Origin of the sequence: Mannheimia haemolytica (assembly GCF_004342115.1) — a bacterium.
Taxonomy (GTDB): Bacteria; Pseudomonadota; Gammaproteobacteria; order Enterobacterales; family Pasteurellaceae; genus Mannheimia; species Mannheimia haemolytica.
Genome location: NZ_SMAC01000001.1, coordinates 1 through 114,521 on the forward strand (window position 1 = coordinate 1; position 114,521 = coordinate 114,521).

Here is a 114,521-nt window from a genome sequence, read left to right on the forward strand (position 1 = left end):
AAATCATCAAATAATTAAGATTGTTTGATAAAGCGAAAAGCTAAATAAAAACTAGAAAGAGGCATATCGAAAGGTATGCCTCTTTTACTTTTATGCCGATTAAGCCAGCCATATCATTGCATTTGCAAAAAATCGGCAAGAAAAGACCGCTTGTCATCAAGAGATTTTGCATGCGGCCTATTTTTCTCAAAATTGCTAAATAGTTATAACTACCTTCCTCTTAATTTAGTATAAATTCGTTATAGCTCTTTCTTTAAAAGAAAAACCCCTTGTTCGATAAAATGTACATAAGCCTGTTTGATATGAGGGTAAAAATTTTCAGGTTTAGTGTTGACTAATAAATCTTTCCCTTCCCATTCAGCTATAATTTCCCAATGATTTCCCATATAAACTGCATTTTTAATTTTACAGAGTTGACTTATATTTCCTTGTTCAGCTAAATGAATAGCTTCTGGACGAATGCCAACTAAGCATTCCCCATCGGGTAACTCAAATTGTTCAGCATTTGATAACGTAAATTGATATCCATTTATATTAATTTGGTTGCCAGCTATCGTGCCTTCAAAAATGCTGCTTTCACCCATAAAATTTGCTAAGAATAAAGAATTAGGGCGAAGGTATAACTCTTTGGCTGGAGCTTTTTGCATAATTTTTCCCTTGTTCATCACAATTACTTCATCTGAAACCGCAAAGGCTTCGGACTGATCGTGAGTCACATAAAGGGAAGTAATGTTTAAACGTTGCTGTAATTCACGGATTTTCTCCCGCATTGAACGGCGTAAGTTAGCGTCAAGGTTACTCAGCGGTTCATCGAACAGTAGCACTTTCGGTTTCAGAATTAAGGCACGGGCGAGGGCGACACGTTGTTGCTGTCCGCCGGAGATTTGATCGACAAAGCGATCTTCAAAACCGCCTAAATCCACCAATTCCAACGCCTCTTTCACTCGTTGCAGCCGTTTTTCTTTCGGTACGCCCTGCATTTTCAAGCCGTAGCCGACATTATCGCCAATCGACATATGCGGAAACAGAGCGTAAGACTGGAACACAATGCAAATATCACGGTGCTGGATCGAACTTTGGGTCACATCTTTGCCATCAATAAAAATCTGCCCCGAAGTTGGGTTTTCCAGCCCAGCCACCAAACGTAGCACCGTGGTTTTTCCGCAACCAGACGGCCCAAGTAAGGTCACCATTTTGCCTTGCGGAATGCTGAGGTTGAGGTTGTCAATGACCGTTACCTTGCCAAAAGATTTGGTGACGTTTTTTAAAACTAAGAAATCGTTGTTCATATATTGTCCTTTTAATTATATCCCTCTCTCTGAAAAATACTTCTGAACGAAGTATTTTGCTGTCTCTCTCCCATAAAGGGAGAGAGTAGATGTCTTTTTACATTTTTTTCGCCTTAGAACGGGCGATACGGGTGTCGCCGACAATCCAGTCAAAAATCAGGATAATCGCCATCATCACCACAATTAAAATAGAGCCGTAGGCAATCGCAATGCCATATTCGCCGTCTTCCACACGGTTAAGAATGTAGGAGGTTGCCACACGGGTGTCGGCAGTGACTAAGAACACAATCGCACTCACGGTGGTCATTGCTCGCACAAAGCTGGTGACGAGGGCGGAGAGCAGAGCCGGTTTGAGCAGCGGTAACACCACAAACAGCATTGTTTTGAACGAACCGGCTTTCAGCGAGAGCGAGGCTTCGTCCAGTGATTTATCTAACTGCCTCAAGCCGGCAATCGCCGCCCGCATACCCACCGGCATATTCCGCATTACCATTGAGAGAATAATGATCATACCGGTGCCGGTTAAGTAAATCGGGGCATCGTTAAAGGCAAGAATGTAAGAGACGCCTGCCACCGTTCCCGGCACGGCAAAGCAGAGCAGGGTTAAAAACTCTAGGGTTTTCTTGCCTTTGAAATCACGCCGAACCGTCACATAGGCGATCAGCAAGCCAAATAGGGCGGTAATTGGAGCGGCGGCAGCAGCGAAAATCACGGTTTGAATTAACGAAGGGAAACCACCATCGCTAAACCCTTGCCCGAACAGCTTGATATAGTTATCAAGGGTTAAGGTATAATCCACGCCCCAGTTCACGGTGAAACTACCGTAGAAAATACTGCCATATAGCACTAAATTGAACGTTCCCCAGAACAATAAAGTGCAAATAATCAGCCATTTCATACCGCTTGGTAAGTCTTGCACATCGCCCCGATAGGATTTGCCCGACACCGTCACATAAGAGCGGTTGCCGATCCAGAGGTATTGGATCACGAAAATGGCTAGGGAGAATACCAGCAAAATTGCCCCGAGTGTGCTGGCGGAGGCGTAATCCAGTTGGGAGCCGGCGATGTAGAAGTAGATTTGGGTTGCAATCACATCAAAACTGCCGCCCAACACCAACGGCGTACTGAAATCGGCAAGGGATTGGATCGCCACCACCAAAAAGGAGTTTGCCAACGCCGGTTTTAACAATGGGAAAATGATGTTAAAAAAGGCTTGATAGCGATTGGAGCGCAGGGTGTAAGCCGCCTCTTCCACCGATGGGTGAATGGATTTCAATGCCCCTTCCAAAATCATAAACGACATTGGCGTGAGAGCGAGGGTATGGGCGATCACAATACCGGTGAAACCGTACAGCCAGTTGTTGGCAAAGCCGAAATAGTCCACTAGAAATTCAGTCACATAACCGGAACGCCCAAGCATTAGGGTTACGCCTAAACCGACTACAAACGGTGGTGTGACGATGGGCAAAATCGAGAAAATCCGCCCGATAAACGCTGAGCGTTTGGCAATTCGGGTGGTGTAGAGGGCAAACGCCAAGCCGAATAGGGTGGAGAGAACGCCGACTGTGCCGGCAACCGAGAGCGAGTTGCCAATGACCCGAACGACATAAGGTTGTTGCAAAATCGTTAGCACTTGGCTTGGCACAAATTCCGAGCCGTTGTAGAACATCGACACAAAAATGGCGATGGTCGGATATACAATAAAAAAGAAAATCAGCAGAATAATGCTCAGTAACGAGCCGATAATAAAACGGTCACCCTGCATTACTTTAAGCGTGGCTAAATTCTGGGTTGCAAGCCCCATAATGGCAATAATCAACGGCAACACCGCATAACCAAGACTGATTTTCAGCACAATCGCCGACAGGAAAATAAAGGCGAATAGTACGCCCAACCCGACTAATTCCAGCTTGGCTCTGGTTTTGCAAGCGGTCGAATTTGGCAATAAAAATACCAAAAGCGGTAAAAACCACGCCCAAGTAATGTTGATACTCGACCAACCCATTGCGGCGAGCAGTTCGTCAGAGGTTGAGTCAAACAGCCCGTAATCTAAGGCTTTGGACGGTAATAAGAGAAAGCCGAGTAACCCGATAAACACCCAAACAAGCGGTCGGGAAAAGGAAAAATTCTGCATAACACCTCACAGATTTTTATAATGAGAGAGGGGATAATCACTTATCCCCTCAGTGGAAAGATCAACCCTATTTCGCTAATTTTACTTCATTTACCCATTTATCGATCAAGCGTTTACGCTCTTCGCTTGAGCCATATTTCTCAAAATCATAATTGATTAAGTTTAAGTTTTTCGGATCGAGGGCGTAAGGCGAGGCTTCGGCGGTGGTGTTGGTTAATACTTGGAACGCATTGCCTTTTTGCCAAGAGAGTTCTTGAGCCTCTTTAGAAAGCGACCAATCCACGAACAGTTTGGCATTATCAAGGTTTCTTGCTCCTTTGAGGATACTCACGCCACCTAATTCGTAGCCTGTACCGTCTGTTGGGGCGGTCATTTCAATATTAGCACCGTTTTTCTTCTCGATAGCATAGTCGTGTAAGAAACCGATACCGATGGTGGTTTCACCACGGGCAGTGTTGCGAGCCGGTGTGATGCCGGATTTGGTATATTGCGAAATGTTTTTATGCAATTTGCGGAAATAGTCGAAGGCTTTCTCTTCGCCCCAAAGTTGCACGAAAGTCGCAATTGCTGTATAAGCTGTGCCGGAGCTTTGCGGATCGGCAATTTGGATTTCACCGGCTAGGCGAGGGTCTAACAATTCTTCCCAAGTGCTAGGTACTTTTTCAATGCCGAGTTTTTTCAAACGGTCTAAATTCACGCCGTAACCTAAAATCCCCATATACACAGCGGAGGAGTAGTTGCCTTTTAGTTTTGCCGGATCACGGAATTTTTCGATAATTTGTTCGAGGTTTGGCGATTTATACGGCTCTAACAAGCCCATTTCTGCCGCTTGTGAATGTGGGTCTAGCGTGCCACCATACCATACATCGGCTTGGGGATTGTTTTTCTCAGCCTCAATTTTCGCCAGTGTGCTGCCTGAACCGTTACGCACAAAAGCCACTTTAACATCGTATTTCTTGCCGAATGCTTGCACTTCTTGCTCACAAAGTTCGTTGGCCGCACTACAATAAACGGTTAAGCGACCTTCTGCTAATACAGAGTTGGAAAAGGCTGAGCCGAGTAATAAAGTCGAGAGTGCTAAAGATAATTTTTTCAGTTTCATTTTTATTTCCTTGATGAGTTATCGCATAGATTGCTACACAATATAGCAAGAAATGTCATGAAATTCTGTGAGCGAGCTCACAGTTCAATCAACAAGCGGCCTAAATTGTGAAAAAATTTGCAATTCATAGGTGGTAGTAGTTGAACCTTTCTAAATAAATTAAATCTTATAGCATAGCCAAGAATATTGGCTTATTTGAAATTGATTAATTATGAGGGATTATTATGAAATCTATTTTGAAAGTTGTTGGTGCAATGGTATTAATGGTTGCTGTGTCTGGCTGTAACAATATGACAAAAACGCAACGTAATACTGCAATCGGTGCAGCAATTGGCGGTGTGGCTGGTCACGCGATTGGTGAATCTACCGGTGCAACTTTAGGTGGTGCCGCACTTGGTGGCGTGATTGGTAGCCAAATCAAATAATTGCAAAAAATTTCAAGAAATCAACCGCTTGTAAATCAATATTACAAGCGGTTTTATTTTGTATAGATTTTGTAAATTTTGCATTTTCTGCTTTTCTTTTCGCGAGCTTTCTTTATAATGCAAAAGTTTTGAAACGAAATTTAAGTGAAGATTACAATGTCAAAACGTAACACGCAACAACGCCGCCATTTAATTGTTCAAATGGTACAAGAGAAAAATGAAGTGAGTGTAGATGAACTCGCTCATTTCTTTGAGACGTCTGAAGTTACGATTAGAAAAGATTTAACCGCTTTGGAAGAAAGTGGTTTTTTATTGCGTAAGTATGGTGGGGCGGTAAAAATTCCATCGGAAATGATGGAAGAAGCGTTTATTGAGCAACTTTCGATTCAAAAGAAAATGATTGCTCAAGCCGCACGTGATTGTATTCGTGATCATAATCGCATCATTATTGACAGCGGCAGCACGACCGGAGCTTTGGTAAAAGCATTGAACCAAACCGGCTTGGTGGTGATGACAAATTCGCTGAATTTAGCGGCGGAATTGACTTCCCTTGAATGCGAACCAACAGTGTTGATGACCGGTGGTACGTGGGATAGCCGTTCTGAGTCCTTTCAAGGCAAAGTAGCAGAACAGGTATTGCGTTCATATGATTTCGATCAGCTTTTTATTGGTGCGGACGGTTTAGATTTGGCTCGAGGCACGACTACCTTTAATGAATTAGTTGGCTTAAGTCAGGTGATGGCAGAAGTGAGCCGTGAAGTGATTGTGTTAATTGAATCGCAAAAAATCGGTCGGAAAATGCCGAATATTGAATTGGAATGGCAAAATATTACCAAAATTATTACCGACAGTCAATTAAGTTTTGAAACGAAAGAACAAATCGAAAAAATGGGTGTCGAAGTGGTTATTGCAAAATAGCAGTAGCTCAAATGAATCTTTAAACTTAAACATAGGAAAGCAAATTTATGTGTGGAATTGTAGGTGCAGTAGCACAACGTGATATCGCAGAAATCTTGGTTGATGGTTTACATCGCTTAGAATACCGTGGATATGACTCTGCTGGTGTAGCAGTATTAAATGCAGATGATAAAACAATGCAAATTGTACGCCGTGTCGGTAAAGTCCAAGCCTTAGATGAGGCGTTAGACACTAAGCCACTATTAGGCGGCACTGGGATCGCACACACTCGCTGGGCAACGCACGGCGAGCCGTCAGAAACTAATGCTCACCCACACCGCAGCGGCAAAATTGCAGTAGTTCATAACGGGATTATCGAAAACTACGAAGAGTTAAAAATAGTGTTACAAGAGCGTGGTTATGTGTTCCAATCTCAAACCGATACCGAAGTCATTGCTCATTTAGTTGAATGGGAATTGCGTTCTGCTTCTTCATTATTAGAAGCGGTACAAAAAACCGTGGTGCAACTGCGTGGTGCTTACGGCACAGTGGTATTAAATGAAGAAGAGCCGGAGCATTTAATTGTGGCTCGCTCAGGCAGCCCGTTAGTGATTGGTTACGGTGTAGGCGAGAACTTCCTTGCTTCAGACCCACTTGCATTATTAAGCGTAACTCGCCGTTTTGCTTATCTAGAAGAAGGTGATGTAGCCGAAATTACCCGTCGCACAGTGGATATTTACGACCGTGAAGGCAACAAGGTAGAGCGTGAAATTCACGAAGGCAATTTTGAGGCAGACGCGGCAGATAAAGGACAATATCGTCACTATATGCAAAAAGAGATTTTTGAGCAGCCGGTTGCGATTATGAATACCTTAGATGGTCGTATCAAAGACGGTAAAGTAGATATTTCAGCCATTGCACCGAATGCGGCAGAGATTTTATCGAAAGTAGAACACGTGCAAATTGTGGCTTGTGGAACCTCTTACAATGCTGGTATGGTTTCACGTTATTGGTTTGAATCCATTGCAGGCGTGAGCTGTGATGTGGAAATTGCCTCCGAATTCCGTTACCGTAAATTCGTTACTCGCCCGAACAGCTTATTAATCACGCTTTCACAATCAGGTGAAACCGCAGATACGTTAGCTGCACTGCGTTTAGCGAAAGAATCTGGCTATATGGCGGCAATGACGGTGTGTAATGTGGCAAGTTCTTCATTAGTGCGTGAATCCGATTTTGCATTCTTAACCAAAGCTGGTGTTGAAATTGGTGTAGCATCAACCAAAGCATTCACTACTCAATTAACTTGCTTATTGTTATTAAATGTGGCGATTGGACGCTTACAAGGCAGAATGAGTGAAGAGCAAGAACACCATATCGTGCAATCTTTACAACGCTTACCAGCACAAATTGAAAGTGCGTTAGTGTTCGATAAACAAATCGAAAAATTATCGGAAGATTTTGCGGATAAACACCACACATTGTTCTTAGGTCGTGGAGAATATTACCCGATTGCGATGGAATCTGCATTGAAATTAAAAGAGATTTCATATATTCACGCAGAAGCTTATGCCGCAGGCGAGTTAAAACACGGCCCGTTAGCATTAATTGATAGCGATATGCCGGTAGTGGTGGTAGCACCGGAAAATGACTTGCTTGAGAAAGTGAAATCCAATATTGAAGAAGTGCGTGCAAGAGGCGGTCAGTTATATGTGTTTGCCGATCACGATGCAGGTTTTGAAGAAGCAGAAGGCTTCAAAACGATTGTAATGCCGAAAGTTGATGAAGTAACCGCACCGATTTTCTACACCGTGCCGTTACAACTACTTTCATATCACATTGCCTTAATCAAAGGAACGGACGTTGACCAACCTCGTAACCTTGCAAAAGCGGTGACTGTAGAGTAATGTTAGTTAAACCCCAAGATATCTTGGGGTTTTTATATGAGTTATAGGACAGTTTATTGATAGTTGAAACAATTTATAAATAAGCTTACTTAAACTATTAAATTAGCTTAAAAATTCACTTGATTAACTAGTGGTTTTTGTAGTATATTTTGCACCCTATTTATATTTGTATAAATAGGTTCGTCCCGAAAGGGTGTTTTTTTATTTTAACGGAGCACTAATATGATCCAAGAACAGACTATGCTGGATGTTGCTGATAACTCAGGGGCTCGTAGCGTAATGTGTATCAAGGTTCTAGGTGGATCGCACCGTCGTTACGCTGCTATTGGCGATATCATTAAAGTTACTGTAAAAGAAGCAATTCCACGCGGTAAAGTGAAAAAAGGTGATGTGTTAAAAGCAGTTGTTGTGCGCACCAAGAAGGGTGTTCGTCGCCCAGATGGCGCAGTTATTCGTTTCGATGGCAATGCTTGTGTAATTTTAAACAATAACACTGAGCAACCAATCGGTACTCGTATTTTTGGACCGGTGACTCGTGAACTTCGTTCTGAGAAGTTTATGAAAATCATCTCTTTAGCTCCAGAAGTACTATAAGGAGAATGTAATGGCTGCAAAAATCCGTCAAAACGATGAAGTAATTGTTCTTACCGGTAAAGATAAGGGCAAACGTGGTAAGGTAACTAAAGTGTTACCAAATGGTAAAGTTTTTGTTGAGGGTATCAACATCATCACTAAACACGAAAAACCAGTTCCTGCATTAGGCAAAGCTGGTGGTTTAGTGAAGAAAGAAGCTGCAATCGATGTTTCAAACGTTGCGATCTTCAACCTTGAAACCAACAAAGCTGACCGTGTAGGATTTAGATTCGAAGATGGCAAAAAAGTGCGTTTCTTCAAATCTAGCGAGAAAACAATTTAATTAACTGGAGTAATGTGATGGCGAAACTGCATGATTACTACAGAGATACAGTAGTTAATGAATTAAAAGCAAAATTCAACTACTCATCTGTCATGCAAGTCCCACGAATCGAAAAGATTACCCTTAACATGGGTGTGGGTGAAGCATTGACCGACAAAAAACTGTTAGATAACGCAGTAGCGGATTTAGCAGCAATCAGCGGTCAAAAACCTTTAGTAACTAAAGCTCGCAAATCTGTTGCAGGCTTTAAAATCCGTCAAGGGTATCCAATCGGCTGCAAAGTAACCCTACGTGGTGAACGTATGTGGGAATTCTTTGAAAGATTGATTACTATCGCTGTTCCACGTATTCGTGACTTCCGCGGTTTAAACGCTAAGTCATTCGATGGTCGTGGTAATTACAGTATGGGTGTTCGTGAACAAATCATTTTCCCTGAAATCGACTACGATAAAGTAGATCGTGTTCGTGGTTTAGATATTACTATCACCACCTCAGCGAAAACTGATGAAGAAGGTCAAGCTTTATTAGCTGCTTTCAATTTCCCATTCCGTAAATAAGGTAGGTTATCGTGGCAAAACAATCAATGATCGCACGCGATGTAAAACGTGCTAAATTAGCTGATAAATTCTACGCAAAACGTGAAGAATTAAAGAAAATCATCTCTGATGTGAATGCATCTGATGAAGACCGTTGGGCAGCAGTGTTAAAATTACAAACACTTCCTCGTGATTCTAGCCCAGTCCGTCAGCGTAATCGTTGCCGCCAAACTGGTCGTCCACATGGCGTACTTCGTAAGTTTGGTTTAAGCCGTATTAAGGTTCGTGAAGCTGCTATGCGCGGTGAAATTCCGGGTCTTAAGAAGGCAAGCTGGTAATAACCTCTTTTAATTTGGAATCATGGGAGTAAATACATGAGCATGCAAGATCCAATCGCAGATATGCTGACCCGTATTCGTAACGGTCAAGCTGCGAACAAAGTTGCAATCAGTATGCCTTCATCTAAGTTAAAAGTTGCTATTGCAAATGTTTTAGCTGAAGAAGGTTATATCGAAAGCGTTAAAGTTGTTGAAGGTGTTAAACCTGAACTGGAAATTACTTTAAAATATTTCCAAAACAAACCGGTTGTAGAAAGTATCCAACGTGTGAGCCGTCCGGGTCTGCGTATTTATAAACGTAAAGACGAATTACCAAAAGTAATGGGTGGTTTAGGTATCGCAGTTGTTTCTACATCTAAAGGTGTAATGACCGACCGTGCTGCGCGTCAAGCGGGCCTCGGCGGTGAAATTATCTGTTACGTAGCATAATAGAGAGGTAGGAAAAATGTCTCGTGTTGCAAAAGCACCTGTTAATATTCCTGCCGGTGTTGAGGTAAAACTTAACGGTCAGCTATTAACAGTTAAAGGTAAAAACGGCGAGTTATCTCGTGAAATTCACAATGCAGTTGAAGTAAAACAAGAAGCAGATGCATTAACTTTCGCTCCACGTGAAGGTATCGCTAATGCAGATGCTCAAGCAGGTACTGCTCGTGCACTAGTAAATAATATGGTAATCGGGGTTACTGAAGGCTTTACTAAGAAATTGCAATTAGTGGGTGTTGGTTATAGAGCACAAATGAAAGGCAATGCTGTTGCTTTAAGTTTAGGTTTCTCTCACCCAGTAGAACACACGTTGCCAGCAGGCGTAACTGGTGAATGTCCATCACAAACAGAAATTATTCTGAAAAGTGCTGACAAACAGTTAATTGGTCAAGTGGCAGCAGATATTCGTGCATATCGCAAACCTGAACCTTATAAAGGTAAAGGTGTACGTTACTCTGATGAAGTAGTGCGTACAAAAGAAGCGAAGAAAAAGTAAAGTAAGGTAACACTATGGATAAGAAAGTAGCTCGTATCCGTCGTGCAAGCCGTGCACGTCATTTAATGAGAGAGCAAGGTGCAACACGTTTAGTTGTGCATCGCACACCTCGCCATATCTATGCGCAGGTGATTGCACCTAATGGCTCAGAAGTACTAGCAGCAGCTTCAACTGTTGAAAAAGTAATTAAAGAGCAAGTTAAATATACCGGCAATAAAGAAGCCGCAGCAGTAGTGGGTAAAATCGTTGCTGAGCGTGCAATTGCCAAAGGTATTAAAGCGGTTGCTTTTGACCGTTCTGGTTTTAAATACCACGGTCGTGTGCAATCATTAGCAGATGCTGCTCGTGAAGCTGGTCTACAGTTCTAATAGAGGAATTTGAGATGTCAAACATCGAAAAACAAGCTGGTGAACTGCAGGAAAAGCTAATCGCGGTTAACCGTGTTTCAAAAACCGTAAAAGGTGGTCGTATTATGAGTTTCACTGCTTTAACAGTAGTGGGCGATGGTAACGGTCGTGTAGGTTTTGGTTACGGTAAAGCACGTGAAGTTCCAGCAGCAATCCAAAAAGCGATGGAAAAAGCTCGTCGCAATATGATTAATGTAGCTTTAAATGAAGGTACATTACAACATCCAGTTAAAGGTTCACATACAGGTTCACGCGTATTTATGCAACCAGCAAGTGAAGGTACAGGTATCATCGCTGGTGGTGCAATGCGTGCAGTATTAGAAGTTGCGGGTGTTCGTAACGTTCTTTCTAAAGCGTATGGTTCAACTAACCCAATTAACGTTGTTCGTGCAACAATCGATGCACTTGAGAACATGAAATCACCTGAAATGGTTGCTGCAAAACGTGGCAAAACAGTTGAAGAAATTTTGGGGTAATTGGATATGGCAAAAATTAAAGTAACTCAAACTCGTAGCTCTATCGCTCGTTTACCGAAACATAAAGCAACGTTAAAAGGCTTAGGTCTTCGTCATATTCGTCATACTGTAGAACTTGAAGATACACCAGCAGTGCGTGGTATGATCAATCAAGTGTCTTATATGGTTAAAGTAGAGGAGTAATAGAATGCGTTTAAATTCTCTTTCTCCAGCTGAAGGTGCTAAGCACAGTGCAAAACGTCTAGGTCGTGGTATTGGTTCTGGTTTAGGTAAAACTGGTGGGCGCGGTCATAAAGGTCAAAAATCTCGTACAGGCGGCGGTGTTCGTCGTGGTTTCGAGGGTGGTCAAATGCCTTTATATCGTCGTTTGCCAAAATTTGGTTTTACTTCATTAAAATCATTCCATGTGGCTGAAATTCGTTTAAACGACTTAGCTAAAGTAGATGGCAACGAAGTAACTTTAGAGACATTAAAAGCAGCAAACATCATTACTAAAGATATTTTATCTGCTAAAGTAATTTTAGCAGGCAAAATTGAAAGAGCAGTAGTTGTTAAAGGCTTACGTGTAACTAAAGGCGCTAAAGCTGCTATTGAAGCTGCTGGCGGTTCTATCGAGGAATAAAGATGGCAAAGCAACCAGGGTACCAAGGTAGTACACAAAAAGGGACTGGCGAGCTTAAATCAAGACTATTGTTTGTTTTAGGTGCGTTAATCGTTTTCCGTATCGGTTCTTTTATACCTGTTCCTGGCATTGATGCTTCTGTATTATCCGAATTAATTCGACAACAGCAAGGCACCATCATTGATATGTTTAATATGTTCTCTGGTGGTGCTTTAAGCCGTGCATCTATATTTGCACTAGGTATTATGCCTTATATTTCAGCGTCAATTATTATCCAATTATTGACAGCGATTCACCCACCTCTAGCTGAATTAAAGAAAGAAGGTGAAGCAGGTCGTCGGAAAATCAGTAAATATACACGCTATGGCACACTGTTATTAGCATTTATTCAATCTATTGGTATTTCACTAGCCCTACCGAATATGGTACATGGATTAGTTCCTAATCCAAGTATATTATTCTATGTAACTTCTGTAGTAAGCTTAGTGACGGGAACAATGTTCCTAATGTGGCTAGGCGAACAAATCACTGAGCGTGGTATCGGAAACGGTATCTCATTGATTATTTTTGCAGGTATTGTTGCAGATCTTCCAGCAACGATAGGGCAGACAATTGAACAAGCCCGTCAAGGTGAGTTATCATTTATCGTCTTACTACTAGTTGCAATAATTGCATTTGCAGTAACTTATTTTGTTGTTTTTGTTGAACGTGGACAAAGAAGAATAGTTGTAAACTATGCAAGTCGCCAACAAGGTCGAATGATGGCGCCTGCAAGAACTTCTCACTTACCATTAAAAGTGAATATGGCAGGGGTAATACCGGCAATTTTTGCTTCAAGTATTATTTTATTCCCGGCAAGTATTACTCAATGGTTTGGTCAAAGCGAAGGATTTGAGTGGTTATTTAACCTTTCACAACTATTACAGCCAGGTCAACCACTGTATGTTGTATTATTCACAATGGCAGTGATTTTCTTTGCTTTCTTTTATACAGGAATGCAGTATAATCCTCGTGATACAGCGGATAATCTTAAGAAATCAGGTGCGTTTGTACCAGGTTACCGACCAGGCGAACAAACATCTCGTTATATCGATAAAGTAATGACACGTTTAACCTTAATTGGTGCGTTATATATTGCTTTTGTTTGTTTGGTTCCTTACATCATTACGTCGTTATGGAAGGTGCCATTCCAATTAGGTGGTACATCATTATTGATTGTAGTGGTTGTTATTATGGATTTCATCGCACAGGTTCAGAGTCATTTAATGTCTCAACAATATGATTCTGTGTTGAAGAAAGCTAACTTAAAAGGTCTAAATTAATAGGCCGTTAATAAAGGATAAGCAATGAAAGTTCGTGCTTCAGTAAAAAGAATGTGCCGTAATTGTAAAGTAATCAAACGTGAAGGTGTGGTTCGTGTAATTTGTAGCGATCCTAAACACAAACAACGTCAAGGTTAATTTACGCATATTTCTTGCAAAGAACCCGCTGAGCAGTTATACTGCTCAGCTCATTCGTCCTGATATACTGTTTGAGTATCCTGAAACGGGCTTTTCAAGATCAGTATATCAATAAACTTAAATAATAGGAGTGCATAGTGGCCCGTATTGCAGGCATTAACATTCCTGATCAAAAACACACTGTAATCGCATTAACTGCAATTTACGGTATCGGTAAAACTCGTGCAAAAGCCATCTGTGCTGCAACGGGTATTGCCGAAGATGTAAAGATCAGAGAATTGTCTGAAGAGCAGATTGAAAAACTGCGTGAAGAAGTTGGTAAATTTACTGTCGAAGGGGATTTACGTCGTGAAGTAACTTTAAGCATCAAACGTCTTTTAGACTTAGGTTGCTACCGTGGTTTACGTCATCGTCGTAGTTTACCGGTACGTGGTCAACGTACTAAGACTAATGCGCGTACCCGTAAAGGTCCACGCAAACCGATCAAAAAATAGTCGGAGTAGATAAATAATGGCTAAAACACCAGTTCGCGCACGTAAGCGCGTAAAAAAACAGATTGCAGATGGCGTAGCTCATATCCACGCATCTTTCAATAACACAATCGTTACTATTACTGACCGCCAAGGTAATGCTCTAGCTTGGGCAACTGCAGGTGGTTCAGGTTTCCGTGGTTCTCGTAAATCGACTCCATTCGCTGCTCAAGTTGCTGCAGAGCGTTGTGCAGAAATGGTTAAAGAGTTTGGTTTAAAGAATTTGGAAGTTATGGTTAAAGGACCGGGTCCAGGTCGTGAGTCAACAATCCGTGCATTAAATGCAGCAGGTTTCCGTATCACGAATATTACTGATGTGACTCCGATTCCACATAACGGTTGTCGTCCACCGAAAAAACGTCGTGTTTAATTGACGTTAAAAGAATTGGAGAAAGAAAATGGCAAGATATTTGGGTCCTAAGCTCAAGCTAAGCCGTCGTGAAGGTACTGATTTATTCTTAAAATCAGGCGTTCGTGCGATTGAATCAAAATGTAGAAATAGACTTGATGTAGCGCCTGGTCAACATGGTGCTCGCAAGCCACGTTTATCTGACTATGGTAGTCAGTTACGTGAAAAACAAAAAGTTCGCCGTATTTATGGTATCTTAGAGCGTCAATTCCGTAATTATTATACAGAAGCGAACCGCTTAAAAGGTAATACCGGTGAAAACTTACTAGTATTATTGGAAGGTCGTTTAGATAACGTAGTTTATCGTATGGGTTTTGCAGCAACACGTGCAGAAGCACGTCAGCTTGTTAGCCATAAATCAATCGTAGTAAACGGTCGTGTAGTAAACATTCCTTCATTCCAAGTTTCTGTTGATGATGTTGTTGCTGTTCGTGAAAAATCGAAAAAACAAGCACGTATTAAAGCATCATTAGAATTAGCAACTCAACGTGAAAAACCAACTTGGTTAGAAGTTGATGCAACTAAAATGGAAGGCGTATTTAAACGTCGTCCAGAGCGTTCTGATCTATCAGCAGATATTAATGAACATCTGATCGTTGAGCTTTACTCTAAATAATAGTTAGCTTAACCGCAAAGAGAGGAAAAAATGCAGGGTTCTGTGACAGAATTTTTAAAGCCGCACTTAGTAAATATTGAACAAGTTAGTTCAACTCATGCTAAAGTGACATTAGAGCCGTTAGAACGTGGTTTTGGCCATACATTAGGTAACGCACTTCGCCGCATTTTACTTTCATCTATGCCGGGTTGTGCAGTTACTGAAGTTGAAATTGATGGTGTACTACATGAGTACAGCAGCAAAGAAGGCGTTCAGGAAGATATTCTTGAGGTATTATTAAACCTTAAAGGTCTAGCGGTAAAAGTGCAAAATAAAGATGATATTATTTTGACACTAAATAAATCTGGAATTGGCCCTGTAACTGCAGCCGACATCACACACGATGGCGATGTAGAAATTGTGAATCCTGATCACGTAATCTGTCATTTAACAGATAAGAATGCGTCAATTAATATGCGCATTCGTGTTCAACGTGGTCGAGGTTATGTTCCTGCATCAGCACGTCTTCATACTCAAAACGATGACCGTCCTATCGGTCGTTTATTAGTAGATGCACGTTTTTCACCTGTAGATCGCATTGCTTACAATGTCGAAGCTGCTCGTGTTGAACAACGTACAGACTTAGATAAACTCGTTATTGAGATGGAAACTAACGGAACGTTAGATCCTGAAGAAGCTATCCGTCGTGCTGCAACGATTTTAGCAGAACAACTTGCTGCATTCGTTGATTTGCGTGATGTTCGTCAACCTGAAGTGAAAGAAGAAAAACCGGAATTTGATCCTATTCTTCTTCGTCCAGTAGATGACCTAGAGCTGACAGTTCGTTCTGCTAACTGTTTGAAAGCAGAGACAATTCACTATATCGGTGATTTAGTACAACGTACAGAAGTTGAACTTCTTAAAACCCCGAACTTGGGTAAAAAATCTCTTACAGAGATTAAGGATGTTCTTGCTTCTCGTGGTTTATCACTCGGTATGCGCCTTGAAAACTGGCCACCTGCAAGTATTGCAGAAGACTAGTTTTTCGGTATAGATTTTCTAAGAAGGAATAGGTTATGCGCCATCGTAAGAGTGGACGTCAATTAAACCGTAACAGCAGCCATCGCCAAGCGATGTTCCGTAATATGGCAAGTGCGCTTGTTGAACACGAAATCATCAAGACAACTTTACCAAAAGCGAAAGAGTTACGCCGTGTAGTTGAGCCGTTAATTACTTTAGCTAAAGCAGACAGCGTTGCAAATCGCCGTTTAGCTTTTGCCCGTACACGCAACGTTGATACAGTTGCTAAATTATTCAATGAATTAGGTCCACGTTTTGCACAACGTGCGGGTGGTTACACTCGCATCTTAAAATGTGGTTTCCGTGCAGGTGATAATGCTCCAATGGCTTACATTGAGTTAGTGGATCGCCCAGATGTTGCAACTGAAGCAGCTGCGGAATAATCTTAATCAAAATTGAGCTTAAAACCCCAGTAGAAGTACTGGGGTTTTATTCTTTTATTCGCTTTGATCAAAAAATAATTTTATTTTATAGTTACTTTTGAAAGTGGGTACTGGAGGAAGTAATGATAGAACAATCTTATAAAATTGCCTTACTTTTTAATGCTAACAAAATTTATGACAGGGGAGTAATGCAAGGCATCGGGCAGTTTATTCAAGCCTCACAATGTACTTGGGATATTTTTGTGGAAGACGATTTTGTCTATCATAAAAACAGTATCGAAAGCCTGTTGATTGACGGTATTATTGCCGATTTTGACGATTTAGAAACGGTCGAGTTGCTTAAAGATATTGATGTCCCGATTGTGGCGGTAGGTGGTTCTTACCAAAACTCCGACTATTACCCTAATCTTCCTTATGTTGCCACCGATAATTACGCCTTAATTGAGGCTGCATTTTTGCATCTAAAACAGAAAGGTATAGATCAATTTGCATTTTACGGCTATCCGGCAGAAACGGAAAAACACTGGGCGATAGAACGCCAAAATGCCTTTATTCAGTTGATGGAAAAATACGAACATCAGCCGAATTGCTATATTGGCGATCAATTCCATTCAGACAACTGGGTGGAATTACAAGCTAAATTAGGCGAGTGGTTGCAAACTTTACCACCTCATACTGGTATTATTGCGGTAACTGATGCAAGGGCAAGACATCTACTTCAAACCTGCGAGCATTTAAAAATTGCTGTACCTGAACAACTTTGCGTGATCGGCATTGATAATGAAGAGCTGATTCAATACCTCTCTCGGGTTTCGCTTTCTTCAGTTACACAGGGAACATCGCAAATTGGTTATCACGCCGCGAAATTACTGTATCGTAAATTAAATAATTTACCCGTTTCTCTTAAGCCGATTTTAATTCCACCGGTAAAAGTTGAGGAGCGCCGTTCTACCGATTACCGATCTTTACAAGACCCAATGGTAATTCAAGCTATGCACTTTATTCGTCATCGAGCATGTCAAGGTATTAAAGTAGAGCAAGTGCTGGATCATCTCAAAGTTTCCCGCTCTAATCTCGAACAACGTTTTAAAGAGGAAATGAATAAGACGATTCACCAAGTGATTCACGAAGAAAAATTAGCAAGAGCAAAATATATGCTCAAATTTACCGAGATTTCGACCCAAGAAATTGCCAATGTGTGTGGTTATCCCTCTTTACAATATTTCTATGCCGTGTTTAAAAAAGAATTTGGCAAAACGCCGAAAGAGTTCAGGCAAGAGTAGTAACAAGCGGTTAATTTCACCGAATATTTTGCAATTATTGCCTTATCTTCAGTTATAATCAGCAAAATTAAATTTTTTCGTTATCTATTCCAATGAGTAAACCGAAACGCCCAACTTTGCAAGACATCGCCTCTCATCTCGGCATCACTAAAATGACGGTTAGCCGTTTTTTGCGAGATCCAAACACGGTTGCCAAAGAAACCGGCGAACGGATTGCACAAGCGATTGAGCTGTTTGGCTATATCCCAAACCGTGCACCGGATATTCTCTCTAATGCCAAAAGTCGAGCGATTGGCGTGCTGGTTCCCTCGCTTACCAACCAAGTGTTTGCTGATGTGATTAAAGGCATTGAGCAGATTACCGACCAAGCCGGCTACCAAACTATGCTTGCCCACTATGGTTACAGCGAGCAGAAGGAAGAACAGCGGATTGAGTCGCTGCTTTCGTACAATATTGACGGCATTATTTTATCGGAAAATCACCACTCGCCCCGCACCTTGAAAATGCTGGAGGTGGCGAATATTCCGGTAATAGAGATAATGGAAAGTGGTGAATGTGGGATTCAGCAAGCGGTTGGATTTGACAATATTTCTGCGGCTCAAGCGATGGTAGAAACAATGATTCATCGAGGCTGCCGACAGGTGGTGTATTTCGGGGCGAGAATGGATAAACGCTCTCAGCTGAAAATGCAGGGCTACGAACAGGCAATGCTCAAACACGGCTTAAGCCCACACAGCATTACTACTGCAGAGCATTCTTCTTTCACGCTTGGCGCAAGCCAGCTAAAACAAGCTTTGGAGCAAATTCCACAACTGGACGGCATTTTTTGCACTAATGACGACTTGGCAATCGGTGCATTATTTGAGTGTCAACGGTTAGGCATTAATGTGCCGCAGCAGATTAAAATCGCAGGCTTTCACGGCCACGATGTTGGGCAATCCCTCACGCCACAGCTTGCCAGCGTAATGACGCCCCGCCTTGAAATGGGCAGAGTTGCCGCCCAAGAACTCCTCGACCGCATTCACGGCGTACCGCAACAAAGCCCAATAATTAACTTGGGCTATCACATTCATTTGGGGGAAAGTGTGTAGGAAAGGCAAGCGGTTAAATTTGCAAAAAAATCTGCAAAATCAACAGCTTGTGATTAAATCAACGGCTCAGCAGCCTTTATGCAACGCTCTACAACCTCATCAAAACTGCCGTCAATATCAATAAAAATCACATCTGGCTCGTCTGCTTGTGGAATTTCCAGTGTATTGAACTGACTTTGGAGCATTTCCGGTTTCATAAAATGCCCTTTACGTTGTTGCATTCGAGCCAGCACCAGATCAAATGAGCCGTGAAGGAATAGAAATGTCACATCGGCATTGCCTTGTCGGATCTGGTCTCGGTACTTTTTCTTCAATGCTGAGCAGACGATAATCCCTTTTTCGCTTTTTTGTTCAAAACTGAACACTGCATCGTTAATCCGCTCCAACCACGGTGTGCGATCTGCATCATTGAGTGGCGTGCCACTTGCCATTTTCAGTATATTGGCACGAGGGTGTAAGTCGTCCCCATCAATCAATTTTATTCCCAACCGCTGTGCGACTGCCGTTCCCACGCTGGTTTTGCCGGTGCTGGACACGCCCATCAAAATAAATGCTTTGCCGTTTGCCATTGAATTTCCTTGTGTTACTGGTAACGTTAACTTAGCCGTTAATGTAACAGGTTATGCTGAAAAATCATCTGCTATTTCCAGAAAACTTGAAGTAGATCACATTTTTAAAATAAAAGCCCTGCAACCGTTTACTCTAAACTGCTTTTGGGTTATGTTACCGATAACAATTCAACCTTAGGAGATCCTATGTTACTGTTCATTATGTTTGCTGCCATCATTTTATTGCTGGTGCTGATTATGAAATTTAAAGTCCACGCTTTTGTGGCATTGATTATTGTGAGCCTGCTCACTGCATTAGCTGCCGGTATTCCGGTGGATAAAATCCTGCCAACTTTGTTAAACGGCTTTGGCAGCACGCTTGCTTCAGTGGCGTTACTGGTCGGGCTTGGGGCGATGATTGGTCGCTTGCTTGAAATCACCGGTGGTGCAAAAGTGCTTGCCGATACGCTTATCAATAAATTCGGTAAAGAGAAAGCACCCTTTACATTGGGTGTTGCCTCGCTGTTATTCGGCTTCCCTATTTTCTTTGATGCCGGCTTGGTGGTGATGTTGCCGATTATTTTTAGTGTGGCGAAACAGTTCGGTGGCTCGGTATTGCGTTATGCGTTTCCGTCTGCCGGTGCGTTTGCGGTAATGCACGCTTTTCTACCGCCACACCCCGGCCCGGTGGCCTCCGGCGATCTGCTTGGTGTAAATATGGGGCTGTTAGTCTTGGTGGGCTTGGTTTGTGCAATCCCAACGTGGTATATCGGCACTTATCTGTTCAGCCAATTTATCAGCAAACGCATTCACGTTGATCTACCGAAAGCCTTTTTAAACGGCTTATCGGCAAACGAAATGGCAGTGCAAAATCCGCCAAGTTTCGGCAAGGTACTCACGGTGTTGGTGCTGCCGATTATCCTGATTTTGTTTGATACCGGCTTGAATACCCTCTCGGTTGCCAAAGTGATTGATGGCAGTGAAATGTGGGTGCAGAGCCTTCGCTTAATCGGCAAAACCCCTGTTGCTTTACTGATTACCTTAATTGTGGCGATTATGCTGTTGCGGGATAATCGCAGTTTCGACCAAATCGAAAAAATCTGTAACAATGCCCTTGGCCCAATCTGCTCGATTGTCTTAGTGACCGGTGCTGGCGGAATGTTTGGTGGCGTGTTGCGTGCCAGCGGGATTGGCGATGTGTTATCGGAAATGATGAAAGACACCGGAATGCCGATTGTGGTGGCTGCCTTTATTATTGCCACCGTTTTCCGTGTTGCACAAGGCTCGGCAACGGTTGCCTTAACCACCACAGCGGCGTTAATTGCACCAACTGTCGCAGCAGCCACCGATTTAAGCCAGTTCGACCTCTGCTTTATCGTGATTGCCATTGCCTCTGGTGCTACCGTGCTTTCCCACGTCAATGACTCCGGTTTCTGGCTGATGAGCCGTTTCCTCGAAATGGACGAAAAAACCACCCTCAAAACCTGGACAATGCTTGAAACCTCCATCGGTTTAACCGGTTTTGCCTGTGCATTGATTGGCAGCTGGTTACTCTAATTCCAACCCTGACAAGCGGTCTGTTTTCTTCTAAAATTTGCAAAATTTGGCAGAGAATCGACCGCTTTTTCTTATTATAGAATGTTAGGGTTTATTTAATATATCTTCATTTATAAACTGAATATTTTGTAAATTATTCCAAAACCTTTCTGCTGCATTATTTAGTCTCGTATTCATTCTGTAAATATAACCTTTTATTGGAATAACTAATTCATTTTTGTCTAGTATGATTACTTTTTTATTGTGTAATTCTTCACTAATAGAATATTCAGGGAGCCATGCAATGCCTTGATGATTTAGTACCATATTTTTTAATAATTAAGACATTGATGAAATAAATTTTGTTTTTAATTGAATCGTATTAGCTAACTTTCTATTCACTAAGCGTCCCATATAGGAATTTGGTGTATAATTTAATAATGGTATGTTTTTATCGTTTAAACTAAATAATGCAGATCCTGTAATGTCTATTGGGGAAATAGGGTAAAGTTTAGATTGCATTATTTCTAAAGACATAAAGGGTGGTTGCATTAATTTTTCATCATAAAATGAAAAAATAAAATCGCTTTTCCCTTCAATTAGAGTATTTACTGTTTGGTCAACATCGATTGCTTCAACGGAATAAATAAAATTTTCATTTGTTTGTGATAATTTCTTAATTAATTTGGGCATAATAGAAAGAGAGAGGGAATGAGCCACCGCAAATTTAATATTAGGTAAGTTACAATTATGTCCTAATAATTCATCTAGATTATTCTGTAATTGTTGTAATAAGTTTCGCGTTTGTGAATGAAATAGCTTACCTTGTTCTGTGAGTTGTAATGGAATAGAGGTACGATCAAATAACTTCACTCCCACAACTTCTTCTAAAGCTAAAATACGTCTGCTAAATGCAGATTGTGACAAATTTCTTTTTTCTGCTGCCTGAGAAAAATGGCGACATTCTTCTAGCGTTAAGAAATCTTCTAACCATTTTGTTTCTATGTTTTTCATATCCTAACCAATGCAAATTTCGCATTATGATTTCATTAAATGCATTAAATCTATATTTGATATATTAGTATTTTATTGATTTTAAAGATTTTTTTTCTATCTATAAAGAGCTTTGTTGCATTTTTTGCATACTGATTCGATTTATTGCATTTCTTTTTTGCATAACTTGTTTGTATAAGTCATCGCAGTAAATTAAATCTTATAAGGAGAAGTGTATGGCAAGAAATATTATTGGCATTTTAGGTGGAATGGGACCTGCAGCAACAGCAGATATGTTCCAAAAATTTATCCGCTTAACACCAGCTGATTGTGATCAAGCTCATATTCCATTATTGATTTCCTCTATTCCCGACATACCAGATAGAACTCGCTATATTTTAGCAAATGGAGAGAATCCGGCTCCGGTAATGGAAAAATATATTGAAGGGCTTGAGAGTGCAGGGGCAACCTGCATCATTATTGCATGTAATACTGCACATTATTGGTTTGAACACTTGAAGGCCAAAAGTCAGGTAGAGATGCTAAGTATGATTGATTGTGTGGTTGATGAGGTTTTGAAGTGTGGAAAACGGCGGGTTGGATTGTTGGCAACTGATGCAACTTTGGCGGTAGAACTATACAAAAAACAGCTTGAAGCACAAGGACTGACTTTTATTTGCCCGACAGAAAATGGTCAAAAGGCAGTAATGGATAGTATCTATTTATTAAAATCAGGTGAGTTAGAGAAAGCCACAGAGCTAATGTTACAACAACGTGATGAACTCATTCGTTTAGGTGCAGAAGTAATTATTTTAGGTTGTACAGAAGTACCTATTATTTTAGCTCAAGAAATAGAGCGTGAGCCAATGCGTTATGTAGATTCAACGTTGGTATTGGTTAAAAAAGCAATTGATTGGTATCAAACTCATTAATTTAAGGAGATGGATATGATTTATGCAGAAATCTTTGTGGTACTTGCTGCAATCTATTTAGGACTGCGTTCTGGGGGCTTAGGAATAGGACTATATGGTGGTTTAGGGCTTGCGATTCTAACTCTAGGTTTTGGTTTACCTATGGGTTCTATTCCAGTTGATGTAATGCTGATTATTATGACTGTTGTAATAGGTGCTGCTGTGTTACAAGCAGTAGGAGGTATGGATTTACTTGTTCGTTATGCGGAAGTATTGATGCGTAAAAATCCTAAATATATTAACTTTATTGCACCGATGATTACTTGGTTAATGACGATTATGGCTGGTACAGGTTTTATCGTCTTTTCTACCTTACCTGTGATTGCAGAAGTGGCAAAAGAGAGTGGTATTCGCCCTTCAAGAGCATTAGCCGGCTCGGTTGTGTCTTCTCAATTAGCTATTGCAGGTTCTCCATTGAGTGCTGCAATGGCGGCTATGATAGCAGTAATGGAAAACAACAGTGTTACATTTTTTCAAGTAATAGCAGTATGCTTACCTGTTTCTTTTATTGCCTCTATGGTTGTTGCATTTGTTGCTTCTAAGCAGGGCTGTGAATTGCAAAATGATGTTGTTTATTTAGAACGTTTAAAAGCAGGAATCGTCAGCCCATCTCGTAAGTTAGCGAGTGAATCTACCTATTCAAAAGGAGCAAAACTATTGATTGGCATTTTCTTACTAGCAACTGTATTGGTTGTTCTACTTGCAGCCGTTCCAGGGTTAAAGCCAGTATATGAAAATGGGAAGTCAATGAGTACCCGAGATATAATTATTGTGATGATGTTAGCCTCTTCGTGCTTAATGATGTTGGTAGGAAAAATTAAACCTGATGCGATTGTGGCTAGTCCAATTTTCCGCTCAGGAATGACTTCTATTGCGGTAATTATCGGGATTGTTACATTAGGTATGACTTTTGTCGATGCACATTTAATAGAAATTAAAGCCTCTATTGGAAATATTTTAACTGAATATCCAATGTTGTTAGCTGTAGTACTCTTTTTTACTTGTGCATTACTTTATTCACAAGGGTCAACTTCTGCTCTTATTATTCCATTAGCAGTAAGCTTGGGGATCCCTAACTGGGCAATTTTGGCTTCTTTCATTGCAATTACAGGCATTTTTATCCTGCCAACCTACCCAACTTCATTAGCAGCGATGGAATTAGATACTACGGGTTCAACTCGTGCTGGCAAATATATTATAGATCATCCGTTTATGCTTCCAGCTTTAGTTGGGGTTGCTGTTGGGCTTGCTTTTGGATTCGTATGGGCTCCAATGATTGTATCTTAATTATTAAATATGTAGAGAATTTAAGTTAATTCTCAATAATAAATGGCTGCACCTTAGAAGAACGCTTGTCTAAGGTGCTTTATTATTGAGTAAAAAGTTATTTTTCAGCTCTTTTCTCTTTACTGAAATTGGATTATAGTCAACATTGTTCTCTTTTTAACCATTCAAGGAGTGATTATGCCAAATCACAAATTTTTGCTACTCCGTTTCCAAGCCTATATTAACGGTAAATTTGTTTCAAGCCAAAATGGGAAAACCTTTACGGTACAGAATCCGACTAATGGTGAGAAAATCGGTGAGGTGGCTGATTTAGGCACGGAAGAAACCGCTCAAGCGATTGAAGCAGCCGCAGTTGCCCAGAAAAAATGGCAGGCATTATTGCCCAAAGAGCGTTCCGTGATTTTGCGTAAATGGTTTGAGCTGATTATGCAAAACCAAGAAGAACTCGCCCAGATTTTAAGTCTAGAACAGGGTAAACCATTGGCAGAAAGTCGAGGCGAGATTGCCTATGGAGCCAGTTTTATCGAGTGGTTTGCCGAAGAAAGCAAGCGGATTTATGGCGATGTCTTGCCACAAGATAAAGCCGGTCGCCGCTTGTTTGTGACTAAACAACCCATTGGCGTGGTGGCAGCAATTACACCGTGGAATTTCCCAAATGCAATGATTACCCGTAAAGCGGCACCGGCGTTAGCGGCAGGTTGTGCGATTGTGATTAAACCGGCGGCAGAAACCCCGCTTTCTGCCTTAGCATTAGCCCAATTAGCGGATCAAGCAGGTATTCCCAAAGGGGTATTTAACATTATTACCAGTAGCGATGCCGAAGGTATAGGGCGGGAGTTGAGCACTCATCCGACCGTACGCAAACTCACCTTTACCGGCTCCACCCGTGTCGGCAAAATTTTAATGCAACAATCGGCAGGGACGGTAAAAAAATTGGCATTGGAGCTAGGCGGTAATGCACCGGCGATTGTGTTTGATGATGCGGATCTAGATACAGCGGTTGAGGGCGTGTTTGCCTCTAAATTCCGTAACGGTGGGCAAACCTGCGTCTGTGCTAACCGAATTTATGTGCAAGCGGGCATTTATGAGCAATTTCTTGCAAAATTGAGTGAGAAAGTGGCTCAAATCAAGCTTGGCTCGCCATTTGAGGAAGAGGTCACGATGGGTGCACTAATTAGTGAACGAGCGGTGGAAAAAGTCGAAAGCCACATTAACGATGCCCTTTCACTTGGGGCAGAACTGGTGTTAGGCGGTGAACGCCACGCACTGGGCGGCACATTCTTCCAACCAACTATTCTAAAAAATGTGACTCAAGAAATGAAAGTTGCCCGTGAGGAAACCTTTGCTCCCCTTGCCCCGATTTTCAAATTTGAAACCGAAGAAGAGGTTATCCAGTGGGCGAATGATACTGAGTTTGGTTTGGCGGCTTACTTATTCAGCCAAAATATCGGGCGAATTTGGCGAGTGTCGGAACAGTTGGAATACGGTATTGTCGGGATTAACGAGGGGATCATCAGTAACGAAATAGCCCCATTCGGCGGCTGGAAAGAGTCCGGGCTTGGGCGGGAAGGTTCGAAATACGGTATTGAAGAGTTTTTAGAAATAAAATATCTTTGTATGAAAGTATAACCGAATGGGACGCCAAAAGCGTCCCATTTTTAATCCCTTATTTTGTAAAAAATTGGTGGAAAAAGACCGCTTGTATTACTCAAATTTGGCTTTATAGGTTTCACTGTTCACCCAAAGATGATCTTGTTCCCAAGTAAATTTCCACTTGCGTACCGGCCCTGCCATAACATTTAGGTAATAATTATTATAGCCTGCAATGGTAGCAACAGGGTGGTAGCCACGAGGCACTTTAACCACATTTTTATCATACACCGCCATACATTCATCAAGTGTGCGATCATCGGTATAAACCCGTTGCATTGCAAAACCTTGTGGTGGATCGAAGCGGTGGTAGTAGGTCTCTTCCAAATAGGTTTCTTCGGTAGAGTGTTTGTCATCGTGCTTGTGGCTTGGGTAGGAACTGGTATTGCCTTCATCGGTAAAGACTTCCACCACCAGCAAACTGTCGGCTGGTTCGGTTTCCGGCAGAATATTATGCACCAAGCGTTGATTGTTGCCAAAGCCCCGTTTTTCCACACCGATATGGTTCGGGCTAATCAAACGCACCGGATAGTGACCTTGACTTGGTGCTTTGCACACTGCTAACTCTAAATTGAGTTCAGTTTTAATCAACACGCTTTTGTGTGGCGGAATATAGACCGCATAAGGCGGAATTTTTTCAAATGGTGTGGTACGGTTGCCGATATTTTCAAAGGTATAATCATCAACATAGACAGAACCAAAACCGGTCACAAAGACTAGACAAAGTTCATTTTCACCACTTTCCAGCGTAATTTGTTGCTTACTGAGCTGATAAACATCAAATCCAACATATTCCCACTGTGCATTTTCAGGGGTAATGTGTTGAATTAATCCCTCAGGTTGGCTGAAATTGGGTTTAGACAATAATGGACTAGACATAGGAAACCTCGCTTAACGAAATGGAATACGTCTTCAAACTATACGAAATTTTATCGCATTTTAATACAGGCAATCTGTAAACTTGCTACTTAGATCACAAAAATGAAATAAATTTTTCATTTTTTAGTATTGTGTATTGATATTTTCCATTTTTAGCGGTAGTTTATCGGCTGTATTTTATCCGTTTTTCCTCTCAATCAGTTGATAAGGAGCCTCCAATGAGCCAATTTGTCCAAAATTTTATTAACGGTGCAGTCGTTGAAAGCCAAAGCCAGCGTGTTACCTCGGTATTTAATCCCGCAACCGGTGAAGAGACCAAAAAAGTCAAATTAAGCCTGCCAAACGAAGTCGATGCAGCGATTGCAGTGGCTGATCAGGCTTTCAAAAGCTGGTCGCAACAATCACCACTACGCCGTGCCAGAATTTTATTTAAATTCAAAGAGTTATTGGAAGCAAACTTTGATGAGTTGGCTCGTTTAATCAGCTCAGAACACGGCAAAATCTATTCCGATGCGATTGGCGAATTAACCCGTGGTTTAGAAGTGGTGGAATTTGCCACCGGTATTCCACACTTACAAAAAGGTGAGTTCTCTGCCAATGCAGGGCGTGGCATTGATATTCACTCAATCCAGCAACCGTTGGGCGTAGTGGCAGGCATTACCCCGTTCAATTTCCCGGCAATGGTACCGATGTGGATGTTCCCAGTGGCACTTGCTTGCGGTAACACTTTCGTTTTAAAACCGTCTGAAAAAGACCCAAGTGTGTCTATTCGCTTGGCAGAATTATTAAAAGAAGCCGGCTTGCCGGACGGTGTATTCAATGTGGTGCAAGGTGATAAAGAAGCGGTAGATATTCTTTTAACCGACTCTCGCATTCAGGCGGTGAGTTTTGTCGGCTCAACTGCAATTGCACAATATATTTATGAGAAAGGCTCAGCAAACGGCAAACGGGTTCAAGCCTTGGGCGGTGCGAAAAACCACGCTTTGATTATGCCGGATGCTGATGTACAAGGCACAATTAATGCCTTACTGGGCGCAGCATTTGGTGCAGCCGGTGAACGTTGTATGGCACTATCGGTAGCGGTAGTTGTTGGTGATGAATTAGCCGATAAAATCATTGAAGAGCTAATTCCTAAGGTCAAAGCATTGAAAATCGGTTCAGGCTTACTACCACAAGGCGTGCTTGAAAATGATATGGGGCCGGTGATTTCCAAAGAGCATAAAGCCAAAATTGAGAGCTATATCGATCAAGGGGTGGCACAGGGGGCGAAACTCTGTGTCGATGGTCGAGGCTATAAAGTCGAAGGGTTTGAAAACGGTTACTTTGTCGGAGGTACGCTGTTTGATAACGTGACACCTGAAATGACCATCTGGCAAGATGAAATCTTCGGACCGGTTCTCTCTGTTGTGCGTGTGAAAGATTATGCCGAAGGGATCGCACTCATTAACAGTCACCAATACGGCAATGGTAGTGCAATTTTCACCGCAGATGGCGATTCAGCACGTCAATTCACCCAAGATGTACAAGCCGGTATGGTGGGCGTGAATATTCCAATTCCTGTGCCAATGGCGTTCCACTGCTTTGGCGGTTGGAAAGCCTCTATTTTCGGGCCTCTCAATGTGTACGGCACAGACGGCGTGCGTTTCTACACCCGTATGAAAACCATCACAACCCGTTGGCCGGACAGCTCGGTGCGTAGCCAAGCGGCATTTAATTTCCCAACCTTATAATAACGAGTACATTTCTTTTTTGAGTGTTTAGCGGTGAGAAATCACCGCTTTTTTATTGGTTTTCATCTCACAAGCGGTCATTTTTATTCAAATTTTTGCAAAAAAGCGACCTGTTTTGACCGCTTGCATTTATCTCTTCCTAAAAATGTGATCTACGTAACAAATTTGAAACAAAGCATTTGGTTTGGAAAATTTTGAATGATATATTCTAAATTGAAAAATTTATTTCATTGAGGTTTATTATTGAAATAAGACTTAAGTTTCCTTCGCAGTTTGAAGTAACATTGGCAATATTCGCCGTCAATTCCCATCTTAAAAAGAGGATTTTGTAATGAAAAAGCGTATTAAATTTGTATTGAGTGCTTTAACGTTAGGCTTAGCAATGAACAGCTTTGCGAAAGATGAGCTTGTGGTATTTAGCTTACCGAACCTATCCAGCCCGTTTGAAGTTCAACTACAAAAAGTAGCGGTAGAAACCAGTAAAAAGTTGGAGATCAAATTGCAAGTATTAGACGGGCAAAGTTCTTCTACTAAGCAGGCTTCTGACTTAGAAAATGCAATTACCCGTGGTGCTAAAGGCATTATCATTTCCCCGAATGATGTGAATGCGATTTCAGGTGCAGTGGAAGAAATTATCAAAGAAAAAATTCCTGCTGCGACATTAGACCGAAAAGTTGAAAGCAGTAAGCCGGTTCCACACTTTGGGGCAAATAACTACACAGGCGGTCAAGAAGTCGCAAAAGCAGTGAAAGCCAAATACCCGAATGGGGCAAAAATTATTCTTTTAACCGGCCAGCCGGGTTCAACCTCTAACATTGAACGTACCAAAGGTATTCGTGATGAATTAGCTGCCGGTGGTGACAAATATAAAATCGTGGTTGATCAAACCGGTAACTGGCTCCGTTCTGAGGGATTACGCATTATTGAAAGTGTGTTACCAACCTTAAAAGAGAAACCAGAAGTGATTATTTCAGCGAATGACGATATGGCACTTGGTGCGATTGAAGCATTGCGTAGCCAAGGTTTGAAAGCCGGCGATATTTTAGTAACCGGCTTTGACTCAACCCCTGAGGCTCTTGCACGTGTGAAAGATGGCTGGTTGTATCTCACCGCTGACCAACGCCCAAGTTTTGCGGTAAGCACCGCATTAGAGCAAGTGGTTGGCAATATCCGTGAGAGCAAAGAAGTGAGCGGTGCGGACTATCCGCCAAAAATTATCCTGAAAGATAATCTGCAAGAAGCAGAACGTTTTGCAGAAATCAGCGAATAATTTATCTGCCTTCCGGCTGAGGCCGGAGGGCGTTTTTTTACGGAGGTTGTATGTCTACTCCCTTACTTGAAGTGAAAGATCTGACAAAAAGTTTCTCTGGTGTTATGGCACTCAATGGCGTGAAACTGACTGTGGGAAAAGGCGAAGTTCACGCATTGTTGGGTGAAAACGGTGCAGGAAAATCGACCTTATTAAAAGCACTTTCAGGCGCTCAGCCACAAACAAGTGGCGAAATTATCTTTAACGGTGAAACCTTAAGTTTGAGCGATTCCCCGTTTGATCGCCAACTCAAAGGCATCGTAACGATTTATCAAGAATTTAACTTGTTACCGAATATGACGGTTGCTGAAAATTTCTTTTTGGGCAGAGAGCCGGTGAAAGGTTTATTCGTCAATGAAAAAGCGGTGAATGAGGAAGCACAATTAGTGCTGGATAATCTCGGCTTAAATATCAAACCTGACACCCAAGTTTCCCGTTTAAGTGTGGCACAACAGCAGATGGTCGAGATTGCCCGTGCAATGACCTTAAACGCTAAGTTGATTATTATGGACGAACCGTCCGCTGCCTTAAGTGATAAAGAAGTGGAAACACTACACCAAATCGTGCGTGATTTAAAAAGCCGTGGCATTAGCGTGATTTATGTGACCCACCGCTTAAACGAAGTGTTTGCCCTATGCGACCGTTTCACCGTTTTCCAAGACGGGCGCTATTCTGGTGAGGGTGAAGTCAAAAATGTGAATGTCGATCAAATTATTAAAATGATGGTAGGACGTGAAGTTGCCTTTACTCGCCGTCCACCAGAAGAGACTCACCATACCCACCGACCAATACGTTTAGCTGTGAAAAATCTGCATCGGGAAAAACCGGCATTCGATCCACACGGCATTGCTCTCCACGGTGTCTCTTTTAACATTCACGAGGGTGAAGTATTAGGGATCGCCGGCTTAGTTGGCGCAGGGCGAACTGAAATTGCCCGTTGCTTGTTTGGGGTAGAAAATTATACGGCTGATGAAATCAGCCTAGACGGTAAGCCTTATGCTGCCACCTCGCCGTTAGATGCTTTGGAAAAAGGGGTTGCCCTTGTGCCGGAAGATCGCAAAAAAGAGGGCTTAGTTCTCGGTTTACCGATTAAAACCAATATGACCCTGCCGATTTTAAGCAAATTATTGAAGGGTAACTTGTTTGTCGATAATCAAAAAGAAGATGATTTAATCGAAACCTACCGCCAAGCGTTACGCATCAAAATGGCAAGTAGCGAACTTGAAGCCCGCAAATTATCGGGTGGTAATCAGCAAAAAGTGATTTTAGCCCGTTGTATGGCACTCAACCCGAAAGTACTAATTGTTGATGAGCCGACACGAGGTATTGATGTTGGGGCAAAATCTGAGGTTCACCAAGTGCTGTTTGATATGGCAAAACAAGGTGTTGCGGTATTAGTGATTTCCTCCGATTTACCGGAAATTATGGCGATTTCCGACCGCATTATCACTCTTTCCGAAGGTCGGGTAACTGGCGAAATTCACGGCGATGATGCCACCGAAGAAAAATTAATGTCAATGATGGCTGTTGGCGTTCAGCGTAAAGCGGCAGCATAAGAGAGGTTTGTATGACAACGCAATTTCTAAAAAATATGGGTATGGTCGATGACAAAGGAAAAATCGATTTTATCGCCTTCTTTGAACGTTTCGGCGTACTGATTTTCTTGATCTTACTGATTATTTTCTTCACTTCACAAAACGGGGCATTTTTATCGCAACGCAACATCTATAACGTTTTAACCGAAGTGTCGATTTTCGGCATTATGGCGGTAGGAATGACTTTCGTCATCTTAACTGCAGGGATCGATCTCTCTGTCGGCTCAATCCTTGCTGTTACCGCAATGTTCGCGGCCTATATTATCAAAGGCGATAATACGGTAACGCTAGAAGCCGGTGCTTGGGGCGGAATGAGCTGGCTGATAGGTTTGAGTATCTGTTTAGGTTTAGGCACTTTCATTGGTTGGTTACACGGCTTAGGCGTCACTAAACTCAAACTGCCACCGTTTATTATCACGCTTGGCGGTATGACAATTTGGCGTGGTTTAACACTTGTGTTAAATAACGGCTCGCCAATTGCCGGATTTGACGAAGGTTACCGCTGGTGGGGACGTGGCGATATTTTAGGCGTACCGGTGCCGGTAGTGATTTTTGCCGTAGTCGCCATTATCGGTTACTTCGCATTGCATAAAACCCGCTGGGGACGCTATGTGTACTCGGTAGGTGGCAATCCGGAAGCAGCCCGTTTAGCCGGTGTGAATATCAACCGTACCTTAGTCAGTGTTTATGTGGTGATCGGAGCATTGGCAGGACTTGCCGGTTTCATTCTCTCCGCCCGTTTAGGCAGTGCCGAATCCGTTGCCGGCGTTTCTTTTGAGCTACGTGTAATTGCCTCAGTGGTTATCGGCGGAACTTCCCTAATGGGGGGATACGGACGAGTCACAGGCACCATCATCGGCTCCATTATTATGGGTGTATTGATTAACGGTTTAGTACTAATGGACGTTTCCGCTTACTACCAACAAATCATTATGGGCTTAATCATCATCCTTGCCGTTGCCTTCGACACCTATGCGAAGAGCAGACGAGGAGCATTATAGATAGCTAACACAAGCGGTCTGATTTTGTAAAAATTTTGCAAAACCAGACCGCTTTCTTATAGGGTGCGTTTGCCAATGCACTGAAAATTCTAATGGTGCGTTAGCAAACGCACCCTACTGGGATAGTATTATGAAAACCATCAAAATCGGCTTAGTTGGCACCGGCTATATCGGTCGCTGCCACGCCATTGCCTACGCTCAAGCCCCAACCCTGTTTCCACTTAAAGGCAAAATCCAACTGGAATACCTTGCCGAAATCAACCAAGCATTAGCCGATCAAAAAGCCCGAGAATTTGGCTTTCAGCGTGCTACTGACGATTGGCGAAAATTGGTTACCGATCCGAATGTCGATGTGGTGGACATTTGTACACCAAATTTTCTGCACAAAGAAATTGCCTTAGAAGCGATTAAACACGGCAAACACGTCTATTCAGAAAAACCGCTTGCACTCACCGCCCAAGATGCCAAAGAAATGGTGATTGCCGCTCAACAAGCGGGAGTTAAAACCTTGGTCGGTTTCAACTATATCAAAAATCCAACCACCCAACTGGCTCGCCAAATTATTCAAAACGGCGAAATTGGTGAGGTGGTGCATTTCTACGGCACGCATAACGAAGATTATCTCGCCAACCCTAATACCCCGATTGATTGGCACTGCTACAAAGCCAAAGCCGGGCTTGGTACGTTGGGAGATTTAGCCGCACATATTGTCAGTATCGCACACTATTTGGTTGGTTCAGACATTGAGCGTGTTATCGGCGATATGCAAACAGTGATTGAAGAACGCCCTAGTCCGCACAATCCAGCAGAAAAAATCAAAGTAGAAAACGAAGATCAGGCAAGTAGTCTCATACGATTTGCTAATGGGGTAATGGGCACGCTCGAAAGCTCCCGCATTTCCTGCGGGCGTAAAATGGGGCTGACCTATGTCGTTACAGGTACTAAAGGCACGCTCAGCTATACCCAAGAACGAATGGCAGAACTCAAACTCTATTTGCACGATGACGATAAATCCCGCCAAGGATTCAAAACCATTTTAGTCGGCCCGGAACATCCCGACTACGCTGCTTTTTGTGTGAGTGCCGGTCACGGCATCGGTTTTAACGACCAAAAAGCGGTGGAAATCCGTGACCTCATCAACGGCATCGCCGCTGATGACCCGATGTATCCCGATTTTGAAGAAGGCTATAAAATCTCCAGAGTATTGGAAGCGATAGCAAAATCGGCGGAGGAGAAAAGGTGGGTGGAGGTGAGTGAGATTTAATAATTACATTAAAATAGAAACGTATCTCAAATTGGTTGAGGTACGTTTTTTTACATTTAAGGAAAAATTATGAGTTCAATTAAAGAAATTTTTAGCACAAAAAACAGCCCTATCAATGTTCTTATGCAAACAGAATGGTTTTTAGGCTTCATATTGATAGTTGTTTATTTGGATGCTTACTTCCAACTTGTTCATCAAGTGCCTATCTATATTGCGATACAGCAAAAGGAAATATATCTCACAAAAACCATTGATTATATTGCAGCAATTTTCTTTTTTTCAGTTACATTTACCGCATTATTTACAATGATGCGTTTATTACATATTTTTATTTTATCAGACCTTCTTGATAAAATAGGATGTAACACTTATGAGCTGCCTAAAATTGAAGATATACACAAATACGAAATGCTTTCAATATTAAAAATACAAGCAGCTAAGGAAAATAATGCAGAGTTGAGATACTATGTGAAAAAGAAGAAAAAATGAGAGTCAGAATATCAATATCTCGACGTTTTTTAGGTATTATCTTCTTTTTGATTATTCATATCTGTTTGGCAAAAGAATGGGGGAATTACCCTCTTGGGATTAGATTCACTTTTGAATATATTGGAATGCAAACAGAAAATTTTAAATATTTTATTGGTATTGTATTAACTCTTTTGATAATTCCAGCCTTCTATTTATTTAAACAATCAATAAAAATTGAGCACGATTATATTTATTTCCCAAAAGATAATAAATAAAAACTCAAACGGTCAGTTTTACAAATTTTTCTGCAAAATGCTTGCGTTTGAACATCGGCTATGCCGATGGCACGAAGTGCGAGTGTAGCGAGTAAAACCGACCGCTTGTATTTATGATCAATTACGCCACTTCACTCAATTTCACTGGTCGGTTTTCTTCCAGTGATTTTTTCGCAGCTAAGGCAATAAGTACCGGTTGTAAGCCGTCATTGCCGTTTACTAACGTTGGTTTGTCGTTTACCACAGAATCTACGAAACAGCTGATTTCATCGGCGAAAGATTGCATATAACGTTCTAAGAAGAAGTATTTTGGTTTTTCCGCCACCACGCCGTTTTCACCTGAGAATACGGCAGTTGAGCCGGTATCATTAGTGATATGGATTGCCCCTTTCGAGCCGAACACTTCCGCACGTTGGTCGTAGCCGTAGGCAGCTTTGCGACTGTTGTCGATTACGCCGATTGCTCCGTTTTTCAGTTTCAACGTGATAACGGCAGTATCAATATCGCCCGCTTTGCCGATTTCAGGGTTTACTAATACGGTGCCGACTGCAAACACTTCTTCCACTTCGCTGCCGGATAAATAACGAATCATATCGAAGTCGTGAATGGTCATATCAAAGAACATTCCGCCGGAGACTTTCACATATTCGATTGGCGGGGCTTCCGGATCACGAGAGGTTACTCGGATAACGTGCGGTTCGCCGATGTCGCCTGCCGCCACACGGTCTTTAATCGCCTTGAAGTTGTGGTCGAAGCGGCGGTTAAAGCCCACTTGGAATTTTACACCGGCTTTTTCGACTGCACTCAATACTTCACGGATTTTAGCTGGGTCTGCATCTACCGGTTTTTCACAGAAAACGTGTTTGCCAGCCTGTGCTGCCTCAATCGAAATCGGAGCGTGAGTGTTGGTGGAAGAGCAGACCAATACCGCATCAATTTCCGGATCTTGCAGGATTTTTTTATAGTCATCATAAACTTCCGGAATACCCATCGATTTTGCCCAAGCGGTCAATTCTTCGGTAATTTTTACATCAGAGATTGCTTTGATTTCAGCACCTTTGACATATTTGCTAATACTTTCAGAATGCACACGTCCAATACGGCCTGCACCAATAATACCTACTTTTAACATATTAAACTCCTGCGGTTTCACGGATATATTTTCTGCCTTTGAGGGCGTATTCAAACGGGTTGGCAAGTGCCGGATCTTGTTCGGCTTCTACAACCATCCAGCCTTTGTAGTCGTGTTTTTCTAAAATATCGAAAATCGGACGGAAATCAATGACACCATCGCCCGGTACAGTAAAGGTGCCTTTTTTCACGCCTTCTAAAAAGCTTAAATCTTTTGCTTTTACTTCCGCCACGACTTCATCACGCACATCTTTTAAGTGAACGTGGATAATACGGTCGATATATTTTTCCAGTACGCCGAGCATCGCTTTTTGGCAGCCTTCGGAATAGTACAAATGCCCTGAATCGAACAACAGATAGACATCGTCATTCACTTCTGCCATATAGCGATCGACCTCTTCGGGTGTTTGAATACCGGTTCCCATATGGTGATGCAGGCAGACTTTCATTCCTTTTTCGGCGGCAAGTTTCGCCAATTCGTTATAGCCTTCTGCCATACGTTTCCAATCTTCATCGTTGAAAATCGGTTTTTCTTTGAACACAGATTTGGTTGTGCCTTGAATACTACGGCTCTGTTCGGAACAGCCGATCACTTTTGCCCCCATTGCATGCAAGAAATCACGATGTTTGATGAACTCGGCAATGGTCTCTTCCCGTTTACCGTCCACAAAGAAGGTGCTGAACCACGCATTACAGATTTGAATGCCACGCACGTCCAGTTTGTGTTTTAACACGGCAACATCACGCGGATATTTATTACCCACTTCACAGCCCGTGTAGCCGGCAAGTGCCATCTCACTCACACACTGCTCGAAAGTGTTTTCCGCTCCCAGTTCCGGCAGGTCATCGTTCGTCCAACCGATTGGGGCAATGCCTAATTGAATGTTTTCAGCTTTCATAGAGAAACCTCGTTTGATTTATAGAGATAAATTTGGATGCAAGCGGTTATTTTTATCAAAAATTTTGCAAATTTGACCGCTTGATATTCTCCCCTCGTAGCTCAAAGTGGGGAGTTGTTTTTTTAACTAATACTTCCGAGCCTTAGCTAACTGCTCTTCGGAGCGTTGGCGGGCTTGTTGAATACGCTCGCTCTCTGACACTTCCGCGACACCAACGTGCCACCAGCAGCCATAGCCGTGAGCCATTGTTTTCGGCAACACTTTAATATCGATTAAGGTAGAAACGGTCTGTTTTTTCGCATCATCAAGGGCGGCACGCAATTCGGCTTCGTTAGTTACCCGATAGGTTTTGCAGCCGTATGCTTCGGCGTTTTTGGCAAAATCAATCGGCACTAAACCGCCGTTGAGTTGGTTAGTTTCGCCATTGCGGAAGCGGAATTCCGTACCGAAACTGTCCATACCGTTGCCGATTTGCAGGTTGTTGATACAGCCGTTTGCCATATTGTCGAACAGCACCACGTTGATTTTTTTGCCCTCTTGAATTGAGGTCACTAATTCGGTGTGTGCCATTAAGTAAGAGCCGTCCCCCAGCAAGGCATAGACCTCTTGTTCGGGGCGGGCAATTTTCACGCCGACTGCCGCACTCACTTCATAGCCCATACAGGAGTAGCCATATTCAAGGTGGTAAGTCTCTTCACCTTTACTTAACCAAGTGCGTTGTAAATCACCCGGCAAACTTCCGGCGGCGGCAACAATAATCGCATTGTTATCAATGGTTTCATTCACAATACCCAGCACTTGGGTTTGGGTGAGCTGGGAACCGGTGAGCTGAATAAATTCATTGTGAACCGCTTTATGATCAAGATTATCGTTAATTTCAGGGGTGAAATCAGGGTGATATTGCACAGCGCGCAGGCGTTGAATTTCATCAGCAAAATCCGCTTTCGCCTGTGAAATTTCATTCTCCCATTGAGCTTGATAATCAGTAGGAATGGCTTGGCTTAACGCCTCTAATGCAGTTTTTGCATCGGCAACCAGTTGCACGCCGTCTAATTTGTACGCATCAAAACGTGCCACATTAATGTTCAAAAACTGCACGTTTGGGTTTTGGAAAATCCATTTGGAAGAAGTCGTGAAGTCGGTGTAGCGTGTACCAATGCCAATCACTAAATCCGCTTCTTTTGCCAGACGGTTTGCCGCTAAACAACCGGTTTCTCCCACTCCGCCTACATTCAATGCGTGATCGGACACCACCGCACTTTTACCCGCTTGGGTTTCAGCAAATGGAATGCCGAACTGTTTAGCAAATTTTTGCAGAATTTGACCCGCTTGCGAGTAGCGAACACCGCCACCGCAGACAATCAGCGGTTTTTTCTTGGTTTGAATTAATGTTACCGCTTGCTTAATCATCGCTGTTGTCGGCGGTGTACGCTCTAAGCGATGCACTCGTTTTTGCAGGAAGCTGTTCGGGAAATCAAAACTCTCCGCTTGTACATCTTGCGGCAGAGCAATGGTGACAGCACCGGTTTCAGCAGGGTCGGTCAGCACACGAAACGCATTGATACAAGCACTCATTAACTGCTCAGGGCGTTGCACTCTATCCCAATATTTACTGACGGCACGGAACGCATCGTTAGTGCTAATGCTTAAATCGTAAGGTTGTTCGATTTGTTGCAGTACCGGATCCGGCTGGCGGGTCGCAAACACATCGCCCGGTAATAAAAGAAGAGGAATACGGTTCGCTGTTGCCGTTGCCGCAGCCGTAACCATATTTGCCGCCCCCGGCCCGACCGAGGAAGTACAGGCAATAATTCTTTGACGCAGATTTTGCTTAGCAAAGCCCATCGCCAAATGTGCCATACCTTGCTCATTTCTGCCTTGGTAGAGCGTTAAACCACCGGCATTTTGAGCAAGCGCCTGACCTATTCCCAGCACATTGCCGTGGCCGAAAATAGCGGCAACACCGTGAACGAATTTAATCTCTTTGCCGTCCACGTCTAAATATTGATTATCCAAAAATTGCACTAACGCCTGTGCAACCGTTAAACGAGTAGTCTGCATAAAGCCTCCTCTGGCTTACATCGCTTTTGCAAGCGGTCGGTTTTCTACTGATTTTTACAAATGAAAAATTTATTTCATTTATAATAGCAAGGAAATCGAAAAAAAGATGTGATCCAGTTCTCATTTCTGCGAAGTTATTGCCTTATTTTTCAAAGTGAGAGCTAGATCACAGAAATGATAATTTAAATAGAATAAATTTGAAATAAAAATTTCATTTTTGTATGATGTATAGTGTGTATTCAAATTTACTTGTTGTAAGGAGCGGTTATGGCAACAGTTAATCATCAAGATCGTCCATTGGATCTTATCTGTTTAGGGCGTGTGGCGGTGGACTTTTATGGGCAACAAATCGGTTCCCGTTTGGAAGAGATGACCACATTTTCAAAATACCTCGGCGGCTCGTCAGGCAATGTGGCTTACGGTACGGCGGTGCAAGGTTTACGTTCTTCAATGCTGGCAAGGGTCGGTGACGAACATATGGGGCGTTTTCTACGTGAAGAGCTACAAAGCGTAGGCGTGGACACCAGCCATTTAATTACCGATAAAGAACGCTTAACTGCACTGGTTATTCTCGGCATTAAAGATAAAGAGACTTTTCCGCTGATTTTCTATCGTGATAACTGTGCGGATATGGCAATCACCAAAGACGATTTTAGCGAAGCCTATATTGCTTCCAGCCGTTGCTTAGCAATTACCGGCACGCACCTGTCAAACCCTAAAACCCGTGAAGCTGTGCTGACCGCACTCGAATATGCGGGTAGAAATGAGGTAAAACGAGCGTTAGATATTGATTATCGCCCTGTGTTATGGGGATTAACCTCACTCGGTGATGGCGAAACCCGTTATATAGACAGTGCCGAAGTCACCAAATCGCTACAAGAAGTATTGCACCATTTCGATCTGATTGTCGGCACAGAGGAAGAATTTCATATCGCAGGCGGTTCGACCGATACTCTCACTGCACTCAAAAATGTGCGTAAAGTCTCTAATGCCGTATTAGTGTGCAAACGTGGGGCATTAGGGTGTTCAGTATTTGAAGGCGAGCTGCCGAATGATTTAGACGGTGGCTTGAATGTGTACGGCGTGCGTGTAGAAGTGCTGAATGTGCTGGGTGCAGGCGATGCTTTTATGTCGGGCTTACTGCGTGGCTACTTAAATAACGAAGGTTGGGAACAAGCGTGCCACTATGCCAATGCGTGCGGAGCGTTAGTGGTATCTCGTCACGGCTGTTCACCGGCAATGCCGACCAAACGTGAACTTGACGATTATTTAACCCGTGCAGAGAGTGTACCACGTCCGGATTTAGATGAGCGTTTAAACCACTTACACCGTGTCACCACCCGCAAAAAACAGTGGGAAAATCTCTGTATTTTTGCTTTTGATCACCGCAAACAGTTGGTGGATATGGCAAATAAAGTCGGTGCAGATCTTGCTCGCATACCGAAACTGAAACAGCTGCTATTAAAAGCGATGGAACAAACCGCAACTCAATCCGGCTTACCACAAAATCAAGCAGGGATCCTAGCCGATACCACTTTCGGGCAAGATGTACTTAATGAGATTACCGGCAAAGATTACTGGATTGCCCGCCCGATTGAAGAGCCGTCTTCCCGCCCGCTGGAATTAGAGTATGGAGATTTAGGCTCTCAGCTAGCATCATTCCCACGCGATCACGTCATCAAATGCTTGGCATTTTACCACCCGAATGATGAAAGCGGTTTAAAAGCCCGCCAAGATCGCAAGTTAAAAGAGGTGTATCAAGCCTGTTGCCGTACCGGTCACGAGCTATTGTTGGAAATTATTCTGCCTGCTGATATGCCACAGAGTGAGGCTTTCTATAACCAAGCGATAGCACATTTCTACCAACTTGGCATTAAGCCGGAATGGTGGAAATTGCCGGATGTTTCTCGCGCACAATGGCAAGCGATTTCCGCCACCATTGAGGCAAACGATCCGGACTGTCGTGGTATTTTAATTTTAGGTTTAGATGCCCCGTTAGAGGTGTTTAAAGACACCTTTGAACAGGCAAAAGGCTGTGAGAAAGTGAAAGGCTTTGCAGTCGGCCGCACCATTTTCGGTGAACCGTCCGAAAAATGGCTTGCCGGTGAATTGGACGACAATACCTTGATTTCTGCGGTATCGGAGAAATATCGCACTTTAATCGATCTCTGGCAACAACGTTAATCATATTGCTTTAAGTGAAAACCCCTTAGCTTATGATATTAAGCAAGGGGTTTTGTTTTGCAAAAAATCCGGCTAAACAGACCGCTTGCTAGCCGTAAAAATGCCCGAATTTTCCTAAAAAAGCGAATATCGGGCATTCCTCAATCTGCTTATCACAAAATAAGTGTGATGAAGTTCACATTTCATACATAAACCCCCCCCTTTTTATCGAAACAAATTGTTTTATTTTTATCAAAATGGAAAATGTATTTCAGTTTAGTTCTATTTAGATTCAATAGGAGTCTGTGTATGAGTTGCAACACTTCACCAAAACGTTTCCACGCCAGTTGGGAGTCGATCAAACAGCACCAAGTACCAGAGTGGTATGAAGATGCTAAGTTTGGGATTTTTATTCACTGGGGGATTTACTCCGTACCCGCCTTTGCCCCACCGACCTGTCAGTTAGGTGAAATTGATATTGATGAACAGTGGTTCTGTAATAACCCTTATGCAGAATGGTATTTTAATTCCATCAATGTCAAAAAAGGCCCGACCTACGAACATCATATCAAAACTTATGGCGAATCCTTTGCCTATAACGACTTCCTGCCACTATGGAAAGCGGAAAAATGGCAACCAGCAGAATGGGCGAAACTGTTTGCCAAAGCTGGCGCCAAATATGTGGTATTAACCACCAAACATCACGATGGTTTCTGTCTCTATCCAAGTAAATATACCGATTTCAACTGCATGCAAGCCGGACCGAAGCGGGATTTAATGGGCGAGCTGACTGAAAATGTGCGGGAGCAAGGCTTAAAAATGGGCGCTTACTACTCGGGCATTATCGATTGGACTTATTCCTCTGCCCCGATTTTCACCGAAAGTCAAAACTTCTCAAACGCTTGCCCGACTTACGAATACGCTGACTACGCCTATAAACAAGTGGTAGAGCTGATCGACCGCTATAAACCAGATGTATTGTGGAATGATATTGGCTGGCCAAAAGTGGGCGAGCATATGTTACCACATCTATTTGCTCATTATTACAACAGCGTTCAAGAGGGCGTAGTGGACGACCGCTGGAACAAACTATGGTGCGATTTCACCTCCAAAGAATACAAACACGGCGTGGCTTCCCGTGATAAGAAATGGGAAATGTGCCGTGGTATGGGCTTATCGTTCGGTTATAACCAGGTAGAAGACGAAAGCCATTTGATTTCGGTGAAAGACTTGATTTCCCTATTGGTAGAAACCGTAGCCGACAACGGCAATTTATTGCTGAATATCGGCCCGAAAGCAGATGGCACTATTCCGCAAGAGCAAGTTGAACGCTTATTAGCACTGGGGAGCTGGCTGGAAATAAATGGAGAGGGAATCTATAAATCCCGTTGTAGCCAACACCAAACCGAGCAAATCGGTGATGTAACCTATCGTTATACCAAAGTTGGGGCGGATCTCTATCTTTACATTGATGGCTTAACCGAAGCCCAAATCAGCTTGCCACTGTCAGTTTATGGTGAGCTACAAGCACTCAATACCGACCTGAAATTTACCATTGAAAACACTGCACAAGGCAGAGTGTTACATATTCAAAACTACCAACCGGATTGGTATGTATTAGGCTTTAAAATTGCAGATGGGGAGAAATAGGTATGTCTGTTTCACAACGCTTTATTAACTTTATGAATACCCACGTTGCCCCAGTGGCACGCCGAATGGAAAATCAACCGCATATTTCCGCTATTCGAGACGGTTTTATTGTAGTGTTACCATTCTTAATTGTCGGCAGCTTTATTATGATTTTGCTAATTCCGCCATTTGATGAAAATACCCAAAATGCTTTCGGTCAAGCTTGGTGGCGTTTTGCTAACTGGGCAAGTCCTTACGGTTGGAATTTCTTCCAAATGTCGTTTAATGCGATTTCATTATTTACCTCTGCCAGTATCGCCTACAACCTTGCCAAAGCCTATAAAAGAGAGCCCCTGCCAGCGGCATTTCTCTCGGTAATGGCATTTTTGTTAGTGGCTGCACCGGTCAAAGACGGAATGATGGATATTAAATTCTTTGGCGGTATTGGGCTATTCTCTGCGATTTTTATTGCCATTTATTCGGTAGAAATGACCCGCTTGTTGGAGTTCTTAAAAATTAAAATCCGCTTACCGAAAGAAGTGCCGCACGCTGTAGCAGAATCTCTGAATATCGTGATTCCAATTTTAGCGATTTTACTGACTCTCTATCCGTTTGCCATTTGGGTGGAAAGTGCCACAGGTCGTAATATTCCACAACTAATTATGGACTTTATGGCGCCATTGATTGCTGTGAGTGACTCGCTAGGGGCAATTTGCTTGTTCGTTATTGCTACCCATTTGCTCTGGTTCTTAGGCATTAACGGCTCATTGGTACTAATGCAACTTTGGACACCATTCCTACTGCAAAATATGGCGGCAAACTTAGCAGCATTCCAAGCTGGTGAACCGCTCCCCTTTATCATCACCAATTCCTTCTGGGATTTCTATATCGTACACGGGGCAAGTGGTGGTGTAATAGCCTTGGCATTCCTGCTGGTACGCAGTAAATCGGCACACTTACGCTCTATCGGTAAAATCGGCTTGGTTCCGTCCTTCTTCTCTATCGGTGAACCAATTGTGTATGGTGTGCCAATGGTGGTTAATCCGCTGTTCTTTATCCCGCTGATTTTCGCACCACTAGCGAATGCGGTTATTGCCTACCTGATTTTAGATTTTAACCTTATTCACCGTGTTTACTTGATGGCACCGTGGACAACACCGGCACCGATTGGGGCATATCTGGTTTCTGCCGGTGATATTTGGGCACCAATTTTAAGTATTGCACTGATTATTTTGGATATTGTGATCTACTATCCATTCTTCAAAATGTATGAAAAAGTCTGCGTCGAGAAAGAAAAAGCACAAAATCTAGATGAAAAAGCACAACAGGAGTTGATAGAAAAAGCACGAATGGCAGCACAATAACACTTATTTCTAGCGTAATTGAGAGGGGTTAATCGAAAGATTAGCCCTTATTTTTGCAAAAAATTGACAAAATTTATCCGCTTGTAAACAAGAAAAGCGTATAATGAAATAAAAAATTCAAGCAGAGATAATTTGAAATGAATGGACCTACTCAATTAGCACATTTTCAAGAACAAATCCGAAAAGAGTATGACGGACTAAGTAAACGTTTAAAACAAGTGGCACAGTATGTGCTGGATAATGGCAACAGCGTGGTGTTTGATACGGTTTCTACCATTGCTGAACGGGCTGATGTTCCTCCTTCAACCTTAATCCGTTTTGCGAATGCATTTGGATTTAGCGGTTTTAATGAAATTAAACAGCTTTATCGCCAAGATATGATGGAAGGCACATCACGTTACACCGAACGTGTGCAACTTTTTCGTCAAATTGAACCGCTTGATGAGCAAAACAGTGAGCTCAATCATATTTTAGATGTGTTCGTACAGGGTAATACGCAGGCACTGCAACAGTTATCGACACAAATCAGCGAAGAGCAGTTAGCACAAACGGTGGATATTTTACACAATGCTAAACGCATTTTTATTGTGGGCTTAAAACGCTCATTCAGCATTGCGAACTACCTAAACTATGCGTTACACCATTTGGATTATGATGTTTTTATGATTGATGGTTCCGGCGGTATGTTTGACGAGCAATTAAGCCGAATTCGTGAAGGTGATGCGGTGATTGCCGTGAGCTTTTCTCCGTATGCGAATGAAACGCTCAATGTGGTGACAGCAACCGCCAGACCGGGGGTGAAACACATTGCGATCACCGATAGCCAACTTAGCCCGCTCCTTTCATTTAGCGATGTGTCGTTTATTATTAAGGAAGCACAGGTGAGTGGTTTTCGATCCCAGTGTGCTACAATGACGCTTGCACAAACGATTGCCGTTTCACTGGCGTTGAAAAAAGCCTAGATTAAGAAAGTGAAAGACCTGCGTAAATGCAGGTCTTTGGTTATTAGCCGATTAAAGCGTTAATTTCATCACGATACTGCCCGGCTTTTGCACCAAAAATAATTTGCTGCGTATCACCGACTTTAATGACATCAACCGCCCCAAGCTTTTTCAGTGCCGACTTATTTAATAAACCGTTGTTATGTAACACCACACGTAAACGGGTTAAACAAGCTTCAACTTGCTTGATATTTTCTTTGTTTCCTAAAGCATTAATAATTTCTAGAATGATAGATTTATCAGACATATTTCCTCCATACCTATTTATATTTAAAACTCTTATTATGATATTTTAAACATTTTCTGATGGTTAGAACAATTTTTATTAGTAATTTGTATAAAAAAACGCTAAATGTATCTTTCTTTAAAAGAGTCATATCAATGAATCTCCCTTGTCTTTCCGCAAAAAATCTGTATAATATGACCGCTTGTTTTCTCTTTTGAAACAAGTTCGTCACCCTCACCTCGAACGAGGGTTTATTTTTTACTATCAACATTTAGAGGAAAGGTTATGGTAACCATTCGTTTAACTCGTGGCGGAGCTAAAAAACGCCCATTTTACCAAATCGTGGTAGCGGATAGTCGTTCACCTCGTGATGGTCGCTTTATCGAGCGTATCGGTTTCTTCAATCCATTAGCAGCTGGTCAAGCTGAGCGTTTACGTTTAGATGTGGCTAAAGTGGATGCGTGGGTTGCTAAAGGTGCTGACTTATCAGATCGTGTTGCTTCTTTAGTAAAAGAAGCTCGCAAAGCAGCTTAATATTAAATAAGCCAAAATTAAATAAGTAGGTGAGTATGAGCGAACAAAAAATTGAAGTTGTCGGTAAATTAGGTTCAACCTATGGGATCCGTGGCTGGTTACGCCTCTATTCATCAACAGAACAATCTGAAAGCATTTTCGACTATCAGCCGTGGTTTTTAAAAATTAAAGGCAACTGGCAGCCAGTCGAATTAGAAAGTTGGCGTTATCACAGCAACGATTTGATTGTGAAGTTAAAAGGTACGGAAGATCGTGAAGCCGCACAGTTATTAACGAATGCCGAAATCGGTGTAGATTTATCTGTATTTCCTGAATTGGAAGAAGGGGATTACTATTGGCACGATTTAATCGGCTGTACAGTAGTAAACTTGGAAGGCTACACAATGGGAACTGTAACCGAAATGATGGAAACAGGTTCAAACGATGTATTAGTGGTGCGTGCAAACAGCAAAGATGCTTTTGGTAAACAAGAACGATTAATTCCGTTTTTGTACGAACAAGTAGTTAAAAGAGTAGATCTCGCCACCAAAGCCATAACGGTGGAGTGGGACGCTGGTTTCTAACCTCAGGTATGCGGTGAGCTTTGGAAAACATTTGAGGCGTTAAGATGTGGATTGGTATTATTTCACTGTTTCCTGAAATGTTTAAAGCAATTACCGATTTCGGGGTGACAGGACGTGCAGTTAAGCAAAATCTATTGCAAATCGAATGTTGGAATCCACGTGATTTCACATTAGATAAACATAAAACGGTTGATGATCGTCCTTATGGCGGTGGGCCGGGAATGTTAATGATGGTGCAGCCGTTGCGTGATGCGATTCACGCAGCAAAAAAGGCAGCATCAGCAGTAGATGGTGGTGAAGCTAAAGTGATTTATCTTTCACCGCAAGGACGTAAACTCGATCAAACAGGCGTGCAAACGCTGGCTTCAAATCAGAAACTGATTTTAATTTGTGGACGATATGAAGGCGTGGACGAGCGATTGATTCAAACAGAAGTTGATGAAGAATGGTCAATCGGTGATTACGTTCTCACAGGGGGGGAATTACCTGCAATGACATTAATTGATGCTGTTGCAAGATTTGTTCCGGGCGTATTGGGTAAGCAGGCTTCAGCGTTAGAAGATTCTTTCGCAGAAGGATTACTAGATTGCCCACACTATACCCGCCCTGAAGTATTAGACGGTATGCCTGTTCCGGAGGTGCTGATGTCTGGACATCACGAACAAATTCGTAAATGGCGATTGGAACAATCGCTTGAGCGAACGTGGTTAAGACGCCCTGAGCTATTGGATAGCCTAGCTCTGACTGACGAACAAAGAGTGTTGTTAGCTAAAATTAAAAAGCAACATAAAATCAGTTAATTCTAGGATTTAGAAGGTTTTCAAAATGAGTAACATCATCAAACAACTTGAACAAGAACAGTTAAAACAAAACTTACCTAGCTTCCGTCCAGGTGACACATTAGAAGTTAAGGTATGGGTAGTAGAAGGTAGTAAAAAACGTTTGCAAGCGTTCGAAGGCGTGGTTATTGCAATTCGTAACCGTGGCTTGCACTCTGCATTCACTCTACGTAAAGTTTCAAATGGCGTAGGCGTTGAGCGTGTATTCCAAACTCACTCACCTGTAATTGACAGCATTTCTGTTAAACGTAAAGGTGCGGTACGTAAAGCTAAACTTTACTACTTACGTGAGCGTTCTGGTAAATCTGCACGTATCAAAGAGCGTCTTGGCGACTAATTGCTACAAAACAGTGAAATGCACAAAAGCCTTGAGGAAACTCAAGGCTTTTGCTTTTTGTATTTACAAGCAGTTATTTTTCCTCAATGATTTACAAATCTTGCTTTCTTTTTTGTTATAATGTTAACAAGATAACATTAATGATAGGTGTCGATATGAAACAATTAAGTATTAGATTGCCAGACGATGAATTTACTTTTATTAAAACATTTGCTTCTGCTCATAAACTGACTTTACAAAATTTTGTGATGTCCGCAATCCAAGCTAAAGTTGCAGAAATGTCTGCTAAAAATAAAATATCTGAAGAAAGTAACATTCATCAACCTCTTTCTAAAGATGAAAAAATAATGCTAAATGAGGCAAAAGTATTTTATTCTGCTCGTTCGCATTTAAAGGCAGAAAATGTGATTCTTCCGAGTGATTTTATGGAGCAAATTAAATCAGGCTGTGGAGCAGAAAAAATGGCAGAAATGATGGGATATACCAAAGAAGATTGGGAGTCAATGAAGTAATATGGGGCAGATTACATTTAGTAATATTTTCACAAAAGTGATTTTTGAGAATGTGCTTTCTGCTTCAACTAAAGAGAAAATAAAACAAATGCTTTTTCAGTCTGTGGTTGCATTACCTCCTCTCCATTCAGAAAGAAAAATGATTTTACAGTTGAAAAAGCAAAAAATTACCATTTTTTATCAAGTTATTGAGGAACAATCTGTGCAAATCCTCGCTTATCAATTTGGTGGAACTGATAAATTGACAGGTGTGTCTAAAGCTCACTTTAAAACACTAGATGCCATTTTTCAAATGACGGATGAAGAGAAAGAAGGAAAATTCTAATGTAAGCGGTTATTTTTCCATATTTTTTTGCAAATAACGTTTCTCAAATTTTGCTTGATGGCGTTCAAGCACTTCCGTCATCGAAATGCCATATTTATCGGCTAATACAAAAAGATTATCCATCACATCGCCTAACTCTTCGATTAAGTTATCTCGTTTTTGCTGTTGTGAAGCTTCGGTTTCGTCCGGTCGTTCACGCCCGATTTCAATCGCTCTTACTGCACAAGCCACTTCGCCGATTTCTTCTGCTAGATAAGTCACCCGCATAAAAGGGCTTCGTTCATACCAACCTTGTTGTTGGTAAAACTGGCGAACCCATTGTTGATATTGTTCAATTTGCATTTTATTTCTGATTCAAAAAGTAGGGACGAAAAATTTTTCGCCCTTTTATAAGAAAATGTATCAGGGCAAATGATGATTTGCCCCTAGGAGTGTTACTCTGCCTCAGAGAGAATAATCCAGCCACTATCCAGCCAGTCGCAAATGGTGTCTAGCATTAGCTCCAGCTCCGCTTGGTCTTGCACTTTGGAGGCAAGTTTGTTCCACGAAATCGAATCTCCATTGGCGATACGAATCAGTAATGCCATTTCTGCTTCGTTTAACTCATCAATCCACTCGCCATTTACATAAACCCGTTGAGGGTTCTCGGTGTAGAGGATTTTTACATTTGCATCTTGCTGTAACCAGCCGCCGGCTTCGAGAATTTCTTGCACTTCGTCAGGGTAATATTCATTGTCAGTTTGCAATAATTCATAACGGCGGGAGCTTGCCGCAGTGGCAACACTGTGAGTGAGTAACTCATCGAACTGTTCGGAATTTTGGAGCAAGTCGATTAACTGATGTTTAAACATTTTCACCATTTTCGGATCAAGCAACGCATTCGGCTGTTCATTCGGCGTTAAGCGGAACGGAAGATGAAATTCCGATGAATTAATGTTGTCGGCTTGTTGTTCGATGGTTTTGCAGAGATTTTCCAGTAAATCGGTCGCATTTGGATAACGTAAACCAAAAGAGAAAGTTAAACCTTGCTCGCTTTCGGAAACACCATAGTGAGCCATTCGAGACGGAACATAAAGCACATCACCCGGGTTCATTACCTCGTCCATTACCAGTTCGCCCATATCATCAAAAATGCGGATCGGTTGGTTTGGTTTGAATTCGGTGCTTGGATCGCACCATTTGCCTAATTGCCAACGACGTTGCCCATAGCCTTGCACCAAGAACACATCGTACTCATCATAATGTTTGCCGACAGTGCCGTTGAGCGGTGAGCAAGAAACCATAATGTCATCACGTTGCCATTGCGGGATAAAACCAAAAGCCTGCCAAAGCTCGCCTAGCTCAGGAGACCATTGCTCGAGGTTTTGCACCATTACAGACCATTGTACAGGTAACTCTTCCAAATCTTCCTCAACAAGCGGGCTGGATTTAACAGACCATTTCTCGTTTTCGCATTGAATCAGGCGTGCAGTGACTTCTTCCTCTAATGCCAGTTCTAAAATATCTTCCGGCTCAAACAATCCGACAATTTGGGGTAAGCCGTTACGAATTAATAGCGGTCGTTTTTGCCAATATTCTCGCAAAAAGGTTTCAGGGCTGATATTTTCAGGTAAGCAGAATGGAATGTTCATAATGGCTCCTTGCTACGTGCTTCTTTGAGATTACTGATATTCTACCCGAGAAATCAGGAAAAACGGGAAATTTTTTATGATTTAGCGACATCATTCACATTTTGAAGAGGAAATAATGAAAAAGGCGAACATTGTTCGCCTTTGAAATTTATTTTAAACCGAGTTTTTTCTCGAGATAGTGGATATTGGTGCCACCTTTGCGGAATTCTTTATCCGCAAGAATTTGAGTATGTAAAGGAATATTGGTTTTAATGCCTTCCACAATGGTTTCGGAAAGGGCATTTTCCATCCGGCGAATCGCAATATCACGATTTTCAGCAAAGGTAATCAATTTACCAATCATTGAATCGTAATGTGGCGGCACGCTATAGCCTGAGTAAATATGTGAATCCCAACGCACACCTAAACCACCCGGAACGTGTAAACGGGTAATTTTACCCGGCGATGGCAAGAAGGTGTTTGGATCTTCTGCGTTGATACGGCACTCAATGGCGTGACCTTTCACTTTAATATCATCTTGTGTGATCGAAAGTGGTAAGCCGGCTGCCACACGCAGTTGCTCTTTTACCAAGTCCACACCGGTAATCATTTCGGTTACAGGGTGTTCTACCTGTAAGCGGGTGTTCATTTCAATGAAGTAAAACTCGCCGTTTTCATATAAGAACTCAAAAGTACCTGCACCACGGTAGCCAATTTCACGGCAGGCATTGGCACAACGCTCCCCAATAAATTGACGCAATTCAGGTGTAATACCCGGAGCAGGTGCTTCTTCCACCACTTTTTGGTGGCGACGTTGCATTGAACAGTCACGCTCTGCTAAATAAACCGCATTACCGTGAGTATCGGCAAGTACTTGGATTTCAATATGGCGTGGATTTTCTAAATATTTCTCCATATACACCATATCGTTATTAAATGCCGCTTTCGCTTCGGCTTTCGTCATTGCGATAGATTCTTCCAAATCTTTCTCGTGATGAACCACACGCATACCACGACCGCCACCACCACCTGATGCTTTGATGATCACCGGGTAGCCGATACGTTTAGCGATTTCTTTATTTTTCTTCGGATCGTTACCAACCGGACCGTCAGAACCCGGTACGCAAGGCACGCCGGCTTTTTTCATTGCATTGATAGCAGAGACTTTATCGCCCATTAAGCGAATCACATCAGCCGTTGGACCAATAAAGATAAAGCCTGATTTCTCAACTTGTTCGGCAAAGTTTGCGTTTTCAGATAAGAAACCGTAGCCCGGATGAATAGCATCGGCATTCGTTACTTCGGCAGCGGCAATAATCATCGGGATATTTAAATAGCTTTTTACCGATGGAGCAGGACCGATACAAATGGTTTCATCGGCTAATTTAACGTGTTTTAATTCACGGTCGGCAGTTGAATGCACTGCAACCGTTTTAATGCCCAATTCTTTACAAGCACGCAAAATACGCAGGGCAATTTCACCACGGTTTGCGATAACAACTTTTTCTAACATAGGGAAATTCCTTGTGTTCTAGAAAATGTAGGGCGTGTTGCACACGCCCGTTGGATAATTTAAGGAAGAGCTTATTCAATGATGAATAATTTTTGGTCGAATTCTACCGGTTCGCCATCATTAACTAAGATTTCTTTTACCACACCGGCTTTGTCTGACTCGATACGGTTCATCATTTTCATTGCTTCTACAATACATAACGCATCACCGATTTTCACGGTTTGACCCACTTCAACGAACGGTTTTGCATCTGGGCTTGGGCTACGGTAGAAAGTCCCCACCATTGGTGAAAGCACTGCGTGGCCACTCGTTTCTGCGGCTTTTGGTGCTTCAGCCGGAGCTGCAACAGGTGCTGTCGAAGCTACTTGAGGTGCCGCTGGTGCAACAACAGGAGCTGCTGCATATTGAACTGCAGCTGGTGCAACAGCTGGAGCAGCACGGCTAATACGCACCGTACCTTCTTCTTCAGACACTTCTAACTCGGTAATGCCAGATTCTTCAACTAATTCAATAAGTTTTTTGATTTTGCGAATATCCATAATAAGATTCCGTATGTGATTAAATAAAATAAAAAAGAGAACTCCACATTTGGGGTATAAATTCAAATGTAGAGTTAAAAAATGCTGGGCGTAGAATACCTGAATTTCGCTAATTTTGCGAATAAAATCTGATAATTTTGGCGAAAATGGACGATTTTAGCATTCATCGTACCAGTTAGGATTTTTGGAAAATGGTGACTCACAAGCGATTGAAAATTGCCAATTTTTTGTAAAAAACAACCGCTTGTCAGATTATTTCAATAAATCTTCATTTTTCTTGTAATTCCACTTGCTACCGGGCTTGTCGATATACTGAAAATATTCGTTGGTAAACGTACCTTGAGCACAAGTTACTTTGTCTCGGCGGAAATTTACTTCTTTATCACCAATGGCATTATTTAGGGTGTCAGGACCGGTCATAACAAACACGCCACCTTCAATCCGACGATTCTCAATATTGCTGATAATCAGCTCAAGGGTGTCTTTTAGAATCCAATTTCCAGCTTCCGAAGCCAAGAAAAAGTTGGTGTATTTATCACGGCGTTTAATTAACACTTCGCTATCATTTTCGCCAATAATTTTAGAGAGTGGGTAAACCAAATGCCCGTCAATATCAATATAAATGCCACCTTCTCGGAGCAAAGTAAAAATTCGCCAAAAATCAGCTTGTGCCGCACCATCGGTTAATTTGCTATAGGCGTTAAAGGTGCGTTCATCGGCGTTGGCCTTGATGTATGCCTCTCGTTCTTCTGTGCTAACGTAGCGATAATCGTAGCTCAATGACATTAGGCGGGTAAACAGATAATTCGCATACATTGGCAAGGTGACTTTGTTAGAATAATTCGTTTGCCAAATGGTTTTGGTAATTTTGCTCGGAATGCTTGATTGGATTTTTGCCGGGCTATATTCCGGAATGGTGAAACGTTTTTTCGGAAAAAGTGCATGGAACGGATAACTCAATATTTTGACGATATTACCGAATAAACGGAAGACTCCGTTACAGATCACAATAAATTGTTCATTTTTAACAGCCATTTTATTACCTTATGCTTTTAAGTGTGAAATTGCAAAATCCAACGCATATTCATAGCCTTTTGCCCCTAAACCGCAAATAACGCCTTTTGCAATATCACTTAGATAGGAGTGATGGCGAAAAGGTTCACGGCTATGAACGTTAGACAAATGCACCTCAACAAACGGAATCGACACACTCAATAACGCATCACGAATTGCCACGCTGGTGTGAGTAAATGCCCCGGGGTTAATAATAATAAAATCGGTATGCTGAAAGGCTTGGTGAATACGGTTGATAATCGGCTCTTCACCGTTGGCTTGAAAGCTCTCCAGCTCAACATCTTGGGCCGCAGCCAATTTTTTTAAGTGGTTTTCAATATCCGCCAAAGTTTGCGAACCGTAAATTTGTGGCTCACGTTTGCCCAACATATTTAAATTCGGGCCGTTAAGGAGAAGGATTTTTTTCATATTTACTTATTCAACTTGTAATTCATAATTAAGCCATTTACGGTTTTCTTTCGCCCCCAAGCGTTGATAAAAACGAATACCACCGTCATTCCAAGGAGCAACTGTCCATTTTATTGTCTTACAATGATGTGCCTTCGCCTCATTTTTCAAGGCTTGCATTAACGCCTCTCCCACTTTCTGATTCCGAGCAGTTTCATCAACATAAAGCTCTTTCATATAAATAGCGGGGCGGTTTTGGGCAGTGTAAGGAAGAAAATAATAAACCAATATGCCGATAATGTTAGACGCATTTTCAGCCACTAAACAGTAAAAATCGGGTGGGCTTTTGCGAAAGCCGGATTCCATTACAACTTCAGGAGTAATCGCAAAAGAATCGATATAGTGCTCAAACACAGCCAGTTTTTGCATCAGAGGGAACACTTGGTGGGTATCTTGTTCGACCATTTTGCGGATTGTAAATGCCATAAAATTCCTTACAAGCGGTAAAAAAATCCCTCACTTTTGCAAAGCGAGGGAGGTTTTAATTATTCGTCAATAGAACGTAATAAGTCGTTTAAGCCCACTTTGCTTAAGGTTTTCTCATCCACTTTTTTCACAATCACCGCACAGTAGAGGTTGTGTGAACCATCTTTTGATGGAAGCGAGCCTGAAACCACAACAGAGCCTGCCGGCACACGGCCGTAATGTACTTCGCCGGTTTCACGGTCGTAAATTTTGGTAGATTGACCGATAAACACGCCCATTGAGATCACGCAGTTATCTTCGACAATCACGCCTTCTACGATTTCAGAACGTGCACCGATAAAGCAGTTGTCGCCGATGATGGTTGGGTTCGCTTGTAATGGCTCTAACACACCACCGATGCCCACGCCACCAGAAAGGTGAACATTTTTACCGATTTGCGCACAAGAACCCACTGTTACCCAAGTGTCCACCATTGTGCCTTCGCCAACGTATGCACCGATGTTCACGAAAGATGGCATTAACACCACGTTTTTCTCGATATGTGAACCTTTACGCACCACCGCACCCGGCACGGCACGAATGCCATCTGCTTTGAATTGCTCTTCGGTGTAGTTGCCGTATTTGGTTGGCACTTTGTCGTAGAATTTGGTTTCTGCACCGTCGATGATTTCATTGTCGGCAATACGGAATGAAAGTAATACCGCTTTTTTCACCCATTGGTTTACTACCCACTCGCCATCTTTTTTCTCGGCAACACGCAGTGAACCGTTGTCTAATCCTGCGATCACCTCTTCTACTGCTGCTTTGGTTTCAGCATCAACGGTTTTCGGAGTAATTTCCGCACGGCGTTCAAATGCCGCTTCAATAATAGCTTGTAAAGACATTGTTGTGTTCCTTCAATATATAAATTAAAACAGAAAATTCGGCTCACTTTTTAACATAGAAAGGCGTTTATTTCCACAAGAAAAAACATATCGCAGAAATTTAGTTTATAATTCCAAGCCACTTATTTGATACAAGCGGTGATTTTTGTGGAAAATTTTGCAAATCTGCTTACCGGTAAAACGCGTGAGCATTTAGTGCCGTTGCCGAACGCTCTTTCGGATAAACATTACCTTCAGCCTCAGGTGGTTGAGGCTTTTTTGACGTTGCAGCATGCTGCAAAACAAGCCGGCTTTAATTTACAGCCTGCCAGTACTTTTCGTGATTTTGAACGCCAAAAAGGGATTTGGAATGCGAAGTTTAGGGGTGAGCGTAAGGTTCACGATGATAACGGGGTTGCGATTGATATGGCGGCGTTATCGGATCTTGAAAAGTGCAAAGCAATGTTGAGATGGTCTGCGGTGCCGGGGGCAAGTCGGCATCATTGGGGAACGGAAATTGATATTTTTGACCCTGATTTATTGCCGGAAAATACGCCTTTATTGCTTGAGCCGTGGGAATATTTGGAAGGTGGCTATTTTGCCGATTTAACCAAGTGGTTACACGTTAATGCGGAAACATTTGGCTTTTATTTCCCGTTTGACGGTAAACATTCTCGAGTGGGCTTTGAGCCGTGGCACATTAGCTATCGCCCGATTTCAAATGAATATGAGCAACGCTTTAACGATGAAATCTTAAAAGCTGCGTGGCAAGATGAAGAAGTGGCGGGTAAGGAATGCTTACTTGAACATTTTGAAGAATTACTAAAATGATCCAATTAATTAACGAAACCCAACAACACGACAAATTCCGCCAAATTTGCGAAAAATGGCAGCTGGTTGAAGATAAATCCAGCCCGTTAGCCTTAGTGCTAACGGAGGAACGATTGGAACTACGCAAATTAGACGAACCCAAGCTCGGGGCGATTGCAGTGAATTTTGTGGACGGTACGATGGCACATCGGCGTAAATTCGGTGGTGGGCGAGGTGAAGCCGTTGCGAAAGCGGTCGGCATTAAAGGGGATTATTTGCCAACTGTGATTGATGCGACAGCCGGTTTAGGGCGAGATGCTTTTGTATTAGCAGCGGTTGGTTGTAAAGTGCTGTTAGTGGAACGCAATCCAATTGTCGCTGCCTTGTTGGAAGATGGTTTAAACCGAGCTTATCAAGATGTGGAAATCGGCAGTTTTATGCAAGAAAGAATGATCTTAGCCGATGTTCGAGACATTTCTCAGCTAGATCCACAATCCCAAATGGCTGAGGTGGTGTATTTAGATCCGATGTATCCGCACAAACAAAAAAGTGCGTTGGTGAAAAAAGAAATGCGGGTGTTTCAACATTTAGTTGGGGCAGATTTAGATTCGGACAGCTTTTTCTTACCGGCAAAAGGATTGGCAAAAAAACGTGTGGTAGTGAAGCGTCCGGACTATGCCCCGTTTTTAGCGGAGCAAAAGCCTGATTTTTCACACACCACCAAAAATCACCGTTTTGATGTTTATCTTTCTCACCTGAAAAATGATTAAAGGTGGGTCAGGATCGGTTTTTAAAAAACTTTAACTTGAAAAGCTGCCTATGCGATAGGCAAGCGGTTATTTTTACAGTAAAATTTACAAATTATGTTATCGTTTATTTATATTTAAAAAGGCGGTTATCGTGCCACAACGTGATTATGTCGCTCGTTCCAACGAGAAAAAAAGTAAAAAAAATCAAAAAGAAAGTAATGTTAAAAAGATTTTAATGCGGATTATCGGGGTAATTTTATTCTTCGGTATTGGTTTATGGTTTTTGAAATCCAGTGCACCTGTACCAACAGTTCCGTCAGCACCGCAGCCTGCTAATTCACAGACTAAAAGCGAATTACCAAGTCGACCGGAAGAGACGTGGAGCTATATTCGTGATTTAGAAACCCGTACGGTAATTACCGATAATAGCCAAACTTCACAAGAACGTTTGGCACAATTAACGGCGGAACAAAAGCAGCAAATTGAAGAAAGACGCAAACAAGAAGAAGCACGCTTAGCCGCTGAGCAAGCTCAACAAAAGCCTGCGACCGATGTATCTGCTACAGAATTGGCTCCGAAAACAGAGGAAGTTAAGTCGTTAACGGAAGAAGAATTAGCAGCAAAAAAAGCACAGGAGCAAGCTTTAGCACAAAAGCAAGCGGAAGAGAAACGCAGACAAGCAGAGCTTAAAAAACAGCAGGAAGCGAAAAAAGAGCAGCCGGCTAAAATTGTAGCAAGTGCTGCAACACTGGCAGATAAAGCTGCAAATCAGGCGGGTAAATTTGGGTTACAGTGCGGTGCATTTAAAAATAAAGCCCAAGCCGAAAATATGCAAGCAAGATTGGCAATGGCAGGTTTTAACGCCCGTATCGCAAGCAGTGCCGATTGGAACCGTGTTTTTGTCGGCCCGATAGGTGACAGAGCGGCAACTTCCAGAGCTCAATCCAATGCACGCAGTGTAGCGGAATGTGTGATTGTGGCGATGTAAAATTGATTGAAATATTGAAGAGAGCTATAGGCTCTCTTTTTTTATATCCCAATCGCATATTTCAAGGCTTGCTTTTTGATGGGTGACACTTTATCAGCCAATACTAAACCGACATTGCGGGCAATTTTGAGCGGTAATAAATCGGTCTTAAACGCTTTATAAAACACGTCCATGCCTGTTTGCATCAGTAAATTATCCGGTTTACGTTTTTGCTCATAGCGTTGAAGCACCTGCTCACTTGCAAAATTTTTGCCTTTTTTGACCGCTTGTTCGATCACCTCAAGCAAGGTTTTAACATCTTTAAAGCCTAAATTTACACCTTGTCCGGCAAGCGGATTAATGGTGTGAGCCGCATCGCCGACTAATACCACCCCGTTTTGCACATAGTGCTGAGCGTGCTGGCGGGTTAGCGGGAAAGCCCCTGAAGCCTGCACCTGAATGTTGCCTAATTCTGCGTTGAGCCGGCTTGGGAAATGTTGCTCAATCGCAACTCCCAGCTTTTCTGCTGGAAGCATTTTCAGTTCGGCAATTTTTTGTGGCGAATCGTACCAAACAACGCAGCCGTGATTGCCGGAAAGCGGTAAAAAGGCTCGAGGGCCGGTTGGATAGAATTGTTGCCAAGTGCCGCTTGGAGCAGGTTTTTCGGTGGTAACGGTGGCGAGTAAACAGTGTTGGCGATATTGCCAAGCGGTTAAACCAATGCCCGCCCATTGGCGAACCTGTGAATTTGCACCGTCTGCGGCAATCAGCAGTGGGGCAGCAAAGGTGTTGCCATCAACCGTCACTTCCCAATACTCGCCCGCTTTATTTGCAAAAATTTGCTCAAATCCGACCGCTTGTAGGCAGTTTGGATATTGCTTTAATTGCTCCCATAACGCAATTTGAATAACGTTGTTTTCGACCATATCGCCGAGCTTTTCCAAACCCAAATCAGCTGCCGAAAAAAGAGTGTTGAATCCATCAATTTCCCAGGTTTCGAGCTGGGTATAAGGGGTGCTTCTCATTGCAACAATTTGCTCCCACACGCCCAATTTTTCTAACAGTTGAATCGAGCCCATACTAATGGCGGAAATTCGCAAATCGTAGTCTGAATCAGGATTAAAGGTCGGCAGAGGGTTTTTCTCCAACAAGGCTAAACGCAGCCCCTGTTTTGCTAAGCCTAGAGCTGTTGCTGCCCCAATCATACCGCCACCGATTACAATCATATCTAATTCAGTTTTCATTTTTTCTTCCTTTTTAGTTAGGCAAAATACTGCTAAAACGCCTTGAATTGTAGTGCATTTCAGATTAGGATCAAACCGATTTATCTATTTATCTAAGGAGCGTTTTATGTCTTGCAAAACTCATGCAAACCACGAGCACGAACATGGCGAAGGCTGTGGTCATACTGCTATTAAACATAACGACCATATCGACTATTTACACGATGGGCATTTACACCACAAACACGGCGATCACTATGACGAACACGTTTTAGAAGTGAATGAAACCAACCCGGCAGACTGTAATGCCGCCCATTGCTGCGGCGACCACGTTCATGGTGAGGGTTGCGGACACGAAGCTGTGCCGCACGGTGATCATATCGACTACATCGTGAACGGGCGTTTGCACCACCAACACGGCGACCACTGCGATGACCACGGGCCGGTTGAAATTGTGAAATAAGGTTTTTGATGGGAGGTTTTAGCCTCCCATTATTATTTTTGCGATCTCGCTCGAAAAATTGAACATTGCTGCTACCCCTCTTCCGATTTTCCTTTTATGCTCTCGGCATTGATTTCTAACACCGAAATGTGATGACCTTAGCGATTGTTTACAGCCGAGCCTCCATTGGCGTTGAAGCCCCGTTGGTGACGATTGAAGTGCATATCAGCAACGGACAACCAAAATTAACCATTGTCGGCTTACCCGAAGCCACAGTGAAAGAGGCAGGTGATCGTGTGCGGAGTGCGTTGTTGAACGCCAATTTTATCTATCCGCCACAACGGATCACGATTAACCTTGCTCCGGCAGATTTACCCAAAGAAGGCGGACGTTTTGACTTGCCGATTGCGATTGGCATTCTGGCAGCCTCAGGGCAAATTGATTCTGATTTATTAACGCAGTTCGAGTTTTTGGGCGAGTTGGCACTGACAGGGCATTTGCGAGGAGTGCACGGCACGATTCCGGCAGTGATTTCTGCCGATAAAGCCAAACGGCAGATGATCTTAGCCAAGCAAAATGCGAATGAGGCATCGCTTGTTTCCAATGCCACCACCTACTTTGCCGGCTCGTTGTTGGAGGTGGTAAATATGCTCAACAAACGGGATAAACTGCCGATTTGTCAGCACATTTCGCAACATTCTGCCGAAATTCGCCCGCTTGTCAGCCGAGATCTTACTGATATTATCGGGCAACAACACGCCAAGCGAGCCTTAATGATTGCCGCTGCCGGGCAACATAATTTGCTGTTTCTCGGACCACCGGGAACGGGTAAAACAATGTTGGCAAGCCGGCTGGCGGATTTACTGCCGGAAATGACCGATGAGGAGGCGATTGAAACCGCCTCGGTGACCAGCCTTGTGCAAAATGAGCTGAATTTTCAGAACTGGAAACAACGCCCGTTTCGTTCGCCCCATCACAGTGCATCAATGGTGGCATTAGTGGGAGGTGGCTCGATCCCCAAACCGGGGGAAATTTCACTTGCCCATAACGGTGTGCTGTTCTTAGATGAATTGCCTGAATTTGAACGTAAAGTGCTTGATGCGTTACGTCAGCCGTTGGAGGCAGGCGAAATTGTGATTTCCCGAGCCAACGCTAAAGTACAATTTCCGGCACGCTTTCAATTAATTGCAGCGATGAACCCAAGCCCGACAGGGCATTATCAAGGCACGCATAACCGCACTTCGCCCCAACAGGTAATGCGGTATTTAAACCGCCTTTCCGGACCTTTCTTAGACCGTTTCGATCTCTCTATAGAAGTGCCACTTTTGCCACAAGGAGCATTGCAAAGTGGGACGGAGAATCGAGGAGAGACCACCGAGCAGGTTCGCAAGCGGGTGTTTTTAGCCAGAAAAATGCAATTTGAGCGAGCAGGTAAAATCAATTCTCAACTCACCACCCGAGAAATTGAGCGAGATTGCCAATTATCGGCACAAGATGCCCTATTTTTAGAAACTGCATTGACAAAGCTCGGTTTATCGGTACGAGCCTACCACCGTATTTTGAAAGTTTCTCGGACTATTGCTGATTTAGCCGGCGAGGCGAATATTCAACAACTGCATTTAGCGGAAGCACTTGGTTATCGGGCGATGGATCGCTTATTGCAACGGTTGCAGGGGGAGCCCTAACACCTAGCACGGCTGAGCCGTACTAGGTTATATTTAGCCTACGGCTGATTAAGCCCCACTGGGGCTTTTGTGCAGCAGAGCTGCACCGTTATGCTTAACCGATTGCGACCGTAGGTCGCTGTCGGAGTGGAGTATCAATAACCCCAATTTCTCCACAAAATTTTTAGCATTAGCCCGATGAGCGTTATGCCCTGCATTAGCAATCAGTTGTGTTGGTAGTTGGTGGCTTGATGCCATTTTGCGAAATTTCTGATCCTTTTCACCGATAAAAAAGACAATATTCTTATCCGTCTGCTTGAGTTTTTCGGTGTAGTCAGGCTGTTTGGCGAGGCTGGTGGCTTCCAGCATTTGAGCAATTTGCTCTCCTTGATTGTGCTTTCTGCTATCAATATAACATTCTCTTTCCGTATCGCTTAAATCCGCAAAAACAGGCTGTTTGTACCAATCTTCAAGCACTTGTTCGATGGGTTCTTGACGGAAACGGTTTGCCCAATGGCGGTCATTTTGCCGGCGAATCTGGCGGTCGTTTTCTGTGCTTAAGCCGATATTCGCCCCTTCTAACACCACGCCCTGCAGATTCGGATTATCCATATTTAGCACATAATCGAGTGCCGCTCGTCCACCGAGTGAGTAGCCGACTAAATAGAAAGGTCGTGAGCCGATTAGGCTTTCAAGGGTGGCGTGTAGTTGTTGTCGCAGGTCGGCAAAATCGGCACAGGTAATGTGCTTACTATTTCCGTGAAAAGGAAGGTCAATGGTAAGCGGTCGAATTTGCGGAAAATTTTGCAAATGTTGGAGAACAGCTTGCCAGTCTTGTTGTGAGCCGAGTAGCCCGTGTAAGAAAATAACAGGTGTGCCTTGTTGAGCGTGCCATTGATAGGAAAGCATAGTCGATACATTTTTACCCCTCGCAGGATTGGCGAGGGGCAGTTGTGATTAGGCAATTTCCGCCTGTGAAATTTGTTTTAGCAATGATTTATACATATTGCTGCCGTCGTGTTCATTTACTTTGATTTCCACAATGGTAACACCTTTACGAGCATAGGCGTGTTTGAGTTTGGTTTTTAAATCAGCCCAAGTAAACGGACGGATATATTCCAGCCCAAACATTGTCGCCACTTGTGCAAATTCAAAGTTATGTGCCAAGCGGTAATATTGATCTTTCGCTTTGCTTTCAACCGGTAACATATCAAAAATTGCCCCACCGCTGTTATTCACCACAAATAAAATGGTCGGCTGGTTAATTTTGGTGAGCAATGCAATTGAGTTAAGATCGTGTAATGCGGAAATATCACCTACCACACCGACAGTCGGGCGGTCGCTACCTTTTGCAATGCCTGCCATTGTGGCAATTAAGCCATCAATGCCACTTGCCCCACGATTAGTGTAAACCGGGTAGCCTTCAGGCAATTTGCATAAGGCATCAACTAAACGCACAAATAAACTATTGCCGATGAATAGATTACCATTAATTGCTAAAATATCTTGAATATTATGTGCAAGTGATGCCTCACTTAAACTTCCACCCACTTGCTGCTCAATAAAGGTCGCACAGAATTGTGAAAGTGCTAAGGGTTCAAGCAACCACGGCTTTTGGCGAAGTGGTGGGTGAACACGCAAGAAGTGGTGTGCTTTAGCAACAAAACGAGTTTGATGATGTGCGTTCGGGTTAATGTAATCTTGCGACTCATCAACCAGCCAAAATTCGCCTTGATAGGCTTTTAAGAACTCATTCACTCGTTTGCTGACAATTTGTGTGCCGAATTGAATGATGATATCGGCTTGCAATAAACGTTGTTTCACGGTTTCGTTAGAGAGCCAAATATCCGCATACGGTAGGCTTGCTTCAATGCAAGATTGCACATCGCTTAATAAGCACCAGCCCATTGTTTCCGCCCAGTTCTTTAAGCCTGTGCCTTGCTCTGGCGGTAATTTGCCTACCACAATAACACCACGTTTGGTTCGCCAGTAATCCCAATTTTCGTGCATCGAGACTTCACTTTGAATTGCCTGTTGGTCAATCCATTTGGTTTGGGAATTATTCAACCAACCTTGAATTGGGCGTAACCAAGGGGTATTTAGAATTTCGTTAATGTCAGCTTCATAAAGCGGCTCTTCAAAAGGGGCATTAATGTGCAACACGCCTCCTTGTTGAGCTTGAGTAGTGCAAGCCTGTTCAATGGTTGAAACTAACCAGCTTGCATTATAAGCCTCGTTTGCTTTTGGTAAGTTTATGCTCGCAGCAGGATAATTTGCAAAAATGCCTTGTTGAGTAATGGCTTGGTTTGCACCACAACCAATTAATTCTGTTGGGCGATCTGCAGAAAGAATAATCAGGTTTTGATGGCTAAGGCTTGCCTCAATTACCGCAGGGTAAAGATTAGCAACCGCTGTGCCGGAGGTAACAATCACCGCAACAGGGCTATTAGTTGCTTTGGCAATGCCTAACGCATAAAAGCCTAAACCACGCTCATCAAAGTGGGTGTGGCATTCTGCATATTGGGTTTGCTGAAGTTGTACTGCCTCAAGGGTTAATGGGGTGGAACGAGAACCCGGTGCGATACAAAAATGCTTTACGCCATAACGCATTAACGCACTTAAAATCACTTTTGCCCAAGTGCGATTAAAAGAACTTACACTCATATTCTTCTCTACTCATTAATAATTCGATAAATAGCCCAAATTGTAGCAAAAAGTTAAATTATTTTGGTAAGTTTTTAGCAAAATAGGTGATTTTTAATAAAATTACCGCCCAATGCTGATGAGTAGCATTGGGCGGTAATCATAGATTTGTAAAAAATTTACAAAAAATAACCGCTTGTATTAATTAATTCCAATCCAATTCGGTAACGCCATCGAGATAGCAGGAATGTAGGTGATTAACACCAAGAAGCCTAATAGCAGTAATAGCCACGGCATTGCGGCTTTAATTACATCAGACAGTGGCATTTTCGATACCGCAGAGGCAACGAATAAGTTCAAGCCGATTGGTGGGGTGATCAAGCCGATTTCCATATTCACCACCATAATAATCCCTAAGTGGATTGGGTCAATGCCGAGTTGTACCGCAATCGGGAATAAAATTGGGGCAAGGATTAAGATAATCGCAGACGGCTCCATAAATGCCCCCGCAATTAATAGCACGATGTTTACCACTAATAGGAATGTCCACGGCTGTAAATTCCATTCAACCACTGTATTAGTGATGAGCTGTGGAATTTGTTCGGTCGTCAGAACGTGGGCGAATAACATTGCATTGGCAATGATAAACATCAACATTACGCTTAATTTGGCGGATTCCAGCAAGACTTTCGGGCAATCACGCAGTTTGACATCTTTATAGATAAAGACAGCCACAAACCACGAGTAAACCGCTGCTACCGCTGCAGCTTCGGTTGGGGTGAAGATGCCGCTGTAAATACCGCCTAAGATAATCACCATCAGCAATAAGCCCCAAATCGCTTTACGGGCGGCGGTAAACCACTCTTTTACCGTTGCACGAGGCTGTGCCGGTAAGTTTTTAATACGAGCGACAACGTAGATAGCAATCATCAATACCAAGCCAAGCATTAAGCCCGGCACAACCCCTGCCATAAATAATTTACCGACTGAGGTTTCAGTTGAAGCGGCATATACCACCATTACTACCGATGGCGGAATTAAGATACCAAGTGTACCTGCATTACAGATAATCCCCGTACCAAAACCGACCGGATAGCCTGAACGCACCATTCCTGCAATGGCAATCGAACCTACTGCTGCTACCGTTGCGGGGCTTGAGCCTGAAAGAGCAGCGAATAGCATACAAGACATTACCGCCGCAATAGCTAAACCACCACGAATATGACCGACGGTTGCATTGGCGAAATCAATTAAGCGTTTTGCTACACCGCCAGTTGTCATAAACGCACCTGCAAGCAAGAAGAATGGGATTGCAAGGAGCGTATAGTGTTCTGAGGTTTCAAATAGTTTGATGGCTAAGGAGCTGACAGAATCTTGGCTGAAAAACATAATAGTAACAGCACCAGCTAAACCGAGTGAAATCGCAATCGGCACGCCAAGAAACATTAAGATAAATAACAAGCTAAATAGCACTAAAATTATCATTATTCTTCTCCTTGTGCGAGTTTCATTGCGTCTTCACTTTCATCTGCTAAGCCTAAGCCCACTTGTTTGCCCTGTAAAATACGCACTAAAATTTCAATAAAACGGATACCGATTAAGGCAAAACCGACAGGCATAATTAAACCAACGTGCCACTGTTTGAGGTGGAATTGATGTAAATCTTCTGCTCCAATATCTGCCACATACATCGCTGAAATCCACTCATAGCTGGCAGAGGCAATTAAGAAGGCATAGGCTAAGCAGGCGGCAATCGCAATCAATCCTACGACTTTTTGGGCGTTGCGTGAGAGTTTTTTCACCAATACATCGACTCCGATATGCCCTGCGGTACGCACCCCATAAGACGCACCAAAGAAGATAAGCCAACCAAAGCAGACTTTGGTTAAAGCCACGCTCCAAGTCATTTCTTGAGCCATTTCCATAATCCATTCGCCTAACGGCTCAGCAAAACTCGCGGTAAACGGCACAGCTTCGGCTAAATCAAAGAAGACATTATAAAGGTTGTTAAACATCACATAAGTGAAGGTAACAAGCGTCATTACCATTAGCAAAATGGCGATAAAACACTCCTCAAAACGCTCCCAGAACCATTTTAAAGAAGACATTTGGCACTCCATAAAAATGTGGTATCGATGTTTTCTCGTAGGGGCGGGTCTTGTGCCCGCCCCTTGTATATCTCAAATGAGTTAAACTAAGCAACACAACCCGTTATCGGCATCTCGTCTCGTCCCTTGAAAGCACTTCGTTGTGTAGCTTAGAGAGCCGATAACTTTCATCACAAAAACCGAACAGTTGCACGAACACAACCCGAATACAAGGCAGGTTACGATGAATGAACTTAATTTCTGTGGCATTGATGTTGCTAAACGTAGTTTTGTTGTCGGTATCAGCAGTCGAAAACAGACCAAAACTTTTACCAACAACCCCAAAGGTATCCAACAAGCGGTGGAATACCTGAAAAATTGTGCAAATCTAAGCCTAGTTGTCTTAGAAAGCACAGGCGGCTTGGAAATCCCACTCGCCAAAGCACTTCATCGTGCGGATTTTCGGGTGGTGATTGCTAATCCACGCCAAACACATCAGTTTGCAATGGCTAAATCGTTGGCGAAAACCGATGCAAAAGATGCAAAAATGCTGGCATCTTACGCCAAAATGCTGGTTTTGGACGATGAGGTTGAAAAACAACTTTATCTTCCGCCAACACCTGAAATGGAGCAATTAGAAGCATTAGTTTTACGCCGTACCCAACTGGTTGAAATGCGGGTGGCGGAGAAAAACCGCCTTCATCAAGTCCACGACAGCCAGCGGGAAAGTGTCCAACAGTTGATTGCCCATTTTGACCGTTTAATTGATGAGCTGGAAACACAAATCAATCAAGCGACTGCTGTATTTGACGACACTTTAAAAAAGTTCAATGACATCAAAGGGATAGGTGCAATCACGAGTGCAACTTTGATGTGAATGCTCCCTGAACTCGGCAAGCTCAACCACAAGCAAATCGCTTCACTGGTTGGTGTTGCCCCACTCCCGAAAGAGAGCGGTAGCCAGAAATGGCATAGTCGCTGTTCGGGTGGGCGACAAGCGGTACGAAACGTACTTTATAATGCGGCGAATGTCGCCCGCCAACACGAACCGAAGTTCAAGGCATTTTATGAACGGCTGATTGCTCGTGGCAAACCGTTCAAAGTGGCGGTAAATGCCTGTATGCGTAAGCTTTTAACCGTGATTAATGCCATCGTCCGTGATGGCTCACAGTGGAATGCTCACGCGGTTTAATTAACGAATTTGTATCTTGCCAAAAATGTTGGGGAGATACAGTTGCTACACATCATTTCACATTATCAATAAAAATAAGAATGCGACGAGCCTAAAAAGCCACCGCATTCGCTCAAAAGAACAATAGATAAAGAGACTACTGTTTATTTGCCGCTTCGGCCGCTTTGATTAAATCTGCACCGATAGCATCTTCAAACTGCTTCCATACAGGGCGCATTGCTTCACGCCATTTTTCGCGTTGCTCATCAGTTAAAGTGATGATTTGCGAAGCACCTGAATCGACGATTTTTTGCTTATCGCTTTGGTTGAGATCGTGAGATTGTTTGTTCACTTCCACAGACACCTCATCTAAGATTTTGGTTAGTTCTGTACGCACATCTTCAGGAATTTTGTTCCAGAAATCGGTGTTCACGATAACCATATAAGATAATAAGCCGTGATTAGATGCAGTAATGAATTTTTGTACTTCGTGAATTTTTTGTGAGTAGATGTTTGAATACGGGTTTTCCGCACCGTTTACAACGCCTGTTTGTAAGCCTTGATACATCTCGCCGAATGCCATTTTACGCGGTACAGCTTTTAATGCTTTGAACTGTGCATCTAGCACTTCTGAAGCCTGTACACGGAATTTTAAACCACGAGCATCTTTCGGCTCACGTAACTCTTTGTTCGCAGAAAGTTGTTTTAAATCATTGTTCCAGTAAGATAAACCTGTAATACCTTTGTCTTCCATTGATTTTAACAATGATTGACCTGCTTCAGATTGCTCAAAACGTTCAACCGCTTTGATATCGTCAAACAAGAACGGTAGATCGAAAATTTGAATTTTTGGTGTGTATTTATCAAATTTAGCCAGTGATGGAGCAAGCATTTGTACGTTATTTAACAATAATGCTTCCATCTCTTTACCGTCTGCATAAAGTGAAGAGTTTGGATAAACTTCCACTTTCACTTTGCCGTTTAAGCGTTCGTCCACTAATTTTTGGAACATTAACGCACCCTGACCTTTCGGGGTCTCGTTTGCTACAACGTGTGAGAATTTGATGACGATTGGGTCATTAGCAAAAGCAGATACCGAGAATGCAGCAGTTACAGCTAATGCCGCAGCCAATTTTTTGAATGGTTTTAACATAATAATTTACTCCAAATAGTTAGTGGTTGCAAAGTTGTTCATAATTTGCCTGATTTTTACTAAAAGTAAACAACAAATTTTTAAAAATATGACATATATCTCAATTTTTTACATTATTGTTACTTTGGAGTGAAATGGAGTGCTTTTAAAGAGAAGAAAGGCTGGTTAAACCAGCCTTTCTATTAATTTCTTGTACCTAATTGGAAGATAACTACTTCAGCTTGGCAGCTAAATTTAAAATTAGCATTGAGTTCAACGCCGCCGTCCACAGGGCGGATTTCGCTCTCAATTTCGCACGGCTCGGATTCAACATCACGTGCTTTTTGAGTAAATATTTCTAATGCTGCTTGAGCTTCGGCTTCGGTTTCGTAAGTGCGAGTAATGTTTGCAACAGTTTCACTATTATCTAAAATTGAGCCGACATCAAAGGTATTGCAGCCTTCGCATTCAATGGGTTTATCGTTTTTCATTGGCTAATCCTCATAATTGATAAATAATATCACTACTTTAAAACTAAATAAGCGTGGGTGCAATCGTGATTTCACGATAATTTGATTTAGATAGCCTTTTGCAAATTTTGGAGGAAAAATGACCGCTTGGGAGCGTGTGCTACATGCAGTTTTATTTGAGTTTTTTGCCATTGTGTTTACCGTGATTTTAACATCACTGCTCACGGAACATAGCACAAGCTCGTTAGCGAGTGTGATTATTATGATCTCTGTTGTCGCAAGGGTGTGGAATTTTGTCTATAACTGGCTGTTTGATAAAGTAGTCAAGGGCGAGCGAATTGCAAGAAGATTGGGCATTCGGTCTTATTTGAAGGCGGGCTGTTGGTTTTTACCATTCCATTGGTAATGTATATGCTTAATATTGGCTGGTGAGAAGCCTTTGTAATGGATATTGGTATGACATTATTTGTGCTGGTTTATTCCATTATTTTTAATTGGATTTATGACCATTTACGCCTGAAATTTATTACATCGAACCAATGAAAATCTTTCTAATCTGTGAAGCCGATCACGGTTTCGCTTTGCTAAATTCGCTATGCTTTCGCTAACGTATTTCAACATAGGAAGAGGGACATTCTATGAAAACGATGAAACGTAGCCTATTAAATGCTTTTGTCTATACGCTAATGCTTGGGGCGAATGCGAGCTATGCTCAATCTGAACCTAGAATTGGCGTTACGATTTATAAGTATGATGACAACTTTATGATGTTGATGCGTAAAGAAATGAACAAGGAAATGGCGAATTTCAGCCACCTCAAATGGTTTATGAACGATGCTCAAAATTCGCAGGTAAAACAGTTAAAGCAGATTGAAACGTTGCTTAAGCATCAAGTTAATGTATTGGCAGTCAATATTGTTCACGCGAATGAATCGAAAACAATTGTAGAGAAAGCCAAATTGTCTAATGTGCCTGTGGTGTTTTTTAACCGCTCGTCTGATAACCAAGCATTAGAGAGTTATGACAAAGCCTATTTTGTGAGTAGTGATCCAAAAGAGGCCGGTAGAATCCAAGGGGAATTAATTGCGAAAGTGTGGAAATCAAACCCCGATTTCGATCTAAATAAAGACGGGAAATTGCAATTTGTATTGCTTAAGGGCGAGCCGAGTGATGTGAGCGCTGAGCGTTCTCAAGCTGTGGTTGAATCGCTTAATCAACAAGGTGTTCAGGCAGAAGAAATTTACAGTGACACGGCGAGATGGCGTAGAACATTGGCTCGCAATAAAATGAATGAGTGGCTGGTGGAAAACCGTGCAGCTGAGATTGAAGTTGTGATTTCAAACAATGATGAAATGGCAATTGGTGCTTTAGATGCGTTAAATGCACACGAGAAAAGATTGCCGATCTTTGGTATTGATGCCTTGCCTGAGACGTTAGCATTAATGAAAAAAGGGGAAATAGCCGGCACGGTATTAAATGATAGCTCTGCACAAGCGAAAGCGGTGGTGAAATTGGTATCTAATTTGGCACAAGGTAAGCCTGCTCTGAAAGATACGCAGTGGGAGAGCCATTCCTCTAAAACGATTTATCTTCCACATATTGGTATTGATAAGGAAAATTTAGGGCAATTTTTACCTTAAATGGAGGAGCGGGGCGTTATAAATACGCCCCTTATTGATGATAACAATCGGTCATTTTTCAGTAAAATCTTGCAAATCCTTTCTCTTTTCTTCCAACAGATTTGAATAGAGCGAATATTCAAATTTTATACTTCAAATTAAAAATTTCTCCACTTTGTCTTAATTCTGTGAGAATGATCACGGATTGTTTTTTTAAAATTAGTTATACTTTGCACCAAGTTGCTTATGGTAAGCAATTCATTTCCCTATAAACACATAAAAGAGGTGATCTCCTATGAAGAAAGCAGTATTAAGTGCAGTGGCAATGGCAGTCGCATTAGGTGCAACGATCAGTACAGCTCAAGCTGAAAACCGTATTGGTGTAACAATTTATAAATATGACGATAACTTTATGGCATTAATGCGTAAAGAAATCGAAAAAGAGGGTAAAACACAAAAAGTCGAGTTATTAATGAATGACTCGCAAAATACGCAATCTATTCAAAACGACCAAGTTGATGTATTACTTTCTAAAGGGGTTAAAGCATTAGCAATTAACTTAGTGGATCCATCAGCTTATAAAACAATTATTCAAAAAGCAAAAAGTGAAGGTGTGCCTGTGGTGTTCTTCAATAAAGACCCGGGTGCAGCTGCGATTGATAGCTATCCGAAAGCTTATTATGTAGGTACTGAGCCGAAAGAGTCAGGCATTATTCAAGGTGAGTTAATTGCAAAACAGTGGAAAGCCCATCCTGAATTAGACTTGAATAAAGACGGTAAAATCCAATTTGCCTTATTAAAAGGTGAGCCGGGTCACCCTGATGCGGAAGCACGTACTAAATATGTGGTAGAAAGCTTAAAAGCACAAGGTATTGACAGTGAGCAAATCTTTATGGACGCAGCATTATGGGATGCAGCCCAAGCTAAAGATAAAGTGGATGCTTGGTTATCAAGTGGTAAAGCGAAAGACATCGAAGTAATTATTTCTAATAATGATGGTATGGCGTTAGGTGCATTAGAAGCAACCAAAGCTCACGGTAGAAAATTACCAATCTTCGGTGTAGATGCATTGCCAGAAGCACTTCAATTAATCAAAAAAGGTGAATTAGCCGGTACGGTATTAAATGATGGTGTAAACCAAGGTAAAGCGGTTGTTCAGCTTTCTGCTAACTTAGCAGGCGGTAAAGATGCAGTTGCTGGTACACAATGGAAATTGGAAAACCGTGTGGTGCGTATTCCTTACGTTGGTGTCGATAAAGACAACTTATCTGAATTTTTAAAATAATTCACGCTTTTAGCACGGGTGATGGATACCCGTGCTTTTTTTCGATTTTTCGATGTAATCAGGGGTGAGATATGACAGGTGAAGTTTTACTCACAATGACAAATGTTAGCAAGTCATTTCCCGGGGTAAAAGCCTTAGATAATGCTAACTTAACGGTGAAATCCCATAGTGTTCACGCCTTAATGGGAGAGAATGGAGCAGGTAAATCAACGTTACTGAAATGCTTATTTGGGATTTATGCTAAAGATGAGGGAGATATTCTCTTTCTTGGCAAGCCGGTGAATTTTAAGACCTCAAAAGAGGCGTTAGAAAATGGGATCTCAATGGTTCACCAAGAGTTGAACCTAGTAAAACAAGTGACGGTAATGGATAACTTATGGCTAGGTCGTTACCCACTAAAAGGGCCTTTTGTAGATCACGATAAAATGTATCGTGATACTAAGGCGATTTTTGATGAATTAGATATTGATGTTGATCCACGTGATAAAGTAGCCAAATTATCGGTTTCACAAATGCAGATGATCGAGATTGCAAAAGCTTTCTCTTACAATGCCAAAATTGTGATTATGGACGAACCAACTTCGTCACTTTCAGAAAAAGAAGTCGAGCATTTATTTAAAATTATCCAAAAACTGAAAGACAGAGGCTGTGGCATTATCTATATTTCACACAAAATGGACGAAATTTTTAAAATTTGTGATGAAATTACCATTTTGCGTGACGGTAAATGGGTAAACACCGTTGCAATTAAAGATACCTCAATGGATCAAGTGGTTTCAATGATGGTAGGGCGTGAGCTGACCCAGCGTTTCCCTGAAAAAACCAATCTGCCGAAAGAAGTGATTCTTGAAGTTGAGCATTTAACGGCAAAAAATCAACCCTCTATTCAAGATGTCAGCTTTAGCTTACGCAGAGGGGAAATTTTAGGCATCGCCGGCTTAGTTGGAGCAAAACGGACTGATATTGTTGAAATCATTTTCGGTGTACGGGAGAAAGCAGGCGGCACTATCCGACTAAACGATAAAGAAATCAATAACCGCAACGCTTTTGATGCGATTAATAACGGCTTTGCATTGGTTACAGAAGAACGCCGTTCAACAGGGATTTATGCCAACTTAAGCATTGAGTTTAACTCTCTGATTTCAAATATGAAGTCTTATCTAGGTAAGTTCGGCTTACTGAGCAATAAAAAAATGAAAAGCGATACCCAATGGGTAATTGATGCGATGAATGTAAAAACGCCATCACACCAAACCCATATCGGCTCACTTTCCGGCGGTAACCAACAAAAAGTGATTATCGGGCGTTGGTTGTTAACCCAGCCTGAAATCTTGATGCTTGACGAGCCGACCCGTGGTATCGATATCGGGGCAAAATTTGAAATTTACCAGTTGATTTTAGAGCTGGCGAATAAAGATAAAGGCATCATTATGATTTCATCGGAAATGCCGGAATTGCTTGGGGTCACAGACCGAATTTTAGTGATGAGTAACGGGAAAGTTGCAGGTATTGTCGAAACCGCTCACACCTCGCAAGAAGAAATCTTGCAACTCGCAGCAAAATACTTATAACAAGGAGTGAATTATGTCTGCCTTACAACAAAATAAAACGCTCGATTTTTTTAAACAAAATGCGATTTACTTTGTACTTTTAATCTTATTAATTGTGATTATTGTGCAAGATCCAAGTTTCTTGAGCTTGCGTAACTTCAGTAATATTTTATCGCAATCTTCTGTGCGTCTGATTATTGCATTAGGGGTTGCAGGCTTGATTGTCACACAAGGAACCGACTTATCTGCCGGTCGTCAGGTAGGGCTTGCTGCGGTAATCTCGGCAACCTTGTTGCAATCAATGGAAAATATGAACAAGGTATTCCCAAACCTCTCGGAAATCCCGATTCCTGTGGTTGTATTAACCGTGTGTGCCATCGGTGCTGTCATTGGTTTATTTAACGGCTTTGTGGTGGCTTACCTCAACGTAACACCGTTTATTGCCACGATGGGAACAATGATTATTGTGTATGGTATCAACTCGCTTTACTACGATGCAGTAGGCTCATCGCCAATTGCAGGCTTTAGCGATGATTTCTCAACCTTTGCACAAGGCTTCTTCCGCTTTGGCGACTTTAGGCTATCCTACATCACTATTTATGCCGTGATTGCTACCATTATTATGTGGACGTTATGGAATAAAACCCGCTTCGGTAAAAACGTATTTGCTATTGGCGGCAACCCTGAAGCAGCACGAGTTTCCGGTGTAAACGTACCGCTTAACCTGATGGGTATTTATATGCTTTCAGGCATCTTCTATGCCTTCGGCGGTATGTTAGAAGCAGGACGTATCGGAAGTGCGACTAACAACTTGGGCTTTATGTATGAAATGGACGCAATCGCTGCTTGTGTGGTAGGTGGGGTATCCTTTGCCGGTGGTGTGGGTACTATCATCGGTGTAGTAACAGGGGTGTTAATCTTCACCGTTATCAACTACGGCTTAACCTATATTGGAGTAAACCCTTACTGGCAATATATTATTAAAGGTGGCATCATTATCTTGGCGGTAGCGATTGACTCACTTAAATATGCGAAGAAAAAATAGCCTATTGCTTGGAAACCTAGGAGCAAATCGCCATTTGCTCCTAGGTACGATACAAGCGGTTAAAAATGTTGAATTTTTTACAAAATTTTAAAGAAAACGTTTGCAATTGATTTTTAAAAAGCGTAAATTCCTAAACATTCAATTTTGGAGAATATTATGAGCTATTGCGTTAAACATCATCACTACCATTTGACCGATTAATCTTTCGGGCATTTGGCGTGTTCGGAAGATATCTTCCGAAAACCTGAAATGGCAAACGCAATCCAAAATCGCAAACCCAATTCTAACCCTTTCGGAAGGCAACTTTTGAAAGGGTTTTTTATTGCTTAACATTTAAGGATATGACAATGAACAAGCTGACACAACTTGCACTTATTTCTTTAGCATTTACAGGTTCTGCTTTCGCAGCACCTAAATCTTTTACTTACTGTTTGGAATCATCTCCGGCAGCATTGAATCCTCAGATTGCAACAGATGGAGCTACTCTTGATGTCGGGCAAGCAATCTATAATCGCCTGATTGATTTTGAAAAAGGTACAACTAACCTCACTCCTTCTCTGGCAGAGCGATGGGAAATCAGTGAAGACGGAAAAATTTATACTTTTTTCTTGTGTCAGAATGTGCAGTTCCAGAGTAATAAAAGTTTTACCCCTAGTCGTTATTTTAATGCTGATGATGTTATTTTTTCGATTAACCGTCAGTTTGATAAGACGAAGCCATATCACAAATTGCCCGGCGGTAACTATGAGTTTTTCTACGGAATGAATATGCAAAACATCATCAAAAATGTAACAAAAGTAGATGATTACACGGTAAAAATCGAATTATCTGAACCAAATGCCCCCTTTCTTGCTAATTTAGCTATGGATTTTATGGCGATCTTTTCTGCGGAATATGCAAATAGCGGGTACGCCGGAAAAATTAGATTTAGAACCTATAGGCACAGGTGCATTCCAGTTCTATGGTTACCAAAAGGACGCTGCGGTAAGATTTACAGCATTTGAACACTATTGGGAAGGAAAAGCGAAGATAGATCGCCTTGTATTTAGTATTACGCCCGATGCCTCAGTACGTTTAGCTAAATTGGAGAAGAACGAATGCCAAGCGATGCCTTATCCGAACCCGTCAGATTTGCCTGCTTTAAAAGCGAATAAAGATATTCAATTATTTGAAAAGTCAGGCCTAAATATCGGAATACTCGTAAGCCCCCTTTTGATAACCCTAAAGTTCGTCAAGCATTGAATTATGCGGTGAATAAAACTGAAATTTTAACTTCCGTTTACCAAGGCTCTGCAACGCCAGCTAAAAACCCAATGCCTTCTACGATTTGGGGATATAACAACGAAGTAGCCGGTTATGAATTTAATCCGGAAAAGGCGAAGAGCTTGCTTAAAGAGGCCGGATTAGAAAATGGCTTTGAAACAGAAATTTGGGCAATGCCTGTTTCTCGCCCTTACAATCCAAATGCCCGTAGAATGGCTGAAATGATTCAAGAGGATTGGAAAGCAATAGGGGTAGAGGCAAAGATAGTGAGCTATGAATGGGGAGAATATCTTAAACGAATGGGAAACGGCGAGCACGCTACCGGAATGATTGGTTGGACCGGAGATAACGGCGATCCAGATAATTTCCTCAATGCCCTACTCAGTTGTAATGCGGTAGAACAAGGCTCAAACTATGCAGGGTTTTGTAATCCAGAGTTTGACCGTTTAATTAATGAGGCTGCGACTATCAGTGATCAAAACAAGCGGTCAGATTTATATAAAAAAGCGAAATTCATCTTTAATGAGCAAGCACCTTGGTTACCGATTGCACATTCAACGGTGTATTTTCCGGTAAGGAAAGAGGTAAAAGGCTATGTTGTCAGCCCGTTTATTGCTCATAATTTTTATGGTGTTGAGCTGGAATAACCTAAGGTATAATGAATTGAACTCATTTTGTGCCTCATAAATTTAGGAGCAATAAATATATGTTAGCGAAACTTAAGTGGAATCAATTAGCTTGTGTAACATTGGCATTTTGTTCAGCCTCAGTATTTTCAGCCCATCACGAAATCAAAATGTTAGATAACAATGCGGAAGGATCAATGGTATTTGAGCCCGGTTATGTAAAAGCAGAGGTGGGCGATACGGTAACATTTATTCCGTCTCATAAAGGGCATTGGGTTGAAAGCCGCTCGATTCCGGAAGGTGCGGAGAAGTTCTTATCTAAAGAAGATGAGGAATTTACTATTACCCTTACTCACGAAGGTGTTTATGTTTACTATTGTCCGCCACACCGAACCATGAATATGGCCGGAATTATCCAAGTAGGACAAGCTCTCAATCTTGAAGCCACACAAAAAGAAGTGGAAAAAATTGAAAAACGCACGAAAGAAAATAAAGGACGTTTATTTGAATATTTAGAGCAAGTTAAGTAGAAGTGATTTAATTTTGCGATCTGCATCGAAAAATCAATATTTAATAGTTTACAAATGATGCTTAAATTCTAAGATACCCTCTATCAATGAGGGTATTTTTATGTATAAAGCCATCACATTAATTGAAATACTAACCACTATCACTATTATGGTGATCGCTGTTTATTTTATCTCGCCGGTTATTTTTACACTGCAAGATCGAATTGCACTTCATAGTGAAATTGAAAATATCCAATCTTTTATTCAGCAAATCCAAACTAAAGCACGTTATACCAAACGTAATTATACCTTAACCCTTTCTCAGCGGAATAATCAGTGGTGTATGATTGCGGTAATTAAGCCAATCAATACTAGCAAACAAATTATTTGTGATTGTTTGAATAAACATTTTTGTGATTTAGGAAAAGAATATCATCTTTATACGCCGACTCATCAGCAGATTGTATTAAAAAATAAAAGTTTATATCCGAAATCCTTTATTAATGTTGATGGGGTAAGTGGTCAATTAGAATCAAAATGTATTAAGCTCAGTTTAAATAAAGAAAATGAAATTTTGCAATTTGAACAATTAGGACGGGTTTATGTGGCAGCAAAAAATAAACGTAGCACCTGCAAAGATTAGTTTATCTGCTTTTAGCCTAATTGAAGTATTAATGGCTAGTGCATTAGGGGCGTTTTTATTATTGCTTGTTGCTTCAAGTTATGCCGATTTCTATTACACACAAACCAAACAAAAAGAACAGCTCTACTTGCAAGCAGAAGCTCACCAGTTACTAAACTACTTCCAACAGCATTTTCAACACATTGGCTATCAAGGCTCTCACAGAACAGACAGTAATTTTGATTTATTTCAGCAAGCAGGGAAAAGCCTGAATATTGTGCATAAAAATTGCATTATTGGATTTTACGATTTAAACCAAGACGGCTGTTTGGGAAAACGTAAGACAAAAACGGCCGCTTGTAAGTTAGGAACAGTGAATAATACCAGAGAGGTGTTAAAAGAAATTGTTGGCTTTAAAGTAGAAAATAATGAAATTTATACTTTTTCATCGCAATTAGATAATTGTGTGAAAGAACAATGCCAAACATTATTGGAAAATTGCGATGGAAATTGGAGTAAATTTACCGAAGCAAATAATTTCAAAACTAAGAAACTGGATTTTAGTTGGAGACAGGAAGATAACTTATTAAAAATTGAGTTAGAAATAGAATCACCTAAACAAAAAGGATTGATTTATACGGCAGTACGTTATGTTTTTATCTTAAATAATACGAGGTAAAAGTGAATAAATATAAAAATGCCAGTGCATTATTGGTTTCATTAATACTTATTTCTACAATTTTGTCGGTTTTATTTTTAAGTAAAGAAAAATGGCTTGGACAACAAAACATTACCCATTTTTATAGAGAGAAATACCTTTCCGATCAATATAATTTTTTAGCGTTATATCCACAAGATAAAACGCAAATATGCCAAAAATTTCAAAAAGAGCAGATCAGCCAAGAGGATTTATCCGATAAACAATTCAGGTTTTTACAGTATCAATTTGCCTGCCAATTCCATAGTTTATTTAAAGATAAAAAACCGACTAAAGAGAAATATATTCACTTTACCCGTTTGGCGGATTATTTAGATTTATCAAATGTGCCAAACCAAGAGATTTATACTATTCATTCTTTAGCTGAATTACCTAGTAGCAGTGAACGTGAGCCTAAAATTGTGCTTGCTAAAAACGCAATTAATGAAAACTTACCGCAAGATTTTTACGGCATTGTGATAACCGACTATCTGTTTGATATTACCGGCAAAAAAATGTACGGCACGCTTTATTCCTCTTATGATAATGCCCGAGAGGAGCGAAATTTAACGTTTAAAAAAGAGGTACTGGCAGAGCTTGAGGCGAGGTATTCCGCTTGGCGATATTTGCCATATTCCGAACATTTGATGGGAGCGGTTGATGATTAAATATAAAGCAGAAACGGCTTTGTCGCTTTTGGTTGCCATCACGCTATTTGCGATTGTGGTGTTGAGTTTCAGCCAGTGGCAATCGGCACAAAACCACAGGCTAAATCAACATTTCCAACAGCAACAAGCGGTTATGATTTTAGAAAATCAGCTTGCCCTCAAATTAGCCGGGTTAGATTGTGAATCAAGTATTACTCAAAATCAGATTCGCTATCAGATTCAATGCTCTGGCAATCGCTTAACCATTCGCTTTCCGTTAGGCAAAATTGAGCTGAATAATGATTGAATCGTCCCTCGCTTTGGAGGACAATAATTCAATTAGCGAGGCGTTATTATGTTTACACTTTACCAATCCAACCAAATTTCATCACTGGCGGAGATGCTGGTGAAAATCCAGCAGGTAAACCCACTTGAAGATCCGTTTGAGCCGGAAACCATTTTGATCCAAAGTCAGGGAATGGCACAGTGGCTACAAATGCAGATTGCTGAATTAAACGGTGTGATGGGGAATTGCGATTTTCTCTACCCTACTACATTTTTATGGCAACAGTATCGGCTGTTGTTCCCGGAGCTGCCGAAAGAGAATATTTTTGAGCGTAGTTCGTTGGTTTGGCGGATTATGCGGTTATTGCCGAGTTGCTTGACACTATCGGAGTTTGCTCCGCTAAAGCGTTATTTAGGTGATCAACCTAATAAAGAACAGTATCAGCTTAAGCTCTATCAACTTTCTGCCAAAATTGCCGAATTGTTCGACCAATATTTGGTGTATCGCCCCCATTGGCTGGTTAGCTGGGAAGAAGGCAACTTACAAGCGATCGAAAATGAGATAAAAATTGCAACTGCCGCTAAGCCGATTGATTTTGACTTAATTCGAGCCGATATGAAATGGCAAAGCCATTTATGGCAACAGATTGTATCTGATCTGCAATCGGAATCTGATGAGCAGGTTTTTACTACCTCCCACCGTGCCTATTTGCAACAAAATTACTTCGCTAAGTTAGATGACCTTACTGAAACGGAAAAAGCCAAATTGCCAAAACGCATTTTCATTTTTGGGATTTCGTCCTTCTCGCCATTACAGTTAGCGGTGTTTAAGAAACTCAGCGAGCATTGCGATATTCACCTGTTCTTTTTTAACCCAAGCGAAAAATATTGGGGCGACAGTGTGGAAGAAAAAGTGTGGCAAAAATTGGCGTTAAGCCACAAGATTTCGCAAGACGATCTGGATAACTTATTGGCGGAGCAAAGAAATAAACTACTGAATCTTTGGGGCAAACAAGGGCGGGATTTCTTAGCTCAATTAATCGAATTTGAGCCGAATACCATTGATGTCTTTGTCGAACCAGAGGAAAACAGCAACCTCAATAAACTCAAAAAACAGATTTTCAGCTTAGAAAATGACGCCACTATTACCGATTTAACCGCCGATAATTCACTCCAAATTCATTCGTGCCACAGCCCAATGCGGGAAGTGGAAGTGTTGCATAACCAGCTCCTGAATTTGTTTGAGCAAGATAGCACTTTGCTGCCGAAAGATATTATTGTGATGTCGCCGGATATTAATAAATACGCTCCTTACATTGATGCGGTGTTTTCTCGCTACAATACTGGTAATCGGGATCCTCGCTATATTCCTTTTTCATTATCCGACCAAGCATTTACGCAGGTTGATCCGATTATCCACAGTTTCCTGCAACTGCTGGCAATGAAAGAAAGCCCGTTTAATGCCGAAGAACTGTTTGATTTACTGGAAGTGAATGCGATCCAAACCCGTTTTGGCTTTAGTACGGAAGATATTCATACCCTGCGGGTTTGGGTGAGAAATGCCGGCGTACGTTCGGGTGTAGAAATCGAGCAACCTCACTGGCAAAACTACAATTCGTGGGAAAACGGGCTAAACCGTTTATTGCTTGGCTCAAGCCTGAAAGAAGAGCAGGGGATTTGGGAAAACACCCTTGCCTTTGGGGATAGCTATGGCTTAAATGCCGAGCTGGTGGGGCGACTTGCCTCTTTTATTGAGGCTTTATTAGCGTGGGTAAACTTTCTGCAAACGCCACAGCCGTTGGCAGCGTGGCAGCAGGCAATAAAAAATTTGACTGCTGATCTGTATCAAGAAAATGCCGAAAATGCTGCATCAATTTTATTGTTGAATAATGTGAATGATCAGATTATCGAGCAAATTTCCGCAACCCATTTTTCAGACGATCTGCAAATTGAGGTTTTAGCCTTATTGTTTGAGCAGCAGCTCAGCCAACATTCACAGCAGCTTAATTTCTTGGTCGGACGGGTGAATTTTGCCACCTTGCTTCCGATGCGGGCGATTCCGTTTAAGGTAATTTGCTTGCTGGGTATGAATGAGGCAGATTTCCCTCGCCAACAACAAATCAATAGCTTTGATTTAATGCAGTACGCCCCGAAAAAGGGAGACCGTGCCAAACGTGATGATGACCGCTACTTGTTCTTAGAAGCCTTACTTTCCGCTCAGCAAATGTTTTACATCAGCTATATCGGGCAGTCGCAAAAAGACGGCAAAGAGATGCTACCGTCGATTTTGGTTTCCCAACTGTTAGATGCAATGAATGAAGCTTTAACGCCTGAATGCAAGCAACAATTAAGCGATGAAGTGGAAGTTTTGGTCAGAAAACAACCTTTAAGTGTGTTTAGCAAAAAGAATTTTACCCACCCACGAGATCACGCTTATAACGCAGAGTGGATTATCAAGCCGACTGTTGCCGTACAAGATTTTCTTAGTGAGCCTTTAACCAATGAAAGCGTGGCTTCGCTAGAACTTGATGAATTAATCTCTTTTGTACAAAACCCGATTAGGTTTTTCTTTCTAAAAGTGTTGGGGATTTCGTTTAACACTTATGATGACACCATTGATGAAAGCGAAATTTTTGAGATGTCGGGGCTGGATAACTACCGGATTTTAAACGAATTATTAACGATAAATTTAGCACAACAGCAACGTTTTTTTGCCGAAGAGCAACTCAAAGGCAATTTACCTGCTTCTTATTTTGCTCAAATTGCCACACAAGATTTGATCGGCAAAATTACCGAAATGCAAGCGGCGTTAAGCCACTATTTAGCCAGCGAAAGCCGTATTTTGAGTGTTAATCGGGAGGTTGAGCTGGAACGCCAAACCCTCACCCTAAACGGCAATATTGCCAACCTATATCAGAATGAAGTGGTGCTATGGCGAGTAGGGCATTTACGAGATAAAGACAAGATTCAGACTTGGATCTACCATTTATTATTGTGTGCCTATTTCCCTGAAAAAACGGTGAAATTCTATTACCGAGAGGGTGAGCAAGTTGGTGTGTTGAGCTTTGAAACCGTCTCGCAGATAGAGGCATTATCGCAATTAAGCATTTATTTGAATGCTTATTTGGACGGATTATCGCAAGCCCAGTTAGTGATCTACGACCGAATTGAGGAATATCTCAAAGGTGATGGCACAAACAGCGAACAAGTTCTTATCGATTTAGCAGAGAAAGATGAGCGAGACGGCAGCTATCTCCATCGGCTTCTCGCTCAAACTAAAGAGCTGGATTCTCAAGCGATTCACCAACGTACTCAAAGCTGGTTTAGCTTAATGAATCAGAAAATAGCGAAAGGCGATTAACTACAAGCGGTCGTTTTTGGCTGAAAATTTGCAAAATGAGAAGGCGAATAATAATTCGCCTACCTATAAAAATAGAATTTTTTCCGTATTTTACTGTCAATTTATTACTACAATGCTAATTTCAAAAGGAGATGTATGAAATTATCTTTTCTTACCCAATTCGTTGCAGCGGCTTTTGCCCTCAATGTGATGACTTACCCTGCATTTGCGGAAGTTGCAAAAAATTCTGAAAAAACGACCGCTAGTCAACCCCAATCCCAACTCGGTTTTGAGCTGATTAAACAGAGCATTAACAAAAGCCCGAATGATAAAGCGATTTATCAAGGTATTAAACTTGATAATGGAATGGAAGTGCTACTGATTTCCGACAGTCAAGCGAATAAATCGTTGATGTCTGCCATTATTCCGATTGGCTCAATGGATGACCCGATTTCTCAGCAAGGTTTAGCCCACTATCTTGAGCATATGATCTTGATGGGCTCGAAAAACTATCCGGAAACCAACAGCTTAGACGGTTTTTTAACCAAAAATGGCGGTATGAATAATGCCTCGACTGCTTCTCACCGCACGGCGTATTATCTACAAGTCAATAACGAAGCCTTTAGCGAAGCGGTAACACGACTGGCGGATACGTTAGCTTTCCCGTTATTGCTGGAAACCAACGCCAAGAAAGAGGTTAATGCGGTCAATGCGGAGATGGTGCGAGCTAAATCGCACGATGGGCATTTATTGCACAGTGTTAATTTAGCCACCGCAAACCCGGCTCATCCTGCTACCAAATTTGCGGTAGGCAATAAAGAGACGTTATCTGACAAGCCGGATAGCAAATTACAAACCGAGTTGGAGCAATTTTATAAACAGCATTATTCTGCGAATCTGTTTAAAGTGGTGCTTTATTCCAATCAATCGATTGAGCAGATGGCAAAATTGGCAGCCAACACTTTAGGCAAAATGGAAAACAAACATTTCAGCATACCGCAAACCGCTGAGCCACGTTATCGTGATGAGGACAAATCGGTATTTATTCAATATAAGCCGGTGAAATCCAACAAAATGTTAGTCATTGGCTTTGATTTTCCGAATGACGAAATGCAGTTTAAGCACAAAACCGGTAAATATATTGCTTATATGTTAAACAATAATACCGACGGCACGCTTTCGGATTACTTGATTAAACAGGGGTTGTCTGACGGCGGTATTGAGGCGGTTAGCAGTGCCAATATCGGGCGGGATCGAGGCTCGTTTGACATCTATATTGAACTGACAGACAAAGGTTTGAGCGAGCAAGATCAAATTATTTCATTGGTTTTCCAACAAATTGAGAAGATCAAACAAGAAGGCATTCAAGAGAGCTATTTTAGCGAAGTGAAAGAGAGCCTGAAGCAGGATTTCCAACATTTGCAAGTGGAAAAAAATATGGATTTCGTGGAATTTATTGCCGATCAAATGCTCCATTTCCCGTTAGAACACGTTATCGATCAGCCTTATCTGACCGAAACAATGGATAACGAGGCAATTAAAGCAAAATTGGCGGCAATGAATATTGATAATGCCCGCATTATGTTAGTCAGCGATACTGCCAAAACCGACAAGAAAACCCCTTATTTTGAAGCAGGTTATTCGGTGGCAAAAATCACGCAAGAACAAAAGCAAAAATGGCTGGATTTCAGTAAAAATCCACAGCTCAATTTGCCTGAATTGAACCCGTATTTCACTACCGATTTTACCTTAAACAAGGTCGAAACCGGCTTAACTAAACCGAAATTGATTAACGACCAAGCGGGGAATTTAATCTATACAATGCCGAGCGTGTATTTTACCAATGAACCGAAGGCTAAAATCGGCGTTGGCTTTAATATTCGCCCGAGAAAAGATGACTTAAAGAGCCTGACCGCAGCGTCTATTTTGGGTTATATGAACAATTTAGCCCAAACCAAGTTAGATTTTCAGTCTTCGGTGGCGGGTATGAATTTAAGTTTAGCTCCGGCGGCAAACGGTTTAGCCTTAAGTGCAGAGGGTTATACCCAAAATCTGGCTAAATTAATGCTAGACAGCGTAAAACAGTTCAGCCGCTTTGAGTTTAACGAAGACGTGTTGGCACAGGCTAAACAACGTTTGCACCAAGAGCTGGATCGTAACGAAAAAGAAAACAGCCTTAATCAAGCTAATGCAGCATTAAGCCGTTTTGCCTCTTACCCTTATTTTGATGTGCCGAAACAGCGTGAGATGATTGATAGCATTACCCTTGCGGATATTGAGCAACTACGCCAGCGAATTTTGCAGCAGAGCAGCGGCTTTAAGTTGTTATCGGTGGGGAATTTGTCGGCTGAGCAGGTTTCTGCTCTGGCAGAGGATTTACAAGCGGTCATAAAAAACCAAAAATCTGCAAATGCTACCGGACAGTATGTGGATGTGAGTACCAGTCAGCGTAAGATTAATGTGATTAAAAGCGTGCCGAATGAAGATAATGCGTTGCTAATGGCATTTATGCCGAACGGCTATAACGAGCTGGAAAGCCTTACTCGAGCCAAATTGCTCAGAAGCATTATTTCCCGTTGGTATTTTGATGATTTGCGTACTGATAAGCAACTAGGCTATGTGGTTTATGCGACAGATAATATCATCGGGAAAACCGCCGGTATCCAGTTTATGGTACAAAGCCCGAATACCACACCGGCAGGGATTTTAGAGCATAACGAACGTTTCTTTACACAAAGTTTCGAACGTTTAAAAAATCTATCTGATGAGGAATTTGGAAAATATCGTGATAGCCTAGTGGAAAAACTGCAATATAAACCGGAGTCTTTAGCGGAAGAGTTTTCTGAGTTCGGTTCAGACTTTAGCAGAAATAACCCGAAATTTGACCGCTTGCAACAGGTGATCGAATTAACCAAAGCACTCACCAAAGCAGATATTGTGGCATTTTACCAAAAAGCTGTGATTGAAAAGCAAGGCTTCGTGTTTGTCAGCCAAGCTGTCGGCACCAAAACCAAAGCTGAAGACGTTGCGAAATTTGACGGTTTTGAACAGATCGAAAGCATTGAAAAGCTACAACGAGAGTTTGAGATTAAGGATTATTAGAGAGTTATTAGAGAGAGTTAGGGGCGAAAAATTTTCGCCCCTCATTTTTTAATCCACAATTTTCACCGGATATAAGTAAGTATATCCGAACGGACTTTGTTTGTAGCCTTCAACACGTTTGCTGGTTGGGGCAAAGTTAATTGAGTGAGCCACGTTAATCCACGGAGCTTGCTCTCTTAAGATAACCTGTGCCTGCTCGTATAACTTAGTACGTTCTGCTTTATCAGATGAGACTAATGCTTTTTCTAATAACGCATCTAACTCAGGGTTAGTAAAGCGAGCATAGTTACTGTTGCCGATATTTGGCGTGCCGAATAGTGGCGATAAGAAGTTATCCGGATCGCCGTTATCGCCCGACCAACCGTAAGTTCCGGCGGTTAATTCACCGGCTTTGGTACGCTTGATGTAATCACCCCATTCATAGGTGACTAATTTTGCTTTTACGCCGATTTTTTCCCAGTCGGCTTGAATAATTTCAGACATACGGCGTGGGTTCGGGTTAGAAGCACGCACCACAGGCTGCACCCATAATTCGGTTTCAAAACCGTTCGGGAAGCCTGCTTCAGCTAATAGTTGCTTCGCTTTTTCCACGTTATATTCTGAATCCGCTAAGCTGTCGTTATAGCCCCAAATGGTTGGCGGAAGTGGGTTTTTCGCCGCAAAACCGTTACCTTGGTAAACTACATCAATAATCGCTTTTTTATCCACTGCTAAGTTTAACGCTTGGCGAACTTTCACGTTATCAAACGGAGCTTTTTCGGTATTGAATGCCACATAAGCAATGTTCAAACCCGGTTGAGAAAGTAAATTGATTTTCGGATCATTTTTCATTTTCTCAATGTCGGTTGCATTTGGGAAGTCCATTAAATCACATTGACCGGATTGTAATTTCGCATAACGGGTTGTTGCATCCGGCACGATCTCAAAAATCAAACGGTCAATGTCAGGCTTACCTTTCCAATACTCTTTGTTTGCTACATAACGACTGGCTTGGTCTAGCACATAACCGCTAAACACAAACGGACCTGTGCCGATTGGCGTGGTATCTACCGCTTCAGGTATGCCGGCTTTCATCATTTTATCCGCATATTCCGCCGAATAAATGGAGGTGAAATCCATACCAAGGCTGGATAAGAATGACGCATCACGTTTGGTTAAGGTAATACGAACGGTGCTGTCGTCCACTTTTTCCACCGATTTCAATAATGTCGGGAATTTCATTGCGTTGAAATACGGATAAGTGCCGTTAGAGACGGTGTGATACGGATGATTTTTATCTAACTGACGGTTAAATGAAAATACTACATCGTCCGCATTCAATTCACGGCTTGGAGTGAAGTCTTTGTTTGAATGGAATTTCACGCCTTTGCGTAATTTAAAGGTGTAAGTTAAGCCGTCTTCGCTGATTTCCCAGCTTTCTGCCAATGCCGGTTCAATATCGGTTGTACCCGGCACAAATTCCACCAAGCGGTTGTAAATTTGTTGCGAGCTGGCGTTATAAGATAAACCGTCCATCATTAAAATCGGGCTAAAACCGGTTGGCGAACGGCTAACGCAGTTTACAAAGGTTTTCTCGGTTTGCGGTTTTGCTGCTGCCGCAGTAGGTTTATTTTCGTTGCTTTTATCATCGCAAGCCGCTAGAGCTAATACCGCTAAAACGCTTGCACTAATTTTGGTTAACGTTGGAAATTTCATATTATTCTCCGCTTAATCTTAGGATTAACTTACGAAGATTACCTTTTCCACAATGAGGAGTAAAGAACAAAAAGCATTTTGTTATAACGAAATGATATAAAAAATAAAGTACGGATGCTTATTTTTCAAAATTTCAGATAAGAAAGGAAAGATAGTAGCTAATTCTTAAGATAACCCTATTTTAAACGTGTATATAAAACCTTCATATACAAATAATTCTCATTAGCTAATTGATAGCAATTCTCAATAGTGTTATATTATTGCTCTACCTTATACCTAAAAAGAGGAGTAAGAATGCAACTTTCTAAACTATCCCTTGCGATTACTGTTAGTTTATTCTCTGCAAATATTTTTGCAAATCAATCCATAGAATTAGATACCGTCAACGTCATTGCCACCCGTGATCCAAGTAAATTTGCTGATACGCCACAAAAACAAACTAAAGATGCACTTTTGGTAAAACAAGCGACGAGTGTGGCGGTGGCATTAAAAGCGTTGCCGAATGTGGATGTGCAAGGAGGGGCCCGTGCGATTGCGCAGAAGCCGTCTATTCGTGGGTTGAGCGATAATCGTGTTGTGCAGGTGATTGACGGAGTGCGTCAGAATTTTGATTTGGCTCACCGTGGTTCTTATTTTGTGCCGATGTCATTGATTCAAGAAATTGAAGTAATCAAAGGCCCAAGCAGTTCGTTGTGGGGGAGCGGTGCCTTAGGTGGTGTGGTGGCAATGCGCACACCGAATGCGTTGGATTTATTGAAAAATAATGACAAATTCGGGGCAAAAATCCGTCAAGGTTATCAAACGGCGAATAATCTTTCCGAAACCGAAGCCTCGGTGTTTGCAGCAAATGATCGGTTTGATGCCTTGCTGAGTGGTTTCTACAATAATGCTGACAATTTGCGTAGTGGTGAAGGCAGGGAGCTGAATAACACCGGCTATAAGCAAGCCGGTGGCTTGGTAAAATTCGGTTGGCAACTGAATGAGGCAAACCGTGTGGAGCTTTCACACCGTGAGAGCCAATTTAAGCAAACAGCACCAAGTAACAATGATGTCGAAAATCAATTTACCACTGCAGACATCAACGCCAAAATTGCGGCGTGGCACGCAGCCAATCCGCCTTCAACACCGAATTTCTTTGCGAAATTAGCGGCATTTTATGGCGGTTTGGGCGCACAATTTGGTAGCGTGAGTTATTTGAGCGATCAAAAAATTAACGATAAAAGCACCGCACTTAACTACTATTTCAACCCGAGCAATCCTTATGTCAATGCGCAAGTGACAGTCTATCAAAACAGCACCACGGAAAAAGAGCAACGTAAAGTGAGTGGTGTGGAAGATCGAACCAAATTAACCACGCGCGGCATCAATCTGCGTAACCATTCCGAATTGCCTTGGTTCTCGTTGGTCTATGGTGTGGATTATATGCAGGATAAAGCCGACACCGAGCGTGGCACAAACAATAGTGATGCCCGCTATCGTTCTAATCCGTATCAAGCAAAATCCAATACGACAGGTGCATATTTAATCGCCCATATTCCGCTTTGGGGCGAAAAACTGCTGTTCTCGCCGAGTGTACGTTATGACCGTTTCAACACCTCAAGCGAGGCGGTGAAATACCAAGACAGCCATTGGTCGCCGGCGGCAAAATTGACATGGAAAGCGACAACTTGGTTAGATTTTACCGCAAAATATAATGAAGCCTTCCGTGCGCCTTCAATGCAAGAGCGTTTTACAGGCGGTTCGCACTTTGGTACTCAAGGACAGGGCGGTGCACCGATTATCAATATTTTTGTACAAAACCCGAATTTACGTCCTGAAACTGCGAAAAATAAAGAGATCACTGCCCATGTGCATTTTGATGATCTGATCACACAAGGGGATAAATTCAGCGTTGAAGCCACTTATTTCCGTAACGATGTGAGGGATTTCATCAATCTTCAACTTTACAAAGCCAATCCGGCAAGCCCGATGGAAGTGATTCCAACCCGTTCGCAATATCGCAATGTAACCAACGCACGATTAAGCGGTGTGGAGTTACAAACCCAATATCAAACCGAGCGTGTTACGTTCTTGGCAAACTACGGCTCAACCAAAGGTAAAGATAAAGACAGCGGAGAAGCCTTGTCGAACATTGCTGCAAGCAAAATCGGCTTTGGGGTCAATTATGCCGTGGTGCAAGACAAATTCACGGTGGGGGCAAACGTAACCCGTTATCAAGCACAACATCGTGTGCCGAAAAACCACGGTGTGACTTACCAAGGCTATACGCTGACCGATCTACACGCCACTTACGCCCCATTAAAAGGCGAATGGAAAAACCTGCGTTTAGACTTGGCGGTTGAAAACCTATTCGATAAAAAATACCAACCGGCATTCAGCTTAATGGAAGGCAGCGGTCGTAATGTGAAACTCAGTGCGGCTTACAGCTTCTAATGTCTTTAACGGAAGACGGCACAAGCGGTCGTTTTCCGGTTATTTTTTGCAATATTAAAAGGGAGTTACTATGAAATTTTATCCGTCGCTGATCGCAAGTGCGGTCAGTTTTGCCGTTGTTTTGAGTGGACAAGCGGCAGCGAATGTGCCGGATGCCGGCTCGTTACAGCGTGAATTAGACCAACGTCAAGCTCAACAAAAAGTCAAACCGAGTGGCGAATGGTTTAATCAAGCGGCAAAAGCACCTTATACCGCAACGGACGGTCAAGAACTGACATTTCCATTAACTCAGGTACAAGTTTTTGATTGGACCAACCAAGAAATCTCTACCCCGGAATTAGCCCCGATTTTGGCAAACTATGTGGGTAAAGCGGTTTCGCTGACCGATTTAAGCAACTTGGCAAATGAGATCACCGAGTTTTATCGCAGCCACAATTATCTGGTGGCAAAAGCCATTTTACCGCCACAGGAAATTGAACAAGGTAAGGTGAAAATCCTGTTGTTTAAAGGCAATGTCGGTGAAGTGCGGTTACAAAATCAGAGTGCTTTAAGCGATAAATTTGTTGCACGCCTTGCCAACACCACAGTGAATGGTTCGGAATTTATCCTAAAAGACGAGCTGGAAAAATTTGCCCTCACGATGAATGATGTTCCCGGGGTGAATACCGGCTTGGAGCTTTCTGCCGGTAAGCAAGCAGGCGAGGCGAATTTGCTGATTAAGCTCCAAAATGCCGAGCGTTTCTCAGGCTATGTATCGGCAGATAACCAAGGCAATAAAAATACCGGACGTTACCGTTTAGCCACAGGGATAAAAGCCAATAATCTGATAGGTTGGGGCGATGAGTTGAAAGTGGATTTGATGAGTTCCAACAACGCTAATTTAAAAAATGCGCGTTTGGATTATTCGAGCTTGATTGACGGCTACGCTACCCGTTTGGGCTTAACGGCGAATTATCTCGACTACGAATTAGGCGGCAACTTTAAAGCCCTGCAATCCCAAGGGCATACTCACAATCTTGGGGCTTATGTGTTGCACCCGACAATCCGCTTGCCGGATTTTCGGTTAAACACCAAAGTCAGCTTTAATCATCAACGTTTAACCGACAAACAACAAGCGGTCAATGTGGCACAAAAACGCCAAGTAAACAGCTTAACGGTGGGCATTAACGGGTCGTGGAATTCGCTTAAAGACGGCACAAGCTATTTCTCTCTGTCTGCCTTGTTCGGCAATTTAGCTAACCACACCAATGAGCAAGCGCATTATGTGGCAACAGATTTTCAGCCCAAATCCCGTTTTACGGTCTATCAATACAGCCTGTCTCACGAACAAGCGCTGCCAAAATCCTTTGCCTTCAACCTTGGCGTGAATGGGCAGTTTGCGGATAAAACCCTCGACAGCTCACAAAAAATGTTACTGGGCGGTTTATACGGCGTGCGTGGTCATCAAGCCGGTGTCGCTTCGGTGGACGAGGGGCATTTAGTGCAAACCGAACTCAAGCATTATTTACCGCTCTTTTCCAAAAGCCTGCTGACCAGCTCGGTCTTCTATGATTATGGGTGGGGAAAATACTATAAACATAGCGGATTTTTGGCGCGTGGTGTAAACAATAGCGTGAAATTACAGAGTATCGGAGCAGGGCTTTCGCTCTCTGAAGCAGGCAGTTATGCCATTAACGCCAGTGTTGCCAAACCGCTGGGTAAAAAAATCGAGAATGCAGATAAACACCAATTCTGGTTCTCCGCCATCAAAACCTTTTAAGGAGACAATTTATGTTTAAACGTAATGCAATTTCTCTCTGCATTTTGACCGCTTGCAGCGGTTTAGCCTATGCCAATACAGCAGATTTGCCGCAAGGTGAAACGGTGCGTGTCGGGGCGGCAACGATTGATCGCACAACCGATAAAATGACCGTGAATCAATCCAGTAATAAAGTACAAATTGATTGGAACAGTTTTGATATCGGTAAGAATAAAGAAGTGGAATTCAAACAACCGACAGAGATGGCGGTGGCATATAACCGTGTTACCGGCGGAAACGCCAGCCAAATTCAAGGCAAGCTGACGGCAAACGGCAAAGTGTATTTAGCCAACCCGAACGGTGTGCTCATCACCAAAGACGCGGAAGTGAATGTGGGCGGTTTGTTAGTGACCACAAAAGATTTAGAAAAAATCAGCGAGAACGGCAATAAAGATAAATTTAGCCGTAAATTACAGAAAGAAGGCAAAATTCTTAACCAAGGTAAAATTACGGCCAAAGGCGAGCGGGCTTTTGTGGTATTGGTGGGCGACGATGTGGCTAATGAAGGGGAAATTAACGCCAAAAATTACTACCACAAAGAAACGAAAAAAGTCACCGAATGTTATGACGATCCTTGGAGCTGGGGAAAACGATGCTACGATTTTGATAAAGAAATCGTGAAAAGCACCAGTGGCGAAGTGCATTTATCCTCCGGAGAAAATGTTACCTTTACCTTAAGCGACCGCTATATTGATGTGGTGTTAGACGATAATACGGTCAATAGCATTATCAAAAATGACGGGGCAATCATCGCCAATGGTGACATTACCCTCACTGCCAAAGGGCGAAATCAAGCCTTAGACAGCTTAATTATCAATAACGGCGTATTACAAGCCAATAAGGTGCAAAATAAAAACGGCACGATCATTTTATCTGCCGGTGAAACCCAATTACACGAAAAAAGCCAGATTAAAGGTGAGAAAGTGAGCTTTGCCGAAGCTTCCTATTACGGCCCGAAAGAAAACATCAAAGTGGTGTCCAAAACAGGCTCAAAAGTGACCGCACCTGTGATCGATTTCAAAGGCAAAACCGTGAATACTCAAGGCAATTTTGGTCGTGAAGACAGCACAGAGCATTACAATGATGAACTCAAAACATTGCGTACAGTGGTAAATATTGAAGTGCCGAATACGGAAGATATTCGCATTGCCGATACCGACAACGGCGGTAGCGGTTCCTTTATACAAGCGGGTGCTTTAGGCTCATTACTTGCAAATAACGGTCGAGTGAATGTACAGGGCAAAGGCTTTGATATCTCAGGCAAGTTAAATGTGGATGCCTTTAAACAAACGGATTCCGTGCTGAAATTCATCAATCAGGCGGGTATCCATATCCACAACGCAGATATTCACTCAAACGGGCGTTTATTTGTGCTGACCAACCTCCCGAATGACACGGATTTCCAATCGAATATCCGCATTACCGACAGCAAAATCAACCTAGGAAACGGTGCAATAGGCTTTGGTCGCAGTGCAAAACGTTGGGAAATGCACGATGTGGTTCGACGTGCCGATACGGAACTGCGTAAAAAATTCAATCTGGATATGAAAAACGTGGAATTAAACCAAGTGGATGATTTTGTGGTGGCGGGCGGTTTCCAACAAGTTAATTTGGATAACGTGAAAGCCCGTGGCAAAACCAACTTCTATCTGGATTCCGGCAACTCCCGCGTGTTTGTCGATGAGAAGATTTATGAATATGGCGTAACCGATATTGAAAAACGCACCCAATTGGCGAATTTAGACCAGCGCAGAAAACGTTGGAATTCGGATAACTATGATGAGACCGATCTCAACTGGGAATACAACCAACGCTTTGACGGCTTTGCAGCAAAACACAATCACCGCGCGCCGATTGCCGATACGGAAATCAATATTGCCCATAGTGATATCAGCTTAGATAACGGTTTTGTGCATTTAATGGCAGAAAAAATCAATCTGGACGACAGCAAAATCAATATCACCTTCAACCAAGACAACAGCTTAGATGAAAGTACCCAAATCAACCGCTTAGGACTAAACGGCAAAGTGTCGATGAAAAACAGCCATATTAACGTAGTGGGCGATGAAAAAGACGGTATCTCGCCGGCTCGCCATTATGCCACGATGTTCTTAGTGGGGGAGCTGCTTGGTGAAAAGAGTTCTATTTTCCTCAAATCCCACCAAGGTGCAGTATTGAGAACCGACAGCAATGTTAAAATTGCCGGTAAAAACAGCAAAGACGACCTCAAAATTACCGCCATTACCACCGGTAAAAAAATGGGCAATGAAATCATCGGAGCGGACGGCTTGCCAACCTCGGAAGATAACGACGCCAACGCCAGCAATACCGCCTTTGCTATCGGCTATGAACCTAACGCTACGACTATCGTCGAAAATGCAAGCATTACCGCATTAGCACCAAACGGCGGCTTGGCATACACCGGCACGTCTAAAACCCAAATTGACGCGAAGGATAATGCTACCTTTACCTTCTTTGAAAAACCTCGAGCCGGCTATGACAAATTGCTTGGCGACATCAAAGGTAACCCCGATAAATTAACCCCACGCGATTTCGCCCGTTTATACGACAACATTAAAGGCATCAAAGCCAGCAGCCTATCCGAACAACAGCTTGGCCAGGCAGATACCGCGAAGAAAACCAGCGAACACACCTTAGCAAACAGCCTAGACGTAGAAAATTTGGTTTCAGTGACAGTGTGTGATGAGCAGAATAAGTGTGAGGAGCGTATGTTAGGTAACAAAAATACCAATGCTAAAGTTATTGTCGGAGATATCAAATTTGAGTAGCGTTGAAGAAAGTGGTAGAAGCTCAGACTTGATCTGATAAAGCACTCTAAAAAGTGAGAGTTTCCCGTTTAGAATATGAGTGTCAAAATTCAATCTAAACAAAAAGGAAACTCTCATGTTTTATTACTTACAATCCCCTCATTAAACACAAGACCGGTTTATTAAATTTAGCAGAAGAACCGGGCAATATCTCTCAAGCCTGCAATGTGGTGGGTATGAGCCTAGATACATTCTATTGCTATCAACAAGCGGTTATTTTTGGCAACTAATTTGCAAAAAAACAATAAAATCCGACCGCTTGTAGAGGGTTAATCCGCCCTTAGTGAAATTTCACCGATGCCGAAATAGCGGAGGTTGTCGCCCTGTTTTAGAATGAGTTCGCCCTGCTCGTTAATGCCTTGCGAAATGCCGTGGATTTCTTCGGCTTCGGTAATGAGCTTAACCGCTTTATGGCGGAAAAGGTCGAAACTTTGCCAGCGTTCGGCATAATGAGCGAAGCCGACAAGCGGATAAATTTTGAGATTTTTTTGCAATTCATAGGCTAAACGGCAAACCAATTCGTTGCGGTTGAAATGATATTGCGATAAATCTGCCCACGCTTGCGTCACAATATTTTCATCCACTTTTGCCATTCCTAGGTTCAGCCCAATGCCGATAACCACATCTAAACCATTGCGATTGGCTTGGGTTTCCAACAAAATGCCCCCCATTTTTTTGCCTTGGTAATAAATGTCATTCGGCCATTTAATTTGAATATCTTTTACATTTTGAGCAGTAAGGCTTTCCGCAATGATCAAGGCTACCACTAAACTTAAGGGCGGTAAATCTGCCGCCTGCTCCATCGGGTAATGCCATAAAATCGAGAAATAGAGATTTTCACTCTCGGGCGAATACCAAGTTCGACCTCGTCTGCCACGTCCGGCAGTTTGTTTTTCAGCGAGGCAAACCGTGCCGTTTTCCAAACGTTGGTGATGAGTGAGCAAATATTCATTGGTTGAATCAATTTCATCGAACACAACGGCTTGCCCGCAAATTAACGCATTTTGGATTTGAGCTTGGTTAAGTTTCATTATGTCCCCACTTAGCGAGTGATTTTTTCGCTATCGACCTCGCCGTTCTTGCCGATAAAACGCACTTCAGGCTGAATTTCTACCCCAAATTTTTCTCTCACTCTCTGGCGAACGGTTTTGGCTAACGCCAAAACATCTTGCCCTGTTGCATTTTCTTTGTTAATCAGCACTAAGGCTTGCTGGGTATGTACCGCCGCTCCGCCAATTTGTAAGCCTTTCAGCCCGGTTTGGTCAATCAACCAACCTGCGGCTAATTTTACCGAACCATTAGCTTGAGGATAGTGAGGAATGGTTGGGAATTTGGTTTGTATTGGTGCAAATTGTTCGTTTGAAATCACCGGATTTTTAAAAAAGCTGCCGGCATTGCCAAATTCATCAGGGTTAGGCAATTTTGAGGAGCGAACCGCACAAACTTCATCAAAAATCTGTTTTGGCGTAACGGTTTCCGGATTGAGTTGGGCTAATGATCCGTAACTTAGCACCGGTTTCCACGCTTTGGCTAGCTTTAAGCCTACCGAGATAATCGCAAATTCATCACGGTATTGGTGTTTAAACACACTTTCACGGTAGCCAAATTCGCACTCGGATTTGGATAGCTTAAAGCGTTCGCCGGAACGTAAATTTAACACTTCCACGAAATCACACAGCTGTTCAAATTCCACCCCGTAAGCCCCAATATTTTGAATTGGAGCAGAGCCGGCGACACCCGGAATTAACGCCAGATTTTCAATGCCGGCAATATTGTGTGCCAACGTCCATTTAACCAATTCGTGCCAGTTTTCCCCACCTTGAACGTGCAAATAGTGGAAATGTTCGTCTTCGTGGTGCGTAATCCCTTTGAGTTTATTTACTAACACCACACCGTCAAAATCCTCTAAAAACAAAACGTTAGAGCCTTGCCCGAGAATCAAGATTGGCAGTTGAGCGTTAAAGGCTTTTTGCCATTCGCTCAATAGCTGTTCGACTGTGGTAAATTCAATAATTTGGGTCGCTTTTGCAGGCAAATGGAAAGTGTGAAAAGGGGTTAAGCTATGTTTCATCATCAAATTAGTTAGTTAAGAAGTGGAAATAACAAGCGGTGATATTTTTACAAAATTTTGCAATTAAGATTTTGGGCAGGCACAGGATCTGCCCCTACATTCAGAATTACCTTGCCCCATATACCACAATGGTTTTGCCGTGAGCAGAAATTAAGCCTTCGTCTTCCAACATTTTCATAATGCGTCCAACGGTTTCACGGGAACAACCGACCATTTGCCCGATTTCTTGGCGGGTAATTTTGATCTGCATACCTTCCGGGTGAGTCATTGCATCCGGCATTTTAGCTAAGTTGAGCAAGGTTTGAGCAATGCGACCGGCAACGTCTAAAAAGGCAAGATTACCGACTTGGCGTGAAGTTTGACGTAAACGGCGAGCCATTTGTGCCGATAAATACATTAAAATATCGGGGTTTAAATGGACTAGTTGTTTGAATTTTTTATAGGAAATTTCCGCAATTTCACAAGGATCTTTAGTGCGGACGTAAGCGGTACGTTGTTGGACTTTTTCTTCAAATAAACTTAATTCACCGACAAACTCACCTGTGCCTAAGTTAGTTAAGAGCATCTCTTTGGTTTCATCATCTTTGATGTAAACCGACACTGAGCCATTCACGATGTAGAAAAGTGATTCTGCATCTTCACCGGCGTGAATGAGTGTATATTTCGCCGGATAACGATGGATATGACAATGGGTTAAAAACCACTCCACCGCAGGGTCGTGAATAGAGGGCGGAGGAGTTACATTTTCCAGAGGAGCTGTTGAAAGTGTCATATCTTGCATAGTATTTCCTATAACTCTTATACTAGGTTAAATTTTTAGAATTTTAACACGAAATTAAAGGTTAGCCTAAAAAAGATTTTTTGTCTTTAATATCAAGGCTTTCGTGTAATTCCGACCAAACAATCACCACTTTATCTGCCTTAAGTTGTGTGAGTAATCGTTCTCTTTTTTCTGCCAGAGAAAGTTCCCTTTCCCCGTAGTCTGTGCCTTCTCGTAAAATGAAGGAATCTAAAATATTATGTAAGGTTGATTCTTCGAGTTCTTGCCAAGGTATAATCATAATTAATCAAATAAAGGCTTAATAAATGCCCACTGTTTTTCAAAATGTTGGTGTTGGTTATAGCTGAAATTAGAACGAACCAAGCGTAAAAATTGCCCTTCGCAGAAATTCACTAAATAACCGGCTAAGGCTCTTTCGTCTTCAAAGCTCTTGCGTTCACGCAGTTTACTAAGTTGCAAAATATTGGCAAATTGTAACTCCAAGTTATCAAAGAATTTTGCCACTCGAGCTTTGAGCAGCTCCTCTTCAAACATCAAGGCGTGTCCGGTCAGGATGCGGGTAACGCCCGGGTTTTTGCGAGCAAATTCTAAAATCACATATAAAATTGCTCGCACCGAATTGGCACTGCTGTCTTGGCGTTTATTGGCGTGAATATAGCTGGTGAGGGTCTGCTCGATTTTCTCGATTAACGCTTCAAACATCTTGGTTTTACTTGGGAAATAGCGATACAACGCCCCCTCCGACACCCCCACCGCAGTGGCTAAACGCTCGGTAGTGATACGCTGCATTCCCTCTTCAGAATTTAACAAGCTGATTAACACTTCCAACACTTGTTGGCGGCGTTCCACCACTGATTTTTTCGGCATTTTAATTTTAGGTTCTGTCATTGCCAATCCTATTATTGCTTACCTGAATGCCCAAAACCGCCTTCGCCACGGTCGGTCTGCTCAAACTCTTGCACAATGTTAAAACTTGCCTGCACCACCGGCACAAAGACTAACTGAGCAATACGGTCGCCCACGTTCACGGTAAAATCAGCTTGGCTACGGTTCCAAAGCGACACTTTCAGCTCGCCTTGGTAATCGCTATCGATCAAGCCGATTAAGTTGCCTAGCACGATCCCGTTTTTATGCCCTAAACCTGATCTTGGTAAGATCACCGCCGCCAAATTCGGATCGGCGATATAAATTGAAATCCCCGTTGGGATCAACACCGTTTCACCCGCTTTTACCGTCAGCGGCTCGTTGAGCATCGCCCGTAGATCCAAGCCTGCCGAGCCTTCGGTCGCATACGCAGGTAATGGAAATTCATTGCCGATACGGCTATCTAAAATTTTTAAATCAATTTGTTTCATTCTTTTTCCTTTTTGTAAATTTTTAAAACTATATTATTCAGTTATAAAAGGTTTTAATTGTATCGTTCCAAGTGGAAGTTCAGTCAATATTTCCCAGCTTGTGTTGTGGTAAAATCGAAATAAACTTGCAACGTTTTCAACGTAGCTTGAATTAAATTTACCTTCTAATGGCTTTATTCCTCCAGTAAAATGAATTATATGTGGAATATAATTTGGCGAAATTTTTTGCTGGGCAATATCATCTAATAAATGTTCTGTCTGATAATTATATTTTCGATCTAACTCAATCCAATTATATTGAAAGCAGTAATTAAGAATATCTTGATCCCCAAATGGTAAATTTTCTTTAAATCTCTCAGTAAGCTGTATAAATGGTTGCTTACTAAAATGCTTTGCATTTAGATAAAATACACCAGCATTGAAATAGTTTTTGTAAATATAGGGATGATTTTTTAGTTTGTTTACATAAGGATCAGCAATTGCAGCAATACTTCCAAAAGAAAAATCTAGGTTTGTAAATGGATCCGTAATATTTCCATTAACCACAAGATCGCAATCTAAATAAATCCAATATGGGCTATCGCTGTGTTCAAATAGTTCTTCAATATAATATCGTAGGTAAGTTGAATTAGTAATATAGCCGTTGGAGTTAAAATTTGCTAAATTATTTGAATCTAAATAGCCAAGTCTTAATGTGGAATATCTATTTTCTAAATAGGGGCGTAATGTTTCTATCCAGTGGTGAGAAATATCGCCAGTACTCAATATAAAAATAGATAAATGATTATGATGAGCTAATAGTGATTTTAAGGCAATCTCTAAATATGGCAGGTAGTTTTTATCTGCTGAAAATACAATATTATACTTTTTCATTTTGATCTTTGACCATATTTTTCTCTTCTTGCACAATTCGTTCACCGATTTTCCAATAGGCTTCGACCATTGCCGAATTCACGGCTTGATACGCCTTTTGGCGAGCAGATAAAAGAATATGTTTAATGTCGTTGATATACTGATTTGACGTAAGTTGCATAATTTTCATCCTATTACCCTTAAGATTTCACAAGGTAGCCAGCCAATTTCGTTTTCTCTTTTGACAATTGCCCATTGGTAATGTAGTTCAAGGAATTCTACTCTCTCGCCTTGTGCTGCAACAAGTTCCGTTGGGTTATAATCGCATATCAATTTATCTTCGCTAATAAAATGGCTTGGCACAAAGGTTTTCCAACCGTCAATTTCACAGGCAAACCAGTTTGGGTAGTTTACACATTCACTCCCTAATCGAACGGCAGTACCAGCTGAGAATGTAGGAAATTTCCCTTCGCCTTGATGAAAATGGCTAACCAGTAATTTCATTATTTTTCTCGATAATGTTTTACAATTTCCTGTACCAAACTTTCTGCCAATTTGCTTTTATCCGCCAGAGGAAGCGTTTTTTCACCATTTTTCCAGAACAAATGCAACGCATTTTGATCCTGCCCGAACACTTGTCCGCCTGAGACATCATTGGCACAAATCATATCCAGATTTTTGCGTTCGAGTTTCGATTTAGCGTACTCCGCCACATTTTGCGTTTCTGCGGCAAAACCAACCACAAAAGGGCGATTTTCGGCAAGATTGGCGACGTTAGCGATAATATCGGGGTTTTTTACCAATTTTAGCGTGAGTTCATCATTGGCATCGGTTTTCTTAATTTTTTGGTCAGAGACTGCCGCCATTCGGTAATCGGCAACCGCTGCACAGCCAATAAAAATCGCAGATTTTTGGGCAAATTTGACCGCTTGTTGCTCCATCTCAACCGCAGATTCCACATTAATTCGTTCCACATTTTTCGGCGTTGGTAAATTCACCGGACCGCTAATCAACGTAACCTTTGCTCCACGTTCGGCAAAGGCATTAGCAATCGCGTAGCCCATTTTGCCGGAGCTGTGGTTGCTGATATAACGCACAGGGTCAATTGCCTCACGAGTCGGTCCGGCGGTAATGGTTACATTTAAGCCCTCTAAATCTTGATTGTTGGAGAAATGAGCCAACACCGCTTGGTAAATTTCTTCAGGCTCAGACATTCTGCCAGCCCCCACATCACCACAGGCTTGGAAGCCACTATTCGGGCCGATGAGCTGAACGCCACGATTGACTAAAACAGACAGATTTTCTTGCACCGCAATCTGTTTGTACATTTGTTGATTCATTGCCGGTGCAAGCAAAATCGGGCTTGCAGTCGCAAGGCAGAGAGTGGAAAGTAAATCGTTGCCCATTCCCATACGCAGGCGAGCAATAAAATCGGCACTTGCCGGGGCGATAACGATTAAATCCGCCCATTTTGCCAGCTCAATATGCCCCATCGCCAGTTCGGCTTGTGGGTCGAGTAGTGAAGTGGAAACCGCATTGCCGGAAATCGCTTGTAAGGTCAAAGGCGTTACAAAGGCTTCTGCTGCTGGGGTTAGCACTACACGCACTTCCGCATTTGCCTTTTTTAAGTGGCGGATAAATTCAATGGTTTTGTAGGCTGCAATCCCACCGGAAATGCCGACTAAAATTTTTTTGTTTTGTAACATCTTTACTATCCTTAAAGCGTGGATTTATTTTGCATATTTTAGCGGAATAAGGAGTTGCTCACAACTTCACTATTTTTGCGATCTTGCTCGAAAAATTGAATAAATCCCTTTGTCTGCAAAGGTTGGCTCTTTTATGCTTAACTAAATTGATGGAGGAAAAAATGAACGATTTTTTTGATGAAGATTCTCAAGAGCCAACAATGATGCCGCGTGAGAAATTATTAACACAGGGGGCAGCCTCATTAACCGATGCCGAATTATTAGCGATATTTTTACGGACTGGTACGAAAGCTGTGCCTGTGCTGGCATTGGCAGAGAGTGTGTTGATGGCATTTGGCTCGTTACGCCAATTACTGAATGCAAATATTGATGATTTTTGCAAAATTTACGGTTTAGGCAAAACCAAATACATTCAGTTACAAGCCTCTAAAGAGATGACCAAACGCTATCTGGCTCAACAAATGGAATTTAGCGAGATGATTCAAGCCCCTTATATGGCGATTATGTATTTCCAAACCGAGTTGGAGGAAGAAGAACGGGAAGTTTTTATGGTGCTGTTTTTGGACAACCAAAACCGATTGATTTATAAAGAAAAAATGTTCTTCGGCACCATTAATCAAACTGCTGTTCACCCCCGAGAAATTATTAAAAGAGCGTTAAAATATAATGCCGCGGCGATTATTGTGGCTCATAATCACCCCTCAGGTTCTTGTCTGCCGAGTGAGTCGGACAGAAGTTTAACTAAAAAGATCGAAATGGCGTGCGAATTGGTTGATATTCGCTTTGTGGATCATATTATTGTCGGCAAAGGGGACTATTTTTCGTTCGAGGAAGAGAAATTAGAGATGAAGGAGCATTCATTTTTGCAAATTTCTGATAGAAAATGACCGCTTGCTTTATGTAACCTTTAACATTTCTCCTGAAACAGTAAAAGATACGCATATAAATTCTACTTGAATATAACAAATGAAATCGGTATAATCGGCAGTCTTTATTACATAGACTGGGTCGGGTTAATGCCTGACGAGGCAATCAAAATCGGAGGGGTTGGTTGAGCAACGCCTTTTGTGAGATCTCCCGAACCATTTTTAAGCTTAAAATTATTGGAGAAATTCAAATGTCAAGAGTTTGCCAAGTAACCGGCAAGCGTCCAGCAGTTGGTAACAACCGCTCACACGCAATGAATGCGACTAAACGTCGTTTCTTACCAAACCTTCACACTCACCGTTTCTGGGTTGAGAGCGAAAACCGTTTCGTAACCTTACGTTTAACTGCGAAAGGTATGCGTATTATTGATAAAAAAGGCATTGATGCAGTATTAGCTGAAATCCGTGCTCGTGGCGAAAAAATCTAAGGAGCTAAAAAATGGCAGCTAAAGGCGCTCGTGAGAAAATCCGTTTAGTTTCTACAGCAGAAACTGGTCACTTCTACACAACAGATAAAAACAAACGTAATATGCCTGAAAAAATGGAAATCAAAAAATTTGATCCAGTTGTGCGTAAACACGTTATCTACAAAGAAGCAAAAATTAAATAATTTTGTTTTAAGATTTAAAACCCAGCGAATGCTGGGTTTTTCATATACAAAAAATTAGTGAAAAAAGACCGCTTGTATGATTAAACTAATGATAGCTTAAAATCATTACTTGACAAGGCTTGGCTATATTCAATAGGTAGTCCTTTATCTGTGATAATTTGTGTAAAGTTATCGAGTTGAGTTGCACGAAATAAAGAGTATTTTCCATATTTGCTGCTATCGGCAACCAGTACTTTTTGTTTGGCGTTTTGTTGGAGCATTCTTTTTAAATTAGCTTTCTCTTCTGTAGGTGCTGTAACTCCTTTTTCTAAGCTCCAAGAATTACAGCTCACAAAAGCAATATCAGGATTAATATTTTCTAATAAAGTTAAACTATGATTACCAATACAAGATTGACTACTATTATCTACTCGTCCCCCTGTAATAATTAATTCTATTTGCTTATATTCAGAGAGTAATAAAGCAATATGTAGATCAGTTGTAATCACTCGAAGTGGCATATGAGCGATTTTTTTCGCAATGCATAGCGTTGTAGTGCCAGCATCTAATAAAATAGAATTTCCCGGTGAAATAAGCGAAACGGCATATTCAGCTATGCGTTCTTTTTCGACAATTTGCTTAAATTGCTTCTCATTTGTTGTTGGTTGAAACGGTATAAATTGGTTTAAGCTGACCCCTCCGTGTGTGCGAATCACGACGCCTTCTTCATCTAATTTTATTAAATCACGGCGGATAGTTGCAGGAGAAGCCTCAGTCACTTTTACCAGTTGCTCTACGGTAGCAATATTGTGGTTTTTTAGGAATAGTAAAATTTGTTCTAGACGGTTTTTAGACATATAAACTCTCTAATTTTTAACTGCTTTTACTATAAGTAATTTTTTAAAAATAAGATAGTTAAAATTAAAGAACCTAAAACATTGTTGCTTTAGGTTCTTTGTTGTTACTAGTTCATTATATTGCTTAAGAGTGTGTTGTTTCCAAATCCTCCAGATTTAGTCATTACAGTGATGCCTGAGTAGTTGCCCTTTTCAATGGAGCATAAAGGAACGCCCGGTACTACCGCATATTGTACATTCATCTCTGTTACATTCATTTGATCTAATAATGCTGCTGCACCATCTCCACCAAATAATATAAGGCTATCAAATTTTTCATTATCAAGGCAGAATTTACTTAAATCAGCTAAATGTTGAGAAATTTCTTTAGAAGTTTCCGTGATATTGGCAGATTTTGCATTTACAACTTTTGCAGGGTTTGCCCGAATAATAACATGATCTCTACTAAAACGTATTAGAGCGTTTAATTGTAGTTTCAGTGAATGTTCTGATTGCGAGTAGTTAATCAACTGTGAAGGCGAAGGATTAAATACAATAGATTTTCCTCCTAAAGTTGAAATATATTCATCAACTTGCAGTTGGCTTGTTTCGTGAATTGAGGTTACGACAATTAATGCTCTACCTAATTTAAGATTTCGCTCTGGTTGTTGTTGATTTTGGATATTTTTCAACTTCTGTGCCAATCCGGCTGAGCCAACAGGAATAATTTTATTACCTATGTGATTTATGACTTGGGCAATCATTGAGAGATCTTCGTGCGTTTTAGCATCAATAACGATCTGTTTATATTCACTATTTTCAATAGATGCCTGCAAATTATCGACCGTATCACACGGGATTACTTGAGCATCAGGCAATAGTTTTTGCATAGAAGATGAATGCACAGGGCAGATAGGATCTTTTCCTGAAGCAGTTTCATTTACAGGAACACCATTAACATATAAATGACCAGCTTCTATAGTTCTTCCCATTTCTGGATATGCAGGACAAATAATTGCTTTAACATCGGGATATAAACCAGCCCAAGCTTTAATAGCACCTTCAATCTGATATTTAACAGAGCCTCTCATTGTGGAATCAATTTTAAGGTAAATTTGCCCGATACTATTTTGAATAGCATTGCTAATTGCAATTCTCTCCAATTGCTCTTGAATCTGTAGAAACAGAAATTACTTGGGCTTTATCAGGATGAATTTGGGCTAATGCCGAAACTTTAGTTTTTAAGACAGTGTCAAATCCTGATTCAGCAAACATAACCGCGGTATCATTTGCACCAGTAAGGCCATCAGCAATAACTAAGAGTGTCTCTTTCATAGATTTTCTCCTTTTATAGTGTCTTGTTCTAAGCCACCTTGACGTTTTAAAACCCACGCTGCAAATAATGGAGCTAAGATTGCTGAAACTAATACAGCTGCGGCAATCTGTGCAGTCGCAGTTTGAACAAAAGGTGCTAATGTAGGGTCTGCTTGAGCAACAATTTCAGGTGTAATAATGGCATTTCCAGCAGTAGTTCCTGCTGCAAACCCGATTCCTGATTGATTACCACGTCTTAAAATTGTTTTGTAACCGATAAATACAAGAAAACCTGTAAAGAGAGAAGCTACGATACCTAAAATAATTCCTGTTGCTCCTCCAGTAATAATAGATTGCAGATTGATTCCTGTTCCTAATGCAAAAGCAAAGAAAGGAATGACTATTGCACCTGTTGGTTTCATTAACTCTGTCCATTTAGGATCTAAGTTACCAATAACCATACCAATAATAAGAGGAATAACAGCTGCAAGCATTAATGAAAGAGGAATATCTGCTAATCCTGATACACCTAAAAATAGTAAAACAAAGAAAGGTCCATCATTAACAGCCGAAGCGACATAAGCTCCTTTATCTCTATAATCACCATATTTCCCTGTAAACGCTAACCAAATACCACCATTTGAATTTGCAACAACAGTTAGCATAGCTAATAAAGAAACGCCCATAACACCATCATTACCTACCCATAATCCTAAAATCACAACTAAAAGAGCGGGAATAATAGTTTTAAATAGTAATACAACACCGGTATGGGCAAGTACAGGTCCAGAACTTCTCACGGTAATTTGCATACCTGTAGCGAAAATTAATAGTGCAATAAGTGGTCCTGCTGATGATTTGAATAAAGCCGTCGTAAATGAACCTAAATTTAAAAATTCAGGAAAGAATGTACCAATAATAGAACCAAGAATTAGCGGTATTACCATTGCACCGCCAGGAATTTTATTCATACCATCATATATCGGGACGATGGATTTAGATGTTTGAGTAGACATATTAATCTCCTTAGTGTGTCGCATATTTGATATTTGCCATTTTTGCACCCAAATAGAGTGCTTCAGTCATACTACGACTATCTGCTGTTCCTTTGCCTGCTATTGGGAAAGCAGTTCCGTGATCGACAGATGTTCGAATAAATGGAAGACCGACAGTAACGTTTACACCTGTATCAAAGCCTAATAATTTGATAGGGATATGCCCTTGATCGTGATACATCACAACAACAATATCGAATTCATTTAGGTTAGCTGCACGGTGAAATAAAGTATCCGGAGGGACAGGCCCTGTAACATTAAACCCTTTGGCTTGAGCCTCTTGAATTGCGGGAACAATTTCTTTTTGATCTTCATCGCCAAACATTCCATTTTCACCTGAATGAGGATTTAAACCAGCGACTGCAATACGAGGTTCTTTAAACCCAAGAATGCGAGCATTTTCTTCTGCTAAATCAATAACTGTAGCAACTCGTTCTTTGGTAATTAAATCACAGGCTTTACGAAGTTGGACGTGAGTAGTAACGTGAATAACATTGAGTTTTTCACTGGTTAGCATCATTGAGTAATCTTTAGTATTACTGAGGGTTGCAAGGATCTCTGTATGGCCAGGAAATGGTTTACCACCTGCGTGTAGGGCTTCTTTATTCAGTGGTGCTGTAACAATAGCGTGGATTTTTCCTCCCATTGCTAAATTAACTGCCTCTTCAATATATTCATAAGCTGCTTTTCCAGCACGCGGATCAACTTGAGCAAAAGGCAAATCTTCAGGCAGGTTATTCAAATCTAAAATATCAATAACGCCATATTCGGCTACAAAGTTATCTAGATTATTGAGAATTCTTAATTTCAATTCTGAATGAACAATAGGTAAGGCTCGTTGTATAATTTTTCGATCACCGATCACAACAGGGTGTGCTAACTCATAAATCCGTTGATTAGCTAATGCTTTAATAATAACTTCTGGTCCGATACCGGCGGCATCTCCCATCGTAATTCCCAATATAGGTTTCATATTTACTCCTTGATTGAAATTAATCATTTTGAACGAAGTATAGCTTATATAAAATCATAAAAGTGTGATAAACATCACAAAAGTGATCTTTTTTAATCTTATTGATTTAATTTAATCAATTTTAAGGTGGTAAATTGGATAGGGTATGAAAGTGAAAGGCATTTATTGCTAGATAAAAGCTTCCCTTTTCAATAAAAAAGAGTATCATACGCTCTCTTAAACGTAACCCTACATTTAAGTCTGTTTCCAACCTATCCCAATTTCTTTATTCCTTAGGGGCATATAGGGTAAAAACAAAAAAGCTGAAACGCTTTTTTTAATAAGTAGCGAGTCAAATGCCCCATGGCATCTATTCTTTTAGGAATAGAAAGCTTAGGCTTTCCGCAAGGCACCCGACTTATTTTTTTCACCTCTTGTAGAAGGTTTATTTTCAATGACAATTAAAACTCCTATTCAAGCCGTTCTTGCTTCAAACCAATATTTTTTAGATCGCCAAGATGCAATGGAATCAAACGTGCGTAGCTACCCACGTAAATTACCTTTTGCTTACCAAAAAGCACAAGGCGTTTGGGTAACTGATGTTGAAGGCAATGAATACCTCGATTTCCTAGCAGGTGCAGGAACGCTTGCATTAGGTCATAACCACCCTAAATTAATCCAAGCAGTTAAAGATGTATTAGACAGTGGTTTACCTTTACACTCGTTAGATATTACGACTCCGTTAAAAGATGCTTTTACGGAAGAATTACTCTCTTTCTTTCCAAAAGATAAATATATCCTCCAATTTACTGGCCCGTCTGGTGCAGATGCTAACGAAGCGGCAATTAAATTAGCCAAAACCTACACTGGTCGTGGCAACGTAATTGCTTTCTCCGGTGGTTTCCACGGAATGACCCATGGTGCGTTATCGCTCACCGGTAATTTAAGTGCGAAAAATGCAGTACAAGGCTTAATGCCGGGCGTACAGTTTATGCCTTATCCGCACGAATACCGCTGTCCGTTTGGCATTGGTGGCGAAGCCGGTGCAAAAGCAGTTGAACATTATTTTGAGAACTTTATTGAAGATGTTGAAAGTGGTGTGGTAAAACCGGCAGCGGTGATCCTTGAAGCCATTCAAGGTGAAGGCGGTGTGGTTCCGGCTCCAATCAGCTTCTTACAAAAAGTGCGTGAAGTCACTCAAAAACACGGCATCTTAATGATTGTGGACGAAGTTCAAGCTGGTTTCTGCCGTTCAGGGAAAATGTTTGCCTTTGAACACGCAGGCATTGAGCCGGATATCGTAGTAATGTCAAAAGCGATTGGTGGTAGCTTACCGCTTGCGGTATTAGCGATCAAAAAAGAGTTTGACGCTTGGCAACCGGCAGGTCATACCGGTACATTCCGTGGTAACCAATTAGCAATGGCAACCGGCTATGTATCGCTTAAAATTATGTGTGAAGAGAATTTAGCGAAAAACGCACAAGAGCGTGGCGAATACTTAACTAACGCATTACGTGAATTAAGCAAAGAATTACCTTGTATTGGCAATGTGCGTGGTAAAGGCTTAATGATGGGAATTGATATTGTTGATGAACGTCAGCCAAAAGATGCAACAGGTGCATACCCGCGTGATTGCGATTTAGCCGTTGCAATTCAAAAATACTGCTTTAAAAACAAATTGTTATTAGAGCGTGGCGGACGTGGCGGTAATGTGGTGCGTGTTCTTTGTGCCGTGAATATTACCCAAGCAGAATGTGAAGAGTTTATTAAACGCTTTAAACAATCTGTTGCTGAAGCAGTGAAAGCGGTGCGTGGTTAATAGTTAGAATGGTAGGGGCGAAACATTTTTCGCCCTAATGTAAAAAGGGGCGAATATTTATTCGCCCCTACACCAATAGGATAGAAATAATGTCAAACCTAGAAAAACACAGACAATCCCTGTTTTGTAGCGATCCAAAATCGATTGCGGATTATGAATCGGCAATGAATAACGCTGTGAAAGCGGTTTCAGACTGGCTGAAAGAAGAAAAAATGTACACCGGTGGCTCAATTAAAGAGTTGCGTGCCAAAATCAACGGTTTTAACCCAACCCAAGCTGGTGTGGGCGTGCAAAAATCACAGGAGCATTTGGTGGAAATTTTCTTAAAGCCAAGCCTCAAAGTTCACCACCCTCATTCTTTGGCCCACTTACATTGCCCGACAATGGTAACCAGCCAAATTGCAGAAGTGTTAATTAATGCCACCAACCAATCAATGGACTCTTGGGATCAAAGCCCGGCAGGTTCGATTATGGAAGAGCATTTAATTGACTGGTTACGTCAAAAAGTCGGCTATGGCAAAGGAACTTCAGGAGTCTTTACCTCAGGTGGTACGCAATCAAACCTGATGGGCGTATTATTGGCTCGTGACTGGGCGATAGCGAACCATTGGAAAAAGGCAGACGGTTCAGAGTGGTCGGTGCAAGCCGACGGTATTCCTGCCGATGCAATGCAAAAAGTGAAAGTGGTTTGTTCCGAAAACGCTCACTTCTCGGTGCAGAAAAATATGGCAATGATGGGAATGGGTTTCCAATCGGTAGTGACTGTACCGTCAAATGCCAATGCACAAATGGACGTTGAAGCTCTTGCGAAAACGTTGGCGGATTTAAAAGCCGAAGGCAAAATTGTGGCTTGTATCGTCGCAACCGCAGGGACGACCGATGCCGGTGCGATTGATGATTTAAAAGCGATCCGTAAATTAGCCGATGAACATCAGGCTTGGGTTCACGTTGATGCTGCTTGGGGTGGTGCATTATTACTGTCGAAAGATTTCCGCCACTTCTTAGACGGCATTGAATTAACCGATTCCATTACCCTTGATTTCCACAAGCATTTCTTCCAATCAATTTCGTGTGGGGCATTCTTGCTAAAAGATGAAGCGAATTACCGCTTTATTGATTACAAGGCAGACTACCTGAATTCAGAATATGACGAAGAACACGGCGTGCCGAATTTAGTGTCAAAATCATTGCAAACTACCCGCCGTTTTGATGCGTTAAAATTATGGTTTACCGTTGAAGCCTTGGGTGAGGAGCTATACGCTTCAATGATCGACCACGGGGTTTATCTTTCTAAAGAAGTGGAAGCCTACATTAATGCCACCGATGGCTTGGAAATGTTAGTGCCGGCACAATTTGCCTCAGTCTTATTCCGTGTCGTACCACAAGGTTACCCGGCAGAATTTGTGGATACCTTAAACCAAAATGTGGCAGATGAGTTATTTGCTCGTGGCGAAGCTAACATTGGTGTGACCAAAGTCGGTGAGCATCAATCACTGAAAATGACTACTTTAAGCCCGATTGCAACGCTTGAAAACGTAAGAGCATTATTAGCTCAGGTGTTGGCAGAAGCAGATCGGATTAAAGATTCGATTGTAAATGGAACTTATGTTCCGCCAATTGATTAAACTGCGTTAAAAATAAAAAGGTGTTTTCGACATTTATTTGTGTTTTAATGTTTGCATTCGGTAGTCTTTATCGAATGCAAATTTTTTTAACAAGGAGTTTTTATGAAAAAAGTTCTGGGTTTAACATTGATGGCAATGGCGTTATCGGCGTGTAATTCAACTGCTTCCAACGGTTCTTCACAAGCAAATACAGGTGTTGCACCGGCGAATGTGATTAGCGTGAAACAGGCGTTAGCGGCAGCAGATGACAGCTACGTGACGGTAGAAGGCACACTCTTAAACAAAGTCGGTGACGAAACTTACTTATTTAAAGATGCGACAGGGCAAATCCGTGTTGAGATTGACGATGAAGTATGGGCAGGTCAGCACGTTGGTAGCAAAGGCAATAAAGTCCGTTTATACGGAGAGATTGACAAAGGTTTCAATAAAACCGAGTTAGATGTTAAAACACTCACTGTAATCAAACCTTAATTTGGTTCCCCGCCTTGTTTGGCGGGGTTTTTACGTTAATTAATCAAACCATCCTTTTGCAAAAAAACGCAAAATTATACCGCTTGTTCCTTCAATATTGTGCTACAAGATGCTGTGATTTGCTGCAAAATAGCGGTGTAATCAGTCTCTTTTAAACCAATATTACCGAAATAGTGCATTTTTACATCACGAATCCCACAGAACTCAAACAGCCCTTTTCCCAGCGTATGTTCAAATGCTGCTAAAAAGCCTTTTCGTTCATATTTTTCATTGGAATTACCGAGCGTTACAAATTGTTGCATTTTTTTGCCGGTCAGCAAGCCGATACTTTCAATTTCCCCGTTACGATAGGCAAAATCATAACTTAACACCCTGTCTAAATAGCCTTTTAAAATTGCCGGAAAGCCCATCCACCAAAGCGGATAAATTAACGTAATCACATCAGCTTCAAGCCAATATTGATGCTCAATTGCCACATCTGCTTCATAGTGTTTACTGAGTGTGCCTTGAAATTCCGCCCAGTCTAATATCGGCTTGAAGTTGAGTTGGTAGAGATCTCGTACAACCACCTTATTTGGAACGGAAGCTGCTATCGTTTTTTCCAAAATCGCATGGTTAAAGCTGGAGGGATTCGGGTGTGCGTAAATAATCAGGTGATTCATAGCGTTTTCCTTTACTGTGTCGAGGCAGCTACTAGAAGATTTTAGCGAAACTTTCTTTGATGAAAATCAATATTTTGGCGAATATACCGGCAAATACCCCGTTTGAGGAATGAACGGTTTTAAGTGAACATTAGATAATTTAGCCTATTATAGTGATGAGTAAAAAGGTGTTTTCTTGACTGATTATCCTAATCAATCACTTCCTCGCCGTAGCTTTTTGCGAGGGCAATTTTTAGACTCGTTAAAAAGCCAAAAAGTCAGTCAGCAAGGGTATGAGCCGATTCGTCCGCCTTGGGCTAATTTAGCAAATTTTTTAGAAAAATGCACCGCTTGCGGTAACTGCATTCAGGCTTGCGAAACCCAGATTATTGTAAAAGGTGCTGCGGGCTACCCTGAAATTGATTTTAGCCGTGGTGAATGCACTTTTTGTGAAAAATGTGTGCATTCTTGCGAGGCAGAGGTATTCCGAGCAGTTTCAGAACAGCCTTGGAGCCATAAAATTGAGATTCAAGCCGGCTGTTTATTAAAGCTCGGAACGGAATGCCGAAGCTGTGGCGATAGCTGTGAGATGAGAGTGATTCGTTTCCGCCCGAGTTTAGGCGGCATTGCCGAAATGGTATTAAATTTGGAAAGCTGTAATGGCTGTGGGGCTTGTTTGAGCGTTTGTCCGACAAGTGCGATAAAAATTCAGCCATTACAAACACAGGCAAACAGAGATGAGTGAAAAATTATCCGAACAGGAAAACTGGTATGTGTGCAGTCTCGTGGTGCAAGCAAAACCGGAAAAATTGGAAGAAGTAAAAGCCGAGATTCTGAAGATTCCTCATACCGAAATTCACGGTGAGAAAACAGATGAAGGCAAATTGGTCGTGACGATTGAAAGCAATGTGCATTTAGCCCTTTCCGATCGAATCGATCAAGTAAGAGATATTAAAGGCGTGATTGTGGTGTCTTTAATTTCTAATTACATTGATGAACAGTGATTAATGATTATTTTTGAAGCCAAACGTGGGACATAGTTATGGAACTCAATCGTAGAGATTTTATGAAAGCGAACGCCGCTGTGGCAGCTGCTGCAGCCGCAGGAATTATGATTCCTGTGAAAAACGTTCAGGCAGATGACACCGGTATTCGTTGGGATAAAGCCCCTTGTCGTTACTGTGGTACAGGTTGTAGCGTGCTAGTCGGTACTAAAGACGGTAAAGTAGTGGCAACCCAAGGTGACCCGGATGCAGAAGTAAACCGTGGTTTAAACTGTATTAAAGGTTATTTCTTATCCAAAATGATGTACGGTGCAGACCGTATGCAAGAGCCAATGTTGCGTATGAAAGACGGTAAGTTCGACAAGAACGGCGATTTCACGCCGGTTTCTTGGGATCAAGCCTTTAGCATTATGGCGGAGAAGATTAAAACCACTATTAAAAATGACGGCCCGAATGCTGTAGGTATGTTCTCATCAGGTCAAACAACCATTTTTGAAGGTTATGCGAAAGTGAAACTTTGGAAAGGTGGTTTCCGTTCAAATACGATTGACCCGAATGCCCGCCACTGTATGGCGTCCGCTGCGGTTGCCTTTATGCGTACCTTTGGTATGGACGAGCCGATGGGCTGCTATAACGACATCGAAAAAACCGATGCGTTCGTGCTTTGGGGTTCAAATATGGCAGAAATGCACCCGATTTTATGGTCTCGTATTTCTGATCGCCGTTTATCAGACAATAAAGTGAAAGTGGTGGTAATGTCTACTTACGAACACCGTTCGTTTGAATTAGCCGATACACCGATTATCTTCAAACCACACTCAGATTTAGCAATCTTAAACTACATTGCTAACTACATTATCCAAAACGATAAAGTAAACTGGGATTTTGTTAACAAACACACCAAATTTAAACGTGGTGAAACCAATATCGGTTACGGTTTACGCCCTGAACACAAATTACAACAAAATACCAATGCGAAAACCGCCGGTAAAATGTATGACAGCGATTTTGAAGAGTTTAAGAAAATCGTTGCCCCTTATACATTAGAAGAAGTACACCGTATTTCCGGTGTGCCGAAAGATCAGCTTGAAACATTAGCAAAATTATATGCAGATCCTAACCAAAAATTAGTGTCGTTCTGGACGATGGGCTTTAACCAACATACCCGTGGTGTGTGGGTAAACCATATGATGTACAACGTCCATTTATTAACCGGTAAGATTGCGTTAGAAGGTTGCGGACCATTCTCACTCACCGGCCAGCCGTCAGCTTGTGGTACTGCCCGTGAAGTGGGTACATTTATTCACCGTTTACCGGCAGATATGGTGGTTACGAATCCGAAACACCGTGAGATTGTAGAGAAATCGTGGAAATTACCGGCTGGAGCAATTCCTGATGTACCGGGCTTCCACGCTACAGCACAAAGCCGTGCCTTAAAAGACGGTAAAATGAAATTCTTATGGCAGATGTGTACCAACAATATGCAGGGTGGCCCGAATATCAATGAAGAGATTTTCCCGGGCTGGCGTAACCCTGAAACCTTTATTGTGGTTTCAGATCCGTACCCATCTGTTTCAGCAGTGGCAGCCGACTTAATTCTTCCAACCTGCATGTGGGTGGAAAAAGAAGGGGCTTACGGTAACGCAGAACGCCGTACCCAATTCTGGCGTCAGCAAGTGAAAGGACCGGCAAATGCCCGCTCGGATACTTGGCAGTTAGTGGAGTTCTCTAAATACTTTAAAGTAGAAGAAGTATGGCCGGAAGAGTTATTAGCCAAAGCACCTGAATTGCGTGGTAAAACACTATATGAAATCCTTTATCGCAACGGCAAAGTAGATAGCTACCAAGTGCCAACCAACATTCCGGGCTATATGAATGATGAAGCCGAACACTTCGGTTACTACATTCAAAAAGGCTTATTTGAAGAGTATGCGGAATTTGGACGTGGTCACGGTCACGATTTAGCCGACTTTGACACCTACCACAAAGTACGTGGTTTACGTTGGCCGGTAGTAAAAGACGAGAAAACCGGCGAATACAAAGAAACTTTATGGCGTTACCGTGAAGGCTATGACCCATACGTTAAAGCGGGTGAAGAAGTGGCATTCTATGGCAATGCGGACAAAAAAGCAGTGATTTTAGGTGTGCCATACGAGCCACCTGCGGAAGCACCGGACGAAGAATATGACTTATGGTTCTGTACCGGTCGAGTGTTAGAGCATTGGCACACCGGTACTATGACCCGTCGAGTACCGGAGTTACACAAAGCATTCCCAACCAACTTAGTTTGGATGCACCCAAATGATGCGAAAAAACGTGGCTTACGTCATGGTGATAAAGTGAAAGTGATTTCACGCCGTGGTGAATATGTTTCTAACTTAGATACCCGTGGACGCAATAAATGTCCGGAAGGTTTGATTTACTCGACTTTCTTCGATGCCGGTCAGTTAATCAACAAAGTGACACTTGATGCGACTGATCCAATTTCATTTGAAACCGACTTCAAAAAATGTGCGGTTAAAGTGGTGAAAGCTTAATTGTAGGGGCAAATTATTTGCCCCAGACAAGCGGTCAAATTTGCAAATTTTTTTACAAAAACGACCGCTTACCTAAGAGGAACCCACAATGAAAATGGATCCAAATCGTCGCCAGTTTTTAAAAAATGCAACCCGTACCGCAGCTGGTGTTTGCGGTGTGGGAATCATTTTAGGGCTACAGCAACAACAAAGTTTTGCCCGCCAAGGGGTGGCGCTGCGTCCACCGGGTGCATTGCCAGAGCAAGATTTCCTGAGTGCTTGCACCCGTTGCGGACAATGTGTGCAGGCTTGTCCTTACGATATGTTGCATTTGGCATCGCTTATTTCACCAGTGGAAGCCGGCACGCCATACTTTATTGCACGGGATAAACCTTGCGAAATGTGCGTGGATATTCCCTGTATGAATGCTTGCCCAACCGGGGCATTAAGCGAAGAGCTAAAAGACATTGACGATGCACGAATGGGGCTTGCGGTGTTGCTCGACCACGAAACTTGTCTTAACTGGCAAGGCTTGCGTTGTGACGTGTGTTACCGTGTTTGTCCGTTAATCGACAAAGCGATTACTCTTGAGAAAGTGCATAACGACCGTACCTCGATTCACGCCAAACTGATTCCGACCGTGCATTCTGATGCTTGCACCGGTTGCGGTAAATGTGAACAGGCTTGCGTATTGGAAGAGGCAGCGATCAAAGTGTTACCGATGGATTTAGCCAAAGGCTTGCTCGGTCGTCACTATCGTTTAGGCTGGCAAGAGAAACAAAATGCCGGTAAATCGCTGATTGAAGATGTTCACCCAGAGGGTTTACGCCCAGCTTATGATGCCAGAATGCCGGAAGGCTTACACGAGCCGGTGTATCAGCATAT

Annotated in this window: 112 protein-coding genes, 5 pseudogenes and 1 other annotated feature (1 of these 118 running past the window's edge); of the genes and pseudogenes, 75 read left to right on the forward strand and 42 right to left on the reverse strand. The window is 42.0% G+C overall.

The window, feature by feature from the left end; all coding sequences use genetic code 11:
- Positions 1 to 239 precede the first annotated feature (239 nt).
- The 3 genes from fbpC to EDC41_RS00015 form a co-directional block, all read right to left on the reverse strand.
- Positions 240 to 1,289, reverse strand: coding sequence for a ferric ABC transporter ATP-binding protein (gene fbpC, locus EDC41_RS00005; protein ID WP_006251521.1), 1,050 nt, complete (start codon positions 1,287 to 1,289; stop codon positions 240 to 242).
- 97 nt (positions 1,290 to 1,386) lie between these two features.
- A complete protein-coding gene (locus EDC41_RS00010; RefSeq protein WP_006251520.1) occupies positions 1,387 to 3,423 on the reverse strand; it encodes an ABC transporter permease in 2,037 nt (678 codons plus the stop codon).
- A 67-nt stretch (positions 3,424 to 3,490) separates the two neighbouring features.
- Positions 3,491 to 4,525: an ABC transporter substrate-binding protein gene (locus tag EDC41_RS00015; RefSeq protein WP_006251519.1), complete on the reverse strand. Its 1,035-nt coding sequence runs from the start codon at positions 4,523 to 4,525 to the stop codon at positions 3,491 to 3,493.
- A gap of 254 nt (positions 4,526 to 4,779) precedes the next feature.
- Between EDC41_RS00015 and EDC41_RS00020 the strand changes: the two genes are divergently transcribed.
- The 22 genes from EDC41_RS00020 to gntR all read left to right on the forward strand — a co-directional run bounded on the left by EDC41_RS00020 (position 4,780) and on the right by gntR (position 18,856).
- Entirely contained in the window at positions 4,780 to 4,950 is a 171-nt protein-coding gene (locus EDC41_RS00020; protein ID WP_370501622.1) for a glycine zipper 2TM domain-containing protein, read from the forward strand.
- Positions 4,951 to 5,106: 156 nt separating this feature from the next.
- On the forward strand, positions 5,107 to 5,868 hold the full coding sequence (locus EDC41_RS00025; RefSeq protein ID WP_006251516.1) for a DeoR/GlpR family DNA-binding transcription regulator: 762 nt from the start codon (positions 5,107 to 5,109) through the stop codon (positions 5,866 to 5,868).
- 47 nt (positions 5,869 to 5,915) lie between these two features.
- Entirely contained in the window at positions 5,916 to 7,751 is a 1,836-nt protein-coding gene (glmS, locus tag EDC41_RS00030) for a glutamine--fructose-6-phosphate transaminase (isomerizing) (protein WP_020831013.1), read from the forward strand.
- 222 nt (positions 7,752 to 7,973) lie between these two features.
- On the forward strand, positions 7,974 to 8,345 hold the full coding sequence (gene rplN / locus EDC41_RS00035) for a 50S ribosomal protein L14 (protein WP_005711998.1): 372 nt from the start codon (positions 7,974 to 7,976) through the stop codon (positions 8,343 to 8,345).
- Positions 8,346 to 8,355: 10 nt separating this feature from the next.
- Positions 8,356 to 8,667 (forward strand): 50S ribosomal protein L24, encoded by a 312-nt coding sequence (rplX, locus tag EDC41_RS00040; protein WP_006251514.1) that lies wholly within the window; start codon positions 8,356 to 8,358, stop codon positions 8,665 to 8,667.
- A 17-nt stretch (positions 8,668 to 8,684) separates the two neighbouring features.
- Entirely contained in the window at positions 8,685 to 9,224 is a 540-nt protein-coding gene (gene rplE, locus EDC41_RS00045; RefSeq protein ID WP_006250027.1) for a 50S ribosomal protein L5, read from the forward strand.
- Between the two features lie 11 nt (positions 9,225 to 9,235).
- The gene (rpsN, locus tag EDC41_RS00050; RefSeq protein ID WP_006251512.1) at positions 9,236 to 9,541 is read left to right on the forward strand and encodes a 30S ribosomal protein S14; all 306 of its coding nucleotides are present in this window, start codon (positions 9,236 to 9,238) and stop codon (positions 9,539 to 9,541) included.
- 36 nt (positions 9,542 to 9,577) lie between these two features.
- Positions 9,578 to 9,970 (forward strand): 30S ribosomal protein S8, encoded by a 393-nt coding sequence (gene rpsH / locus EDC41_RS00055; RefSeq protein WP_006250025.1) that lies wholly within the window; start codon positions 9,578 to 9,580, stop codon positions 9,968 to 9,970.
- A gap of 16 nt (positions 9,971 to 9,986) precedes the next feature.
- Positions 9,987 to 10,520 carry a 50S ribosomal protein L6 gene (rplF, locus tag EDC41_RS00060; RefSeq protein WP_006250024.1) on the forward strand — a complete coding sequence of 178 codons (534 nt, stop codon included), beginning with the start codon at positions 9,987 to 9,989 and terminating at the stop codon, positions 10,518 to 10,520.
- Between the two features lie 14 nt (positions 10,521 to 10,534).
- On the forward strand, positions 10,535 to 10,888 hold the full coding sequence (gene rplR / locus EDC41_RS00065; protein ID WP_006250023.1) for a 50S ribosomal protein L18: 354 nt from the start codon (positions 10,535 to 10,537) through the stop codon (positions 10,886 to 10,888).
- A 14-nt stretch (positions 10,889 to 10,902) separates the two neighbouring features.
- Positions 10,903 to 11,403 carry a 30S ribosomal protein S5 gene (gene rpsE / locus EDC41_RS00070; protein WP_005705945.1) on the forward strand — a complete coding sequence of 167 codons (501 nt, stop codon included), beginning with the start codon at positions 10,903 to 10,905 and terminating at the stop codon, positions 11,401 to 11,403.
- Between the two features lie 6 nt (positions 11,404 to 11,409).
- Positions 11,410 to 11,586, forward strand: coding sequence for a 50S ribosomal protein L30 (gene rpmD / locus EDC41_RS00075; protein ID WP_006250021.1), 177 nt, complete (start codon positions 11,410 to 11,412; stop codon positions 11,584 to 11,586).
- 4 nt (positions 11,587 to 11,590) lie between these two features.
- A complete protein-coding gene (gene rplO / locus EDC41_RS00080) occupies positions 11,591 to 12,025 on the forward strand; it encodes a 50S ribosomal protein L15 (RefSeq protein WP_006250020.1) in 435 nt (144 codons plus the stop codon).
- Between the two features lie 2 nt (positions 12,026 to 12,027).
- Positions 12,028 to 13,347, forward strand: a complete 1,320-nt coding sequence (secY, locus tag EDC41_RS00085; RefSeq protein WP_006251510.1) for a preprotein translocase subunit SecY — start codon at positions 12,028 to 12,030, stop codon at positions 13,345 to 13,347.
- Positions 13,348 to 13,371: 24 nt separating this feature from the next.
- Entirely contained in the window at positions 13,372 to 13,485 is a 114-nt protein-coding gene (rpmJ, locus tag EDC41_RS00090; RefSeq protein WP_006250018.1) for a 50S ribosomal protein L36, read from the forward strand.
- A gap of 137 nt (positions 13,486 to 13,622) precedes the next feature.
- Positions 13,623 to 13,979 (forward strand): 30S ribosomal protein S13, encoded by a 357-nt coding sequence (gene rpsM / locus EDC41_RS00095; RefSeq protein ID WP_005599322.1) that lies wholly within the window; start codon positions 13,623 to 13,625, stop codon positions 13,977 to 13,979.
- A 16-nt stretch (positions 13,980 to 13,995) separates the two neighbouring features.
- A complete protein-coding gene (rpsK, locus tag EDC41_RS00100) occupies positions 13,996 to 14,385 on the forward strand; it encodes a 30S ribosomal protein S11 (protein ID WP_005705959.1) in 390 nt (129 codons plus the stop codon).
- A gap of 28 nt (positions 14,386 to 14,413) precedes the next feature.
- A complete protein-coding gene (gene rpsD / locus EDC41_RS00105) occupies positions 14,414 to 15,040 on the forward strand; it encodes a 30S ribosomal protein S4 (protein ID WP_006250017.1) in 627 nt (208 codons plus the stop codon).
- Between the two features lie 30 nt (positions 15,041 to 15,070).
- A complete protein-coding gene (locus EDC41_RS00110; protein ID WP_006250016.1) occupies positions 15,071 to 16,060 on the forward strand; it encodes a DNA-directed RNA polymerase subunit alpha in 990 nt (329 codons plus the stop codon).
- A gap of 35 nt (positions 16,061 to 16,095) precedes the next feature.
- Entirely contained in the window at positions 16,096 to 16,482 is a 387-nt protein-coding gene (rplQ, locus tag EDC41_RS00115; RefSeq protein WP_006251509.1) for a 50S ribosomal protein L17, read from the forward strand.
- Positions 16,483 to 16,604: 122 nt separating this feature from the next.
- A complete protein-coding gene (locus tag EDC41_RS00120) occupies positions 16,605 to 17,765 on the forward strand; it encodes a XylR family transcriptional regulator (protein WP_006251508.1) in 1,161 nt (386 codons plus the stop codon).
- A gap of 92 nt (positions 17,766 to 17,857) precedes the next feature.
- Positions 17,858 to 18,856 (forward strand): gluconate operon transcriptional repressor GntR, encoded by a 999-nt coding sequence (gntR, locus tag EDC41_RS00125; protein ID WP_006251507.1) that lies wholly within the window; start codon positions 17,858 to 17,860, stop codon positions 18,854 to 18,856.
- 53 nt (positions 18,857 to 18,909) lie between these two features.
- On the opposite strand, the gene EDC41_RS00130 is transcribed toward gntR, so the two are convergent.
- A complete protein-coding gene (locus tag EDC41_RS00130; RefSeq protein WP_006252857.1) occupies positions 18,910 to 19,425 on the reverse strand; it encodes a gluconokinase in 516 nt (171 codons plus the stop codon).
- A 186-nt stretch (positions 19,426 to 19,611) separates the two neighbouring features.
- Here EDC41_RS00130 and EDC41_RS00135 point away from each other — a divergent pair, with 186 nt between their 5' ends.
- A complete protein-coding gene (locus tag EDC41_RS00135; protein WP_020831014.1) occupies positions 19,612 to 20,961 on the forward strand; it encodes a GntP family permease in 1,350 nt (449 codons plus the stop codon).
- Positions 20,962 to 21,045: 84 nt separating this feature from the next.
- Here EDC41_RS00135 and hypT read toward each other — a convergent pair.
- Positions 21,046 to 21,954, reverse strand: a pseudogene (hypT, locus tag EDC41_RS00140) (hypochlorite stress DNA-binding transcriptional regulator HypT).
- A 215-nt stretch (positions 21,955 to 22,169) separates the two neighbouring features.
- Between hypT and cuyB the strand changes: the two are divergent.
- From cuyB to EDC41_RS00155, 3 genes are all read left to right on the forward strand, one after another.
- Positions 22,170 to 22,865, forward strand: a complete 696-nt coding sequence (gene cuyB, locus EDC41_RS00145; RefSeq protein WP_006251503.1) for a cysteate racemase — start codon at positions 22,170 to 22,172, stop codon at positions 22,863 to 22,865.
- A 15-nt stretch (positions 22,866 to 22,880) separates the two neighbouring features.
- A complete protein-coding gene (locus tag EDC41_RS00150; protein ID WP_020831017.1) occupies positions 22,881 to 24,191 on the forward strand; it encodes an anaerobic C4-dicarboxylate transporter in 1,311 nt (436 codons plus the stop codon).
- Positions 24,192 to 24,368: 177 nt separating this feature from the next.
- On the forward strand, positions 24,369 to 25,820 hold the full coding sequence (locus EDC41_RS00155; protein WP_020831018.1) for an NAD-dependent succinate-semialdehyde dehydrogenase: 1,452 nt from the start codon (positions 24,369 to 24,371) through the stop codon (positions 25,818 to 25,820).
- Positions 25,821 to 25,895: 75 nt separating this feature from the next.
- On the opposite strand, the gene iolB is transcribed toward EDC41_RS00155, so the two are convergent.
- On the reverse strand, positions 25,896 to 26,720 hold the full coding sequence (gene iolB, locus EDC41_RS00160; RefSeq protein WP_006251500.1) for a 5-deoxy-glucuronate isomerase: 825 nt from the start codon (positions 26,718 to 26,720) through the stop codon (positions 25,896 to 25,898).
- 218 nt (positions 26,721 to 26,938) lie between these two features.
- Between iolB and EDC41_RS00165 the strand changes: the two genes are divergently transcribed.
- The 6 genes from EDC41_RS00165 to EDC41_RS00190 all read left to right on the forward strand — a co-directional run bounded on the left by EDC41_RS00165 (position 26,939) and on the right by EDC41_RS00190 (position 34,108).
- Positions 26,939 to 28,450 (forward strand): CoA-acylating methylmalonate-semialdehyde dehydrogenase, encoded by a 1,512-nt coding sequence (locus EDC41_RS00165; RefSeq protein ID WP_006251499.1) that lies wholly within the window; start codon positions 26,939 to 26,941, stop codon positions 28,448 to 28,450.
- A gap of 331 nt (positions 28,451 to 28,781) precedes the next feature.
- On the forward strand, positions 28,782 to 29,720 hold the full coding sequence (locus tag EDC41_RS00170) for a sugar ABC transporter substrate-binding protein (RefSeq protein ID WP_006250061.1): 939 nt from the start codon (positions 28,782 to 28,784) through the stop codon (positions 29,718 to 29,720).
- A gap of 50 nt (positions 29,721 to 29,770) precedes the next feature.
- Positions 29,771 to 31,315 (forward strand): sugar ABC transporter ATP-binding protein, encoded by a 1,545-nt coding sequence (locus EDC41_RS00175; RefSeq protein WP_006250060.1) that lies wholly within the window; start codon positions 29,771 to 29,773, stop codon positions 31,313 to 31,315.
- A gap of 11 nt (positions 31,316 to 31,326) precedes the next feature.
- Positions 31,327 to 32,355: an ABC transporter permease gene (locus EDC41_RS00180; protein WP_006250059.1), complete on the forward strand. Its 1,029-nt coding sequence runs from the start codon at positions 31,327 to 31,329 to the stop codon at positions 32,353 to 32,355.
- A gap of 130 nt (positions 32,356 to 32,485) precedes the next feature.
- Positions 32,486 to 33,619, forward strand: coding sequence for a Gfo/Idh/MocA family protein (locus tag EDC41_RS00185; RefSeq protein ID WP_006250058.1), 1,134 nt, complete (start codon positions 32,486 to 32,488; stop codon positions 33,617 to 33,619).
- Between the two features lie 69 nt (positions 33,620 to 33,688).
- Entirely contained in the window at positions 33,689 to 34,108 is a 420-nt protein-coding gene (locus EDC41_RS00190; protein ID WP_020831019.1) for a hypothetical protein, read from the forward strand.
- 378 nt (positions 34,109 to 34,486) lie between these two features.
- Here EDC41_RS00190 and iolG read toward each other — a convergent pair whose 3' ends face one another.
- From iolG to iolD, 3 genes are all read right to left on the reverse strand, one after another.
- Positions 34,487 to 35,497 (reverse strand): inositol 2-dehydrogenase, encoded by a 1,011-nt coding sequence (gene iolG, locus EDC41_RS00200; protein WP_006250055.1) that lies wholly within the window; start codon positions 35,495 to 35,497, stop codon positions 34,487 to 34,489.
- A 1-nt stretch (position 35,498) separates the two neighbouring features.
- Positions 35,499 to 36,395, reverse strand: coding sequence for a myo-inosose-2 dehydratase (iolE, locus tag EDC41_RS00205; RefSeq protein WP_006251495.1), 897 nt, complete (start codon positions 36,393 to 36,395; stop codon positions 35,499 to 35,501).
- 126 nt (positions 36,396 to 36,521) lie between these two features.
- Entirely contained in the window at positions 36,522 to 38,456 is a 1,935-nt protein-coding gene (gene iolD / locus EDC41_RS00210; protein WP_006250051.1) for a 3D-(3,5/4)-trihydroxycyclohexane-1,2-dione acylhydrolase (decyclizing), read from the reverse strand.
- A gap of 267 nt (positions 38,457 to 38,723) precedes the next feature.
- Between iolD and EDC41_RS00215 the strand changes: the two genes are divergently transcribed.
- From EDC41_RS00215 to EDC41_RS00230, 4 genes are all read left to right on the forward strand, one after another.
- Positions 38,724 to 40,640 (forward strand): bifunctional 5-dehydro-2-deoxygluconokinase/5-dehydro-2-deoxyphosphogluconate aldolase, encoded by a 1,917-nt coding sequence (locus EDC41_RS00215; protein ID WP_006251493.1) that lies wholly within the window; start codon positions 38,724 to 38,726, stop codon positions 40,638 to 40,640.
- Positions 40,641 to 40,928: 288 nt separating this feature from the next.
- Complete coding sequence (locus EDC41_RS00220) at positions 40,929 to 42,269, forward strand: alpha-L-fucosidase (protein WP_006251492.1); 1,341 nt, start codon at positions 40,929 to 40,931, stop codon at positions 42,267 to 42,269.
- Between the two features lie 2 nt (positions 42,270 to 42,271).
- On the forward strand, positions 42,272 to 43,612 hold the full coding sequence (locus EDC41_RS00225; RefSeq protein ID WP_006251491.1) for a PTS sugar transporter subunit IIC: 1,341 nt from the start codon (positions 42,272 to 42,274) through the stop codon (positions 43,610 to 43,612).
- Between the two features lie 137 nt (positions 43,613 to 43,749).
- Positions 43,750 to 44,574 carry a MurR/RpiR family transcriptional regulator gene (locus EDC41_RS00230; protein WP_006252863.1) on the forward strand — a complete coding sequence of 275 codons (825 nt, stop codon included), beginning with the start codon at positions 43,750 to 43,752 and terminating at the stop codon, positions 44,572 to 44,574.
- 43 nt (positions 44,575 to 44,617) lie between these two features.
- Here the strand turns inward: EDC41_RS00230 and EDC41_RS00235 are convergent, their stop codons facing one another.
- On the reverse strand, positions 44,618 to 44,860 hold the full coding sequence (locus EDC41_RS00235) for a PTS sugar transporter subunit IIB (protein WP_006251489.1): 243 nt from the start codon (positions 44,858 to 44,860) through the stop codon (positions 44,618 to 44,620).
- 264 nt (positions 44,861 to 45,124) lie between these two features.
- Here EDC41_RS00235 and rpsP point away from each other — a divergent pair, with 264 nt between their 5' ends.
- The 6 genes from rpsP to EDC41_RS00265 all read left to right on the forward strand — a co-directional run bounded on the left by rpsP (position 45,125) and on the right by EDC41_RS00265 (position 47,949).
- Complete coding sequence (gene rpsP / locus EDC41_RS00240; RefSeq protein WP_005599334.1) at positions 45,125 to 45,373, forward strand: 30S ribosomal protein S16; 249 nt, start codon at positions 45,125 to 45,127, stop codon at positions 45,371 to 45,373.
- A gap of 35 nt (positions 45,374 to 45,408) precedes the next feature.
- Entirely contained in the window at positions 45,409 to 45,936 is a 528-nt protein-coding gene (gene rimM, locus EDC41_RS00245) for a ribosome maturation factor RimM (RefSeq protein WP_006251488.1), read from the forward strand.
- A 44-nt stretch (positions 45,937 to 45,980) separates the two neighbouring features.
- On the forward strand, positions 45,981 to 46,736 hold the full coding sequence (gene trmD / locus EDC41_RS00250; protein ID WP_006251487.1) for a tRNA (guanosine(37)-N1)-methyltransferase TrmD: 756 nt from the start codon (positions 45,981 to 45,983) through the stop codon (positions 46,734 to 46,736).
- Positions 46,737 to 46,761: 25 nt separating this feature from the next.
- Positions 46,762 to 47,112 carry a 50S ribosomal protein L19 gene (rplS, locus tag EDC41_RS00255; RefSeq protein ID WP_006251486.1) on the forward strand — a complete coding sequence of 117 codons (351 nt, stop codon included), beginning with the start codon at positions 46,762 to 46,764 and terminating at the stop codon, positions 47,110 to 47,112.
- Between the two features lie 155 nt (positions 47,113 to 47,267).
- A complete protein-coding gene (locus EDC41_RS00260; protein ID WP_006251485.1) occupies positions 47,268 to 47,624 on the forward strand; it encodes a hypothetical protein in 357 nt (118 codons plus the stop codon).
- A gap of 1 nt (position 47,625) precedes the next feature.
- Positions 47,626 to 47,949 (forward strand): hypothetical protein, encoded by a 324-nt coding sequence (locus EDC41_RS00265; protein WP_006250170.1) that lies wholly within the window; start codon positions 47,626 to 47,628, stop codon positions 47,947 to 47,949.
- Between the two features lie 9 nt (positions 47,950 to 47,958).
- Here EDC41_RS00265 and EDC41_RS00270 read toward each other — a convergent pair whose 3' ends face one another.
- The 8 genes from EDC41_RS00270 to dapD all read right to left on the reverse strand — a co-directional run bounded on the left by EDC41_RS00270 (position 47,959) and on the right by dapD (position 54,442).
- Positions 47,959 to 48,291, reverse strand: coding sequence for a MazG nucleotide pyrophosphohydrolase domain-containing protein (locus EDC41_RS00270; protein ID WP_006250169.1), 333 nt, complete (start codon positions 48,289 to 48,291; stop codon positions 47,959 to 47,961).
- A 92-nt stretch (positions 48,292 to 48,383) separates the two neighbouring features.
- Positions 48,384 to 49,580, reverse strand: a complete 1,197-nt coding sequence (locus EDC41_RS00275) for a ribosomal protein uL16 3-hydroxylase (RefSeq protein WP_006250168.1) — start codon at positions 49,578 to 49,580, stop codon at positions 48,384 to 48,386.
- Positions 49,581 to 49,728: 148 nt separating this feature from the next.
- A complete protein-coding gene (gene accC / locus EDC41_RS00280; RefSeq protein ID WP_006251483.1) occupies positions 49,729 to 51,072 on the reverse strand; it encodes an acetyl-CoA carboxylase biotin carboxylase subunit in 1,344 nt (447 codons plus the stop codon).
- Between the two features lie 71 nt (positions 51,073 to 51,143).
- On the reverse strand, positions 51,144 to 51,611 hold the full coding sequence (accB, locus tag EDC41_RS00285) for an acetyl-CoA carboxylase biotin carboxyl carrier protein (protein ID WP_006251482.1): 468 nt from the start codon (positions 51,609 to 51,611) through the stop codon (positions 51,144 to 51,146).
- Between the two features lie 252 nt (positions 51,612 to 51,863).
- Positions 51,864 to 52,646 (reverse strand): glycosyltransferase family 32 protein, encoded by a 783-nt coding sequence (locus EDC41_RS00290; RefSeq protein ID WP_006251481.1) that lies wholly within the window; start codon positions 52,644 to 52,646, stop codon positions 51,864 to 51,866.
- 9 nt (positions 52,647 to 52,655) lie between these two features.
- Positions 52,656 to 53,093 carry a type II 3-dehydroquinate dehydratase gene (gene aroQ, locus EDC41_RS00295; protein ID WP_006250163.1) on the reverse strand — a complete coding sequence of 146 codons (438 nt, stop codon included), beginning with the start codon at positions 53,091 to 53,093 and terminating at the stop codon, positions 52,656 to 52,658.
- A gap of 6 nt (positions 53,094 to 53,099) precedes the next feature.
- The gene (locus EDC41_RS00300; RefSeq protein ID WP_006251480.1) at positions 53,100 to 53,558 is read right to left on the reverse strand and encodes a GNAT family N-acetyltransferase; all 459 of its coding nucleotides are present in this window, start codon (positions 53,556 to 53,558) and stop codon (positions 53,100 to 53,102) included.
- 59 nt (positions 53,559 to 53,617) lie between these two features.
- On the reverse strand, positions 53,618 to 54,442 hold the full coding sequence (dapD, locus tag EDC41_RS00305; RefSeq protein WP_006250161.1) for a 2,3,4,5-tetrahydropyridine-2,6-dicarboxylate N-succinyltransferase: 825 nt from the start codon (positions 54,440 to 54,442) through the stop codon (positions 53,618 to 53,620).
- Between the two features lie 126 nt (positions 54,443 to 54,568).
- Between dapD and EDC41_RS00310 the strand changes: the two genes are divergently transcribed.
- The 3 genes from EDC41_RS00310 (at position 54,569) to ftsN (ending at position 56,968) form a co-directional block, all read left to right on the forward strand.
- A complete protein-coding gene (locus EDC41_RS00310) occupies positions 54,569 to 55,252 on the forward strand; it encodes a M15 family metallopeptidase (RefSeq protein ID WP_006251479.1) in 684 nt (227 codons plus the stop codon).
- Positions 55,249 to 56,001 carry a class I SAM-dependent methyltransferase gene (locus EDC41_RS00315; protein WP_006251478.1) on the forward strand — a complete coding sequence of 251 codons (753 nt, stop codon included), beginning with the start codon at positions 55,249 to 55,251 and terminating at the stop codon, positions 55,999 to 56,001. The genes EDC41_RS00310 and EDC41_RS00315 overlap by 4 nt, the downstream gene beginning before the upstream one ends.
- Positions 56,002 to 56,131: 130 nt before the next feature.
- Positions 56,132 to 56,968, forward strand: a complete 837-nt coding sequence (ftsN, locus tag EDC41_RS00320; RefSeq protein ID WP_006250158.1) for a cell division protein FtsN — start codon at positions 56,132 to 56,134, stop codon at positions 56,966 to 56,968.
- A gap of 41 nt (positions 56,969 to 57,009) precedes the next feature.
- Here ftsN and EDC41_RS00325 read toward each other — a convergent pair whose 3' ends face one another.
- Positions 57,010 to 58,191, reverse strand: coding sequence for an FAD-dependent oxidoreductase (locus tag EDC41_RS00325; RefSeq protein WP_006250157.1), 1,182 nt, complete (start codon positions 58,189 to 58,191; stop codon positions 57,010 to 57,012).
- A gap of 106 nt (positions 58,192 to 58,297) precedes the next feature.
- Between EDC41_RS00325 and EDC41_RS00330 the strand changes: the two genes are divergently transcribed.
- Positions 58,298 to 58,633 carry a hypothetical protein gene (locus tag EDC41_RS00330; RefSeq protein WP_006251477.1) on the forward strand — a complete coding sequence of 112 codons (336 nt, stop codon included), beginning with the start codon at positions 58,298 to 58,300 and terminating at the stop codon, positions 58,631 to 58,633.
- A gap of 131 nt (positions 58,634 to 58,764) precedes the next feature.
- Positions 58,765 to 60,297 carry a YifB family Mg chelatase-like AAA ATPase gene (locus tag EDC41_RS00335; RefSeq protein ID WP_006251475.1) on the forward strand — a complete coding sequence of 511 codons (1,533 nt, stop codon included), beginning with the start codon at positions 58,765 to 58,767 and terminating at the stop codon, positions 60,295 to 60,297.
- Positions 60,298 to 60,345: 48 nt separating this feature from the next.
- Here EDC41_RS00335 and menH read toward each other — a convergent pair whose 3' ends face one another.
- The 4 genes from menH to EDC41_RS00355 form a co-directional block, all read right to left on the reverse strand.
- Positions 60,346 to 61,185, reverse strand: a complete 840-nt coding sequence (gene menH / locus EDC41_RS00340; RefSeq protein WP_006251474.1) for a 2-succinyl-6-hydroxy-2,4-cyclohexadiene-1-carboxylate synthase — start codon at positions 61,183 to 61,185, stop codon at positions 60,346 to 60,348.
- Positions 61,186 to 61,233: 48 nt separating this feature from the next.
- Positions 61,234 to 62,940: a 2-succinyl-5-enolpyruvyl-6-hydroxy-3-cyclohexene-1-carboxylic-acid synthase gene (gene menD / locus EDC41_RS00345; protein WP_006251473.1), complete on the reverse strand. Its 1,707-nt coding sequence runs from the start codon at positions 62,938 to 62,940 to the stop codon at positions 61,234 to 61,236.
- 180 nt (positions 62,941 to 63,120) lie between these two features.
- Entirely contained in the window at positions 63,121 to 64,404 is a 1,284-nt protein-coding gene (dctM, locus tag EDC41_RS00350; RefSeq protein WP_006251472.1) for a C4-dicarboxylate TRAP transporter large permease protein DctM, read from the reverse strand.
- On the reverse strand, positions 64,404 to 65,027 hold the full coding sequence (locus tag EDC41_RS00355; RefSeq protein ID WP_006251471.1) for a TRAP transporter small permease: 624 nt from the start codon (positions 65,025 to 65,027) through the stop codon (positions 64,404 to 64,406). The genes dctM and EDC41_RS00355 overlap by 1 nt, the downstream gene beginning before the upstream one ends.
- Positions 65,028 to 65,250: 223 nt before the next feature.
- Between EDC41_RS00355 and EDC41_RS00360 the strand changes: the two are divergent.
- Positions 65,251 to 66,198 (forward strand): annotated as a pseudogene (locus tag EDC41_RS00360) (IS110 family transposase).
- Positions 66,199 to 66,334: 136 nt separating this feature from the next.
- Here EDC41_RS00360 and EDC41_RS00365 read toward each other — a convergent pair.
- Both EDC41_RS00365 and EDC41_RS00370 read right to left on the reverse strand, forming a co-directional pair.
- A complete protein-coding gene (locus tag EDC41_RS00365; protein ID WP_006251468.1) occupies positions 66,335 to 67,330 on the reverse strand; it encodes a TRAP transporter substrate-binding protein in 996 nt (331 codons plus the stop codon).
- A 182-nt stretch (positions 67,331 to 67,512) separates the two neighbouring features.
- Positions 67,513 to 67,800 carry a YfcZ/YiiS family protein gene (locus tag EDC41_RS00370; protein ID WP_006251467.1) on the reverse strand — a complete coding sequence of 96 codons (288 nt, stop codon included), beginning with the start codon at positions 67,798 to 67,800 and terminating at the stop codon, positions 67,513 to 67,515.
- A 118-nt stretch (positions 67,801 to 67,918) separates the two neighbouring features.
- On the opposite strand from EDC41_RS00370, the pseudogene EDC41_RS00375 reads away from it, so the two are divergent.
- The 13 genes and pseudogenes from EDC41_RS00375 to ptrA all read left to right on the forward strand — a co-directional run bounded on the left by EDC41_RS00375 (position 67,919) and on the right by ptrA (position 84,369).
- Positions 67,919 to 68,322: pseudogene (locus tag EDC41_RS00375) on the forward strand (PACE efflux transporter).
- A gap of 104 nt (positions 68,323 to 68,426) precedes the next feature.
- Positions 68,427 to 69,419 (forward strand): substrate-binding domain-containing protein, encoded by a 993-nt coding sequence (locus EDC41_RS00380; protein WP_032844668.1) that lies wholly within the window; start codon positions 68,427 to 68,429, stop codon positions 69,417 to 69,419.
- Between the two features lie 274 nt (positions 69,420 to 69,693).
- Positions 69,694 to 70,683, forward strand: a complete 990-nt coding sequence (gene mglB, locus EDC41_RS00385; RefSeq protein ID WP_006251464.1) for a galactose/glucose ABC transporter substrate-binding protein MglB — start codon at positions 69,694 to 69,696, stop codon at positions 70,681 to 70,683.
- A gap of 71 nt (positions 70,684 to 70,754) precedes the next feature.
- Positions 70,755 to 72,254: a galactose/methyl galactoside ABC transporter ATP-binding protein MglA gene (gene mglA, locus EDC41_RS00390; RefSeq protein WP_006251463.1), complete on the forward strand. Its 1,500-nt coding sequence runs from the start codon at positions 70,755 to 70,757 to the stop codon at positions 72,252 to 72,254.
- Between the two features lie 13 nt (positions 72,255 to 72,267).
- Positions 72,268 to 73,278, forward strand: coding sequence for a galactose/methyl galactoside ABC transporter permease MglC (gene mglC, locus EDC41_RS00395; RefSeq protein WP_006251462.1), 1,011 nt, complete (start codon positions 72,268 to 72,270; stop codon positions 73,276 to 73,278).
- A 176-nt stretch (positions 73,279 to 73,454) separates the two neighbouring features.
- Positions 73,455 to 73,600: a sequence feature (His leader region), on the forward strand.
- 25 nt (positions 73,601 to 73,625) lie between these two features.
- Positions 73,626 to 75,188, forward strand: a pseudogene (locus tag EDC41_RS13735) (ABC transporter substrate-binding protein).
- A 59-nt stretch (positions 75,189 to 75,247) separates the two neighbouring features.
- Positions 75,248 to 75,697 carry a pseudoazurin gene (locus EDC41_RS00405; RefSeq protein WP_006248736.1) on the forward strand — a complete coding sequence of 150 codons (450 nt, stop codon included), beginning with the start codon at positions 75,248 to 75,250 and terminating at the stop codon, positions 75,695 to 75,697.
- 100 nt (positions 75,698 to 75,797) lie between these two features.
- A complete protein-coding gene (locus tag EDC41_RS00410) occupies positions 75,798 to 76,319 on the forward strand; it encodes a pilus assembly FimT family protein (protein WP_006248735.1) in 522 nt (173 codons plus the stop codon).
- A 31-nt stretch (positions 76,320 to 76,350) separates the two neighbouring features.
- Positions 76,351 to 76,977, forward strand: a complete 627-nt coding sequence (locus tag EDC41_RS00415; protein ID WP_006251458.1) for a hypothetical protein — start codon at positions 76,351 to 76,353, stop codon at positions 76,975 to 76,977.
- Positions 76,978 to 76,979: 2 nt separating this feature from the next.
- Positions 76,980 to 77,663 carry a DUF2572 family protein gene (locus tag EDC41_RS00420; protein WP_020831048.1) on the forward strand — a complete coding sequence of 228 codons (684 nt, stop codon included), beginning with the start codon at positions 76,980 to 76,982 and terminating at the stop codon, positions 77,661 to 77,663.
- Positions 77,656 to 77,949: a DUF5374 domain-containing protein gene (locus EDC41_RS00425; protein ID WP_006248732.1), complete on the forward strand. Its 294-nt coding sequence runs from the start codon at positions 77,656 to 77,658 to the stop codon at positions 77,947 to 77,949. Before EDC41_RS00420 ends, EDC41_RS00425 begins: the two co-directional genes overlap by 8 nt.
- Before the next feature lie 48 nt (positions 77,950 to 77,997).
- Entirely contained in the window at positions 77,998 to 81,288 is a 3,291-nt protein-coding gene (gene recC, locus EDC41_RS00430; RefSeq protein WP_020831050.1) for an exodeoxyribonuclease V subunit gamma, read from the forward strand.
- Between the two features lie 135 nt (positions 81,289 to 81,423).
- A complete protein-coding gene (ptrA, locus tag EDC41_RS00435) occupies positions 81,424 to 84,369 on the forward strand; it encodes a pitrilysin (protein ID WP_006248729.1) in 2,946 nt (981 codons plus the stop codon).
- A 48-nt stretch (positions 84,370 to 84,417) separates the two neighbouring features.
- Here ptrA and EDC41_RS00440 read toward each other — a convergent pair whose 3' ends face one another.
- Positions 84,418 to 86,064 carry an ABC transporter substrate-binding protein gene (locus EDC41_RS00440; RefSeq protein ID WP_020831052.1) on the reverse strand — a complete coding sequence of 549 codons (1,647 nt, stop codon included), beginning with the start codon at positions 86,062 to 86,064 and terminating at the stop codon, positions 84,418 to 84,420.
- Between the two features lie 294 nt (positions 86,065 to 86,358).
- On the opposite strand from EDC41_RS00440, the gene EDC41_RS00445 reads away from it, so the two are divergent.
- From EDC41_RS00445 to EDC41_RS00460, 4 genes and pseudogenes are all read left to right on the forward strand, one after another.
- The gene (locus EDC41_RS00445) at positions 86,359 to 88,497 is read left to right on the forward strand and encodes a TonB-dependent hemoglobin/transferrin/lactoferrin family receptor (protein ID WP_115262458.1); all 2,139 of its coding nucleotides are present in this window, start codon (positions 86,359 to 86,361) and stop codon (positions 88,495 to 88,497) included.
- 70 nt (positions 88,498 to 88,567) lie between these two features.
- On the forward strand, positions 88,568 to 90,256 hold the full coding sequence (locus tag EDC41_RS00450) for a ShlB/FhaC/HecB family hemolysin secretion/activation protein (RefSeq protein ID WP_115262457.1): 1,689 nt from the start codon (positions 88,568 to 88,570) through the stop codon (positions 90,254 to 90,256).
- An 11-nt stretch (positions 90,257 to 90,267) separates the two neighbouring features.
- Positions 90,268 to 93,084 carry a two-partner secretion domain-containing protein gene (locus EDC41_RS00455; protein ID WP_115262456.1) on the forward strand — a complete coding sequence of 939 codons (2,817 nt, stop codon included), beginning with the start codon at positions 90,268 to 90,270 and terminating at the stop codon, positions 93,082 to 93,084.
- Positions 93,085 to 93,206: 122 nt separating this feature from the next.
- Positions 93,207 to 93,338, forward strand: a pseudogene (locus EDC41_RS00460) (helix-turn-helix domain-containing protein); the annotation flags it as partial.
- A 54-nt stretch (positions 93,339 to 93,392) separates the two neighbouring features.
- On the opposite strand, the gene EDC41_RS00465 reads toward EDC41_RS00460, so the two are convergent.
- From EDC41_RS00465 to coaBC, 10 genes are all read right to left on the reverse strand, one after another.
- Positions 93,393 to 94,154, reverse strand: coding sequence for a biotin--[acetyl-CoA-carboxylase] ligase (locus EDC41_RS00465; RefSeq protein ID WP_006251453.1), 762 nt, complete (start codon positions 94,152 to 94,154; stop codon positions 93,393 to 93,395).
- Positions 94,155 to 94,165: 11 nt separating this feature from the next.
- Entirely contained in the window at positions 94,166 to 95,197 is a 1,032-nt protein-coding gene (gene murB, locus EDC41_RS00470; RefSeq protein ID WP_006251452.1) for a UDP-N-acetylmuramate dehydrogenase, read from the reverse strand.
- 103 nt (positions 95,198 to 95,300) lie between these two features.
- Complete coding sequence (gene crp, locus EDC41_RS00475; RefSeq protein ID WP_006251451.1) at positions 95,301 to 95,975, reverse strand: cAMP-activated global transcriptional regulator CRP; 675 nt, start codon at positions 95,973 to 95,975, stop codon at positions 95,301 to 95,303.
- Between the two features lie 61 nt (positions 95,976 to 96,036).
- Complete coding sequence (locus tag EDC41_RS00480; protein WP_006248722.1) at positions 96,037 to 96,255, reverse strand: YheU family protein; 219 nt, start codon at positions 96,253 to 96,255, stop codon at positions 96,037 to 96,039.
- 2 nt (positions 96,256 to 96,257) lie between these two features.
- Complete coding sequence (gene slmA, locus EDC41_RS00485; protein WP_006253253.1) at positions 96,258 to 96,863, reverse strand: nucleoid occlusion factor SlmA; 606 nt, start codon at positions 96,861 to 96,863, stop codon at positions 96,258 to 96,260.
- 11 nt (positions 96,864 to 96,874) lie between these two features.
- A complete protein-coding gene (gene dut, locus EDC41_RS00490; protein WP_006251449.1) occupies positions 96,875 to 97,330 on the reverse strand; it encodes a dUTP diphosphatase in 456 nt (151 codons plus the stop codon).
- Positions 97,331 to 97,363: 33 nt separating this feature from the next.
- A complete protein-coding gene (locus tag EDC41_RS00495; RefSeq protein ID WP_006248719.1) occupies positions 97,364 to 98,203 on the reverse strand; it encodes a glycosyltransferase family 8 protein in 840 nt (279 codons plus the stop codon).
- On the reverse strand, positions 98,190 to 98,363 hold the full coding sequence (locus EDC41_RS00500; protein WP_226318173.1) for a DUF1016 N-terminal domain-containing protein: 174 nt from the start codon (positions 98,361 to 98,363) through the stop codon (positions 98,190 to 98,192). The genes EDC41_RS00495 and EDC41_RS00500 overlap by 14 nt, the downstream gene beginning before the upstream one ends.
- 5 nt (positions 98,364 to 98,368) lie before the next feature.
- Positions 98,369 to 98,686: an SH3 domain-containing protein gene (locus EDC41_RS00505; protein WP_006248717.1), complete on the reverse strand. Its 318-nt coding sequence runs from the start codon at positions 98,684 to 98,686 to the stop codon at positions 98,369 to 98,371.
- Positions 98,686 to 99,888, reverse strand: a complete 1,203-nt coding sequence (gene coaBC / locus EDC41_RS00510) for a bifunctional phosphopantothenoylcysteine decarboxylase/phosphopantothenate--cysteine ligase CoaBC (RefSeq protein ID WP_006248716.1) — start codon at positions 99,886 to 99,888, stop codon at positions 98,686 to 98,688. The genes EDC41_RS00505 and coaBC overlap by 1 nt, the downstream gene beginning before the upstream one ends.
- A 161-nt stretch (positions 99,889 to 100,049) precedes the next feature.
- Here coaBC and radC point away from each other — a divergent pair, with 161 nt between their 5' ends.
- The 3 genes from radC to rpmG all read left to right on the forward strand — a co-directional run bounded on the left by radC (position 100,050) and on the right by rpmG (position 101,424).
- Positions 100,050 to 100,775, forward strand: a complete 726-nt coding sequence (radC, locus tag EDC41_RS00515; protein WP_020831064.1) for a RadC family protein — start codon at positions 100,050 to 100,052, stop codon at positions 100,773 to 100,775.
- A gap of 230 nt (positions 100,776 to 101,005) precedes the next feature.
- On the forward strand, positions 101,006 to 101,242 hold the full coding sequence (rpmB, locus tag EDC41_RS00520; RefSeq protein ID WP_006251446.1) for a 50S ribosomal protein L28: 237 nt from the start codon (positions 101,006 to 101,008) through the stop codon (positions 101,240 to 101,242).
- 11 nt (positions 101,243 to 101,253) lie between these two features.
- Positions 101,254 to 101,424, forward strand: coding sequence for a 50S ribosomal protein L33 (gene rpmG / locus EDC41_RS00525; protein ID WP_005613503.1), 171 nt, complete (start codon positions 101,254 to 101,256; stop codon positions 101,422 to 101,424).
- An 80-nt stretch (positions 101,425 to 101,504) separates the two neighbouring features.
- Here rpmG and EDC41_RS00530 read toward each other — a convergent pair whose 3' ends face one another.
- The 5 genes from EDC41_RS00530 to pdxA form a co-directional block, all read right to left on the reverse strand.
- Positions 101,505 to 102,260, reverse strand: coding sequence for a DeoR/GlpR family DNA-binding transcription regulator (locus tag EDC41_RS00530; RefSeq protein ID WP_006248713.1), 756 nt, complete (start codon positions 102,258 to 102,260; stop codon positions 101,505 to 101,507).
- A gap of 107 nt (positions 102,261 to 102,367) precedes the next feature.
- Positions 102,368 to 103,402 (reverse strand): four-carbon acid sugar kinase family protein, encoded by a 1,035-nt coding sequence (locus EDC41_RS13980; protein ID WP_006251445.1) that lies wholly within the window; start codon positions 103,400 to 103,402, stop codon positions 102,368 to 102,370.
- On the reverse strand, positions 103,383 to 103,574 hold the full coding sequence (locus EDC41_RS13985) for a four-carbon acid sugar kinase family protein (protein WP_006253252.1): 192 nt from the start codon (positions 103,572 to 103,574) through the stop codon (positions 103,383 to 103,385). The genes EDC41_RS13980 and EDC41_RS13985 overlap by 20 nt, the downstream gene beginning before the upstream one ends.
- The gene (locus EDC41_RS00540) at positions 103,571 to 104,569 is read right to left on the reverse strand and encodes a 2-keto-3-deoxygluconate permease (RefSeq protein WP_006248711.1); all 999 of its coding nucleotides are present in this window, start codon (positions 104,567 to 104,569) and stop codon (positions 103,571 to 103,573) included. Before EDC41_RS00540 ends, EDC41_RS13985 begins: the two co-directional genes overlap by 4 nt.
- Positions 104,570 to 104,579: 10 nt before the next feature.
- Entirely contained in the window at positions 104,580 to 105,581 is a 1,002-nt protein-coding gene (gene pdxA / locus EDC41_RS00545) for a 4-hydroxythreonine-4-phosphate dehydrogenase PdxA (protein WP_006248710.1), read from the reverse strand.
- Between the two features lie 433 nt (positions 105,582 to 106,014).
- Between pdxA and EDC41_RS00550 the strand changes: the two genes are divergently transcribed.
- The 3 genes from EDC41_RS00550 (at position 106,015) to EDC41_RS00560 (ending at position 109,475) form a co-directional block, all read left to right on the forward strand.
- Positions 106,015 to 107,379, forward strand: a complete 1,365-nt coding sequence (locus tag EDC41_RS00550; RefSeq protein WP_006251441.1) for a diaminobutyrate--2-oxoglutarate transaminase — start codon at positions 106,015 to 106,017, stop codon at positions 107,377 to 107,379.
- 89 nt (positions 107,380 to 107,468) lie between these two features.
- Positions 107,469 to 109,004, forward strand: a complete 1,536-nt coding sequence (gene ddc, locus EDC41_RS00555) for an L-2,4-diaminobutyrate decarboxylase (RefSeq protein WP_006251440.1) — start codon at positions 107,469 to 107,471, stop codon at positions 109,002 to 109,004.
- Positions 109,005 to 109,106: 102 nt separating this feature from the next.
- Complete coding sequence (locus EDC41_RS00560; protein ID WP_006251439.1) at positions 109,107 to 109,475, forward strand: YgiW/YdeI family stress tolerance OB fold protein; 369 nt, start codon at positions 109,107 to 109,109, stop codon at positions 109,473 to 109,475.
- A 74-nt stretch (positions 109,476 to 109,549) separates the two neighbouring features.
- On the opposite strand, the gene EDC41_RS00565 is transcribed toward EDC41_RS00560, so the two are convergent.
- The gene (locus EDC41_RS00565) at positions 109,550 to 110,137 is read right to left on the reverse strand and encodes an NAD(P)H-dependent oxidoreductase (RefSeq protein ID WP_006248703.1); all 588 of its coding nucleotides are present in this window, start codon (positions 110,135 to 110,137) and stop codon (positions 109,550 to 109,552) included.
- 175 nt (positions 110,138 to 110,312) lie between these two features.
- On the opposite strand from EDC41_RS00565, the gene napF reads away from it, so the two are divergent.
- The 4 genes from napF to napG all read left to right on the forward strand — a co-directional run.
- Positions 110,313 to 110,861: a ferredoxin-type protein NapF gene (napF, locus tag EDC41_RS00570; protein ID WP_006248702.1), complete on the forward strand. Its 549-nt coding sequence runs from the start codon at positions 110,313 to 110,315 to the stop codon at positions 110,859 to 110,861.
- Complete coding sequence (locus EDC41_RS00575; RefSeq protein ID WP_006248701.1) at positions 110,854 to 111,120, forward strand: chaperone NapD; 267 nt, start codon at positions 110,854 to 110,856, stop codon at positions 111,118 to 111,120. The genes napF and EDC41_RS00575 overlap by 8 nt, the downstream gene beginning before the upstream one ends.
- Before the next feature lie 38 nt (positions 111,121 to 111,158).
- Positions 111,159 to 113,657, forward strand: a complete 2,499-nt coding sequence (gene napA / locus EDC41_RS00580; protein ID WP_006251437.1) for a nitrate reductase catalytic subunit NapA — start codon at positions 111,159 to 111,161, stop codon at positions 113,655 to 113,657.
- Positions 113,658 to 113,745: 88 nt separating this feature from the next.
- Positions 113,746 to 114,521: the 5' portion of a ferredoxin-type protein NapG gene (napG, locus tag EDC41_RS00585; RefSeq protein WP_006251436.1), read on the forward strand. Its footprint extends 130 nt past the window's final position; only the first 776 of its 906 coding nucleotides appear in the window; the start codon lies at positions 113,746 to 113,748; its stop codon lies off the right edge, out of view.

What these genes read in the sequence shown, in the direction of transcription:
- fbpC (WP_006251521.1), bottom strand. Translation starts at nt 1,289, where the DNA reads ATGAACAACGATTTCTTAGTTTTAAAAAACGTCACCAAATCTTTTGGC.
- recC (WP_020831050.1), top strand. Translation starts at nt 77,998, where the DNA reads ATGTTTACACTTTACCAATCCAACCAAATTTCATCACTGGCGGAGATG.
- EDC41_RS00190 (WP_020831019.1), top strand. Translation starts at nt 33,689, where the DNA reads ATGAGTTCAATTAAAGAAATTTTTAGCACAAAAAACAGCCCTATCAAT.
- EDC41_RS00010 (WP_006251520.1), bottom strand. Translation starts at nt 3,423, where the DNA reads ATGCAGAATTTTTCCTTTTCCCGACCGCTTGTTTGGGTGTTTATCGGG.
- rpmB (WP_006251446.1), top strand. Translation starts at nt 101,006, where the DNA reads ATGTCAAGAGTTTGCCAAGTAACCGGCAAGCGTCCAGCAGTTGGTAAC.
- rpmD (WP_006250021.1), top strand. Translation starts at nt 11,410, where the DNA reads ATGGCAAAAATTAAAGTAACTCAAACTCGTAGCTCTATCGCTCGTTTA.
- rpsP (WP_005599334.1), top strand. Translation starts at nt 45,125, where the DNA reads ATGGTAACCATTCGTTTAACTCGTGGCGGAGCTAAAAAACGCCCATTT.
- EDC41_RS00410 (WP_006248735.1), top strand. Translation starts at nt 75,798, where the DNA reads ATGTATAAAGCCATCACATTAATTGAAATACTAACCACTATCACTATT.
- rpmJ (WP_006250018.1), top strand. Translation starts at nt 13,372, where the DNA reads ATGAAAGTTCGTGCTTCAGTAAAAAGAATGTGCCGTAATTGTAAAGTA.
- dut (WP_006251449.1), bottom strand. Translation starts at nt 97,330, where the DNA reads ATGAAACAAATTGATTTAAAAATTTTAGATAGCCGTATCGGCAATGAA.
- crp (WP_006251451.1), bottom strand. Translation starts at nt 95,975, where the DNA reads ATGCAAGATATGACACTTTCAACAGCTCCTCTGGAAAATGTAACTCCT.
- iolE (WP_006251495.1), bottom strand. Translation starts at nt 36,395, where the DNA reads ATGAAAGCTGAAAACATTCAATTAGGCATTGCCCCAATCGGTTGGACG.
- EDC41_RS13985 (WP_006253252.1), bottom strand. Translation starts at nt 103,574, where the DNA reads ATGAAAGAGACACTCTTAGTTATTGCTGATGGCCTTACTGGTGCAAAT.
- cuyB (WP_006251503.1), top strand. Translation starts at nt 22,170, where the DNA reads ATGGCAAGAAATATTATTGGCATTTTAGGTGGAATGGGACCTGCAGCA.
- trmD (WP_006251487.1), top strand. Translation starts at nt 45,981, where the DNA reads ATGTGGATTGGTATTATTTCACTGTTTCCTGAAATGTTTAAAGCAATT.
- EDC41_RS00325 (WP_006250157.1), bottom strand. Translation starts at nt 58,191, where the DNA reads ATGAAAACTGAATTAGATATGATTGTAATCGGTGGCGGTATGATTGGG.
- EDC41_RS00260 (WP_006251485.1), top strand. Translation starts at nt 47,268, where the DNA reads ATGAAACAATTAAGTATTAGATTGCCAGACGATGAATTTACTTTTATT.
- mglB (WP_006251464.1), top strand. Translation starts at nt 69,694, where the DNA reads ATGAAGAAAGCAGTATTAAGTGCAGTGGCAATGGCAGTCGCATTAGGT.
- rplS (WP_006251486.1), top strand. Translation starts at nt 46,762, where the DNA reads ATGAGTAACATCATCAAACAACTTGAACAAGAACAGTTAAAACAAAAC.
- napA (WP_006251437.1), top strand. Translation starts at nt 111,159, where the DNA reads ATGGAACTCAATCGTAGAGATTTTATGAAAGCGAACGCCGCTGTGGCA.
- rpsD (WP_006250017.1), top strand. Translation starts at nt 14,414, where the DNA reads ATGGCAAGATATTTGGGTCCTAAGCTCAAGCTAAGCCGTCGTGAAGGT.
- rplE (WP_006250027.1), top strand. Translation starts at nt 8,685, where the DNA reads ATGGCGAAACTGCATGATTACTACAGAGATACAGTAGTTAATGAATTA.
- EDC41_RS00405 (WP_006248736.1), top strand. Translation starts at nt 75,248, where the DNA reads ATGTTAGCGAAACTTAAGTGGAATCAATTAGCTTGTGTAACATTGGCA.
- EDC41_RS00130 (WP_006252857.1), bottom strand. Translation starts at nt 19,425, where the DNA reads ATGGCAAACGGCAAAGCATTTATTTTGATGGGCGTGTCCAGCACCGGC.
- EDC41_RS00500 (WP_226318173.1), bottom strand. Translation starts at nt 98,363, where the DNA reads ATGCAACTTACGTCAAATCAGTATATCAACGACATTAAACATATTCTT.
- rimM (WP_006251488.1), top strand. Translation starts at nt 45,409, where the DNA reads ATGAGCGAACAAAAAATTGAAGTTGTCGGTAAATTAGGTTCAACCTAT.
- EDC41_RS00155 (WP_020831018.1), top strand. Translation starts at nt 24,369, where the DNA reads ATGCCAAATCACAAATTTTTGCTACTCCGTTTCCAAGCCTATATTAAC.
- EDC41_RS00455 (WP_115262456.1), top strand. Translation starts at nt 90,268, where the DNA reads ATGTTTAAACGTAATGCAATTTCTCTCTGCATTTTGACCGCTTGCAGC.
- EDC41_RS00445 (WP_115262458.1), top strand. Translation starts at nt 86,359, where the DNA reads ATGCAACTTTCTAAACTATCCCTTGCGATTACTGTTAGTTTATTCTCT.
- rplR (WP_006250023.1), top strand. Translation starts at nt 10,535, where the DNA reads ATGGATAAGAAAGTAGCTCGTATCCGTCGTGCAAGCCGTGCACGTCAT.
- rpsK (WP_005705959.1), top strand. Translation starts at nt 13,996, where the DNA reads ATGGCTAAAACACCAGTTCGCGCACGTAAGCGCGTAAAAAAACAGATT.
- dctM (WP_006251472.1), bottom strand. Translation starts at nt 64,404, where the DNA reads ATGATAATTTTAGTGCTATTTAGCTTGTTATTTATCTTAATGTTTCTT.
- EDC41_RS00135 (WP_020831014.1), top strand. Translation starts at nt 19,612, where the DNA reads ATGTTACTGTTCATTATGTTTGCTGCCATCATTTTATTGCTGGTGCTG.
- EDC41_RS00120 (WP_006251508.1), top strand. Translation starts at nt 16,605, where the DNA reads ATGATAGAACAATCTTATAAAATTGCCTTACTTTTTAATGCTAACAAA.
- EDC41_RS00215 (WP_006251493.1), top strand. Translation starts at nt 38,724, where the DNA reads ATGGCAACAGTTAATCATCAAGATCGTCCATTGGATCTTATCTGTTTA.
- menD (WP_006251473.1), bottom strand. Translation starts at nt 62,940, where the DNA reads ATGAGTGTAAGTTCTTTTAATCGCACTTGGGCAAAAGTGATTTTAAGT.
- iolG (WP_006250055.1), bottom strand. Translation starts at nt 35,497, where the DNA reads ATGTTAAAAGTAGGTATTATTGGTGCAGGCCGTATTGGACGTGTGCAT.
- EDC41_RS00330 (WP_006251477.1), top strand. Translation starts at nt 58,298, where the DNA reads ATGTCTTGCAAAACTCATGCAAACCACGAGCACGAACATGGCGAAGGC.
- EDC41_RS00265 (WP_006250170.1), top strand. Translation starts at nt 47,626, where the DNA reads ATGGGGCAGATTACATTTAGTAATATTTTCACAAAAGTGATTTTTGAG.
- EDC41_RS00270 (WP_006250169.1), bottom strand. Translation starts at nt 48,291, where the DNA reads ATGCAAATTGAACAATATCAACAATGGGTTCGCCAGTTTTACCAACAA.
- EDC41_RS00480 (WP_006248722.1), bottom strand. Translation starts at nt 96,255, where the DNA reads ATGATTATACCTTGGCAAGAACTCGAAGAATCAACCTTACATAATATT.
- EDC41_RS00550 (WP_006251441.1), top strand. Translation starts at nt 106,015, where the DNA reads ATGACAATTAAAACTCCTATTCAAGCCGTTCTTGCTTCAAACCAATAT.
- EDC41_RS00175 (WP_006250060.1), top strand. Translation starts at nt 29,771, where the DNA reads ATGTCTACTCCCTTACTTGAAGTGAAAGATCTGACAAAAAGTTTCTCT.
- EDC41_RS00170 (WP_006250061.1), top strand. Translation starts at nt 28,782, where the DNA reads ATGAAAAAGCGTATTAAATTTGTATTGAGTGCTTTAACGTTAGGCTTA.
- rpsH (WP_006250025.1), top strand. Translation starts at nt 9,578, where the DNA reads ATGAGCATGCAAGATCCAATCGCAGATATGCTGACCCGTATTCGTAAC.
- EDC41_RS00505 (WP_006248717.1), bottom strand. Translation starts at nt 98,686, where the DNA reads ATGAAATTACTGGTTAGCCATTTTCATCAAGGCGAAGGGAAATTTCCT.
- EDC41_RS00025 (WP_006251516.1), top strand. Translation starts at nt 5,107, where the DNA reads ATGTCAAAACGTAACACGCAACAACGCCGCCATTTAATTGTTCAAATG.
- ptrA (WP_006248729.1), top strand. Translation starts at nt 81,424, where the DNA reads ATGAAATTATCTTTTCTTACCCAATTCGTTGCAGCGGCTTTTGCCCTC.
- accC (WP_006251483.1), bottom strand. Translation starts at nt 51,072, where the DNA reads ATGTTAGAAAAAGTTGTTATCGCAAACCGTGGTGAAATTGCCCTGCGT.
- EDC41_RS00380 (WP_032844668.1), top strand. Translation starts at nt 68,427, where the DNA reads ATGAAACGTAGCCTATTAAATGCTTTTGTCTATACGCTAATGCTTGGG.
- menH (WP_006251474.1), bottom strand. Translation starts at nt 61,185, where the DNA reads ATGCTTTCCTATCAATGGCACGCTCAACAAGGCACACCTGTTATTTTC.
- iolB (WP_006251500.1), bottom strand. Translation starts at nt 26,720, where the DNA reads ATGTCTAGTCCATTATTGTCTAAACCCAATTTCAGCCAACCTGAGGGA.
- radC (WP_020831064.1), top strand. Translation starts at nt 100,050, where the DNA reads ATGAACGATTTTTTTGATGAAGATTCTCAAGAGCCAACAATGATGCCG.
- rplF (WP_006250024.1), top strand. Translation starts at nt 9,987, where the DNA reads ATGTCTCGTGTTGCAAAAGCACCTGTTAATATTCCTGCCGGTGTTGAG.
- mglA (WP_006251463.1), top strand. Translation starts at nt 70,755, where the DNA reads ATGACAGGTGAAGTTTTACTCACAATGACAAATGTTAGCAAGTCATTT.
- EDC41_RS00300 (WP_006251480.1), bottom strand. Translation starts at nt 53,558, where the DNA reads ATGGCATTTACAATCCGCAAAATGGTCGAACAAGATACCCACCAAGTG.
- rplO (WP_006250020.1), top strand. Translation starts at nt 11,591, where the DNA reads ATGCGTTTAAATTCTCTTTCTCCAGCTGAAGGTGCTAAGCACAGTGCA.
- EDC41_RS00575 (WP_006248701.1), top strand. Translation starts at nt 110,854, where the DNA reads ATGAGTGAAAAATTATCCGAACAGGAAAACTGGTATGTGTGCAGTCTC.
- EDC41_RS00020 (WP_370501622.1), top strand. Translation starts at nt 4,780, where the DNA reads ATGGTATTAATGGTTGCTGTGTCTGGCTGTAACAATATGACAAAAACG.
- ddc (WP_006251440.1), top strand. Translation starts at nt 107,469, where the DNA reads ATGTCAAACCTAGAAAAACACAGACAATCCCTGTTTTGTAGCGATCCA.
- EDC41_RS00315 (WP_006251478.1), top strand. Translation starts at nt 55,249, where the DNA reads ATGATCCAATTAATTAACGAAACCCAACAACACGACAAATTCCGCCAA.
- EDC41_RS00425 (WP_006248732.1), top strand. Translation starts at nt 77,656, where the DNA reads ATGATTAAATATAAAGCAGAAACGGCTTTGTCGCTTTTGGTTGCCATC.
- coaBC (WP_006248716.1), bottom strand. Translation starts at nt 99,888, where the DNA reads ATGTTACAAAACAAAAAAATTTTAGTCGGCATTTCCGGTGGGATTGCA.
- rplX (WP_006251514.1), top strand. Translation starts at nt 8,356, where the DNA reads ATGGCTGCAAAAATCCGTCAAAACGATGAAGTAATTGTTCTTACCGGT.
- rpsE (WP_005705945.1), top strand. Translation starts at nt 10,903, where the DNA reads ATGTCAAACATCGAAAAACAAGCTGGTGAACTGCAGGAAAAGCTAATC.
- EDC41_RS00565 (WP_006248703.1), bottom strand. Translation starts at nt 110,137, where the DNA reads ATGAATCACCTGATTATTTACGCACACCCGAATCCCTCCAGCTTTAAC.
- secY (WP_006251510.1), top strand. Translation starts at nt 12,028, where the DNA reads ATGGCAAAGCAACCAGGGTACCAAGGTAGTACACAAAAAGGGACTGGC.
- EDC41_RS00560 (WP_006251439.1), top strand. Translation starts at nt 109,107, where the DNA reads ATGAAAAAAGTTCTGGGTTTAACATTGATGGCAATGGCGTTATCGGCG.
- EDC41_RS00235 (WP_006251489.1), bottom strand. Translation starts at nt 44,860, where the DNA reads ATGTCTGATAAATCTATCATTCTAGAAATTATTAATGCTTTAGGAAAC.
- EDC41_RS00275 (WP_006250168.1), bottom strand. Translation starts at nt 49,580, where the DNA reads ATGAACATTCCATTCTGCTTACCTGAAAATATCAGCCCTGAAACCTTT.
- pdxA (WP_006248710.1), bottom strand. Translation starts at nt 105,581, where the DNA reads ATGAAACCTATATTGGGAATTACGATGGGAGATGCCGCCGGTATCGGA.
- EDC41_RS00440 (WP_020831052.1), bottom strand. Translation starts at nt 86,064, where the DNA reads ATGAAATTTCCAACGTTAACCAAAATTAGTGCAAGCGTTTTAGCGGTA.
- EDC41_RS00495 (WP_006248719.1), bottom strand. Translation starts at nt 98,203, where the DNA reads ATGAAAAAGTATAATATTGTATTTTCAGCAGATAAAAACTACCTGCCA.
- iolD (WP_006250051.1), bottom strand. Translation starts at nt 38,456, where the DNA reads ATGCAGACTACTCGTTTAACGGTTGCACAGGCGTTAGTGCAATTTTTG.
- EDC41_RS00290 (WP_006251481.1), bottom strand. Translation starts at nt 52,646, where the DNA reads ATGGCTGTTAAAAATGAACAATTTATTGTGATCTGTAACGGAGTCTTC.
- EDC41_RS00225 (WP_006251491.1), top strand. Translation starts at nt 42,272, where the DNA reads ATGTCTGTTTCACAACGCTTTATTAACTTTATGAATACCCACGTTGCC.
- EDC41_RS00365 (WP_006251468.1), bottom strand. Translation starts at nt 67,330, where the DNA reads ATGTTAAAACCATTCAAAAAATTGGCTGCGGCATTAGCTGTAACTGCT.
- EDC41_RS00415 (WP_006251458.1), top strand. Translation starts at nt 76,351, where the DNA reads ATGGCTAGTGCATTAGGGGCGTTTTTATTATTGCTTGTTGCTTCAAGT.
- EDC41_RS00355 (WP_006251471.1), bottom strand. Translation starts at nt 65,027, where the DNA reads ATGTCTTCTTTAAAATGGTTCTGGGAGCGTTTTGAGGAGTGTTTTATC.
- rplN (WP_005711998.1), top strand. Translation starts at nt 7,974, where the DNA reads ATGATCCAAGAACAGACTATGCTGGATGTTGCTGATAACTCAGGGGCT.
- aroQ (WP_006250163.1), bottom strand. Translation starts at nt 53,093, where the DNA reads ATGAAAAAAATCCTTCTCCTTAACGGCCCGAATTTAAATATGTTGGGC.
- EDC41_RS00335 (WP_006251475.1), top strand. Translation starts at nt 58,765, where the DNA reads ATGACCTTAGCGATTGTTTACAGCCGAGCCTCCATTGGCGTTGAAGCC.
- accB (WP_006251482.1), bottom strand. Translation starts at nt 51,611, where the DNA reads ATGGATATTCGCAAAATCAAAAAACTTATTGAATTAGTTGAAGAATCT.
- EDC41_RS00370 (WP_006251467.1), bottom strand. Translation starts at nt 67,800, where the DNA reads ATGAAAAACGATAAACCCATTGAATGCGAAGGCTGCAATACCTTTGAT.
- EDC41_RS00530 (WP_006248713.1), bottom strand. Translation starts at nt 102,260, where the DNA reads ATGTCTAAAAACCGTCTAGAACAAATTTTACTATTCCTAAAAAACCAC.
- slmA (WP_006253253.1), bottom strand. Translation starts at nt 96,863, where the DNA reads ATGACAGAACCTAAAATTAAAATGCCGAAAAAATCAGTGGTGGAACGC.
- EDC41_RS00540 (WP_006248711.1), bottom strand. Translation starts at nt 104,569, where the DNA reads ATGTCTACTCAAACATCTAAATCCATCGTCCCGATATATGATGGTATG.
- rplQ (WP_006251509.1), top strand. Translation starts at nt 16,096, where the DNA reads ATGCGCCATCGTAAGAGTGGACGTCAATTAAACCGTAACAGCAGCCAT.
- EDC41_RS00015 (WP_006251519.1), bottom strand. Translation starts at nt 4,525, where the DNA reads ATGAAACTGAAAAAATTATCTTTAGCACTCTCGACTTTATTACTCGGC.
- EDC41_RS00185 (WP_006250058.1), top strand. Translation starts at nt 32,486, where the DNA reads ATGAAAACCATCAAAATCGGCTTAGTTGGCACCGGCTATATCGGTCGC.
- mglC (WP_006251462.1), top strand. Translation starts at nt 72,268, where the DNA reads ATGTCTGCCTTACAACAAAATAAAACGCTCGATTTTTTTAAACAAAAT.
- glmS (WP_020831013.1), top strand. Translation starts at nt 5,916, where the DNA reads ATGTGTGGAATTGTAGGTGCAGTAGCACAACGTGATATCGCAGAAATC.
- EDC41_RS00180 (WP_006250059.1), top strand. Translation starts at nt 31,327, where the DNA reads ATGACAACGCAATTTCTAAAAAATATGGGTATGGTCGATGACAAAGGA.
- EDC41_RS00165 (WP_006251499.1), top strand. Translation starts at nt 26,939, where the DNA reads ATGAGCCAATTTGTCCAAAATTTTATTAACGGTGCAGTCGTTGAAAGC.
- EDC41_RS00110 (WP_006250016.1), top strand. Translation starts at nt 15,071, where the DNA reads ATGCAGGGTTCTGTGACAGAATTTTTAAAGCCGCACTTAGTAAATATT.
- EDC41_RS00465 (WP_006251453.1), bottom strand. Translation starts at nt 94,154, where the DNA reads ATGAAACTTAACCAAGCTCAAATCCAAAATGCGTTAATTTGCGGGCAA.
- gntR (WP_006251507.1), top strand. Translation starts at nt 17,858, where the DNA reads ATGAGTAAACCGAAACGCCCAACTTTGCAAGACATCGCCTCTCATCTC.
- rpmG (WP_005613503.1), top strand. Translation starts at nt 101,254, where the DNA reads ATGGCAGCTAAAGGCGCTCGTGAGAAAATCCGTTTAGTTTCTACAGCA.
- EDC41_RS00150 (WP_020831017.1), top strand. Translation starts at nt 22,881, where the DNA reads ATGATTTATGCAGAAATCTTTGTGGTACTTGCTGCAATCTATTTAGGA.
- dapD (WP_006250161.1), bottom strand. Translation starts at nt 54,442, where the DNA reads ATGTCTTTACAAGCTATTATTGAAGCGGCATTTGAACGCCGTGCGGAA.
- EDC41_RS00230 (WP_006252863.1), top strand. Translation starts at nt 43,750, where the DNA reads ATGAATGGACCTACTCAATTAGCACATTTTCAAGAACAAATCCGAAAA.
- murB (WP_006251452.1), bottom strand. Translation starts at nt 95,197, where the DNA reads ATGATGAAACATAGCTTAACCCCTTTTCACACTTTCCATTTGCCTGCA.
- EDC41_RS00450 (WP_115262457.1), top strand. Translation starts at nt 88,568, where the DNA reads ATGAAATTTTATCCGTCGCTGATCGCAAGTGCGGTCAGTTTTGCCGTT.
- EDC41_RS00220 (WP_006251492.1), top strand. Translation starts at nt 40,929, where the DNA reads ATGAGTTGCAACACTTCACCAAAACGTTTCCACGCCAGTTGGGAGTCG.